This is a genomic window from Pseudoalteromonas sp. S16_S37, from assembly GCF_014694405.1.
Taxonomy (GTDB): Bacteria; Pseudomonadota; Gammaproteobacteria; order Enterobacterales; family Alteromonadaceae; genus Pseudoalteromonas.
The window spans coordinates 57,672-173,014 of the sequence record NZ_JAAUWV010000001.1 but is presented as its reverse complement, the minus strand read 5'-3'; the positions used below and the strand labels follow the sequence as shown (position 1 = coordinate 173,014).

The 115,343-nt window shown below is 43.5% G+C and carries 72 protein-coding genes, 1 tRNA gene and 1 pseudogene (2 of these 74 cut by a window edge); 17 read left to right on the top strand and 57 right to left on the bottom strand.

Annotated features, from left to right (window positions below):
- The 18 genes from HC733_RS00660 to HC733_RS00575 form a co-directional block, all read right to left on the bottom strand.
- A protein-coding gene (locus tag HC733_RS00660; protein ID WP_171627127.1) for a response regulator transcription factor crosses the window boundary here: on the bottom strand, nucleotides 1-171 show its start. Its footprint begins 519 nt before the window's first position; the window shows 171 of its 690 coding nt (coding positions 1-171); its start codon is at nucleotides 169-171; the stop codon falls past the left edge of the window.
- A 3-nt stretch (nucleotides 172-174) separates the two neighbouring features.
- Nucleotides 175-1,860, bottom strand: coding sequence for a cyclic peptide export ABC transporter (locus tag HC733_RS00655; protein ID WP_190363135.1), 1,686 nt, complete (start codon nucleotides 1,858-1,860; stop codon nucleotides 175-177).
- Nucleotides 1,861-2,043: 183 nt separating this feature from the next.
- On the bottom strand, nucleotides 2,044-2,820 hold the full coding sequence (locus tag HC733_RS00650) for an amidohydrolase (RefSeq protein WP_190363134.1): 777 nt from the start codon (nucleotides 2,818-2,820) through the stop codon (nucleotides 2,044-2,046).
- A gap of 13 nt (nucleotides 2,821-2,833) precedes the next feature.
- On the bottom strand, nucleotides 2,834-4,060 hold the full coding sequence (locus HC733_RS00645) for a thioester reductase domain-containing protein (protein ID WP_190363133.1): 1,227 nt from the start codon (nucleotides 4,058-4,060) through the stop codon (nucleotides 2,834-2,836).
- A 41-nt stretch (nucleotides 4,061-4,101) separates the two neighbouring features.
- Nucleotides 4,102-4,869, bottom strand: a complete 768-nt coding sequence (locus HC733_RS00640; RefSeq protein ID WP_190363132.1) for an SDR family NAD(P)-dependent oxidoreductase — start codon at nucleotides 4,867-4,869, stop codon at nucleotides 4,102-4,104.
- Between the two features lie 5 nt (nucleotides 4,870-4,874).
- On the bottom strand, nucleotides 4,875-7,856 hold the full coding sequence (locus HC733_RS00635; protein WP_190363131.1) for a PfaD family polyunsaturated fatty acid/polyketide biosynthesis protein: 2,982 nt from the start codon (nucleotides 7,854-7,856) through the stop codon (nucleotides 4,875-4,877).
- 2 nt (nucleotides 7,857-7,858) lie between these two features.
- Nucleotides 7,859-12,478 carry a hotdog fold thioesterase gene (locus tag HC733_RS00630; protein ID WP_190363130.1) on the bottom strand — a complete coding sequence of 1,540 codons (4,620 nt, stop codon included), beginning with the start codon at nucleotides 12,476-12,478 and terminating at the stop codon, nucleotides 7,859-7,861.
- Nucleotides 12,468-19,199 (bottom strand): type I polyketide synthase, encoded by a 6,732-nt coding sequence (locus HC733_RS00625; RefSeq protein ID WP_190363129.1) that lies wholly within the window; start codon nucleotides 19,197-19,199, stop codon nucleotides 12,468-12,470. The genes HC733_RS00630 and HC733_RS00625 overlap by 11 nt, the downstream gene beginning before the upstream one ends.
- 1,071 nt (nucleotides 19,200-20,270) lie before the next feature.
- Entirely contained in the window at nucleotides 20,271-21,458 is a 1,188-nt protein-coding gene (locus HC733_RS00620; RefSeq protein WP_190363128.1) for an acyltransferase family protein, read from the bottom strand.
- Nucleotides 21,459-21,472: 14 nt separating this feature from the next.
- A complete protein-coding gene (locus tag HC733_RS00615) occupies nucleotides 21,473-22,513 on the bottom strand; it encodes a hypothetical protein (RefSeq protein ID WP_190363127.1) in 1,041 nt (346 codons plus the stop codon).
- Nucleotide 22,514: 1 nt separating this feature from the next.
- Complete coding sequence (locus HC733_RS00610; RefSeq protein WP_190363126.1) at nucleotides 22,515-23,612, bottom strand: alpha/beta hydrolase family protein; 1,098 nt, start codon at nucleotides 23,610-23,612, stop codon at nucleotides 22,515-22,517.
- Nucleotides 23,613-23,623: 11 nt separating this feature from the next.
- Entirely contained in the window at nucleotides 23,624-30,883 is a 7,260-nt protein-coding gene (locus HC733_RS00605; RefSeq protein WP_190363125.1) for a non-ribosomal peptide synthetase, read from the bottom strand.
- A gap of 128 nt (nucleotides 30,884-31,011) precedes the next feature.
- Nucleotides 31,012-32,007 carry a hypothetical protein gene (locus HC733_RS00600; protein ID WP_190363124.1) on the bottom strand — a complete coding sequence of 332 codons (996 nt, stop codon included), beginning with the start codon at nucleotides 32,005-32,007 and terminating at the stop codon, nucleotides 31,012-31,014.
- Nucleotides 31,997-33,076 (bottom strand): alpha/beta hydrolase family protein, encoded by a 1,080-nt coding sequence (locus HC733_RS00595; RefSeq protein WP_190363123.1) that lies wholly within the window; start codon nucleotides 33,074-33,076, stop codon nucleotides 31,997-31,999. Before HC733_RS00595 ends, HC733_RS00600 begins: the two co-directional genes overlap by 11 nt.
- 143 nt (nucleotides 33,077-33,219) lie before the next feature.
- Nucleotides 33,220-34,731 (bottom strand): condensation domain-containing protein, encoded by a 1,512-nt coding sequence (locus tag HC733_RS00590; protein ID WP_190363122.1) that lies wholly within the window; start codon nucleotides 34,729-34,731, stop codon nucleotides 33,220-33,222.
- The gene (locus HC733_RS00585) at nucleotides 34,728-38,603 is read right to left on the bottom strand and encodes a beta-ketoacyl synthase N-terminal-like domain-containing protein (RefSeq protein WP_190363121.1); all 3,876 of its coding nucleotides are present in this window, start codon (nucleotides 38,601-38,603) and stop codon (nucleotides 34,728-34,730) included. The genes HC733_RS00590 and HC733_RS00585 overlap by 4 nt, the downstream gene beginning before the upstream one ends.
- Before the next feature lie 2 nt (nucleotides 38,604-38,605).
- The gene (locus HC733_RS00580; protein ID WP_190363120.1) at nucleotides 38,606-43,639 is read right to left on the bottom strand and encodes a non-ribosomal peptide synthetase; all 5,034 of its coding nucleotides are present in this window, start codon (nucleotides 43,637-43,639) and stop codon (nucleotides 38,606-38,608) included.
- 60 nt (nucleotides 43,640-43,699) lie between these two features.
- Complete coding sequence (locus HC733_RS00575) at nucleotides 43,700-56,191, bottom strand: non-ribosomal peptide synthetase (RefSeq protein ID WP_190363119.1); 12,492 nt, start codon at nucleotides 56,189-56,191, stop codon at nucleotides 43,700-43,702.
- A 694-nt stretch (nucleotides 56,192-56,885) separates the two neighbouring features.
- Between HC733_RS00575 and HC733_RS00570 the strand changes: the two genes are divergently transcribed.
- From HC733_RS00570 to HC733_RS00555, 4 genes are all read left to right on the top strand, one after another.
- Nucleotides 56,886-57,638: a MipA/OmpV family protein gene (locus HC733_RS00570; RefSeq protein WP_190363118.1), complete on the top strand. Its 753-nt coding sequence runs from the start codon at nucleotides 56,886-56,888 to the stop codon at nucleotides 57,636-57,638.
- A gap of 316 nt (nucleotides 57,639-57,954) precedes the next feature.
- The gene (locus tag HC733_RS00565; RefSeq protein WP_190363117.1) at nucleotides 57,955-58,392 is read left to right on the top strand and encodes a DUF2141 domain-containing protein; all 438 of its coding nucleotides are present in this window, start codon (nucleotides 57,955-57,957) and stop codon (nucleotides 58,390-58,392) included.
- A 19-nt stretch (nucleotides 58,393-58,411) separates the two neighbouring features.
- The gene (locus HC733_RS00560; RefSeq protein ID WP_190363116.1) at nucleotides 58,412-59,524 is read left to right on the top strand and encodes an efflux RND transporter periplasmic adaptor subunit; all 1,113 of its coding nucleotides are present in this window, start codon (nucleotides 58,412-58,414) and stop codon (nucleotides 59,522-59,524) included.
- On the top strand, nucleotides 59,521-62,646 hold the full coding sequence (locus tag HC733_RS00555) for an efflux RND transporter permease subunit (RefSeq protein WP_190363115.1): 3,126 nt from the start codon (nucleotides 59,521-59,523) through the stop codon (nucleotides 62,644-62,646). Before HC733_RS00560 ends, HC733_RS00555 begins: the two co-directional genes overlap by 4 nt.
- 40 nt (nucleotides 62,647-62,686) lie before the next feature.
- Here HC733_RS00555 and HC733_RS00550 read toward each other — a convergent pair whose 3' ends face one another.
- From HC733_RS00550 to HC733_RS00520, 7 genes are all read right to left on the bottom strand, one after another.
- Nucleotides 62,687-63,457 (bottom strand): SDR family oxidoreductase, encoded by a 771-nt coding sequence (locus tag HC733_RS00550; RefSeq protein WP_190363114.1) that lies wholly within the window; start codon nucleotides 63,455-63,457, stop codon nucleotides 62,687-62,689.
- A gap of 1,516 nt (nucleotides 63,458-64,973) precedes the next feature.
- Nucleotides 64,974-65,534, bottom strand: coding sequence for a hypothetical protein (locus HC733_RS00545; RefSeq protein ID WP_190363113.1), 561 nt, complete (start codon nucleotides 65,532-65,534; stop codon nucleotides 64,974-64,976).
- A 23-nt stretch (nucleotides 65,535-65,557) separates the two neighbouring features.
- Complete coding sequence (locus HC733_RS00540; protein WP_190363112.1) at nucleotides 65,558-65,716, bottom strand: hypothetical protein; 159 nt, start codon at nucleotides 65,714-65,716, stop codon at nucleotides 65,558-65,560.
- A gap of 418 nt (nucleotides 65,717-66,134) precedes the next feature.
- A complete protein-coding gene (locus HC733_RS00535) occupies nucleotides 66,135-67,310 on the bottom strand; it encodes a mandelate racemase/muconate lactonizing enzyme family protein (protein ID WP_190363111.1) in 1,176 nt (391 codons plus the stop codon).
- A 9-nt stretch (nucleotides 67,311-67,319) separates the two neighbouring features.
- The gene (locus HC733_RS00530; protein ID WP_190363110.1) at nucleotides 67,320-68,087 is read right to left on the bottom strand and encodes a class II aldolase/adducin family protein; all 768 of its coding nucleotides are present in this window, start codon (nucleotides 68,085-68,087) and stop codon (nucleotides 67,320-67,322) included.
- Between the two features lie 115 nt (nucleotides 68,088-68,202).
- On the bottom strand, nucleotides 68,203-68,526 hold the full coding sequence (locus tag HC733_RS00525; RefSeq protein ID WP_190363109.1) for a c-type cytochrome: 324 nt from the start codon (nucleotides 68,524-68,526) through the stop codon (nucleotides 68,203-68,205).
- Nucleotides 68,527-68,634: 108 nt separating this feature from the next.
- On the bottom strand, nucleotides 68,635-69,174 hold the full coding sequence (locus HC733_RS00520; RefSeq protein WP_190363108.1) for a DUF2058 domain-containing protein: 540 nt from the start codon (nucleotides 69,172-69,174) through the stop codon (nucleotides 68,635-68,637).
- Between the two features lie 234 nt (nucleotides 69,175-69,408).
- On the opposite strand from HC733_RS00520, the gene HC733_RS00515 reads away from it, so the two are divergent.
- Nucleotides 69,409-70,548: an MFS transporter gene (locus tag HC733_RS00515; RefSeq protein WP_190363107.1), complete on the top strand. Its 1,140-nt coding sequence runs from the start codon at nucleotides 69,409-69,411 to the stop codon at nucleotides 70,546-70,548.
- On the opposite strand, the gene HC733_RS00510 is transcribed toward HC733_RS00515, so the two are convergent.
- Both HC733_RS00510 and HC733_RS00505 read right to left on the bottom strand, forming a co-directional pair.
- Nucleotides 70,521-71,024, bottom strand: a complete 504-nt coding sequence (locus HC733_RS00510) for a prolyl-tRNA synthetase associated domain-containing protein (protein ID WP_190363106.1) — start codon at nucleotides 71,022-71,024, stop codon at nucleotides 70,521-70,523. The genes HC733_RS00515 and HC733_RS00510 overlap by 28 nt on opposite strands.
- On the bottom strand, nucleotides 71,017-71,421 hold the full coding sequence (locus HC733_RS00505; protein ID WP_190363105.1) for a hypothetical protein: 405 nt from the start codon (nucleotides 71,419-71,421) through the stop codon (nucleotides 71,017-71,019). Before HC733_RS00505 ends, HC733_RS00510 begins: the two co-directional genes overlap by 8 nt.
- 134 nt (nucleotides 71,422-71,555) lie before the next feature.
- Between HC733_RS00505 and HC733_RS00500 the strand changes: the two genes are divergently transcribed.
- A tRNA-Ala gene (locus tag HC733_RS00500) sits at nucleotides 71,556-71,631 on the top strand.
- A 122-nt stretch (nucleotides 71,632-71,753) separates the two neighbouring features.
- Here the strand turns inward: HC733_RS00500 and HC733_RS00495 are convergent.
- Complete coding sequence (locus tag HC733_RS00495) at nucleotides 71,754-73,001, bottom strand: glutamate-5-semialdehyde dehydrogenase (RefSeq protein ID WP_190363104.1); 1,248 nt, start codon at nucleotides 72,999-73,001, stop codon at nucleotides 71,754-71,756.
- A gap of 3 nt (nucleotides 73,002-73,004) precedes the next feature.
- A pseudogene (proB, locus tag HC733_RS00490) lies at nucleotides 73,005-74,114 on the bottom strand (glutamate 5-kinase).
- Nucleotides 74,115-74,766: 652 nt separating this feature from the next.
- Here proB and HC733_RS00485 point away from each other — a divergent pair.
- Entirely contained in the window at nucleotides 74,767-76,626 is a 1,860-nt protein-coding gene (locus HC733_RS00485) for a cation:proton antiporter (protein ID WP_190363103.1), read from the top strand.
- Between the two features lie 45 nt (nucleotides 76,627-76,671).
- Here HC733_RS00485 and HC733_RS00480 read toward each other — a convergent pair whose 3' ends face one another.
- From HC733_RS00480 to HC733_RS00430, 11 genes are all read right to left on the bottom strand, one after another.
- Entirely contained in the window at nucleotides 76,672-77,283 is a 612-nt protein-coding gene (locus HC733_RS00480; protein WP_190363102.1) for a tetratricopeptide repeat protein, read from the bottom strand.
- A 153-nt stretch (nucleotides 77,284-77,436) separates the two neighbouring features.
- Nucleotides 77,437-78,753 carry an adenylosuccinate synthase gene (locus HC733_RS00475; protein ID WP_190363101.1) on the bottom strand — a complete coding sequence of 439 codons (1,317 nt, stop codon included), beginning with the start codon at nucleotides 78,751-78,753 and terminating at the stop codon, nucleotides 77,437-77,439.
- A gap of 176 nt (nucleotides 78,754-78,929) precedes the next feature.
- Nucleotides 78,930-79,808 carry a protease modulator HflC gene (gene hflC, locus HC733_RS00470; protein ID WP_190363100.1) on the bottom strand — a complete coding sequence of 293 codons (879 nt, stop codon included), beginning with the start codon at nucleotides 79,806-79,808 and terminating at the stop codon, nucleotides 78,930-78,932.
- A 5-nt stretch (nucleotides 79,809-79,813) separates the two neighbouring features.
- Nucleotides 79,814-80,980: an FtsH protease activity modulator HflK gene (gene hflK / locus HC733_RS00465; RefSeq protein ID WP_190363099.1), complete on the bottom strand. Its 1,167-nt coding sequence runs from the start codon at nucleotides 80,978-80,980 to the stop codon at nucleotides 79,814-79,816.
- 103 nt (nucleotides 80,981-81,083) lie between these two features.
- Nucleotides 81,084-82,370, bottom strand: a complete 1,287-nt coding sequence (gene hflX / locus HC733_RS00460) for a ribosome rescue GTPase HflX (protein ID WP_190363098.1) — start codon at nucleotides 82,368-82,370, stop codon at nucleotides 81,084-81,086.
- Between the two features lie 21 nt (nucleotides 82,371-82,391).
- Nucleotides 82,392-82,655: an RNA chaperone Hfq gene (hfq, locus tag HC733_RS00455; RefSeq protein WP_171627088.1), complete on the bottom strand. Its 264-nt coding sequence runs from the start codon at nucleotides 82,653-82,655 to the stop codon at nucleotides 82,392-82,394.
- A gap of 78 nt (nucleotides 82,656-82,733) precedes the next feature.
- Nucleotides 82,734-83,651, bottom strand: a complete 918-nt coding sequence (gene miaA / locus HC733_RS00450; protein WP_190363097.1) for a tRNA (adenosine(37)-N6)-dimethylallyltransferase MiaA — start codon at nucleotides 83,649-83,651, stop codon at nucleotides 82,734-82,736.
- Nucleotide 83,652: 1 nt separating this feature from the next.
- The gene (mutL, locus tag HC733_RS00445; RefSeq protein ID WP_190363096.1) at nucleotides 83,653-85,479 is read right to left on the bottom strand and encodes a DNA mismatch repair endonuclease MutL; all 1,827 of its coding nucleotides are present in this window, start codon (nucleotides 85,477-85,479) and stop codon (nucleotides 83,653-83,655) included.
- A 6-nt stretch (nucleotides 85,480-85,485) separates the two neighbouring features.
- Nucleotides 85,486-86,772 (bottom strand): N-acetylmuramoyl-L-alanine amidase, encoded by a 1,287-nt coding sequence (locus HC733_RS00440; RefSeq protein WP_238937386.1) that lies wholly within the window; start codon nucleotides 86,770-86,772, stop codon nucleotides 85,486-85,488.
- A gap of 43 nt (nucleotides 86,773-86,815) precedes the next feature.
- On the bottom strand, nucleotides 86,816-87,286 hold the full coding sequence (gene tsaE / locus HC733_RS00435; RefSeq protein WP_190363094.1) for a tRNA (adenosine(37)-N6)-threonylcarbamoyltransferase complex ATPase subunit type 1 TsaE: 471 nt from the start codon (nucleotides 87,284-87,286) through the stop codon (nucleotides 86,816-86,818).
- 2 nt (nucleotides 87,287-87,288) lie between these two features.
- Nucleotides 87,289-88,782 (bottom strand): NAD(P)H-hydrate dehydratase, encoded by a 1,494-nt coding sequence (locus tag HC733_RS00430; protein ID WP_238937385.1) that lies wholly within the window; start codon nucleotides 88,780-88,782, stop codon nucleotides 87,289-87,291.
- A gap of 3 nt (nucleotides 88,783-88,785) precedes the next feature.
- Here HC733_RS00430 and queG point away from each other — a divergent pair, with 3 nt between their 5' ends.
- Nucleotides 88,786-89,919, top strand: a complete 1,134-nt coding sequence (gene queG, locus HC733_RS00425) for a tRNA epoxyqueuosine(34) reductase QueG (RefSeq protein ID WP_190363197.1) — start codon at nucleotides 88,786-88,788, stop codon at nucleotides 89,917-89,919.
- A gap of 76 nt (nucleotides 89,920-89,995) precedes the next feature.
- Here the strand turns inward: queG and HC733_RS00420 are convergent, their stop codons facing one another.
- The 3 genes from HC733_RS00420 to HC733_RS00410 form a co-directional block, all read right to left on the bottom strand.
- On the bottom strand, nucleotides 89,996-91,135 hold the full coding sequence (locus HC733_RS00420; RefSeq protein ID WP_190363093.1) for a response regulator: 1,140 nt from the start codon (nucleotides 91,133-91,135) through the stop codon (nucleotides 89,996-89,998).
- Between the two features lie 76 nt (nucleotides 91,136-91,211).
- The gene (locus HC733_RS00415; protein WP_190363092.1) at nucleotides 91,212-93,158 is read right to left on the bottom strand and encodes a hybrid sensor histidine kinase/response regulator; all 1,947 of its coding nucleotides are present in this window, start codon (nucleotides 93,156-93,158) and stop codon (nucleotides 91,212-91,214) included.
- 58 nt (nucleotides 93,159-93,216) lie between these two features.
- Entirely contained in the window at nucleotides 93,217-93,708 is a 492-nt protein-coding gene (locus HC733_RS00410) for a GNAT family N-acetyltransferase (protein WP_190363091.1), read from the bottom strand.
- Between the two features lie 73 nt (nucleotides 93,709-93,781).
- On the opposite strand from HC733_RS00410, the gene HC733_RS00405 reads away from it, so the two are divergent.
- From HC733_RS00405 to HC733_RS00390, 4 genes are all read left to right on the top strand, one after another.
- Nucleotides 93,782-94,324: a glutathione peroxidase gene (locus tag HC733_RS00405; RefSeq protein WP_190363090.1), complete on the top strand. Its 543-nt coding sequence runs from the start codon at nucleotides 93,782-93,784 to the stop codon at nucleotides 94,322-94,324.
- An 80-nt stretch (nucleotides 94,325-94,404) separates the two neighbouring features.
- Nucleotides 94,405-94,686 carry a peptidylprolyl isomerase gene (locus HC733_RS00400; protein ID WP_190363089.1) on the top strand — a complete coding sequence of 94 codons (282 nt, stop codon included), beginning with the start codon at nucleotides 94,405-94,407 and terminating at the stop codon, nucleotides 94,684-94,686.
- A gap of 71 nt (nucleotides 94,687-94,757) precedes the next feature.
- Nucleotides 94,758-95,336, top strand: coding sequence for a glutathione S-transferase family protein (locus HC733_RS00395; protein WP_190363088.1), 579 nt, complete (start codon nucleotides 94,758-94,760; stop codon nucleotides 95,334-95,336).
- 25 nt (nucleotides 95,337-95,361) lie between these two features.
- Complete coding sequence (locus HC733_RS00390; protein WP_152085035.1) at nucleotides 95,362-95,712, top strand: DUF2750 domain-containing protein; 351 nt, start codon at nucleotides 95,362-95,364, stop codon at nucleotides 95,710-95,712.
- On the opposite strand, the gene HC733_RS00385 is transcribed toward HC733_RS00390, so the two are convergent.
- The 10 genes from HC733_RS00385 to ndk all read right to left on the bottom strand — a co-directional run bounded on the left by HC733_RS00385 (nucleotide 95,689) and on the right by ndk (nucleotide 106,710).
- On the bottom strand, nucleotides 95,689-96,078 hold the full coding sequence (locus HC733_RS00385; protein WP_190363087.1) for a VOC family protein: 390 nt from the start codon (nucleotides 96,076-96,078) through the stop codon (nucleotides 95,689-95,691). The genes HC733_RS00390 and HC733_RS00385 overlap by 24 nt on opposite strands.
- Nucleotides 96,079-96,303: 225 nt before the next feature.
- Nucleotides 96,304-97,779, bottom strand: coding sequence for a ribosome biogenesis GTPase Der (gene der, locus HC733_RS00380; protein WP_190363086.1), 1,476 nt, complete (start codon nucleotides 97,777-97,779; stop codon nucleotides 96,304-96,306).
- Between the two features lie 72 nt (nucleotides 97,780-97,851).
- Complete coding sequence (gene bamB / locus HC733_RS00375; protein ID WP_190363085.1) at nucleotides 97,852-99,024, bottom strand: outer membrane protein assembly factor BamB; 1,173 nt, start codon at nucleotides 99,022-99,024, stop codon at nucleotides 97,852-97,854.
- Nucleotides 99,025-99,032: 8 nt separating this feature from the next.
- Nucleotides 99,033-99,653: a YfgM family protein gene (locus HC733_RS00370; protein WP_190363084.1), complete on the bottom strand. Its 621-nt coding sequence runs from the start codon at nucleotides 99,651-99,653 to the stop codon at nucleotides 99,033-99,035.
- A gap of 9 nt (nucleotides 99,654-99,662) precedes the next feature.
- The gene (gene hisS, locus HC733_RS00365) at nucleotides 99,663-100,940 is read right to left on the bottom strand and encodes a histidine--tRNA ligase (RefSeq protein ID WP_190363083.1); all 1,278 of its coding nucleotides are present in this window, start codon (nucleotides 100,938-100,940) and stop codon (nucleotides 99,663-99,665) included.
- Nucleotides 100,941-101,103: 163 nt separating this feature from the next.
- Nucleotides 101,104-102,222, bottom strand: a complete 1,119-nt coding sequence (ispG, locus tag HC733_RS00360; protein ID WP_190363082.1) for a flavodoxin-dependent (E)-4-hydroxy-3-methylbut-2-enyl-diphosphate synthase — start codon at nucleotides 102,220-102,222, stop codon at nucleotides 101,104-101,106.
- Between the two features lie 7 nt (nucleotides 102,223-102,229).
- A complete protein-coding gene (locus HC733_RS00355) occupies nucleotides 102,230-103,129 on the bottom strand; it encodes a RodZ domain-containing protein (protein WP_190363081.1) in 900 nt (299 codons plus the stop codon).
- Nucleotides 103,126-104,652: a type IV pilus biogenesis/stability protein PilW gene (gene pilW, locus HC733_RS00350; protein ID WP_190363080.1), complete on the bottom strand. Its 1,527-nt coding sequence runs from the start codon at nucleotides 104,650-104,652 to the stop codon at nucleotides 103,126-103,128. Before pilW ends, HC733_RS00355 begins: the two co-directional genes overlap by 4 nt.
- 126 nt (nucleotides 104,653-104,778) lie before the next feature.
- Nucleotides 104,779-105,915: a bifunctional tRNA (adenosine(37)-C2)-methyltransferase TrmG/ribosomal RNA large subunit methyltransferase RlmN gene (locus HC733_RS00345; protein WP_190363079.1), complete on the bottom strand. Its 1,137-nt coding sequence runs from the start codon at nucleotides 105,913-105,915 to the stop codon at nucleotides 104,779-104,781.
- Between the two features lie 363 nt (nucleotides 105,916-106,278).
- The gene (gene ndk, locus HC733_RS00340) at nucleotides 106,279-106,710 is read right to left on the bottom strand and encodes a nucleoside-diphosphate kinase (RefSeq protein ID WP_190363078.1); all 432 of its coding nucleotides are present in this window, start codon (nucleotides 106,708-106,710) and stop codon (nucleotides 106,279-106,281) included.
- Nucleotides 106,711-106,965: 255 nt separating this feature from the next.
- Here ndk and trhP point away from each other — a divergent pair, with 255 nt between their 5' ends.
- A complete protein-coding gene (trhP, locus tag HC733_RS00335; protein WP_190363077.1) occupies nucleotides 106,966-108,324 on the top strand; it encodes a prephenate-dependent tRNA uridine(34) hydroxylase TrhP in 1,359 nt (452 codons plus the stop codon).
- A gap of 2 nt (nucleotides 108,325-108,326) precedes the next feature.
- On the top strand, nucleotides 108,327-108,578 hold the full coding sequence (locus HC733_RS00330; protein ID WP_190363076.1) for a YfhL family 4Fe-4S dicluster ferredoxin: 252 nt from the start codon (nucleotides 108,327-108,329) through the stop codon (nucleotides 108,576-108,578).
- A 65-nt stretch (nucleotides 108,579-108,643) separates the two neighbouring features.
- Here HC733_RS00330 and HC733_RS00325 read toward each other — a convergent pair whose 3' ends face one another.
- Nucleotides 108,644-109,573: a porin gene (locus tag HC733_RS00325; RefSeq protein ID WP_190363075.1), complete on the bottom strand. Its 930-nt coding sequence runs from the start codon at nucleotides 109,571-109,573 to the stop codon at nucleotides 108,644-108,646.
- A gap of 213 nt (nucleotides 109,574-109,786) precedes the next feature.
- Nucleotides 109,787-110,632, bottom strand: coding sequence for a LysR family transcriptional regulator (locus HC733_RS00320; RefSeq protein WP_190363074.1), 846 nt, complete (start codon nucleotides 110,630-110,632; stop codon nucleotides 109,787-109,789).
- 87 nt (nucleotides 110,633-110,719) lie between these two features.
- Between HC733_RS00320 and HC733_RS00315 the strand changes: the two genes are divergently transcribed.
- Together HC733_RS00315 and HC733_RS00310 are read left to right on the top strand one after the other, a co-directional pair.
- On the top strand, nucleotides 110,720-111,088 hold the full coding sequence (locus tag HC733_RS00315) for a DUF413 domain-containing protein (protein WP_190363073.1): 369 nt from the start codon (nucleotides 110,720-110,722) through the stop codon (nucleotides 111,086-111,088).
- Between the two features lie 182 nt (nucleotides 111,089-111,270).
- Nucleotides 111,271-112,506, top strand: a complete 1,236-nt coding sequence (locus tag HC733_RS00310; protein WP_190363072.1) for a diguanylate cyclase — start codon at nucleotides 111,271-111,273, stop codon at nucleotides 112,504-112,506.
- Nucleotides 112,507-112,531: 25 nt separating this feature from the next.
- Here HC733_RS00310 and rarD read toward each other — a convergent pair whose 3' ends face one another.
- Nucleotides 112,532-113,434 carry an EamA family transporter RarD gene (gene rarD / locus HC733_RS00305; RefSeq protein ID WP_190363071.1) on the bottom strand — a complete coding sequence of 301 codons (903 nt, stop codon included), beginning with the start codon at nucleotides 113,432-113,434 and terminating at the stop codon, nucleotides 112,532-112,534.
- A gap of 153 nt (nucleotides 113,435-113,587) precedes the next feature.
- Nucleotides 113,588-114,043, bottom strand: coding sequence for a thioesterase family protein (locus HC733_RS00300; protein WP_190363070.1), 456 nt, complete (start codon nucleotides 114,041-114,043; stop codon nucleotides 113,588-113,590).
- Between the two features lie 108 nt (nucleotides 114,044-114,151).
- Between HC733_RS00300 and recQ the strand changes: the two genes are divergently transcribed.
- Nucleotides 114,152-115,343, top strand: the 5' portion of a protein-coding gene (recQ, locus tag HC733_RS00295; protein ID WP_190363069.1) for a DNA helicase RecQ. 626 nt of this gene lie beyond the right edge of the window; the window shows 1,192 of its 1,818 coding nt (coding positions 1-1,192); it begins with the start codon at nucleotides 114,152-114,154; its stop codon lies beyond the right edge, outside the window.

Below are 115,343 nucleotides of genomic sequence, written 5' to 3'. Positions count from 1 at the left end.
CATCATATCGAGTAAAATGACATCATAAAGCTCACTATTTACTTTTTCTAACGCCACTTGCCCATCAAATGCACAAGTAACTAAGTAACCTTCATGTCGCAGCACATGTGAGATCATATGACTCAAACGTTTGTCATCTTCAACCAATAAAATGCGCTTTTTGTTCGCCATTGCCTACTCCTTGCAACTATCTAGTACTTTAAAAAATTGATTATTCTGTGTAATTTCTGCTGGCTTGTTATTTTTATGCAATATCAACTGCCCGTCTCTTAACTCCATCAAGCGATCGGCCGTGTGATAGTAGTTATCATCATGAGACACTATGATCACTACTTTACCCTGAGCTTTTAAAGAAGGCACGATTTCTTCATAAAATACTTTTTTAAATACTGGGTCCTGATCTGCCGCCCATTCATCCAGTAAAACAATGGGTTTGTGCTCAATATAAGACTGGATCAACGCCAAGCGTTTTCTTTGTCCTTGCGAGAGTGTTGTTTTACTCCATTTGCCTTCAATGATTTCCACCGCTTTATCAAGTTTCAGTAAAGACACCAACTGCTGTAGTAACTTTTCATCTTCAGTAGAGTCATTGACTAAGATATGTTTGAACACCCAAAAGTCAGCGGCAATTAGGCTCACACATTCACGATAGCTCGCAATATTATTAATATCGACAGGAATATCACCGTACTCTATCGTTCCGTCTGTCGGGTTATACAGCCCCGCTAACATTTTAAAGAGTGTCGATTTACCGCTGCCGTTACCACCAATAATGAATGTCGCTTCACCGGCTTTAAACTCGCAGTCTATTGGGCCAATTTTAAACCCTTTTTCAGACTCAACTTGTGCAGCATATTGATAAGTAATGTTACTAAGCTGCAAATTCAGGTTGCTACCTAACGCGGCAACTTCTTGTTTTTCATCAACCACTTCATCTGAAAGCTCTAGACTTTCTATTTTTTTAAAGGCGACTTTAGCTTCCATCAAATCAGTTGAGGCTTGAGTCACCTGCTCAATAGGTTCAAGAATGAATAACAAGGTTAGGATATACCCCACCACAACCGTTTTCTCTAAACCTAATGTCATGCCAAGGTAATATAAAATGACGCCAAGAATGGCAAACAAGATAAATTGCCCCCAATGCTCTAACATGCCAAATAAGGTCAGTGCACCACGATTGTTCTTTCTCAGCTTTTCTAATGTTCCGCGAATATCCGTTCGCACATAACGTTGACGTTTTGAATCTAAAGAAAGCTCTTTTTTGCCTTTTACTATCGCTTCGTAATGCTCCATAAGTGTATCTGCGCACTCACGAATATTTTGCAGATATTTACGCGACAATAAGATGATCACAGTAAAGCTAAGCCCTGCAAATGCAATTAACGCAAATACATACATAAGCGCTGTTAAAGACAAGTACGCCATATAGGCTATCGCACAAACAATGATCGAAACATTAGCAACCATTTGTGGTAAAACTTGAAAGAATTTAATGGCGGTATCAACGTCTTTACTGAGCGTTGCATTAACTTTAGGTAAGCCGATACTTTCTACTTTTTCATAAGATGAGTCTAAAACCTTATCAACCAAGCGACTGTGTATATCTCGACTTGCATTCACCACTAGGCGAATTTTAACGAACTCATTGAGTACACCGAGCCCTAGCAATACGCCAATGGTAATAAAAAACTGTTGCGCCGAGTATTCAATAGTCTCAACGCCAGAGGTAAGCGCATCATTAATGATTTGCAACACATGCATACTAATGACACCTAATAAAATCCCCATTGGTAGGGTAAAAGCAAAATACCAAAAGTATTTTTTATAAAGGCGATTTAAGCTTTCCAATTGAATTCTCACTTATCCTTAAATTAAAACAAAGGTTGCAAACATACTCAGCATCAATCACTGGTTTGCACAATAAAATACTTGTACCACAAATAGCAGATAAATTTAGTAAGGGTTGGTAAAGACGTGACGACTCAAACCATTCGCTTAGCACTGTAAACTTGAAAAAAACGCCCATAATGGGCGTTTTATTGCTTAAGCAAAGGTAAATCCATCTGCCTCTTGCAAGAATGGAAAACGACTTCTCACATCTTGTAGCTCATTTAAATCAAGCTCGATGTTTAATACCACTTCCTTATTGGCACCATACAATAACGTTTCGCCTAGCGGGTCAACGACCATTGAGTCACCGCTATACGCGATATCATTGCCATCAACACCCACGCGGTTAAGCGCTACTACATAACTTTGGTTTTCAATTGCTCGTGCCGGTATCAAGCTCTTCCATTGCGGCGCTCGTACCTTAGGCCAGTTTGCTACATACAAGGCAACATCATACTGACAGTCTAAGTTTCTAGACCAAACTGGAAAACGTAAGTCAAAGCAAATAAATGGTGCAATGCGCCACTGACCAAGTTGGAAAATAGCGCGCTCTGTACCTGCACTGTATTGCTCATCTTCACCGGCAAATTTAAACAGGTGACGTTTGTCATAATGAGACACTTCCCCGTGTGGTGTTACCCACAAAAAGCGGTTCACGTACTCATTACCCACTTGCATCATCATACTGCCACACACAACTGCGTTTTGTTGTGCTGCAACAGATTTAAGCCAGCTAACTGTTTCGCCATCCATTGTCTCAGCAAGACCCGCAGGCTTCATATCAAACCCTGTTGAAAACATCTCTGGTAAGACAATTAAGTCTCTATCCGATACTGTTTTTAATTGCTGTTCAATCGCGGCGCGGTTTGCAGCTGCGTCTTGCCAAACTAAGTCTAGCTGTAACAAGCTTATCTTTAATTTTTCGCTCATATTTAACTTCCACTTAAGCGTCGTATAAATGTTCCATAAAAACCTTTGCTGTGATCTCTTCATTGATCTCAGCTATCGGATGTTGTTGCGCTGGTTCTTTAATAAGCCCCGCTGCCACACAATGATCTAATAAGGTTGACATTAATTTGCTATCAAGCTTAGGACAGCTCACACCTGTGCCTTCTAACAATGCTTGGATACCAGATGTATCGTATTTAGCTTGCTCTGATAAATTATCATCATCGCTTACCAATGCCAAAATATCTGTGAAGCTTGAGTGGTACGGCTTGCCATTTAGTAACATACGGTCTTCATGTAATGCTTGGAAGTAATCATCACAAGGTACGTTACGTACTTCGTAACCATAGGCACGCAGCAAATCGATAATCTCATTGTATGTAGGTGGATTTGGATTTACTAAGTTGAACGTTTGACCGCTGACGCTGTTGATGTTCTTTACAACTTCTAAAGACGCTTTAGCAACATAATCTACTGGCGTTATATCAAAGTCATCTGTTGAGTGGAAGGTATAACCCGTCTCAACTAGCGCTCTTATCATCTCATAGTAGATACCTTTTACTGTGGTACCTGTTAATGGATAACGACCATTTTGGCTATCACCCCAAATGTTACCTGGGCGTACGATGGCCATTTGTAAGCCTTTTTTAGCTAAGTCATTAAGCAATACTTCACTTTCAAATTTGGTTTGCTCATAACCCATGTCTTTAAAGTTTTGACCATAATCAACACGGTCTTCTTTTAAGACAAAACCACGCTCGTATAACTTCGAACCAATAACCGAGAAGCTTGATGTGTAAAGAAGTGGAATGTTCGCTTCCATACATAGCTTAGCTATACGCTCTGTACCAACCACGTTTTCTTCGCGTAAAGAAGGATATTCTGCAATAAGAGATAACTTGGCAGCACAATGAATGACCACTTTAACTTGTGAAGTCAACGTCGCGTAGTCGTCATTACTTAGGCCTAATAGGTCTTTGCCTATGTCACCATAAATAACGCTGATCCGTGATAGTTGGTCGCTAACCGCGCCCTGAGGATCATACAGCTCAACCATTTCTAATACTCTACGACGTGCATTTTCTAAGTCTTTCTCACGAGACATGCAATATACTTTGGCATTAGTTGTTGCAAGTAACTCAGTTAAAATACGTCCGCCCAATACGCCTGATGCACCAGTTAATAGATAATTATCTGGTAAAAACGCTGCGCTATTGTTCATGTTAATTCCTTACAATTGTTCCATTGAGTTTCGCGTTTACGCTACATGGCCCCAACTCGCATGCCACCATCAACAGTGATCACGGCCGAATTGAGATAGTTAGTTTTACAAGTTGCTAAAAATTGTACGACTTCCGATACGTCTTCAGCTGTTCCAAAGCGTCCGATGGGTACCGTACGGCGTGCAAACTTAGCTTCTTCAGCATCGGGTATGCTTTCTTTTTCAAGAAATTGATTAAACATCTGAGTTTTACAAATACCCGGCGCCACACAAGTGACACAAATATTCATCGGTCCCAGCTCCTGAGCCCATGACTCGGATGCTTTAATTAAACCCGCTTTCGACGCAGCGTAAGCTGCACTGCCACCCGATCCCCAAATTCCGGCTACCGACCCAATATTGATGATCCGACCGTATTTTTGCCTCACCATGGCTTGGCTAAAAATAGTGGTGCAATTAAATGCGCCAGTGAGGTTCACATCAAATGTTTGCTGTGCTGCTGCTAAGGATTCTTTTTTAAGACAAAATGCCTTATGTAAAATCCCAGCATTATTAACCAATACCGTAATCGCACTGTTTTCACGTTGCGCTAATTGGTCATAAACCGCCTGCACGCTATCAACATCGGTCACATCCATAACAAACGTCAGTAAGCGTTCATCACCGTCTAGCCAATGCTTAAGTGACGCCAACTTGTCTTCATTCAAATCTACAGCCGCTACCGTATAATTTGACGCGAGTAAGGCGCGGCATATCGCCGCACCAAACCCACCAGCAGCACCTGTAACAACTGCTATTTGTTGTATCATGCTTATCAGAGTCCTTTAGGGAATGTGATATCAATGATTTGTTTTGCGTTAACCATTGCAGGATAAATACGCTCTTCGAAGAACGATACATCGTCTTGGTTAAGCATTAAGTTTGAATACATACGTGATAGTGGCGAGAACTGAATACCGTAACGCTTGCTGATCTCACGAATGATGATGTCACACATCTTCACTTTTGCTGTGTAACCTTCAGAGCGGTCTACTAACTCATTCTGAGAGTGGAACACCATACCAGTAGGCATACCTTGTAGCACCAATGGCATGTCTGCAGCGTGTGCAGCTTTAACGAAAATATCAGCCATTTGCGACATTAAACCACCCATGCGGTCATAACAACCTGGCTCATTCTCAATTAGGTCAAATGTTGCTTTGATAGCAGCCAGACCCATAGGATAACCGTTGAAAGTACCCGCATGAATGATCTTACCTTTGGTGTAGTAATCCATAATGTCTTTACGGCCTACGATTGCAGAAATTGGTACTGCGCCACCACCTAGTGCTTTACCTAGTGTTGTGATGTGCGGCGTAACACCTAGTAATTTTTGTGCGCCGCCTAGACCAAAACGAACACCTGTGATTACTTCATCAAAAATCAACACCACGTTGTGTTTCTCACACGCCGCTTTTGCACGCTCAAGATAACCATCTTTTGGCAAAATACCGCCGCCATTCATACAGATTGGCTCCATAAGTACCGCCGCAATCTCATGGCCGTATTTCTCTAATGTCTGCTCTAAGATTTCTGGCTCATTCCAAGGCAACATAAATGTTTGGTCTTGTAATGTATTAGGGAAGCGACCTAGAGTGTCTAGCATGTCACCTTTAAACATTTCAGGTACTGGGAAATCTGCTGTTTCTGGGTTGTAACGACCACCGATTACGTTATCCGCGTTACCATTGTAGTGACCATGGAAGCGAATGAAACGCGGCTTGCCAGTGTAACCACGAGCTAGACGAATCGCATTTTGTACCGCTTCAGTACCACTTAGACTGAAACGAACTCGCTCAGCTGAAGGTACATTGTCTATTAACTTTTGGCACACTTCATACTCAAGGTCGAAGGTATCAACAGAAGTTAACTTCTGCATGTTTTCGATCAAGATTTGATTGTATTGTTCGTTGTTGTGACCAACAAACAAAGCACCAAATTTACAGAATAAATCAAGGTGTTCATTACCATCCATATCCCAAACGCGAGAGCCTTTACCTTTAACAAACGGTACAATTAAGGCTCTTTCTGGATCTGCGAAGTTATAGTGTGCGCCACCTGGAAGCACTTCCCATAGCTTTTTGAAGTACTCTTTTGATTCGGTCAGATCTAATTTTTGATTTACTACTGTATTCATTTTCTTTTGTTCTCCTTGAATAGAATCTTTCTTAATTTCTTCCTTTTGCGACTGCGCATCAGTAAATTCACTAAACTGTTGTAATCGGATTGGGAAGGTTCCGTCTTGACATTGTTCGATACCAGAAACGGAAAGAGTTTTTGCAATATTTACGCGAGTTAAATATGCAGCGCAGTTAAGTAGATAGTTTGCTACGCTCTCAACTGTGCGTGATGGTGCGCTGTGCAAATGAGTGTCTTGTAACCAATCATTATTCGACCCCATTGCTGGGCCACACCAAATTTGGTAATCGATGCGACGCTGCGCATCACCTGTAATAGCCCACTTAGATGACTGACCTAAATACCATTGGAATACCAAGGCCATCTTGCGCTTAGGATCTTGCTCAGCAGAATCGGCTATGCGCTGCAAGTTACGACTTGCAAAGAAGGCTTTCGTGTCATCCCAAATTTGTGTTAATGGCTTGTGGAACATCTGTTTTTCAAGCTGCTGTTGTTCCGCTTCAGGAATTTGCTCTAATGAGTCGTAACGCTTATAGATTTGATATAACTTTTGCGAACGCACACCATACATAGTGCCTTTTTTCAAAGTCTGTACTTGTGCACCTAACTCAAACATATCCGCAGAAGGTGACGACACAACATCCGCTGTGGTAGCCCCTGTTAGCATTTCACGTACTTGATCAGAAGTACCTGATTCAATACATGCTTGGTTGATTGACCCTGTCACCACGTAGGCGGCGCCCATCGCATAAGCCGCAGCAACAGCTTCAGGGCAACCGATACCACCCGCAGCACCAACACGTACAACGTGCTGATAACCGTATTGTTTGTGCAAACGAGTCGCCAGACGCAACATTTGCGGGAAGATACACGTTAATGAGCCGTGATCGGTGTGACCACCCGAGTCAGCTTCAACCGTGATGTCATCCGCCATTGCTAACTGCTCACCAAGCTTGGCTTCAGTTTCTGTCAAATGGCCACTGGCAACTAACTTAGCAACTATTTTATCTGGTGCAGGCGCTAAGAACTTGCTCGCCACTTCTGGGCGAGAAATTTTCGCGATAACGCGTTGCGCAGGCACTACTTGACCATTGATAAGCTGTACGCCTTTCAAGCGGAAATACACCAATGCCGGTGTTAAGTTAATATAAGCTGCTGCTTCTACCACTTTTACACCATTATCTAAACATAACTGCACGACCTGCATTTCCCATTCAGGATCAGCTGGGTTATGCAACATGTTCATCGCAAACGTTTTATCACCTACCGCTTGCTTTATGTCACTAATGCTTTGCGCGATACGATCAAGTGTTAAACCGCCCGCACCAAATGAGCCTAACATGCCAGCGTTGGCAAACGCGGCAACCATGCGTGCTGAGTGGATACCATTGGCCATCGCGCCGCCCATGTAGGCATACTTCAAACCATAGGTTTTTCTAAATGCCTCGCTACCTAGACTGTTTGGTGTGACAGCTGGGATAGTACCTGCCACTTCATTGATAGAGATTTGATCCCCCACCAATTGATTCAGTGGCATCAAGGTGCGTGTTGACTCTTTTGACCACACTGCCAAAGGCAAGTCGAGTGTGGCTAAATTTTCTTTGATTTGCGTTAACATAGTCATACCGTTTGCGCTCTCATTGTTAATATCGACTGCAAGTCGCCCTCGTAACACGCATACATGTCGTCACATAAGCCAATCACACGGTCTTCGTAAAGCACCTCAATGACCGCTGTGATCTCTAAGCGTGCTTGATTTGCCGCCAACTCACTTACGCTGATGTCTTTGATGGTCATACGATAGAACAGGGTTTCGTCTTGGTACTTCACTTCACCACGGAATTTAGCCGATGAGGTATGTCCAGACTTAGTCACTAACTTAACCCCTGGTAATTGAGGTAACTTCAAGTAGTACATATAGAAAGAGAACAACTGCTGACACCCTTCAACCGTAAAAGTACCTGGCACACAGGGGTCATTTTTAAAGTGCGCGTTAAACACCCAATGGTTAGTGGAAATATCCACTTCACCGAGCATTTGTCCTAGCTGCCATGCACCACCACGAGGCTCAAACTGAGACACCCTATCGAGCATGCGATGACAAGGTCCGTACAGTGCAACGGCATTGTTATCTGCATATTCCTCACCAAAACACTGCGACAGTAAGCCCGAATTTAACGCCGCAATTTGCGTGCTATCAAAGCTTTGCAGTTGACTCAGTTTGCTAACATCAATTGGGTTTTGCTGTGGCTTAGCAGTAAAAAACACGCCTTTGTTGTTCATGCTCTTACCACTTTGCTTGAGCAGGTCTTCACGATAGAAGAAACCTGATGCCGCAACGAGCGTAAAGCAATGACGCTCAGTACCATTTGGCGCTTTGGCAAAACAGTCGTACTCATAATCAATCAGTACGTTGTTACCCATCTTCTTAAATGAGGTGATCCGTACCACACCACGCAGTATTTCACGCGGTTTGGGGAACTCTCCGTAAACGGTAGTTTCACTGTTCACGGCACGATAAGAATGCTGACCTTGGAACATTTCGTCGCAACCAATGAGTGTGAATGCCACTATCATTGCGTGAGACGATTCCAAAGATACAAACGATGGCACCTGCCCTTTTACGACATACCAGTCATCAGGCGAGATGTCGTATTCCCAATGCACTTCACACGGTTTTAACTGACCACGCTCTGCTGTACATGACAAAATGCGCGATACAAACATGTATGGCCATGACGGCATACGCGTACGTACAGGGTATTGATCCGCGGCTGCATAATCAGGTCCCAAGACATTGGCAATTAAGCCATCGGTGATCTCGTGCAGTTGCTGTTCATTAAACATCGCACCAGCTGAGCGAGGCGATACCGGGATGTTTTTCACTTCTGGTGCTAAACGTCCGTAGCGCGGGTCAAGTAATACTGCTTTAGCGCGGTCTGCACTGCTTACGGCAGCTGTTTTGTCTACTGGCTCTACTGGCTGCTGCACGGCACTACTTTGTAGCTGCTGCTCATCTAGTTCAGAGGCCAACAATGTGGCTGTTGCCGCATAGCTTGCACGCATTGCTTGTAAAAACGCACCGTGTGTTTTGGCATTTTGGGCAAGTTGAGACAACACCTTGTGCTGCGCCGTGCTAGGTAATGAAGTAGAACCCGCAACGTTATGCACTTGAGGAACCTCTTGAGGAACCTCCTGAGGAATCTCTTGAGGAATCTCTTGAGGAATCTCTTGAACATCATTTTGCGCAACCGCAGTTGCAGGCTCACTCACAGTTTCTGTAACAACACTGCTTTGCACATCGTTTTTCGGCGCTTCAGTGACGTTTATCTCAAGCGGCGCAAAGCGTTCACGACATGGCGCAAACTGGGCCATCGTGCTGTTATTTACCAGCGTTTCGGCAATGGTATTTTCTCCAGCAACCCAGATTGTCTTGAACAGTCCTTTTGGCTTTTCATCAGATAAGTTAGCAAATAGGCTAGTAAGGCCTTTTTCTTCATACTTATCAGCCGCTTTCAAAACCATATGGCTGTATGTTCTATCTAAGCCCATACCACTGATGGCGGCATAACATAAGTCATCGCTGTGCTGTTGCTCATGACGTAGCACCAAACCTTGTTGCTGCTCTGATATAGACTGTTGTTGCGACAGCTGTGGTACAGCAGGCAAACGTCTGCGATACAAGTTAAGCGCAGTTCCAATCAAGCTAGTGATATAAGATGCACCATGCAGATGACCAACGTGCTGTTTGATGTTAGATACCGTGACAGGTTTTCTCACGTCACCATAAACCGATAACAATCCTTGCTTTTCGGCTTCATCTTCAGCATCAATGCCACTTGCATGAACTTCTAACAGCCCAATTTGCTCAACATCCACACCGGCTTTTTCCAAAGCCTTATTCGCGGCTTGCGCGATGCATGTTGCATCTGGAACGAACGTCGTACCATTATCAACCGATTGCACAAAACTAAGCGCTTCAATCGTCGCATAAACGCGGTCTTTCTCGCTAACTGCAGTGCTTGGCTTAAGTACCACAACACCACCACCTTCACCTAATTTCCAACCTTTACTTTCTAGTAATGGCTTACCAGGTTCAGCACTATTTATAGGAGAGCGCTGATTGGCGAACATAACGCCCTCTGCACTACCACCAAAACTGCCACCACCAACAATTACAGCATCAACCTGTCCGGCGTCAAGCAGCAGGCGTGCGACATCTATGGCTTTGGCAATTGAGTTTTCATGCGATTGCAAAGTAAACGCAGGGCCATTGAGTTTTAAAAGTGCTGAGATACGGCTAGATACAATATTACCGATACCACCCGTAACGCCTTCTACTGTAGGCTCAGGGAATAGCGCATCTTTTGTAATCGTCTCTAAGCGTTTTAACTCTTCTTCCGTCAGTTCAATGTTTGCTTTGGCTAGGCTGTCTCTTAGTTGCCAAGCCATCTCGGTTCTGGCTTGATAACGTAAGCTGTTAACATCATCATCACCTGCCACTATCACCGCGATGTTGCGTACTTGACCATCGCGCTCATAGCCCGCATCTAAAAATGCAGCTTCTGCAAGCGGCATCAGCGATAAGTGAGATAGCAAGTGTAAGCCGGCCACATTAGGTGGGATTTTGTAACGCTGACAGTCAAAGATAAAGTTATCTAAAAATGCGCCTGTCGGAATTTCATTTAGATTGTACTTTTCTAACAATGACTGACATTGTTCAATACCCGACCAACGCTTTAACGGCAACTCGCTGAAGTTATCTGCACCTTGCTCAATCAACGCATCAAGTTCAACCAGTTCTTTGACCTGAGGTAAGCAAGCACTAAGACCGACAATCGCCAAGCTGCTTGGTGATTTTTCGGGCTCAGCCTCTGTGACCGCTTTAATGGCATCTTCAGAGCAAATCACTAAGTGACCGTTCACACCACCAAAACCAAAGGCGTTAACCCCTGCCACTTTGCCTTTGCCTTGAGCAGGCCATTTTATGGCTGAACGAACAACTGAATTGATTGTTAAAATACCTGACTCACTGCCCACAAAGTCTTCGACTTTTTGTGTAGCGGGTACTTTGTCGTGCTGCATAGAGAGCAACACTTTGAAAATACTCACCATACTAGAAGCAGTTAGTGCATGACCAAAGTTTTGCTTATTAGCACCAATTTTTGGTAAACGATCGGCACCGAAGAAGCTGGCGATAGAATTAAGTTCTACCTTGTCACCCACAGGCGTTCCTGTGGCATGGCACTCAACATAGTCAGGGTAACGGCTCGCTTGTTCATAAGCGCGCGACAAGGCGAGTTGTTGGCCTTTACTATCAGGTACTAACATGTGTTTTGCACCTGCGTCGTTAGACAGACCGATGGCGTCAATCACACCATAAATTTTGTCACCACTGGCTTTTGCATCGCTATAGCGTTTTAGTGCTAAAACACCGACACCTTCACCCGCTTTCAAACCACCTGAGCGCTTATCAAAAGGTAAAGACTCTTCGCCTTTATCAGGAAACGCCTTAAGGACGTTAAAACCATGGTTGATATAGATGTGGTCGGCTTGACACGTAGCACCAGCAAGCATGATATCCGCTTCACCCGCTTGTAAGTGTTTACAAGCAAGGCTAATAGAATAAATCCCCGAAGAACATGCACCATCAATGGTATACGTTGGCCCCTGCAAGCCCAACGCTTGCGCCGTTACCACGGCGTTGTGACTACCAATCAATAGGTTATCAAATGACCAGTCATGACCTTGCCAATATTTACTAAACGCAAAGTCTTCACGACCTATCAGCGTTTGAATATGCGGGGTCAAAATCTCATGATACATCTGACTAACTAATTGCTTGGCCGCATGCGTTGGCATGTTGATGTTACCAAGTACTAAACCCGTACGAGACAACAGCGCTTCAACATCGCTACAACCTGCATCTTTTAATGCTGCAGCTGCTGCGTGCAAAGTCCATTGGAACACCTTATCAAACTGCTGCAATGTTTGCTGTGCAACACGAAAGCCGTTCAACTCGATGTCGGATTTTCTGACATAGCCATTTTTGCTGTAGCCAATCTTATCAATCGTGCCTTTTTCTGGGTGCTTGTAAAGAGCGGGAGATACCCCGAGCTCTTGCTCACAAATCTCACTCGTTACATCGGTTCCCTGTTCAAAGACCTTCCAGAGTTGCTCTGGGTTGTCGGCTTCGGGGAAAATACACCCCAAACCGACAATCGCTATTTTATCTTTCATGTTCACTCACACCTTTTAACAACGCGTTTTCTGAAGCAGAAATCGACGCCAACTGTGTGTACTTGACCCCTGAAAGTCGATACGCTAACTCGCGACGCTCGTTATATACCGAAATATCAGATAGCAACGTTTGCTTATTACAAGACACCACATCAACCGCAACATAGAAGCGCTCGTCAAAATTAATATCGCGATGCTTTTCTATATGCTGTATGCCAAGCGGTAGGCCCACAGTTTGTTTGTTATGACGAAGCCACAGATAAGGGACTTGGACAAAGATGTCTGCAATAAAGCCATTGAACTGTCTGACGTCATTAAACTGACCGAGACCCACTTGCTGGCTTGTTAGCTGACAACATACCAACATCCCTTGTTCGTCATTTTGTAAAACTGAATCAATACCTTGTAGTGAAGGTCCGCTGAATATGTAACCACGTTCACCGTTATGATAAACAGGGAATGGCAGAACCTTTTCGCCTTGCAATTTTGCAGCATCGAGCTGTTCTTTGCTGGCCTCAGCCTTAGCAACCAAAGCAATACTGGCTTGATAATGTTTAACTGCTTTACCGTCTTTAAGCCCTGTTACTTCTAAGCTTAAGTTCAGCTTGCTAGCTTGTTGCTTATCAGCTTTGATAACACACTCGTAGTTGTCACTTTGTTTGCCATCAAACACGATGCCTTTTAGCACAGCAAAGTCATTGATTTCACTCAAAGAGAAACCAGGGTAGAAGTTAAGGCTCTGCTCTATCATCCAATGCAAAGAGAACATCGCAGGGAATACAATATTGCCGCCCACCTGATGATCCGCCAGACCTAGCGTTGCCGATGCAAGTAAAGTGCGCGTCACTTTTTGCGGCTCGCTGTATTGCACTAACACTGGCTTTTTATCTGCATGGTATGCACGACCACCAATGATCACTTGGGTTGCACTTTGCTGTGGTGCATCCAATTCGCTCACACATGCAGCAAAACCTGTTGGCTTGTCAATTAGCACTAAGTTGCGGCTTTCATAAGCTTTTTTCAGCACATCATTAACCATGCCACCATCCCACGGACCCCAGTTAATAGAGCGTACAAGGCAGCTCGGATATTGGCGTTTGATCATGTCGGCAGCACGTGAAAGTACTTCGTTAGACATTGAGTAGTCTGTTTGACCTGCATTACCAAAGAACCCTGATACTGAAGAGAACAGTAATACCGTTTCTAATTTGCTCTTATCAAGCAATGACAAAATGTTCTGCAATCCCAATATTTTGGTATCGAACACTAAGGCAAAATCTTCCAACGTTTTACGTTCAATCTTCTTATCAGCAAGGTTACCCGCACCATGCATTACGCCAGTAATTGTGCCCAGTTCTTTTTCTGCACTTTCAATAACTTGTGCTAAAGCTTCTTTGCTTTGCACATCGGCAGCGTAATAACGTGCTGGGGCACCTATCTTGGCCAATGCATCCAAGGTCTCTTGGATTTCTTGCGTACCTTTGGTAGAGCGAATTAACGCATCTACTTTTGCCGGCGTCATAGGCTCAGACTGTGCTTTTAAGTGTGCAATCGCTTGCTTTTTCAGCTGCGCATCATCGTTAGCACCTTGCGCCCACTGCGGCAGTGCTTTAAGTTCGCTACGTCCAAGTAATGCAAAGCCACATCGATAACGTTTCGCCAACTCAATCACACATCCTGCTGTGATCCCTTTGGCACCGCCGCTGACCAATAACACCGACTGCTCATTTAGCACTGGTGTGGCTGTTTGTTGCGTCACTTCATCACGCTCAAGTACCAGCACAGCGCGTTGTTCTTTGCTAATACCAACATGACTGAGGGTACGGTCAGAGTCAGCAAGTTCTTTTGCAAATGCCTCATTCATGGCTTTTTTGCTTAAGCTTGCCTGCATATCAAGGTGGCGGCAGTAAACGCTAGACCATTCGTAATTTAACGACTTGGTTAAGCCACTTAATGCACTATTTAAGGTGCCACTCTTAGCTTGTTCACTCGTACCAAACTGACCATCATTTAGACCAACCGTGAAGAAGTAAGCTGGTACTTTAGCAGACTCAGCTTGCAACTTAGGTTGTAGTACTTTAGCCAACATAAAGAGTGCTTTTAAGCTGAACACTTGCGCTTGGTCGTACAACGAGTCCAGTGATTCTTGCTTAACTGGATCTGCTACATACAACACACCCGCAATTTTACGCTTGGTCTTAGACTCAACCTCATCAACCAAAGCTTTCACCGCATCTTCTGTACACTGCGTTAAGTAAAAGTCGCCTGTCGTACTGGTCTTTTTGCTGCCAACCAATACACTAACCATGTGCTGCTGATGTTGTTTGAAAGTATCTTCGAACAGCGTCACACTTTTCTTGGTGTTTGCTAGCACTAACCATTGGTGATTTTGCTGTGGCAAAACTTCAATACGGTCAGGCTCTGCAAGCGCTGCTACTTTAGCAACATAACGGCCTACTGAACTGGGGGACGCTGCAGATTTACTCTGCAGCTGGGACTTTTTTACGGCACCCTCCTGAGTGTCAGTTGACACAAAGAATCCGATTTGTTGAGTTTTCTTTTTCACGTCAGCATCAGCAACGTAAACTTCTTCTTTAGCTTCTTGTTTTACAGCTGGTTTAGCTTCTGGTGCTGCACCAATTGCGCCACCATCAATTGCGTTTAATACTTCTTGAATTGAATTGTGAGCAAATTCAGCGATGCGGCGAATGGTGTTCAGAGCGTCAAAGTTAACGTCACCATCTAAGTTATCTTCATCCATGCCATCGTCTGAGTCTTTACCCCATAGGCGTTCAAACAATGCTGCGAAAATTTCGATACGTTTGATTGAGTCAATACCAAGATCCGACTCTAGGTCCATATCAGGGTCAATCATATCAGTCGGATAACCCGTCTTATCACTTACGATTTCAACTAACAAGCCACAGATCTTATCGATATCCAACGACTCAAAGTATGATTTTTGCTCTAGGTCCATTGATGAACTAGGCGCTTCTTCTACTTGAGCAACTGGTGCAGCTGCAACTGGCGCAGGTGTTTCAACTACTGGCGCTGGAGCAACAGGGGCTGCTGGCGCAACTGGCGCTGAAGCAACCGCTGCTACTGGGGCTACTGGGGCTGGTGTAACAGGTGCAGATGCTACCGGTGCAGGTGCAGGTGCAGCTTGAACAACTGGAGCCGCAGGCGCTGTGTTTACACTGGCAATGTCAGACACAGAAGCCGCTGCACTTAGCTCAACTTTGCCCAAAAGCGCTTGCTGGCTGCGGAAATATTGCTCATGGTTTACATGATAAAGAGTCTGGTTCTTTTCAAGTACAGATAATGTGTGATCGATATGACCTAGTACTTGATTAAAGCTGTCGTGATTTCTGAACTCACTCAATGCATTTTGCTGATGATTGATAACCGACGTCAGCATGTTTAAATACTGCTGTTGGTTAGCCTGAAATTGGCTATGAACATCGCTTAGTTGCTGTTGAGCTTGTAATTGTCCAGCAACGGCGCTGAACTGTGCGTTTGTGTCGTTTTGAGACATGGTCAATTCCCTTGTGATCTGATGTTGGTTTAAATTTGAAGATGCCTGATTAAAGTGTGTAGCTTGGTTAGCCGCCCACTTAACTTCTTGTAATTTTTGCTCTAACTGTTGCTCTAAATCTTGGTTAGCCAATTGCAACTGTTTTAGCTCTTGATCTTTTTGTGCAATAGTTTGCGCCAGCTTCGCTTGCTCTACAGCAACCAGCTGTTGCACTTGTTCGTCAACATATTCTCTAAGTAAGCTGTCGTCAGTGTCGCGTAACTTCTCCATCACGGCTCTGCGCTTAGGTGTTGCGTAGTTACCACCGTCCAGCAAAATCGTCATAGCAGACTGCTTAGCAGGAAGCGGCTGTCTTAAGCGATATTTATCAATATGCTTAAGTTCAATACCCAATGACACCATTTGAGCAACTGCTTTGTAGAACTGTGCAACCGTTGGCGCTGAAGAAGATGGGTTAACAGGCACAACCGCAAAAGGTTTATCACCTAAAATATTTTTCACGAGGTTACTAAGAACGCCTTTTGGACCAACCTCAACAAATACTCTTACTCCATCAGCATACATTTGCTCAACCAATTCAACGAAACGCACTGAGCTGGTTAACTGCGAAGAGAGTGTCTCGCGCATTTGTGCTGATTTATCGCTATACGGTTTAGCCGTTGTATTGGCATACACAGGGTGATTAGGTGCTTTGAATGGGATGAACTTTAACACCTCAGAAAACGCGCCTTGCGCCTGCGCAATGTAAGGTGAGTGGAACGCTGCATCGACATTTAACTGCTGACATCTAAGTTGTTTTGCAATTAATTTTTGTGCTGCTTGCTGTGCTTCATCTTGTGCGCCGGCAAACACCGTTTGCTTTGGCGAGTTGAAGTTTGCAATTACTAGGTTTTTATACTCAGCTAACACGCTCTGCACGGTTTCACCGTCTGCTTCTACTGCGTACATTACGCCTTTTTCATCTTTGCCTTTCAGTGCGCTGGTCATCGACAAAGCACGCTCAACAGACGCCAGATAAAGTTGGCTTTCAGACATGGCACCTGCGGCCCAAAGTGCTGTTAGCTCACCATAGCTGTGGCCTGCGAAACGCGTTACTTCCATACCCATGTTGCATAACGTTTTGTAATACGCGGCAGATACGGCACCTAGCGCAGGTTGAGTAAACTCAGTACGACGTAACTTGTTATGTAGCTCTTCCTCTCGCTCTTCAGTAAAGACAGGCACTGGATAGATAGCGGTCGATAGTTTCTCACCAAGCTTTTTACGGATCTCTAAATCAGCAATTCTTAAAGAGTCTCTAAATTCAGGGTATTCAATGGCCATATCGCGCGCCATATTGAGATACTGTGAACCTTGACCTGGGAACAATGCCGCAACTTGGTTTTTATTTTCAACCAACCCCGTAGGACGATAGAAAGCGCCTAATGGGTGCTCAAATGCTTGCTCTGGTTGATTTGCCACCAAAGGGAGTACTTTTTCAAGTAAACCTGCTGCATGTGACGCATCGCTGGTTACCATAGTGATACGAGCATCCCCTTGCGCTACAGCAATTTTTTGCTGCTCAAGATGTTCACGGAATTTGGCAGCACCTTCTTCTGAACGCCAATCAGCTAGCGCTTGCTCAGCAACTTGCTGTAATTGTGCCGGTGTTGATGCACTTAAAACGACCACTTCTGGCAAAATTGATTGACGGTAAGCATCTGTATGCTCATCTTGAAACTCTTCCAAAATGATGTGGTAGTTAGTACCACCAAAACCAAAACCACTGGTTGCTGCACAACGTGGTTTTTTACCATCTTTTTTCACCCAAGGTCTTGCTTCAGCACTGATGTAGAAAGGATTTTTCTCATCAGCAAAGAACTTATTTGGCTTTGTTACGTTGATTGTTGGCGGTAGCACTTTATGATGCAGCGCTTGCGACACTTTAATCAAAGAAGCGGCACCTGCGGCGCATCGAGCATGACCGATTTGCGACTTAATACTACCCACAGCTATCGACTGTGGTGCCAAATCATAGTTACCAAATACCATGCCTAAGCTACGCAGCTCAGTTTCATCACCTGACGCCGTGCCGGTACCATGCGCTTCGATCAGCTCAATATCTTCAGGAGAAACTGACGTTCTGCCGTAGCTACGCTCTAGCGCAAAAACCTGACCTTGGTCACGCGGTGCAAAAACACTCTTTGCTTTACCGTCACTTGACGCTTCAACCGATTTGATGACTGAGTAAATTCTATCGCCATTAGCTACGGCATCGCTTAAGCGTTTAAGTACCACTAAGCCAACACCATCTCCTAACAACATACCATCCGCTTGCTCATCGAACGGACGACAGATCCCCGCCTTAGAAAGCGCAGGTGTTTTAGAGAAACATAAGAATGAGAAAATAGAGTTTTCTAAGTTAACACCACCGGTTAATACTGCATCACAGCTCCCCATTCTCAGCTCATTTACCGCTGATTTAATAGCGGCATGGCTACTACCACAGGCGGCGTCAACCATGTTAGATGTACCGCCAAAGTCAAAGTAACTAGCAATACGACCACATGCCACGTTACCTAAAAACCCAGGGAAGCTATCTTCATTCCAGCCGATGTAGCATTCGTTGAGCTTTTCAACAACACTATCAACTACACTGCTTGGAATACCTTGGCTAACCATCGCACTGCGAACCATAGGAGTTTGGTTGCGAGCAAGGAGTGAAAACGCCGTGTTTCCGTTACCTGCACCACCTAAAATAACCCCTACTTTAGAGCGATCTAGTGAGCTGTTTTCTTTGAGTAAATTTGCATCTTCAATCGCTTTTTTAGCGACATGCAATGCAAACAACTGCGCGGTACTGATCGACTCGATCAATACGGGTGGGATCTTAAATTCGATTGGGTCGAAGGCAATTGGTTTAATGAAACCAGCCTTGAACATATAAGTTTTATCAGCTTTGCTTGGGTCCGGATCATAATATGCATCCTTATCCCAATACGTCATGTTGTCTTTTTCATCGACACTGGTCATCGAGTCCTTTTTCTGGCAAATGTTGCTCCAGAAATCGTAAAGATTGTCAGCATCAGGAAATTGGCTCGCCATGCCTACAATGGCGATTGGTTCATCCTCATACGGTGTAGGTTTGCTATCCGTACTTGGTTTAGCTTTAGCTTTTGCTTTTGTAGGCGACTTCTTGGTGACCATATCACTCGTCCTTTTTATAAAAATTAGTGAAGTCAAAAATTCCAACTTTGATTACAAAACCATCTAACTTGCGCTTGCAAAACACTCAAATTAGTCGTAATCAAATACCGCTAAGGAACGACAAATGTTTAACATTTGTTACATATCAAAACACTTTTTGTCTGTAAAATGAAGACAAAAAATATGAAATTTTTTATACAAAAAATAATTTCATTAGTTTTTATGCGGTTATCTATGAAAATATTTATTTTCCCAGAAAAAGGACAATTACAATCAAATTACATGGCTTACACTCACCGAATAAAGCAGCTAACACAAAAAACAGAAAGAAATAAAAACCAAAATAAAACAAATAAAATCAAACATATAAAAACAAACGAGCCGAAGCAGACTTTATTGTTTGTTAATCGACAAACACACTGCTTGTTCGCCAACCTTCACAGAAAAACTATAACTAATTGATTAATAACAACTAAAAAAACACAAGCAAGAAAATGCACAACTCAAATAGCGCAAACAAAAAAACAAAAGCCACAAAAACAACAACTTAAAACAAAGTGAACCATATAAACAGAGTTTTACAGATATAAAAATGAGAATTATTCACGTTGTATGACAAATATTAGACAAAACCAAGCTTTATTAATCCGAATAAAATTCGCCCGCTTTACATACAACTGGTCGGTCCAGAATCACACACTCAAAATCAATTACATTACTTACATTTAATTTACATGGATTTAATTTTTTGTAATTAATGCATCGTAAAGCAGGCTCAGTAACATTTTATTTAAACCACAAATTTGCGACACAATCGCAGAGCAAATTTCAAACGCGTATCAAACTTGAAAAAACTTATTACAACTCGCTGTAAGCGAAATTATTTTTTGAGGAAAAAGAGATTAGGGCAAAGTTTTATAAAAATGATGAGGGAGTTGATACGCGTAAAAACCGGTATCAACTCATAAATGGTTAATCAAAGGTGTGGATAAGCGTTTTAAAAAAGCAATGCGTTTGAAAGCTAGCATTACCTTTAGATATTTTGCTTATCTGAGTTCAGATATATTTGTGCTACGCTTGGCCAAGTTTTGCAGTGCTTTGGGTTTTAGTCCACTGCAGCTTTCTACGTTTACCGTTAAGTAGCTGGCCTAACCATGTGTAACGAACGAGTAAGTGATAACTAAGCAATGAAATAGCTGACGTTATCACGATATTTGCCGCCATTTTTGTATAGAACTCCCACTCATAACTATACAGGGCATAACTAACAAGCAATACAATTGGTAAATGAACGATATAAACCCAATATGCACTGTCAGACAAATAACGCAACCAGCCTTGATAGCCACTCAACCAGCGCTTAAAAAATCCAAATAGCGCAAAACTCCAACACCATCCCCAAAGACCGTAACAATACGCGACCACAAAATTATCAACTTGTGTACCTGAACTGCTAAGAAGAGGCTCAATAACTACCAAGGTTGCAAACATCATTACACACCCTAAGAGCGTATAACGCCCCCAGCAGCGTTGATAGTGATTGAGCCAAAGACGTCTAAATTTATAAGCCATAAAGCCAAAACAAAAATATGGAATGTAGTGCAACAACTGCAAAGGGTTCGGTATAAGCTCACCATCGGCGGGGATCATGCCTCTTTCAAAATGGCTATCAACATACGCAATCATTGCCGCATAAAACATGATAGCAACGGGGTGGCTGGCCCAATATCGCAGCCGTGTCAGCAGCAATGAACGACTCAACGAGAGCTTATAAAACAAGGGTAATAAGATGATATGGCAGATAAATAGATAATATAGAAACCACAAATGGGCGAAGTTGAAATGATGTGCTTGCGCTTGCGTCAACCAGTCTTGATCAATCTCGATGCCGCTGGTATGCATAAGTTGTAAGTATTCAACAATGATTGAGTCGAGAGAGTAAGAAATTATCGGACCAAAAATTATCAACGGAATGCCAATCCGCAACAAACGTAGTCGGATGGTTTCAACTAAGCCTTTTCTTCCCAATATCGCGGCAACAAAAAAGCCAGATAAAATAAAGAACAGAGGCATGCGAAAGCTGTGGATCGAAAATACCAGCATATCAGCCCATTCACTAAGCTCAATTTCTCTGAGTCGCTGCGGCGTGTCAGACACCATTTGCAACATAGCAACATGAATAACCACACCCAACCACATAATATATGCGCGTAAATTATCCAAATAGTGGACACGACCGCGTACTGTTTTACTAATCATCCTAGATTTATCTCTCACGTGTTTTCAAATTGCGGATCGCTTAGCGCTTTACTGGCGCAAAGCTTAAAAATTGCGATACTCACACCTGCAAACGCAGCTAGCAGCATGAACAACATGCTAACGGCAATTGCGGTTTGATATCGGTAATGTTCAATATCAAAAAAGCCATTGATAGCAGCGACGATCACCGCCAACACTAAAGGCACAGCCATCACCAAGCTAAATGCTTCTGAGTCTGAAATATGGCCAATGCCCGTTAAATTAATATGCCCTAAGATGTGCTCCAAGCGGGCTATTTGCCCTACCTCTAACCACAACCATATTGCCACTACAGCGCCGCAAATATAGGTGCTTTTTACCACTGCGCCGGTTTCAACATAACCTTGCTCATCTGCAAGCCCTAAATAGTATTTAACAAAAAATGTAAACAGTGTTGTGACTGCGATAGCGCTCCATGGTAGTAAATGAAAACGGATAATATGATCGACACTTTGTGCTTCATCATAAACTTGGCGACGATGACGAAATGCACTGACAACCGCGATAGAAAAAGGCAATGCCGCGTTGAGAATGATCCAGTTGGCAAACAAAAAAGTGGCAATGATGAGGGCACAAAATAGCATCAGTAAATCATCAAAGGTCTGTGCACTTGCGCTATAACATAATGCTATTAGCAAGCCCGTCCCCACCATAAGAACCACTTTTTTCCAACTAATGTATTGCCACGCCGAGGTCTCTGCCGAGGTCTCTGCCGAGGTCGCTGCCAAGGTCGCTTTGCCGTCCTCACTCCCTGGCTCTAAAGTTATGCTTTGCTTATTAGCTTGTACCATAACCTGCGACGCTATTTTGGTAAGACTGTTTACCGCCACCGAGCACCCACATGCTGGCACCAGAATCAAACACAACAAGTACCAAAATACTTGATAGGACTCAAAATACGGCTTGGTCAGCAAAAATAGCAACGCGACAATAACCACTTCAAATAGGCTAAGTAATAGCGTCCTTAGCAAATAACTGGGATATTGTGCTCTGACTAACTCAGTAAGTTGATTCATTTCACGCTCCTAATGACTGTGTTTTTTGGGTGGCCAGTTGTGTCAACTGGGTGTTCAGCCACAGCATGACATCGTCAACAAACTGCTCGGAAAACCCATCTTCTTCCCATAACGACATTTTTATCAGCCACCAAAGAGAGGGTGACAAATGGCCAAACTCGCTATTTTTTAACAAGGTATGGTTGGCATTTTGATAAACATTGAGTTGTAGTTGCGACGCGTTGTTGGCAAAAATTCGCTCATATTGGCGAACGTTATATGGCACGTTGACATTGCTATCGTGATTACCAAAAGCAACAAATATAGGTTGCTTGATACCAGACAAGTCTTGCTCAGAGTCAGCAAGAATATTTTGCTGCACAAAATGATAACGCTCGGGACTCATGGCTGAGTCAACTGCATCAGGGTCAGTTTGCTGTAAAAAATCAACGTAAGCGCTGTGCGCCTCTCCCTGTGCTATCAGCTTTGAAACGTTTTGTGCCTGTTGCATTTGCTGTAGCTTTGCATCTCCCAACACGCCCTCTTTTTGTAACCGTATTTGCGTCAAAAATTCACTTTGTTTGAGCCAGTTAACGGGCGTTGATACAAATACAGCAAAGGATATTTGCGTAAAATCTTTGAGCGCTTTAGGCATCACCCATCCAGCTTGTGAAAAACCAATGAGTCCAATAGGCACATCTTTTAGTTGCTGCTGTTGACGTAGCATAGCAATGGCAGCATGTATTTCCTGTGCACGACTTTGCATATCTTGCTTGAGCCAATTACCATCCGAGCCCCCAACCCCAGCTTTATCCCATGAATATGAAGCAATTCCTTGCTTTGCTAAACGTTGCCAAAGCGGGTAGTAATAGCCAAACGCACTGCGTCCCATATCGCCATCACCATGTACAAAGATCATCACCGCGCGTGGAGTCTCACTATTTGTTGGCAATATCAAAGAGCCTGTTCGTATCGAGCCATCGACAGTAAAGTCTTGTTCTACATTGCTGTAAGGCGCACTGTCTAACATAGCCAGTAAAACAAAAACCAGTCCTGCTAAGGCAACGTATAGACTCCAGCGACCATACAGGTTGGGGAGCTTGCCATCAATTTGCGTCATATTATGTTCCTTTAACATTCATGATCCTTTAATTTTCCCTTTGTACCAGAGCCTTCGCGATTGACCTCACAAAGCGCTTGGATCTGCAACTCCAGTTCATGTTGTAATGCCTCTACAGCTTCAACAGTTAAGCTACGCGCATTAATTTCAATACATGGTTGGCGGGTGGCGGTTCGCGTGCAAACAAACTCAAGTGTTGCCCCCCAGATGGCATTTTCACAGCCGTTATTTTTTGGTTCTAATTGCAATGCCTCATCGCCATGTTGGGCAATACACTTGGCAACTTGTGCATCGTGATGCCAACTTAGCCCTTCATCCGCTTTTTGCACAAAAGCAAAGTCTTGCAAGATATTGATTGATACCGGAGGCGCTTCTCTAAAACCTCGATAGGTTTTTTGCGAAGGTTGATTTGCCATTAATTTGCTGATCCACTTGGGAATGTCATCAACAGCCATCATTTCTTGCAAGTAGTCTGGATATATCTGAGCTGATTTAAAGTACCAACTGAATAAACGGCTACCTAGATTGAGCATCCACTTATAAAAACGAGGTACTTTTTGCCAACGCCTTTGCTCAATGATGGCATCCAACATCACCGAAGAAATGACCGGGTACTCTAAAGCAGCGATGGTATGTTGCTTCACGCTTTTCAGTAGCTGTGCAACGCTGCCGTTTGCAGGAACACGAATTGGCAAGGCGCTCTCCCCAGCTAACAGTGCAATGAGATCCGTCATTTGCGTGTCGTAGCGATTCTCCATCACGTGAGTGATGCAAAATTCTTTGTCTGCAGTGACACGAGATAAACTCATGCCGATGAGCGTATTCATTAGCATTTGCAAACTTGCATCAAATTGCTGAGCGTACTCTTTAAGCTTATCTAACTGTGTTTCACTCAAAACCACCAAGGCGCTTTGCAATGCTAACTGTTCAGCCTGATATTGCGCCGGAAAAGTTGGGTAATGTAGGTCGCGCAGCGCATCTTGCCAAAATGTGGTGATATCATCTTGGCACGTTTGATAAGCTTCTCTCTCCCAATAAACAAAATCTCTGAGCTGCGCATTATGTTGCGCTAAAGGAAATTCGCGGCCATTAACAATGCTGACGTAATATTGTTCAATGTGACGAGCAAAAATGCTCAGCGCTGCGCCATCAAAAATAATGTGAGGGGCGCATAAAAACAGTAAATAATCATCGTGTGCAAACTGTAATAAGTGTGCAACCAACAGTGGCGGCTTTGTTAAATCAAAAGGCTCAAGGCGAATGGTTTCTAAAGCATCATACACTTCAGCCAATTGGCTGGGTGTCATATTTTCACAGTCTATAATGTTTAGCTCTATTGGCTTAACGCTGTCACTTACTTGTTGTAGTGGTCGTTTAAGGTCTATCTCGACTTGCAATGAATCATGATGTGCACACAGCATTTGTAACGACTGTTGCAAACTTTCAATATCAATAACATCTTTTATTTCAATACATTGCACATTGTTAACGGTGCCAACGTTGGCATCGTTAATTAACCAAAATACCACTTGCTGATAAGACAGTGGAAAGGGCTCCATCACATCCCAATTTTGCGCAACCAACGAAGGTAAACTGATCCCTTGCTCATGAACTGGCTGATTCTCGCCATGTAAATCAGTTAGTTGCAACAACTTGGCTTGCTTCTCTATGGTACTGTTGTCAAACAAACTTTTCAGCTCAACAGGGGCGTTTAGCTGCTCTTTGATTAACACCTTAAGCTTGGCAATACTCAACGAGTGCCCGCCAAGCGCAAAAAAGTTGTCGGTTACACCAAATTGTTCAACATTTAAAATTTGCTGCCAAATAACATGTAACGCCTGCTCTGACTCGTTACGCGGCGCAACTGCTTGCGTTTTTAAGGTATAACGTGGTTGTGGCAGCGCTTTTCTATCCACTTTGCCGTTAAGTGTTTGCGGGATACAGGCCACTTGTGTCAACGTGCTGGGCAGCATGTAGCTTGGTAACTGTTCAGATAGCTGGTTGAGTATCGTCGCTTCGTCAAATACCTGCCCAGGCGCTGGCATGATATAAGCGGCTAAAAATACGTTTTGCGACTCTTTGATATCAACTACCACCGCCTGTTGTACTTGCTCTAATTGACACAGTGCCGCTTCTATCTCTCCAAGTTCAATGCGATATCCTCTTAACTTAACTTGAAAATCATTGCGACCATGGTATTCAATTTCACCACTTGGCAACCATCGAACAAGGTCGCCGGTTTTATAGGCCTTTAGCGCATCTAAACCATCACTAAGCGCATAGGGCTGTTGGCTAATAAAACGTTCCGCGTTAAGCTCTGGGCGATTTAAATAGCCTTTTGCCACTAAATCTCCGGCAACCACCAGCTCGCCAATAGCCCCTAAAGGCGCAAACTGACCCCTCTCGTTTAGCACGTAAAGTTGCGTATTCGCCAGTGGCTTACCTAAGTTACTGATGCTATCAAACTGTGTTTTCTGTAGTTTTTGCAATTGAGTCACGGTGGCTTCGGTCACACCGTAGCTATTGATAAGTAACTCCCCCCAAAGCTCTGCAACCTCAGCGGTACAGGCTTCACCACCGGTGATCACCCGTTTTAAACTATTTGAAGTAACCCTGCCAAGCGCACTCAAATAGGTTGGTGTGGCTTCAAAGTGAGTAATTTTTTGCTCAATGAGCAAGGCACTTATCACATCTGGTTGCACTATTTGTGACTGACTTGGGATCACCAAACATGCGCCATTGATAAGGGTTATAAACAAGTGCTCAACTGACACATCAAAAATATAATTTGCAAGCCACAACACCCGTTCTTGATCACTAAAGCCAAATGCCTGTGTCTGCGAGGCGATTAACGCACTGACATTATCGTGACTGAGCATTACCCCCTTTGGCTTACCGGTAGTACCTGAGGTATAAATAACATACGCAAGATCGCTTGCTTGGCTAACGCTTTCAAGCACTAAGTGATGCGCCGTGTTGGCAAGCTCAGCATAATCAACGTTAATAACTGGCACGACAGTATTTTTTAATACTGCTTGGTAGTTGTCAGTACAAAGTAGCAATGCCGATTTAGTGTCTTCGAGAATGAACTGCCTTCTTTCATCAGGGAACTCTGGAGATAAAGGCACATAGGCGCCCCCTGCACGTAACACCGCCAAAATCGCAATAACCATCTCGATACTCTTATCGAACTGCAATGCAATAAATGTGTTTGCACTGAGCGCAACGCCATATATTTGCTGATATTGCTCACGGATTTTCACTGCAAGTGTGTTAACCCAAGCATTCATCTGAGCATAACTCACTTGCCTATCAGCAAAACATAAAGCGATTGCATCGGGCCTTTGCGTTACCACCTCATCAATTTGCTCTGTCAGTGTTTTATTTTTTGGGTATGGCGATTGCGTTGAGTTCCAACTGAGCAACTGCTGTAGATGTTGGTTCGTGACCCAGTTTATCTCTTGCAACTGGGTATTCGGGTTATCAGCAAATTGCTGCAATACATCAAGGTAACTCTCAACCAACCACTGCATACGTTGCGCAGAGAATAGCGCAGCCCCATACACTAATTTACCAGTTAAGTGTGTTGAGTGATCGGTAAGCGTTATATCTAAATCAAATTTTGCCGACTCCTGTAAAGTCACGTCTTCTTCGCCAGCAACAAAAGGTAACAGCCCCAGCTCATTGGTATTATCTGGCGGTACGACGCTGAACATCACTTGAAAAATAGGATGGCGAGACGTGTCACGGCTATCACATAACGCCTGTACAACTTGCTCAAAGGGCACATCTTGGTTTTGTTTGGCATTAATAATCACTTGGTGAAGCTGTTGAATTAACGTCTGCAAAGACTGCTGCTCAGACAGCTTTAATCTCAACGCCAAGCTATTTACAAAAAAACCAATTAAAGCATGCGTTTGTGGTAAGTGTCGGTTATCTGTAGGCGTGCCAATCACGATGTCGCGCTGACCTGTTTGGCCGTAAAAAGTAACAAATGTCGCAGCGGCCATCACGGTGTACAAAGTGGTATTGTTTGCAGCTGCAATACGCTTTAATTGCTTTGTTAAACTGGCGTCGATTATAAAATCGTGTGTTGCACCTTGATAATCAAATTGTGCGGGACGCACAAAGTCCGTTGCCAATGCCAGAGGTTCATGACCTTTGAGCTCAGTTTGCCAATAATCTAGCTGTTGGCGCATCACCAACTGCTGTTGTTCTTGGTGTTGAAATTGCGCATAGTCACGATAACGAATTGGCAATTCAGGCAGCTTTGCCTGTGTGCCTGTTTTCAAAGCATGGTAAATCAATGCCAATTCATTAAAAAAGACCGGCTCAGACCAACCATCAAAGGCAATATGGTGCCAAACGATAAACAAAAATTGCTGTTGCGATACGCTGTAATTAAACACGCGCATTGGCGCACCATATTGTAAGTCAAACGGACATTCATAATCTGCTTGCACTCTTGCGCTCAGTTGCAGCTCGCTTTGTAGTTCAACACGCGCAATCTCAATGGGTTGCATCAATTCTGTAAGCCGAGCTTGTTCCACATCTTCAGCTTGGCTATAGCAGCTGTTTAATACTGGGTGTCTGGCTACAACATGTTGCAGGGCTTGCTCTAGTAAAGAGATATCGGCATCCCCAGCAAGCTTGGTAAAAAAGGGCAGATGATAGGCATCTGTGCCACCTTCAAACTGCTCAATAAACAACATCCGTTGCTGCGCATAAGATAGCTTGTTTGCGTCTGAGTGGGGAATTTCTATAACGCTTTGAGCATCACTAAGCTGTAGCGCAAATGTTGCAATGGTTGGGTGTTGGTATAGTTGCGCCAGCGATATAGAGCAATTAAGTTGCTGTTGGCATAACCCGATTAATTTTAGGGCACTGACAGAATCACCACCGAGTGCAAAAAAGTCATCATGAATACCTATTTCCTGTAATGACAAGACTTGCAACCAAAGCGGTTTTAACTTTGCTTCGTGCTCGCTGCGCGGTTGCTCAACTTGGTCATCATGAAATAACGTCGGCTCAGGCAATGCGCGTCTGTCTAACTTGCCATTAATAGTAATAGGAATCTGCTCAAGCTGAGTGTAGGTTGCAGGCACCATATAACTGGGTAATGATTGCTGTAAACATGCTTTGAGCGCTGCGCCTTCAATGCTACATCCTGATTTGAGTACGTAATACGCGGCCAAGTATTTAACTTCACCACGGCATCTATCAATTACAACTGCGCTTTCTACTTCAGGTTGAGCACTAATAACTGACTCGATTTCTCCAAGTTCAATGCGATAACCGCGGATCTTAACCTGAAAGTCGTCACGACCAAGATATTCAATATCGCCATTTTCTAACCAACGAGCCTTATCACCCGTTTTATACAAAATACTGCCATAAGGGGTAGCGCTGTCACTTTGCTCAACAAAGGGATTAGCAATGAATTTTTCAAGGTTAAGCTCTGGGCGATTCAGATACCCTTGCGCCAATCCTACACCGCCAATATACATATCACCCGGTGCACCAATGGGTAACAACTTTAACTCTGCCGACAAGATAAAAATTTGGGTATTTGCTAAAGGCTTACCAATGTTATTCATACGCCCGCTGGTTTTTCTATCACAGCGCTGCGTTTGTGTGACTGTTGCTTCAGTAACACCATAACCGTTGACCAATCTTTGCTGCCAAAGATTTTGCACATCTTTGGTACAGGCCTCTCCCCCAGTTATCACTCTTTTTATGCTAGGCGCATCTACCTCGCCAAGTGCACTTAGGTAAGTTGGCGTTGCTTCAAAGTGTGTGATTTTTTCACTTTGTAACAATGATTTAATACAAGCTGGGTCTAATATTTGCGACTCAGTTGGCACCACTAAACATGCTCCGCTACTCAGAGTTAAGAAAAAGTGCTCAACGGATACATCAAAAATATAGTTAGCTAACCAAATCGATTTGTCTTGCTGTGTAAAATCAAATACGCGGCGCTGATGATTAATCAGGTTAACCACACTTTGATGAGTGATCATCACGCCTTTGGGCAGTCCCGTAGTACCTGACGTATACATCACATAAGCAAGCTGTGAGGGTGAAAGCGCATCTCCCCCCGTATGATTTTGCAAGTCTTGTTGCTCATCCAGCGTGTCTATCGCCATACTCATACAAGGCGCTTCACTGACATAATCAAGGTAATGCGACTGAGTTAAAATCAGCGAACTTTGTGTATCTTCAAGAATGAAGTGTCGTCGCTCGGCAGGAAATTGCGGTGAAATGGGCACATATGCTGCACCCGTTTTTAACACCGCCAAGATTGCAACAGCCATTTCTACGCTTTTATCCAGCAAAAGCGCGACTATGCTTTGCTTGTCTGATTGATGCCCTTCGCCTTTGGCTAAGAGCATTGTCTTAATGCGACATGCCAGTGCATCAGCTTGTTGATGTAGTTGCCGATAACTCACTGTTTTATCTTCAAAGAGAATAGCGGTGCGCTCAGGCCACTGTTGTGCAGCGCGCTCAAGTTGACTCACTAAGGTGTCATCTTCGGGCCAATCAACCGTATTACCTTGCCAGTGTTCAAGTAGTTGCGTTTTTTGTTCAAAAGGTACTAAGTCAATCTCAGTTAAGTTTTGCGCCGTACCACTGATGAGTCCTTTGAGCGTGTGTGTAAAACAGCTTGCAAAAAGCGCTAAACCCGAGTGGCTATATTGCCGTGGGCAAAGTATCTCAATTGCGATGGTGTTTTCGAACGTTTGGGCATGTAGCTGCCAGCTTTGATTATTAACCAAAGGCACCAACTGCAACGGGTTGTCTGTGAGACTAAACGTGGCTTGATAAAGAGATTCCAATCCAGCATCGTTAGCCGCTTGCCAGATAGCATCTTGGCTGTGCTTTGCGTCATCCCCTAAACTGTGTGCTAAAGCTGTATTCACTGCATTTGCCAGCTCTGTAAATGCCTGCTCTACAGCGCTTTGCATCGAAAGGTCGCACACCACTGGAGTATATACATTTGGCGGTGTTATTTGCTGTTGATTGACACCAATTGCAAAGCGAGTCTGGCCAGATAAGGTACGCAAAGTGAGGTAGTAACTAAGTAACAACAAGGTTCGCAAGTCGCACTGAGTTTGCGCTAAGTGCTGCTTTAGCAACGCAACCTCTTGCTCAGTTAAACTTACAAGATAGTGATCGCCATATTGGCTTATATGTGTTTCATCTTCGCATGGATCTGAAACAACAAGCGTATCAAGATCAACGAACTGGTTTTGCCAAAAGGTCATACTCATAACAACGTCCTTATACAACTGAACAGCTACGTTTAATTTATAAATAAATTCATAAACACATGTACATATAATGGGTAATTCAGCCTAACTTCCCTACCCATGCGATTAACAAAAATACGTTACGATGATCAAGACTCACCTTGCCCTTGTTGCTGCGATTGACTGTACGCAAAGAGTGCCGCGGCGCTCACCCCCACAGCCACTGCAAAAACGATAATGCTGACAGCTATCACGCTTAACCATATGCCACTGGTTAATGACGGCACAAAAAAACCGAGCACAAACAAGGCCAACCAAGGAATAAACCCTGCGCCTAAAATCATGCCAAATAACTCTGAATGGGAGAACTTATCCGTACCAGACAAAAACAATGACTGTAGTTTCATATCTGTTTGAATTGGCTCCAAAACGTTGTAGCAGCTCCAAAAACCAACAAAAGTACAACTGATATAGCTATATGTTGCTAAGCTCGATAGGCTAATTTGCCCCGCATCTGCAACATATCCGGTGTAGTACTTGCTCATCAGCAAACCAAACGCCAGCGCAGCGAATAAAAGCCATGGCAGTAAATGAAAAGTGATCAGCAAATCAATACTTTGCGATTCATCAAGCTGCTTTGTGCCCCGCGCTTGGTGCAAAGTACCCGCAACAAGCGACTTGGCATAGCGCTCAAATAACACAGCACTGACAATAAACACCCCAACTCCGACACACAGCGCAATTAAGAGCATGATGCCAACACTCTTTGAACTAAAGTAATATAGTGCTGCGCCGCCTATGGCGGGCAGTAAAGCCAATAATGCAGTTTTAATAGTGACGCATTGCCATTGCTGGGTAATTGGCGTCTCACTGAGCGCTGAAATATCGATATGGCTAAAATCATTTAGCTGTTTTTGTGTGGCGGTTTTTAGCTTTGCAAGCACAGAAGCAGCTTCGCTAAAGACGTATAACGGTATTAATACCAAGAAAAATCCATACCAAAACGGATTTAATGTTTCAAAGTAGGGAGTGATAAGCAGCATCACAGCGAAAATAGCCAAAACTTCCAGCACGCTCGAAAACAACAGATCCCAAAGTAATTCTTCACGCTGCTTGGCAAACCAAGTTGCAAAATTATTCTCCATCGACAAGCACTCCTTGAGCATCTAACTGAGTATGGGTTGTTACCCAGCGAAGTACATCATCAACAAACTGCTCAGTTAAGCCATCGGCTCCCAACCAATTCATTTTTACACCAAACCAAATTGAATCTTTACTAATGCCTGAAAAGTATTCGTTTTTGAATAAGCCGTGATCCGCATTTTCATACACCTTGTAACTAAACGGACCTGATAGCTGGCTTTGATAGGTGTCGATACTTTGCTGCACATCTACAACCTGATCAGAGTCGCCAAATAGCGCTAACACCGGCTGCTGTATCTGATTGAGCGTTGCACTTGCATCAACATGCATATTGTTTATCACAAACTCATAGCGACTTGGGCTCATCACCTTGCCACCATAGCTTTGCGGTGCGTTTTGGGTAATAAATTGCTGATATGTTTTATAAGGTACTCGTTGTTTTAATAGCTCATCCAAGGCACTGTTATAGTCAAGATTTTGAGCTAACACCTCACCATCTTGCCCTAATGATTTTAAGCGTTGCACCGTTTGAAAATGGCCTTGTTGCTCCCAGTTAACCGCGGTTGACACCATAATGGCATATTTGACTCGTTTATCTTGAGCAAGCACAGTGGGAAGCACCCATCCTGCTTGTGAAAAGCCGATAACGCCAATGCGCTGACTATCCAACTTTGGTTGCGTGGATATCCAATCAATCGCTGCGCTCAGTTCTTCGGCGCGTTGTGTCATGTTTTGCTCAAGCCAGTGACCACTTGAACCGCCCACTCCTTGTTTATCCCAAGATAGCGAAGCAACACCTGCCTGAGCAAGGGCTTGCCACAGCGGGTGGTAGTAACCATAACCGCCACTTGAAATAGGCCCGTCACCATGCACAAATATCACCACAGGCACTGGTTTATCCGCTCTGAGTTTGGGCAGCACAACAGAGCCATACAAGGTCTCTTCTTGGCTGGCTATCTCAACGGCATGACGGTCGTAATTCGAAAACCAAATAACGGCGATAACCAAACCGAGCGATAGCACGCTGGCGATTTTTATTATTGAATGCATTGCGATATTCTCAATTTTCATCTAGTTCTTTTTTACCATTAACAACGCGACCACGGACCAAAACAATGTTATTTCAAGCATATCGAGTATAAATTTTCCCCATTTTAGGTCAATCGAATCATTGCGAATTTAGCGCTTTGCTTACAAAGTCTTACTAAAGGCTATCAAGCGCTGTGCTCAACTAACTGCGCTACCTCAGATGATTGTCTTAGCAATGTATACAGCTCTTCTCGTATGGTTTGCTCAGCTTGCTCAGTTAAACACTGATGAGATAAGCGGATCCCCGCCCCTTTGAGCGGATGCTTTTCAATGTAAAAATTCAACACGTTTTGCTCCCATTCACTGTCATCTTGTGGCACGGGAAAGTCCAGCTGCCGACGTAAGGTAATGCGACACGCCTGCGCAGTGTCTTGCTCAGCGGCTGTGGTATCAATACCCTGTTCATAAAATGACGGCAGCATATTGACGTTCATTGTCAGTGCTTGATGGTGCGGCCCGTAACGTAAGGTCTTTTTATCTTCTTCGATATCGCTTGCCGCTATCGCAGCAAAATCAGCCAACACCTGTGGATATAAACCAGTTTGTTTACTGATACTGTGATACGCTCCACTAAGCTTACTAATAACTTTTAGCCACCAAGGCTGCTTGCTCAGTTTGCGGCGCGCCAAGATTGACAATGGAATGCTCCAAGGCACATGTCGGTATTCATATACAGCAAGCGTGGTTTTCTTCACTTGTAAAAACAACTCAAGCAGTGATTGGCTATCAGAGATTTGTAATGGCACGGGCAATGATGTAAGCAGTGCTCCATAAAGCGATCTTGCGCCATCTATATCCCGATTCTCTTGCACCGTGGTTAAACATAAGCGGTTGTTACCAGATAATTTAGCCATCACTTTGCCGAGCAATGCTAAAAATACCATCTGTTGGGTTAGTTTATTTTGCGAGCACCAGCGCCCAATATCTTGTAACTGGGTTTGACTCAGAGGGATAAATATTCCACGTCGTGCTCGGTTAGTGATATCCAGCAATGCAGGCGCTAGATACGTTGGCTTGGCTTGACTGAGTTGTTGTTGCCAAAACTGTGTGGCTTGCTGGCTTTGCGAGTTCCTAATTGCTTGCTCTTGAGTAACATAATCAGCCAGCCCCAGTTTTCTGCCTCCTCTGAGCGGCTCTCCGTGCAATGCTTTTTGATACAAGGCGCGCAGTTCTATGTCCATTTGATGCAACGCCGCACCGTCCATTGCAAAATGTGGCATCACTAACATAAGCAGGTGTTTTTCAGGCGTGAGTTTAATCAAGCAAGCGCGCAGCAAAGGAGGTTTCATTAAATCAAAGTTTGGCTCACTGTATTTTAAAAATAATGCCCCTAAGGAGGCTGTGCGGCCTTGCTCACATAAACCGCTTAGGTCTTCATAAGGTAAATGAAAATATTCATAGGGATAAACATACTGTAGCGCGCACCAATCACTTACAGATGCGCGCAGGATCTCGTTGTCTTGTAGCAGTGTATTGAGGACTTTTTCAAGCAAGTCTGAGCGTAATGGTCCCTCAAACTCATATGGCAAAAAATGATTCGCCGTTTCTTTGGTCATATGATAAATAAACCAAAAACTAAGCTGACCATTGGTCAGTGGCAACACCTGTCTATTTTTATCAATACTGATATTCATCATTCTGCTCCTTCACTTGCCGCAGACTTGTTAGTACTAACTAACTCACTAAGTTTTGCTATCGTTGGATTTTCCAACACATCCTGCAATGTAAGCTGCGTCGCATGTTGCTCATTGATACGATTAACAATCTTCAGTGCTAACAAGGAATGTCCATGCAGACTGAAAAAGTCATCGTCACGACCAATGGGTGATAAATAGAAATAACTTTGCCAAATCTGTGCAATTTGCCGCTCTAATGGCGTTGTAGGCTCGACAAATGGCTGCGCCAACTCTGGGCGTGGCGCATATTGTTGCTCATCAGATTGCTGTGTTTGTTTGACTAATGTGGCCGATGACACGTGACTCACTAACATGTCATCAACAAGTAGCTTATGCGTTGGTTGCGACAAAGCACTAAAACACCGCCCAAGGTCTTCTGCGGTTATCTGCTGATTTGCTAGCACAACACTTGAGAAGCAGTTTTTGGCGGCCTGATGCCACAATCTGGCATTGCTTGTTAAGCCTGCGGTACACGGCCCATGCAGCAACACTAATGAACATAGCAAAGGGTTAGCGGCCATTAACTTAGTTAATAGTTGCGTGTAAGCCGCCTGATGTTCAACGTTCATTAGCAGATTTTCAGGCTGACTAAAGGCATTCTCTGTGGCCACTAAGTTGATACAAATATCACTACACAGTAACTCTGGCTGCTTGTGTAAAGGACGATTTGCTTTGTGGTTATGCCAAGAGCAGGCAATACCTTCTTCTAACCAACGAGTGAGCAGTAAAATAATTTTGCTGTATAAATTACCTTCAACATGGGCAAGTAACCACTGCTGCCATTGCTGTTGCGCAGGAAAGTCTGCGGGCAACACCACATGAATATGTTCACACAATGCAGGCAAAGTAGATGCGATGGCAACGCCATTTGGCTGCTCAATGCCAAGCAAAAGTGCCTTATTATAGTTAACTGGCGTGTAGCCACTGGGGTTAAACCGGCTATGAGTCAAACAAAATAATTGCTTGTGCATAATTTTAAATTGGCTTGCTTTGGCAACCATTGCTTGGCTCAAAAGTGTACTTGAAAGCACACTTGAAAGCGTACTTGAAAGCACAGCTGTCTGTGGCACTTTAGTGGCGTTTTTTGCAACCTCACACCACAGTGTTTTTGGCGGGCTGCCAAGTGCTAAGTCTTGATACTGGTATGAGAAAAAATCAAAAATATAACGCCCCAAATGCGCGCATTTATTATAGGCGGATTCACTGGGTATTAGGCAAAGTTGCGCCCACCTTGAGTTTGTATCTTGCAGGTGCGCATCAAGAGCCTGCCAACTGCGACGCAATGGCACATCCACCATGGCATTTAACATGTCTTCAGGTTTACTCGTGAACGCGCTCAATCTCGCATCTACCCAACTGCAAGGGGCACTAATTTGCTGTTGAATATGGCTTTCAATTTGTTCTAAATGCGCCTGCTGCGTTAAATCCGCATATAACATATTATCGTTGCTCACACTAAATTGCGATGCGCAATAGATATACCAAACATTTTTGTCGCTGCCACCAAAGCAGTGCTGCACTTTTTTAGCCGCTTCCCCTTTGGGCATCAGCAATAAGATTTGCTGTTGCGTGTCATCTTGCTGCGCCACTTTTGACCACTGCTGCATTTGCCAACGTGTACTTTCAAGTTTGTGCAAAGGCAGCTTAAAGCGCGTTGATGCAAACGCATATCCAGGTAAAGACAGGGGCGCAAACTTTTCTCCAAAATGTGCGTCACTATCAATAGCAACGCCTTGCATCCAAAGTTGTGCCGCCATGCGATGCACACTCGCATCGACCACAAGGCGGCTACATGATAAAGGACGCAGTTGCTGATCACTTTTACTTTCACACAAAGCCTGCCAAAATGCTTCTTGTTGCCAGTATTTGGCTGTTAAAGGCTCAGCAGAGTCATTACATGTTAGTACGCAGCGCGCCTGATTTGGTAGGCTTTCAACGTGCGCGATTGATTGATTATTAAGTAAAGATAACGCCTGGCTTGAGTTTAATACGCCAGCCCACTGCGCAGCACTAATAAACAACGCACCGCGGGCGTGAATGTTTTTAAGCGCCAACCCCATTTGTGACAACCGAGCGAGCACACTCAACCACACCGCGCGGTTTAGTAGCCTTTCAATACTTGGGTCATCAGCCATTTTAATACGCAGCTCATGCCACAGTGAAGGCGACTTACAAATAGCATCTAGCTCTGCGCTTGACTCACCAAGGTAGCGTTTAAATTGCGTATTCAGAGCATCATCACTATCAAATAAACGCTCTAACACAATCAGGTCGTCACTTGTAATGGCCTCAATGCTAATGATTGGTGCCCCCTGAGCTTTGCTAATGTCATCGCTGGTAATAGCTTTAAGCGCTTGAAAATCTTGTAAAGAAGAGACACTGACAGCGCTGCGATAAAGCATCGGCTCTTTACAATTGAGTAAACTCCAACTTAATTGTTTTAAGTTACATTGTGGGTTATTGCGCAGCCAAGCAAGCAACGCATCACGATTACGTAGTAGTGCTTGCGGGTCTTTAGCACTTAAAAATAATACTTGCTCATTGTGCTCACTCGCAGCTAAGGGCACAGCGCTGGCATTTTGCAATAGCACATGACCGTTCGTGCCACCAATACCAAAAATGTTCAATCCAGCAATCAGTGGTTTAGACTCAGGCCAAGGCGTAACCTCGCGCTGTACATAAAAACGGCTGCTTGGCGATTGTAGCTGTTCTAACGGGTCGTCACAGTTGATGGTGGGCAAAAGTGTCCGGTGATGTAGCATCAAGCTCACTTTGACAAGACTTGCCAACCCCGATGCGGCATCTAAATGCCCAATATTGCCTTTGACAGATCCCAGCGCACATGACTGACTTGGCGCAGCTTCGCCATATGCCTGTTGTAGTGCTCTTAGCTCTACACCATCACCTAGCTCAGTGCCTGTGCCATGAGCCTCCACATACGCCACTTCGTGCGGTTCGATATCGGCGTTCATCATCGCTTGCTTGGCAACTTGCGCTTGGCCATTGACCGAAGGTGCCGCAAAGCCCAACTTGTCTCGACCATCATTGTTCAGTGCGCTGCCTCGGATCACCGCATAAATGCGGTCACCATCTTCGAGTGCCTCTTCATAGCGCTTAAGCACCACAGCCAAAGCACCACTACCAGGCACCATACCTGTCGCATTATTGGCAAAAGGTCGACACAAGCCATCAGGGCTGAGCGGTCCACCGGGTGTTGCTGTGTAGCCTTCGTAATGGGGATAACCAATACGACTGGCAACCACCAGCGCCGTCTCACAATCACCACTGTTCAGTGCTAAGCACGCATAATGCAGTAACACAAATGACGTGGAACACCCAGTTGTCAGCGACAATGCTGGCCCATTCACCCCCAGCTGATAAGCAAGCTTACTAGCAAACAACTCTTGCGAGTTATGATGAATTAACTCATCAATTTCTACCGCGCTGTCTAACTTATCTTTGTTGCTAATACCATAGGTTAAATAGGCACTGGTTGGGGCCCCTGCAAATACGCCAATATGTGCGCCAGTGCGCTGGTTAATCAAACCCGCGTCTTCTAAGGCATGCCAACTGACTTCTAGACTCTGGCGAAGCTGAGGGTCCATAAGGCAAGCCTCACGTGCTGCAACATCAAAAAATGCCGCATCAAAACCATGCACATTGTCTAATACCCCGCCCAAATTACCGCTTTGATCGGGATATCTTTGTTGCTGCATTTTTAGGATATCTTTGCCTGCCAGTAGGTTTTGCCAATACTCATCAATGGAGTTCGCGCCCGGCACCCGAGTGGCCATACCGACAATTGCGACTTCAAGCCCCGTTACCGTTTCCATGCTTATGCCCTTTTACCTTGTCGGTTTCTCAGCTTGAGCATTCTTGCTCTCGCATCTTGTTTATTTTTTGCCTTGTCACTGTCAGCTTGCGCAGTAGCTTGCCCTGTCCCGCAAATAAACTGGCAAAAGCGTTCAATCGACGGGTAATTAATTAAATCAAGCGTGGTAATTGCTTTGAGTGCCACGGTGCTTTCATCACTCATAGGCCCCTGCTCTGGTAGTGCTTTGAGCTTTGTGAGCAAGGGTAAGAACAACAGCGAGTGACCACCTGCATCAAAGAAGTTATCGGTATCACTTACCTGCGCTTGCAATAATTCATGCCAAACGCGACGAACCCCCTCAAGCAATGCTTGCTCAATAGGCTCCCCGTTTTGCTCCGCTGCATGTTGCTCCGCTTGCTCAGTAACTGACTCTTGCATTGAGGCACTGTCTAATTGCGCTAAATCACTGGCTGTAACTGTTGCTAAACGCTGGGTAATCGCAACAGCGCTGTGACCAAATTCTTGATGCTGTGCATGGGCGTTGTCAGCCATTTGCGCAAATACCGCCATGTATAACTCGCCCAGCGCCACCACTTGCTCACGTGTTAGCAGGTCGTTGTCGTAGTCCAACTGCAATGACACGTCATTGGCTTTTAGACCTGACGACAGTGTTAAGTGTTGGAAATGCACTGTCAGGGCAAAGTTGGTGCCTTCATGAACTTGGTCGGTACGCAGGTTATTTTTCACTGTTAACCCTAATTCAGGGCACAGCGCCTCATATACGTGGAAGTCCATGTAATTAAATAACACATCTTCTAGCAGTGCGGTTTCTCGGCCGACTAAGCGCTGCACTTCTGCCAGTGGGAAGCGACGATGTGGAATAAGGTCACACTCAAGCGCAAAGGTATCTTGAATGAGGGCTTGCCAAGTGCCGTCTTTTAACTTTTGTCTAAACGGTAATGTATTGATAAATAGACCATACTGTTTATCACCACCCTTACCTTCATAACGGCCATTGGTCGGTATACCCGTTAGTACATCGTGTTGTGAGCTGACCAAGCTCATCACCTTAATGTGACCTGCTAATAACACACTCTTCAAAGGTACATTGGCTTGTTTCATCAAGGCTTTTAAGCCGTTGTAAATGTTATCTTCAATTCGCAGGTGTACCGCACGCAATTGCTTTGATTGACACATCGCATCACTTTGCAGCGGCAATGCCAGTGGCTCAAAATCAGCCAAATAATTTGTCCAAAAATCGATGCTTTGCGGGTTATTGATGGTCGCCTTTTCGGTAGCCACAAAGTCTGCATAACGCCAGTTTAACTGTGGCAATGCAGTGGGCGCACGACGGCCCATTTTTTCGGCATAAAGGTTAAACACATCAACAATCAGCGAGTGGTAGCTCCATCCATCAAAAATCGGGTGGCATTCCGTCATGGTAAACTGGAAGCTTGTGGCACTGCGATGCTGAATAAAAAAGCGCAGCAACGTAGGTTTAGTTAAATCAAATGGTGAGGCTTTTTCTTGTTCAATCAGTGCCATCACTTGCGCTTCTTGCTGTGACTCATCCAGCGACGTGATATCAGAAAACTCCACAGGCAACAGCGCATGGGCATGCACACATTGAATGGGTTGATACTCATTGTGTAGGTCAAATCCTGTGCGCAAAATTTCGTGATGAGCCACCAACTCTTGCACCGCTTCATAAAACAGTGCTTCGTTGAGCTTATGGTCCAAGCAAATGTGCGAGGTACCCGTACAGTGATAGATATTCGACTCTGGCGCCAACATCATATGGTAGAACATACCTGCCTGCATGCCGCTCAAAGGATAAGCATCAATGACATCTTCAGGTAGTTGCGCGCGCTGCTCCTCGCTTATCATGCTAAAAGCTGGAACATCTTTTACAACGCCCATAGAGTCTGCATCGTGTTGGCTTAGATATTCAGCGAGCGCTTTGATGGTTTGGGTCTTAAAAATTTGCTCTAGTGGTAAAGAAATCCCTTGTTGCTCTAACAACTCATTCACTTGCACCGCACGTAATGAGTCACCTCCCAGTGCAAAGAAGTTATCGTTGACGCTAACGCTATCAACGTTCAGTACTTGTTGCCAAATTTTTGCAATACCTACTTCTATGGCACTACTTGGTGCAACAAACTCTTGCGTGAGGGTGCTTCTATCTACTTTAGGCTCAGGCAATGCGCGGCGGTCAATTTTGCCATTAATGGTTAGTGGAAATGCCGTTAACGGCATAAAAATGGCGGGGATCATATACTCAGGCAAGGTCTTGGCAAGTTGTTCTCGCAACGCTTGCACGCTAAGCGCATCACAGACAACATAAGCCACCAATTGCGCACCTTGCTGCGGCGCTTCGTGTGCTAACACTAAAGCCTCTTTGATGCCGTTGCAGGCTAATAACGCGTTTTCAATCTCCCCTAATTCAATCCTAAAACCACGGATCTTTACTTGGTGATCGGCACGCCCTTGGTAAATTAGTTCACCTTGGTTATCTACTTTCACTAAATCCCCAGAGCGATAAAGTGTTGGCTGCGCGTCATTAAATGGGTTGTTAAGAAAACGCTCTGCGCTCAACTGTGCACGGTTATGATAACCATCAGCAACGCCGTCTCCAGATACAAACAGCTCGCCAGTCATGCCATCTGGCACAGGTTGTAACCACGGGTCTAATACGTACATAGATAAATCTGGAATAGCTTCACCAATTGGCGCCGCAATACGCCCTTTTAATAGCTCAGCCGACAGCTCTTGGTAAGTGACATGCACTGTGGTTTCAGTGATGCCATACATGTTGATAAGCTTTGGTTGCTGCTGCGAGTATTGCTCAAACCAACGTGATACCGAGGGAATATCCAGCGCTTCGCCACCAAAAATGACGTAGCGTAAGCTATAGGGCTTACCTATTGCGGCGTATTGTTTAAATGCCGACGGTGTTTGATTCAATACCGTGATCTGATACTTTTCGACCCACTGTGCAAACACGTCTGGTGCACGAGTCACCTCTTTGGGGATCACCACCAATTTTGCACCGTATAACAATGCGCCCCACATTTCCCAAACCGAAAAGTCAAACACGCATGAGTGAAATAAGCTCCATACATCTTGGCTGTTAAACTCAAACCAATGATCGGTGGCACTAAAGAGTCTCAACACGTTGTGGTGTGTTGTTTTCACGCCTTTTGGTTTACCCGTAGAGCCCGAGGTATAAATCATATAAGCTTGATCAGTGCGCTCTATGTGGCAATTTAAATTGCTGTCATCGTTGCTTGCTATCTGCTGCGCATGGGTATCTAAACAAACCAGTTGTAAGTTACGCTGCGCAAATAAAGCAAGGCTGTCTTGATTGCCGATAACCACATCCACATTGGCATCATCTAAAATATATTCCAGTCTTTGCTGGCCCGCACTTGGGTCAATTGGCACGTAAGCCGCGCCGACTTTTAACACCGCTAAAATCGCCACCATGGTATTTACGCTTGGCGATAAACAAATCGCCACTTTCGACCCTAATCCTAATTGTGGCTGTACGTTAAGCAGATGACGAGCTAGTTGGTTAGCATTTACATTGAGCTGCTGATAAGTTAGCGTGCGCTCACCATCAACAATTGCTTCGTTATTTTCAAAGCGCGCCACCATCTGCTCAAAGCCTTCGCAAATGCTGTTAAACGGTGATGAATAATCACCAGAAGTGGATGCATATCGCGCAAGCTGAGCATTTTTCGCTTCTTCATCAAGTAAAGGCAATTGATACAAAGGCAAATTAGGCGCGGCAATAATAGAGGCTAATAACTGCGTGTATGCCGCAGCAATACGCTCAATGCTTTGCACTTCAAACAACTCTGTGCTGTATTCCAAGGCCATGGAAACAGCATCGATATTGTCTTCAAGCGATAAAGTCAGGTCAAATTTGCTGGTATCGTTGTGCAACTGCCAGCTGCTTACTCCCAGATCAGACATCTGCTCGTCAGCGTCACCATCATGGCGATAGTAGGCGAACATCAATTGGAAAAATGGCGAGGTATCTAGGCTTCTTTCGCCATATATATCACTGACTAACTTGGCAAATGGTAACTGTTGGTATTCCCAAGCATCAAGCACGGTATTTTTAACTTGCTCTAAATAAGCACTAAAACTTTGCGACATATCGCACTGAGTACGATAAACCACGGTATTAACAAAATAGCCGATGATCGGCTCAAGCTCTGCCATATCACGACCAGCAACTGGTGAGCCTACGGTGATGTCTTCTTGGCGAGTGTAACGACTGATCAGCACCTTAAACGCGCTTAAATAGATATTAAATGCACTTGTTTGCTGCTGTTGTGCTAGGGTATTTACCCCTTGCACTAACTGCTTAGGCAAGGCTATTTCTAATTGCTTACCCTGAAAACTCGGCTGCGCTGGGCGCACTTTATCTGCAGGAAAAGTACAAGGTGTGACATTTGCCAGCTGTTCACGCCAATAAGCCAATTGCTGCTGCGCCTGTTGCTCTGCCAATTGCTCAATTTGCCACTCAGCAAAGTCGCCATATTGCAGCTCAAGCTCTTCTAATTGTGGTGTAATTCCTTGCGCTAATTGCTGATAATTTTGCCATAACTGGCGCTTAAAAATGTCAGCCGACCAGCCATCGGTGATGATATGGTGGAAAATAAATAGGAGCTTGTCTTGCTCAGGCTGAACTAAGCGAATAACACGAAATAATGGCGCCTGAGATAAACTAAATGTCTCGCGAGTTAAGCGTCGCACTAACTGCGTTTGTTCACTTTGCACACACTCCAGCTGCTCAATATGCCAATCAAGTTCGGGCAAAATGTACTGTTTTACCTCGCCTTGCTGAAACTTAAATACCGTACGCAAAGATTCTTGCTGCTGCACAATCAGTGATACAGCTTGTTCTATTAAGTCATTGCGTATCGACTTATTTATACAAAATCCCTGACAGACATGATTATGCCCTGTGCCCGAGAAAAGAGTTTCACTTAGCCACATACCTTGCTGGGCCATTGAAACTGGAAAAGAAAGTTGTTCAGTCATTGTGTTATCCTCATCACCGCTACGTTAAGCGCAAACTTGTTTATTATCCTTGTTTCGTCTTTATTGACGTTTTCTACGTGAACTTATACGAATATTCGATGTGCTCACTTTCGGTGCTTTATCTATTGCACCAGCCAAAGCACTGAGCGTAGGCATTCTCAAAAACGCCGACAGAGGTACTTTAACTTTGAATTCTTTTTGTACTCGAGCCAGTATCTGACTCGCCTTGAGCGAATGCCCCCCTAAATCAAAGAAACTGCTCTGTTGACCAACTTGCTGAACTTGCAGCTGTTCACGCCAAATTTGAGCGAGTTTCTTTTCGGTGTGCGTACTAGGTTCCAAAAAGGTGACTGGTTGCTCTACTGCTAAAGCCAATAGTGCTTTGCGATCTACTTTCCCATTTGCTGTCAGTGGCAACTGCGAGACGTGCTGCCACACATCTGGGTGCATAAAATCAGGTAAGGTGTTTGCCAGCTCATCTTGAAGGCTGGTCTGCAATGCAGACCAGTCTGTAACGCTGTCTTGCGCAACCACAAAGGCAATAATGCGAGTCCGAGCATGTGCTTGTGTGCTATCGCCTTGACTTAGTACCACAGCGACGTGGGCAACATCCTTATGGCTAAGAATGTTCTGCTCAATGTCACTGAGCTCAACACGGTGTCCGCGCACTTTGACTTGTTCATCACTACGACCGCGATAATGCAATCGTCCAGTGTGATCAAAGTAGGCTCTATCCCCAGTTTTATAGAGGGTTTCACCCGCCTTAAACGGATGCAGCACAAATTTTTCAGCCGTTAATTGTGGTTGGTTAACATAACCTTGGGCAAGGCCCATCCCCCCAATATACAGCTCGCCTTCTGCGCCAATGGGTAATAACGCTAAGTATTCATCCAGCACATACAGCTGGGTATTTTGAATTGCGCTACCAATTGGTACATCGGCTAATTGCTCAGCCTCTGGCACTGAGTAAATACAGCAGCCGACCGTGGCTTCAGTTGGTCCATATTCATTGATAATGCGGGCATTATCCGCAAGCCAAGGCTGACATGTTGCGCGGTGCAGCGCTTCACCGCCCACCACTAGGGTGTGAATATTGGCTTTAAAATCGTGGCCTAAATCTTGGTGTATTAGGTCTAAGTGAGCTGGGGTTAATTTAGCTAAACAAAAACTGCCAGCTTGAATCCCTTTTGCTAACTCAATCAGCTGGGTGTCTTGGCTAAATAGCTGCACTTGCGCACCACAAGCAATTGGCACCAACAAACTGGTTACCGTTGCATCAAAGCTAATTGATGTGGTTACAGGCACCTTACCACCAACAGGGTAGTGGTACGCTCGCTGACAATGAGTGACGTAGTTAACCAATGCGCCGTGGCTTATGGCAACGCCTTTCGGTTGACCCGTCGACCCCGAAGTATAGATCGCATAGCAAGGGGATTTATGCGATAAATGTGGCCATACTTCGGGGCGCGGGACTGGTTGCTGTATCAGTTCATCCACTTGATACGCTGATACATCAATGTGTTGTAGCCAATCGGCTTGTGTGTCATCACTTAGCAGCACACGTGCTTGCGCTTGTTTAAGCATGTATTGTTTGCGCTGTGCAGGGTAATTTGGCTCAATAGGGATATAAGCGGCTCCAGCGCGCAGCAGCGCGATGATGGCAACCAATAAGTCGCTATGAGCTTGATAACAAACACCTACATATTCACCCGCAACAATCCCTTTGGCGATTAATGTTGCTGCTAATTGCTCACTGCGAAGCGCCAACTGCGCATACGTCAGCTCGCCGTTAGGTGCTGATACCGCGCTCTGCTGCGGATACTTCGCAACCATATTATCGAATAAGCTCACAAAGTCTTGCGCTGGAAGGGGGATGGTTTCACCTTGCCAGTCATTGAGCAAACGCGCTTGTTGCTGCGCTGGCACGGTATTGATATGTGCCAGTGGTGTGTTTAGCTGCGAGGCTGTCAACTGCTGTAATGCGGTCTCTAATTGAGCGATTAAGCCTTGCAACGGCTCATGACCCGCTGCGCTTGGACTATGGTAGTTGAACTTAATTTTTAACCCTTGCTGCTCACTAATCACTAAAGTGAGTGGGGTTTCTGTTTTCTCAATTGCAAAATCAAATACAAAGTGGCTAGGTGTACGCTCATGCGGGTAGTTTTCAAACACCACTAAGCTGTCAAATAAACGGCTGTCGGCACTGAGGCCAGCAATAACTTTAAGCTCGCCAAGTTCAGCCGCTTGGCTTTGCACCTGCCCCATTTGCTGCTGAATATGAGCTAACCATTCACCGAGCTGTGTTTGACCTTGATAATCAATTGGTAATGGTAGCGTTTCAATAAACAAGCCTATCGACTGCTGCAATTGTCCGCGCTCAGGCTGACGACCTGCATGAGTCACCCCAAAACATACTTTTGCATGGCCTTGTTGACGCTGTAAAACTAATGCCCAAGCCCCTTGCAACACGGTATTAATCGACACATTGGCACTGCGTGCCAGAGCTTTTAACGCATTGGTTTCAAGCTGTGAAAGCTGCAAGTACTCACTGATGTAGTGACCAACTTCGCCCTCTGCTTGCTGCATAACAGACAACGTATCTAGCGGTAGTTTACTATGCGCAAAATCGGCCAGCTGCGAGCGCCAAAATGGTGCCACAATGGTGAAGTCATTCTTTTGCGCAACTAAATCGTAGTTGGCCTTAGCTATGGGTTTGTTATTAAGCAAGTCAGTAAACTGTGCCAGCAGTAAGCTCACCGACCAGCCGTCCAAAATGCCATGGTGATGTACCAACAGCATCTTGATTTGCTCGCCTTGCTCAAGCCAATAAACTCTGTGCAGAGGCGCTTGCTCTAAGGCAAAGCCCAGCTCCTTGTCAGCATCGAGTAGTGCCTGTAGTTGTTCATCATTGTCAATTTTCAGTGCTTGCCAAGCAGCTTGCGCATGGGCATCAACCACCAACAGCGGTTCATCGGTCAAGGTACTAACAAACCTTGCTCTGAGCATTGGGTGGGTATCGACCAGCTGCTGCCAACAGTGTTGATAATGACTTTGCTCATGAGGCTTAGCCTGCGGTAAATCAAAACACAATTGCTCGTGATAAAAATGGCCTTGCTCATTGTGCTGACTATGGAAAACCATGGCCTGTTGCATGCTATTTGCGCTTAGCACTCGCTCTATTGGTTGCTGCTCACTCAATTGTGCTAATTGTGCGGCACTGATGTTCGCTTGCGGGTCACATATTGATAAAAACGCAGTGCTTTGGTTTTGCTGTAGCAACACCAGCAACGCATTTAAGTTAGACTCAAAACAGTTTGCTAACTCTTTCACCCGCTGTGCACTGTCACCATGCGCCGCATGCGACCAATATAACTTTAACCCTTTGTCAGTGGCTTCAACATCCAAGGTTAATGCAAAGCCACGACGGTTTTGCGCGCCAGTTTGATAAGGTAGTAATAGCTCAGGGTCAAGCGCTAACACCTGTTTGTTGTTACTTGTTGATGCTTTACCTAAGAAGTTAAGACACACATGCGCCTGCTCTAACACGGTTTTATCAATTGCACGGTCAACGCTGGCTAACTGCGTTGCTGACATAACCTGCTGTCGGCTGGCATGTAGGGTATCTAACAAGCGCCCCGATGTTTGCACAAACAGCGGATTAAAGTGCGTAAACCACCCTACGGTGCGACTGACATCCAATGCATCAACGCCGCGACCATGATTTTCACTGACAATCAGTACCCGCTCTATCTCGGCCCACTCGCGTACGGCTTGCGCCATGGCACTGACCAATAACACTTGCTGAGCATGCTGTGCAAGTACACTGTCATTCAGTTCTTGGTATAAATCAAATTGCAGTGTTTGAGTAAAGACTTGGGTGTCTCCCGCTAAAAGAAGCGTATTCATGCCATCATCGTATAACGGCAAACGTGCAATACTGCTTTTTGACACCTTAGCCATCGTCGCAACACTGTGCGTATTGCACCACTGCGCCCAATTTCCGTAGCCACAGGTGACTGCTGCTAGCTGCACCGACTCCCCAGCTAGCAACTGCTGATAAGCACGATTTAAGTCGTCGATGATGATTTGCCAAGAAACATGGTCCACCGCACCGTGGTGCATCACCCACAGCAAACGTAGTTGGTTATCGGCTAACACAAATTGGCGCAATAACCATGGCTGCTGTGTTAAATCTAAGCTGCTTTGTTGTATTTTGAGCCACGCATCAAATTCGTCATGGCTAAGGCTCACAGGCTCACTTAATTGTAGCGCTGCCAACGCTGGAGCTATTTCAGCTCGCCATTGCTGCTGCGTCTGAGATAGCTTAAAGCGCAGCATGCCGTGGTGATTGATCACACTCAGTAACGCTTGTTGTAACATTGCCAAATCGCAGTTATCAGGTAACGTCACTATACGTGATTGATTCAGGTGGTTAATTTGTGGTGCGTTGTATTCAATTGCCCACTGCAAAATAGGGGTTAAGGCAAACTCCCCCTCTTGTTGCGTAACTTGCTGCTGCGTTTCTAACGACACCACTGCCGCTAATTGCGAAATGCTTTGATGCGTTAGCATCATTCTCGGGGTGATCTTAAGCCCTTGCTCACGCGCTTTGAAGATGATCTGCAAGCTAACAATAGAGTCGCCGCCCAAAGCAAAAAAGTTATCATTGACCGAAATGCGCTCGAGCTTTAACACCTCTTGCCAAATTGCTCGCAAAGTCTCTATTACAGGAGAAGTGTGCTCATCTTCAGTTGTGTTGTTATTGTTTGGTTCGATTGCCAGCAGTGCAGCGCGGTCCACTTTAGCGTTGTGAGTCAACGGCATCGCTGCCAATTCAAACAATTGCGCAGGGATCATATACTGTGGCAACGCATCGCTTAATTTTGCACGCAACTGCTGCTGAGAAATCGCGTCGCTGCACACATAATAAAGCGCTAACACCTTATTGCCTTGGGCATTGTCTTTAATCAAGGCTATCGCATCGCTCACTACATCAATGCTAAGGGCACAGGCTTCTACATCCGATAGCTCTATACGATTGCCCGCTAATTTCACTTGGTTGTCTTTACGCCCTAAGTAAACCAATTGGCCCGCATCGTTATACCTAACTAAGTCGCCACTTTGATAAATCTTTCTGGTGTTATCAAAAGGATGGTCACTGAACTTTTCAGCGGTTACTTCGGGCATATTTACATAGCCATGGGCCAAGCTAAATCCAGCAATATATAGCTCACCAATCACCCCACAAGGCACCAGATTATGGTCTTTATCGAGTACCAACAGTTCAGTCCCCGCAATCGCTTGACCGATTGGCACAGGGCCGGTGTCATTACATCGCTTAGGTGCAAAGTGATAGATACCACAGCCAACCGTGGCCTCCGTTGGGCCATACTCATTAAATACCACCACATCGGTGTCACGCCATGATTCAAGCGCACCATAATGCAGCGCATCCCCGCCAATAATAAGGTGCGCTGCATTATCTAAGTGCTCAGCAGACACATGCTGGCGTAACACATCTAAATGTGCAGGAGCGATTTTTACTGCGCCATAATGGCGCTGGCTAAATAATTCACATAGTGACTCTAGCGGCTTTGAAGGCTCAACGATGTAAAGAGGACGACCCGTTAACCACGGCAAAAATAAACTCGTAACCGTTGCATCAAAGCCCACCGAACTGTGAAAGATCATGCCGCCTTCGAGCGATGCAGGTAAGTAAGTCGACGTCGCAAACGCTAAGTAATGCGCCAAACTGGATAAGCCAACTTCCACCCCTTTTGGCTTACCGGTAGAACCTGAGGTATAAATAATGTACGCCGCCTGTGCGCACTTTGCGATTTGAAAATCTTGACTGTAGTGCTGCCAAGGTAACGAGCTTTGGTCAACAGCTACCCAAGGGGTGCACTCATCTAAGGCAAAATCGGCTGCGCTTTGTCTATCCGTCAAAATCATATCAGGCTTGGCATCAGCAATAATATGGGCAACACGTGCAGCGGGATAACTTGGGTCAACGGGGATATAACACCAGCCCGCTTTTATTGCGGCCATAATGCTTATCACCAACATCGGGCTGTGTTTTTGCAATATTAAACAGCGCGGTTGATGAGCCTTATTACATGCTTGTTCTTGCAACCAATTAGCCAGTTGTCCACTTTGCTGCTTGGCCTGAGCATAACTGAGCTGTACATCACCTTGTGATAAAGCCAATTGAGTAGCGTGTTGCAGCTCGGCATGTTGTAGCTGCTCAACGAGCCAAGTTGCAGGCAAAGCCTGCTGCTGGGCGATAAAACTGGGCTGCTGATAAGTGTGTGCATTAATTGCTACCTCACTGAGCGCTGTCGTATTGCTATCAAGCTTACTTAAATTCACCAAAAACAGGTGCCATGCAGCTTGTATCTGCTGCATATGTTGCTCACTTACGCGTGCGCTATCATATTCCCACTTGCAGTTTGCGCCGTATGCTTGGTCGCTTGCCTCAACAAACAGCGTTAATGGGAACTTAGCCTGCTGACTATCAAGCGCTAAGCTCTGAGTATGTATATTTGGTAACGTCTGCTGCCTTGAGCTTTCTTTATAAACAAACATCACCTCTGGGGCTTTGTCACCGCCCCATCCAAGGGCATCAACCACCTCATCAAAAGGGATTTGTCCATGACGGGTGGCATCTAAAAAGCGTTTGCGAGTTTGGCTGATAAGCTGACTAAGCGTTTGTTTACCATCACATTGCTGCCTTAGCGCAAGGGTATTTAAGCGCAAACCCACATAGTCTTCTTGCGTTGATAAGCCTAATATTGGCAGTAATAAGGTAATATCTTGCTGCGCGCCACAATAGCGATATAAAAACCCATAGAATAAGCCAAACCAGCAATTAAATTCAGAACATTGCAGCTGCTTTGCAAGCGCACTCACCCACGTTTGAACAACTTCATCAACTTGCTGCTGAACGATGCTCACTTGCGCAGCGCTGTGAGTTTTATTAGCAATCGGTAAATTCAATTGTGCTTGAGCATCGCTTAGCTGTGATAGCCAAAAATCAAGGCTGTTTTGCCAAGCCACAGAGCCACGGTTTTGCTGCTGCCAAAGTGCATGCTTGATGATTTGATAATCAACAGTGTCTTGCTGTATTGCTAATTCATCATAATTTACATCGCACAGTTGCAAATAGATTTGCTGCCAATCACTTCGAAAACGCGCCAATGCCTCTTGGTCGAGCATGATATGGTGGCATGCTAAAATGACCGCGTGATGCGCGCAGTTATCGGTGATAAAAGTAAGCTGAAGTGGCACCCCATCGCTTAGGTTCCACACTTGCGTTCGCGCTTTATCGCTAAACTGTTGGCAAAAATCAAAAAATAGTTCTGACTGAGCCGAGTAATCGATTTGCTTAAGCAGCAGTGCATTATCAACAACACGTTGCTCTAAACCCGCGCTTGATTGTCTAAATTCACAGCGCAACCCGCCATGGCGTTTAAGTGTTAACTCTAATGCCTTATAGAGCTTATCGGTTTGCAGTTCACCAGTCAGAAAGTCGCAAAATGCCAAGTTATAGCTAATCGCCTGTTCATCTAGTTGCTGCAAATAATACAAACGCTGCTGCGAGGCAGTCATGGGATACCAAGTTTGACTTTCAATTTGCAGCTTGCCGTGATTGGCTTCCTCTGGCTTATCTTGTAACAGCTGGGTGATGTGCAGCGCCAGCTCACCCACCGTTGGGTATCTAAATAACTCACTGACCCCTAAATCAACGGCAAATGCTTTGCTTAATACCCGCATCATCGACACGGCCAACAATGAGTTGCCACCTAAGCTAAAGAAGTTATCACTTTGTGTTATGTGCTCTACGGCTAAAAAGTCTTGCCACACACAGGCTACTTGGCCTGCTACTTCATCATCACCATCAAAGTCGTACGTTTGCGCACTTTGCACTTGCGGCTCAGGCAGCGCTTTTACGTTTATTTTATTGTTTGGTAAACGCGGAAAGTCTTCCATTGCCACAAAGCGGTCTGGTTGCATATAGCTCGGCAGCTGCTTGGCTAAGTAGCCACGTAGCGTTTTTTCATCGAATGTATGTTGCCCAATACTCACATAAGCCACCAGCAAAGGGACTGACTCCAAGTGTTTTACAATCACTTTGGCATCAATAATGTGGGCATCTTGTCTGAGCACGGTTTCTATTTCGCTGGGTTCTATGCGATAGCCTCGCACTTTAACCTGCTCGTCTATGCGCCCTAAAAACTCCAACTGACCATGCTGATTGAGTCGTACCAAGTCACCCGTGCGATACATTTTGGCGTGTTTATCTGCGGTAAATGGGTCGGCAACAAATTTTTCTGCTGTTAGCTCTGGGCGGTTTAAATAGCCTTTGGCAACGCCAATTCCGCCAACATATAACTCACCGGGTAAACCTTGTGGTCGCAGCTGTTGTGCGCTGTCTAAAATCCAAGTTTGCACATTGGGAAGTGGATGACCTATATGAACCAACTCATCATCCCACTGCAGCTCGGCGTTACTGGCACTTACCGATGCCTCGGTTGGTCCGTATGAATTGACAAAACGGCGACCTTTACCCCATAACCTCAATAAATCGATGGCACAGGCTTCACCGGCGGTAATGATCACGCTTAAATCTGGATACTCTTGATAAGGCAAGGCCGCTAAAGACGATGCAGGCAAAGTCACATGAGTAATACGCTGCTCAAGTAACGTTTTGGCCAAGTCAGGCCCGGGTAAAATAGCCAGTTTATCCGCCATTACCAACACGCCGCCCGAACACAGCGTCATTACGATTTCCCAGATAGAGGTATCAAAGCTAAATGAAGCAAACTGCAGCACTTTACTGCCTGGTTTCATATCGAGAAATTCAACTTCGCCATAGGCTAAGTTACATACCCCAATGTGAGGGACTTCCACCCCTTTAGGTTTACCCGTGGAGCCAGAAGTATAAATAATGTAAGCCACATCTTGGCCGGTATGCTCTGCTTGATAGCTAGGTAACTCTGCCAATTCATCCAAACATAATGGGGCGCTTGCACCGTGCTCATAAATAGCACTGTTGTTATCAAAAACTAAGCAACGTACGTCCATCGCTTGATATTGCTCAAGCACTTGCGGTTCACATAACAAAAAGCGCATTTGCGTGTCTGCAATGATAAATTCTCGGCGCTGCGCGGGGTAATCAGGGTCAAGCGGCACATATACCGCGCCTAATTTTAATATTGCGTAAAAGCCCACCACCAGCTCAATTGAGCGCGAGATACTTAATCCCACTCGGGTGTTAGGTCGCACGCCCAGTTGATAAAGTTGCTTAGCCCACGACAAGGCTCGCGCCTCTAGCTCTTCATAGCTGATGGTCTGTGATTGATAGGTCACTGCACCAAGTGTTGGTGTTGCCAAAGCTTGCGCCTTAATCATGCCATCTATGGTATGAATTTTTGGCATTTGGCCACTGACTCTAGCCAACTCATGAAGCCGCTGTTGCTGGCACTCATCTAACACACTCAACTGTGATAATGGCGCATTGGGCTGTGCCACAATCGACTCAAGCAATTGCTTGAAGTGAGCAACAATGTGAGCCGCCTGATACGCATCAAACGCAATAGCACCATACTCAAACAAGCCTTTTAGTTGCGTGCCATGCAACCACATATCTGCACTTAAGCTATAGCGTGCTATTTTGCTGTCGATGCGCTCTAAGCCTGCTGTACTATAAACAACGGGCAAGGTATTTTCGTGATAAGCAAATAAGCTTTGAAAAACAGGATGAAAACCAAGTGTGCCCTGTAAGTTTAAGTCACACACCATATTGGCAAATGGGTAGATACCATAATGAATAGCAGTTTGAATATCTTGCGATACGTGCGCCAGCAGCTCACTAAATGGCTGCTGCATATCAAACTCAGTCACAATGGGCAGCGGATTAATATTAAAGCGCGTCTGCTGAGCACTCGTAACCTTAAATGGTAAGCCGGTGATAATTTGTGACTGGCAGGAATATTTGAATAAAAACACCTGAAAAGCGCTGAACAGTACGCTATTTATTGATACTTGCTGCTGCTTTGCTAGGCCCAGCAAAGACTTGGTTAGTTGCTCAGAAAGCTCAAACGAGTGCAAACCACCACTAAAAGGCATGGTGTTATATTGCATGCCCGTTAAGTCAAGCTCAGTATTTACCCCAGCTAACTTTTGCTGCCAGTAGTTTTGCGCACTGTTATAATCAGCCAGCAATTGGCGATTGTCTTGTTGCGCAGGCGCTTCAATAGGCGCTGTTTGGTGATAAAGCGCTAACAAGTTCTCAAATATAAGCGCAAACTTATCGGCATCCATCAGCAAATGGTGCGCACAGATGGCCAGTTGCCAATGTGATTGGCTTTGTACCACCATCACTTTAAGTAGCGGGCCGTTTTCTAAGTCAAACAACGCTGCAGCCCACTGCTCTAACGCTTGCTTGGCATCCACTAGCTGCTCTACTTGCAAGCTGGTTAAGCTAGGGCATTGTCCGCTGCGCCATTGCAAATTATCTAAATCGATGGCCTGTGATAACCCTTCGTTTTCGCTGAGATTTGCTAATGCCAGTGAAAGCCTTTCAACGTCTACGTTGCCCGCGAAGGTTATTGCATAAGGCATATTGTACAGTGGCTGCTGCGGGTAAAGCTGCTGAGTAAACACCAGCCCTTTTTGCGCCAATGTCAGCGAGTTTGCATCAACAAGCTCAGTACTTTGCTGCTGCGCAGGTGTATCTGCATACTGACTATACAAGGCTAACAAATGCGCCGGTGTTGGCTGTTTGGCAAACTCAAAGTACGGTATCGCAACACCCGTTTGCAATTTAAGCTGAGCAAGTAAAGAGACGAGCTGCAGCGAAGAGCCGCCCAAGGCAAATGCAGAGGCAGCTGCACAAAAGTGTGCATCTGTAAAAACTGACTGCCAAAGCGCTGTGATTGTTTGCGCTATTGGCAGCTCTGATGGCCATGATATCGCGCTGTCATCGCTTGGTATTGATGCCAGCTGTACTACATCACTTAGCTGCACATCGCCTTTTGCAAAGTTAAGTAATAACATGCGGTCCGATTTACCGTTTGGTAATAACTCAAAACGTGCATGCTGGAAGACTTTACTCGGGATCATATAAACGGGTAATTGCTCTGCCAATTGGCGATGCAACTGTTCCAATTCAAGTGTTTGAGGTGCAATTAAATGCGCGCAAATATGGTGAACACCTTGTGCATTTTGATGATATGTCACAACCGCTTTATCAACTTCAGCAAGGCGCTCATACGCAAGCTCAATTTCAGCTAACTCAACGCGCTGACCGTTAATTTTTATTTGCTTATCAAGGCGCCCCAAAATTACCAAATCGCCCTGACTATTCAGCTCGCCTTGGTCGCCCGTTGCATAGTCACACTGCTGTGAAGAGTCACTAAAAGCTATCGCCTTTAATTGCTCTGCTTCCCAATAGCCTGCTGAACAATACTCAGTGCTAATGACCACTTCACCACGACTCTGCGTTTCATTTTCTTGCTCGTTTTGTTTAAGCAAAAATGCGCTATCAGCTATTGGCTTACCCACCGGAATTGTTGCGCCCAGCGCTTTAAGTTCTGTTAATGACAGCTTAGGTACTGGGTAACAAAAGCGCGCTAAGGTTGTTTCCGTTGGGCCATACAAGTTATACAGGGTTAGTTGTTCAGGGGCTTGTGCATAAATACTGGCAGCCAGCTCAGGGCGCAGCTTTTCACCTGCCAGCATCAGCGCGCGAATATGAGAAAACGCCTCCACAATACTGCGCTTGGGTTGTCCAAGCCATAGCTCAACAATCGAAGGCACTTGGTGAACTAGGGTCACTTTTGAATCAGCTAAAAACTTTAGTGTTGCCTGAGGGTCGAGCAAAATATCAGCATGCGTAGGAATAACCAATGTTGCCCCGTTACACAAAGGCAATAAGGTGTCTCGCAGTACCGGGTCAAAGCCAACCGAGGTGAGCATGCTGGCCTTGTCTTGTTCCCCTACCTGTACAAAATCTGATTGCCAACGAATAAAATGTGCTAGCGAATCTGTGCGCCCTAAAATTCCTTTTGGCTCACCTGTTGAACCCGAGGTAAAGTAAAGATAGCCCGCCTGATGAGCGTTTTGCCCTGTTAACTCTTCGCTTGTTTGAGCATCAAAAGCCGTATCGTTGATGAGTAAAGTATTAGCTATATCTGATAAGCAACTGACGGTGTGTTTGTCACATAACACAAGATTAGGTTGCGCTTGGCGTAAAATAAGCTCAATGCGCTTTGCTGGCCATTTAGGGTCTATTGGAATAAAAATATGCCCAGCTTTTTGAGTCATCAACAAACTGGCTACCCACAATGGTGATTTATCTAGGTAAACGGCAATGCGTACAGGCTGTGCCGTTGCGTGGCCTTGACTAGCGAGCTGTTGCGACACCTGTTGCTGCAAACTTGCAACCGCTTGGCTAAGTTGATCGTAAGAATATCTTAACGAACCGTATTCTATCGCCGTATTTGAGCGATACTGATTGGCAACTAAAGCGAAGTCATGCCATACATTCATTGTTCCAATTCCCTAAACTTTTTGTAAAAGCGCGCAGCGCGATTGCATATATCTTGTTTGACATATGATCATTAAAACTAAGCTGTATTTACCGCTCTAAACTCAACTAGATTGGCGTTAGCTAATTCACAGCACCATGAGCATTGTTATTGTACAAAGCTAAATGTACCCAAATAAAAAACACCCACACATCTCGTTCCCCAAATGTTTAAAATTGTTAAAATCTTTAAAAAGGCAATTTAACAATTTAAAAAACAATAGGTTGCTCTATTTTTGTTGCATAAAAAATAACAAATTTCATACTTCAACATGCTTTAAAAAAATATGACAAAAATCATAAAACCCTTTCAAAGCCATGAAAAATAAGATGTTTACCTTTATTGGGTATACATATCATATACTCAGCTGTTTAAAGAAACTACAGGTCCTTACAATCGCTTACTGAATTGTATTTTGGCACTGAGTATCTTAGGTCCCGTAAATACAACTGATGCTCATATGCTCAAATGTAAACAGCGTTTTCGCACACTTTACCAACGAGCGTTCATCCAATGTATTGCATTACAACAGCACGCCAATTTTCATTTTTGAAGGAAATCAGTGCTGTGAACGAACAGCTCAAGCAACTTAAAGCGTGGGCTTAGTTCAGCAACTATCTCTGTGAACACAGCTAAGATTGAAAAGGAAATACGAAATGAAAAAGCATTTGTACACGCTGACATTAACATCGGCGCTTTTATTAGGGGCCACTGGTACAGCACAAGCGCAAGGTAATTTTGGCATTGGCTTGGGGCTATTTAATGGCTCAACTGAATATAAAGACATCGACACCGAAGTTTATTTGCTACCGGTGCTAATGTACGAAGGTGAAAGCTTCAGCTTATCGCCTACTCGCGGCGAATTTCATTTGCCAATCAGCAGCAATATGTGGGTAAGCGCAATTGGCGCACTCAGACTACAAGGCTATGATGCTGATGATAACGCTACATTTAAAGGCATGGACGACAGAGACATCGGCTTTGATTTGGGCGCAAGTATCAATTTTTACAATGAAGAAATTGGTTTCTTGTCGTTGGAGTGGCTTGCTGACGTAACTGGCACTTCAGAGGGTAACGAGGTGTCTGCGATTTGGGCATACCCAATTGAAGGCAAAGCACTCACCATCACACCCAGTGTTTTCTGGCGCTGGCAAAGTGACGACTTAATCAACTACTACTATGGTGTTAAAACAAAAGAAGTAACGGCAACACGTGCTGCCTATACACCTGATGCAGCCTCTACCTTTGGTGCTGCACTCTCTTTAGATTACAAGCTAACAGCTAGCGTAACGCTATTTAGCGAGATCAGTGCCTACTCACTGGATGATGAAGTAAAAAATAGCCCGCTGATAGATAATGACAAAGACATGGGTTATGGCGCATCAATTGGCTTTGTATACAGTTTCTAATATCTCACTCCATTAGATATAAGCAGGAGAAAGTACACGTGTTATCGCTTTCTCCTTTATTCGCATATATTCAATACCCAGCACACCATACTCTGCATTAAATTATCAGTAGCAGTGTTTTTTTTGACTAATAAAAAATACTAAAAACAACCAAATCCCTCAGACTTACAACTAGTTAAAACCATAAACCCACAGTATTTTTTGATTACAAAAGCCTTTACAAAGGCTTACTGACCCGCATGTTATTAGCCCGTATTATGCTCATCTATAAAAGCATAAATTTGTCTTTGAATTTACCATAAACAAGGAGAGAACCATGTTGATTCGAACTACCCTACTTTGTGCCATGTTATTACCCGCATTGGCATCAGCCAACCCAACACCAGAACAAGAAGGTGTTCTTGAGGTTGTTGTTAATTCAGCAAAAAATGATGATGGCGAAATACAAGTCACATTAATGAACAATGCCGCCCAGTTTGACTCAAAAGAAACCCCTATTGCGGTATGTAGACAAACTATAGATAAGTTAAAGGCGCTGTGTAAGTTCGACAAACTGCAGCACGGCGAATATGCCATTTTTGCTTACCACGACGAAAATAAAAACAAAGAGCTAGACGAAAACTTTTTGGGTGCCCCAAAAGAAAAGCTCGCTGTAAGCGGCGTTGACTTAGCACAAAATCAGTCGCCCACCTTTGTACAAAGCAAATTCACGTTTAACAGTCAGTTAGCGCAAGTATTTATTAATTTACAGTAGAAGATGATTGGAGCTTGCTATGAAGCGTATATTTTCGAGTTTACGAGTAAGACAAGCGATTGCCACGGTATTCGCATTGTTTATTTTACTAGTGGTGTTAGATGAGCTAGAAAAGGCGGAGCAAGCTAACGTCATGTCACCTGCGACTAACTCAGAACCGAGTCTACACGTAGCTTCTGTGGTTGAGATTAAACCCATTTCGCAATTACCCAGCTTAATGCGCTTGGGTTATGTTGAGCCACTGAAGATCACCGAGGTGATGAGTGATGTATCTGGGCGTATTATCTCGGTAACAGACTCTTTTCGTAAGGGTCAACTACTTGATAAGAACAGCCCTTTACTTCATGTTGACCCATTACCATACGAAGTGGCACTGGCTAATGCACAGTCGCAGTTGCTAGAGGCCAAAACGAATTTAAAAAACGCACAAACTCAGTACGACGCCAACAGCTTGGTGGTTAAGTCGGCGCAAAGTCAGCTAAAACTTGCTGAACTACAAGTTAAGCAAGCCGAAGTTGATTTAAAACGCACAATTATAGCACTGCCATTTGAAGGTGAGCTGGTGCAAATAAAAACCAATCTAGGTGAGTATGTTGCAGCGGGCACCAGTGTGGCATCAGCATTACCTAAAGCAACACGTGAAATTCGTGTTCCTATTAATATCGAAGAGTTCGATGACTTAGAACAGCCTTTACTAAGCAAACAAGTTGAGGTGTTTAGTTTAAACAAACTAAAAAGTTGGCATGGCAAGGTGACTGGGGTCAGTCACTTTAGTGAAAACCAACAACGTACCTTGTATGTAAGTATCGACAGTGAACACAACAGCTTGCCAATGTTTGGTGAAAACGTTTATGTGCAACTTCCGCATAAAAATTGGCAGTTCACCTACTCAGCACCAGAATCAGCATTGACAGAAAAATACGAAATTTGGCTAATCGACGAGCAAAATAAAGCGTATCGTCACAAGTTAAAAGAATTTACCATCAATGATGGCATGGTGTATTTCCCCATGCAAAACACGCAATTTAAGCGCGTTGTAGAATTTCCTAGAAGTTACTTAAGTCAAGGTATGCAACTCGCCGTAAAAGACTCTGCTCCTAACGATTCGATTCAGAGCAAGGAGGCGTTATGATCCAGTGGTTTATCCGCCATCCGATTGCCTCTAACTTATTAATGATGTTTTTGTTGCTGGGCGGCTTGCTCAGCGCCAACAACATGCGTAAAGAGATTGTTCCCAAGTTGCCTTCAAACCAACTGATTATTTCAACCTATTATGAAGGTAAAACGGCCGATCAGGTTGACCGAGAAATCGGCCAAAAAATTGACCGCGCGCTTGAAGGGATCAGTGGCATAAAGTCAATCAACAGTGTTGCAGGACAAAACAGTCTGACTGTTACCATTGTTAAGCAACTTGATTATGATATGAACCGTTTAATGGCGGATGTAAAGTCAAGTATCGATAGTATTTACGACTGGCCAGTGCTGGCTGAGCGCCCGCAAATTTACCAAGAAACGCTGGTGTTTGACGCCTTGCTGGTACAGCTTCATGGTGACACCGACCCAGATAGCATGATTAAAGTAGGTGAGGCGGTAAAACAAAAGCTACTAAGCTACCCTGCTATTCAAAAAATTGAAGAATATGGCGCGCATTCTTATGCCGTTTATATTCAAATTGACCCATACAAAATGCGCCAATATGGACTGAGCTTTGACCATATTTCAGAGGCAATTGCCAAACAATCGGTGCGTGCTAAAAGTGGTATTTTAAAAACGCCGAATGGTAAATATTTGCTCTACTCTGATCACGTTGCTGAAACTGAAAAAATGCTTTCCGACTTGGTGGTCAGCGTAACTGAGCAGGGCCACATTATTTATTTATCTGATGTTGCTGATATTAAAGACGACATCACCGAGCATGACTCAAATGTAACTTTTAATAATAAGCCGACCATGGGCTTTGCAGTTAAAATGTCTGCCACCAGCGATGTGCTTGAGATCTCAGAGCAAACAAAACTCGCCGTGGAGGAGATCAAAGCAACCCTACCTAGTAACTTAGACATCACTATTTGGTTTAACGCCGCCAACTACGTTCAAGAGCGATTAGACTTGTTACAAAACAATGCGATACAAGGGTTTGTTCTGGTCTTTATAATTTTGACGTTGTTTTTGAATATGCGCTTGGCTTTTTGGGTTGCCATGGGCTTGCCAGTGGCAATCGCGGGTACTTTTATTGTGTTAGGCGAGCTTGGCTTTCAATACACCATTAACGAAGTAACCACCTTTGGTTTTATTCTGGTGCTGGGTATTTTAGTTGATGACGCCGTTGTGGTAGGTGAGAGTATTTACAGTTACAAAGAAAAACATGGCGCCTCAATTGAGTCAACCATCAAGGGCACCGAGCGCGTTGCTATTCCAACTATTTTTGGGGTATTGACGACGGTTGCCGCCCTTTTACCGATGACCCGTTTTCCGTCTGAAACCGGGCGTTTATTTGCCGGCTTTGCATGGGTTGTGATCATTGCCTTATTGTTTTCACTGCTTGAGTCAAAATTTATTCTACCTGCCCATTTACGTTCTTTAAAGTTTGATAACGATGCAAAGTCATTCACTAGAAAGCTCACCGTTTACCCGCGCAAATTGCTCGAGTTGTTTGCCCATAAACTGTATCGCCCAGTGCTGGATGCATGTTTAAGATACCGCTACGTATGCTTGATAGGCTTTTTTACACTGGTGTTAGGCATTTTAGGAAGCTTGCAAAATGGTTCTATTCGCAGCGTGATGTTCCCTGATGTGCCCAGTGATTTGATCATTCTTGAGCTAAATTTAGAGCAAAACGTTCCAGTGTCGTTGCTACAAAAAGCCGAACAACAAGTCAAAGCCGTTAGAGCGCGTATTAATGAGCAATACAAGCAGCAGTACCAGCTAAGCGGTGATATTATTGAAAAAGCAATGACGGTAACGTTTGAGCAAGGCAACATACTGGTATTTGCTGAGCCGATACAGCGCAGTGAACGCGCCAATATCAACCTAAAACAAGTGGCAAACCAATGGCGCAAAGAACTACTGAACGTTGAAGCACTGCAAAGTGTTGAGGTAACTGTCTCATTAGAAGGCACAGGGGCTGGTACTTATATTCGCCTCAGTCATCCTGATCTGAGCGTGCTTAATGAGATCAGTGACTACACCAAACAGTGGTTAGCACGCCAAGAAGGCGTGAACAATGTGCTTGAAGAAAACTTATCGTCTATGCCGCAGCTCACCTTTACGCTAAAACCTGAAGCACAATTGTTTGGTATTACTCATCGTATGCTCTCTGAGCAACTGGCGACAGCATATGGCGGATTGGAGCTTGACCGCTTTTATCGTGATGAGCATCGCGTAAAAATGTATTTAACACTGCATCAGCAACTACGTGACTCACGCTCCGATCTCAACTCGCTGTATATTTATAACGAGCAAGGGCAGCCAATTCCACTGTCAGCGGTAGCGAATGTTGAAACCACCACGGTCAATAACACCCTAACTCGCTTTAATGGTGAACTGACCCGCTCGTTAAAAATTGACGTTGATAAAAGCGTGCTGTCACCAGAGCAACTCTATACCGAGTTAGAGTCAGTGTTTGCAAGCCATGTGCAGTCTCAGTATCCAGGTGCGGGCCTAAAACGCGCGGGAGAGCTTGAGCAAAACGTTGAGTCAACCAAAGGTTTAGGGGTTGCCTTTATCGTAGCAATCGCGCTGATTTATGTACTACTGGCCATTCCATTAAAACGCTACGGCCAGCCTTTATTGATTGTATTTTCGGTGCCTTTTGGCCTTGTGGGAGCAATACTAGGACACGTGTGGTTAGGCTTAAGTGTTAGCCTTTACTCATGGCTAGGTATGCTCACGCTCTCTGGGGTTGTGGTGAACGACAGCTTATTAATCGTCAATCGATACAATCAGCTTTGCCATGAACTAGACAGTAAAGTAGATGCGGTAAGACAAGCTTGCTTAGACCGTTTTAGGGCTATTTTCTTAACCACCATCACTACCTTTGCGGGGTTATTGCCGCTTCTGAATGAAACCTCAGAGCAAGCGCAATACTTGATCCCCGCTGCGGTATCACTGGCTTACGGGTTATTATTTGCAACGGCAATTTGCTTGGTGCTGATGCCTACGCTGTTGATTATTTCCTCTGATATAAAAGCGTTTGTATCTATGCGGGAGTTCTCATTTGCCAAGGCTCATCAAACTAACAAAGCAAAAGCATTATAGTTAAAACAGATCGGGTAAGGTTGTCTTACCCGATACCACGTTATTTCATTTCATCTACGCTTTTACTCATTTCCTTTAAAATCAGATTAGGGAAAAAGCGGCCCATAAACTTCAGTAAACTTGCCTGACCTGGTGTTATTTCATAGCTGTTTTTTGACAAGCCCTTCATAAAATCGCTAACCAAAGCTTGCACCGTCATCGGCTTACTGCCTTGTAAATCAGCATCAGTAAACTCATCTAGTAACTCGGTTTTCGTGCCAGGAGGGGCTAACTCAAACACCTTTATACCCGTGTTTTTTAACTGCGCTCGTAAAGACAAAGTATAAAAATGAAGCGCTGATTTGGTGGCACTATACACAGGTGCAACAGGCATAGGTACAAACGCCAAAGCCGATGACACATTAACAATAGCGGCATTGGGGTTTTGCTTAAGCAATGGCAAAAATGTATCTACCATCCAAATAGGCCCTTTCACGTTAATATCTATCTCTTTGGTGAGTGCTTGCAGATCATCACCTTGAGCCTGCAGGTTAATCTTTTTCATCACCCCTGCATTATTAATCAGCATATTCAGCGTGGGATATTGCTTTGCCACCTCACTGTATAGATTACGAATATCGTCAATATTGCTGACATCACTTTTTATGGTGATAACCTCTTTGAGTTCTTTGCGTACTTGTTGCAACTGCTGCTCATTACGACCCGTAATAATCACGGTATTATTACCAAGTGCTAAAAAAGCTTTGGCTATTTCAAGCCCAATACCGCGGCTGCCCCCGGTAATTAAAATGGTGTTACTAGTTAATTTCATCGCCTTATTCCTTTATTTTTTGCTTAGCCCAGCATATATCACCTTGATGTGATTAAGCTATGTACATTAGACGTCATAAACGTATTAGGAATTCGTCGGTGAGAGAAGCCGTTTTAACACCCCCCAAGGGATTTTAACTACGCTTTTGAAAATACCCCAGCGTTTGCCTGATTGGGTAAATAGACAGAGCGGCAATTGCGACGATGTTACATATCCAGCCGCCAAAGACATATACCATCCCTAATTCATGATAATCAAAATAACCTCTGGCGATTAATTGCATGAACAAAAACGATTCACATGTGAAAATCATGTACATACAAATACGAGCTGTTTTTGAAAACAAACATCCTCGCAACCGATGGAGGGTATACAATGTAAGTTTGTACACAAACAAATACCCTATCATACCTGCATAAAAAATTTTTATCCGATTAACCTGTTCAAACTGCAACGAAACTAAGTACCGTTCTACTTCCCCACCAAAAGTATGAAATAGCATAATTACCACTGCACTCATAAAACAAGAATGCATTTCATGCTTTTTTAACGAGTTTAACGAGCTATGACTGGCATAAAATAAAGACCAGCGGTGTTTAGGAAATTGCGTGATAATAAACCACAAAACGATAATTAGTTCGTAACCATGAAAAATCCATCCTAAATGGTAGAGAAAATCGTTAAGATTCATTGATAAACATCCATATTTTTATTGTGATATCAGTAGTAATATTCGCAGGTTAGAAAAGTCTAAAGCGCCATCTAACATCAGTTAAGCCACGCTGCGCTTTTGAAAATACCCCAGTGTTTGCCTAATTGGGTAGATAGATAAAGCAGAGACCATGACTAAATTACATAACCATCCCCCGATAACATAAGTCATGTTTAGTTCATGGTAATCAAAATAGCCTCTTGCAATTAGCTGCATAAACAATAAGCAAATAAAAGCTAGAGTTGAGTAAAGACAAATACGTGTTGTTTTTGAAAATAGGCACCCTCTTAGTCTGTGTACAGAAAAAACAATTAAAATGAGTAAGAATTTTACCGCCATTAACGACAAGTAAAATATTTTTATCTTGCTTTCTAGATCAAAAACTAATAATAAAATATACATTTCAATTTCACTACCAAAAAAGTGAAAACACGTAAGAATCACGGTTGTGATAAAACATGAATGCATTTCATGCAATTGAAGTGTTGTTAGATGTTTTTTCTTAGTGAAGAACAATGACCATTTATGGCGAGGATAATGCGAGGCAATAAACCAGAATAAAATGACTAATTCATAGCCTTTTAAAATCCACCCGAGCTGCCAAACCAGTTCATTCATTTTAATCTTCTCTGTTAAATTAGCTGAAACTCACATTATATGCCCTTGCACTTAGTGCCCAATAGACATTTCAAAAAATTCACGATTAGAGCCTAGGTTGTATAAAAATTACAATAAAAAAATGGCGATGTGTTTTATCATCGCCACTTTGCATGAATGAAATTTTATAGGGTTAAGATTGGCAGTTTATGACGCTGCTGCGCGCTTTTGTTTAAAATAATCTTTAATAGAGCGAATTGGGTAAGTTACTAAAGCTGTAAGGATTATGACTTTACAGATCCAAAGCCCTACTTTATAAATAATACTTAACTCGTGATAATCGAAGTACCCCCGTGAAATGAGTTGCATACCAAGTAACATCATTACAACTATTGTAGAATAAGTACAAATTCGAGCTGCCGAAGAGAAAGTACAACCTCGCACCAAATGCAAGCAAAAAAGAGTCAATAACCATGAGAATTGGACTATAACCATACTTGTATAAAACAGCTTTATTTTCTCTACTAAATCCATTTCCAAAGACAGCAAGAACAACTCCAGTTGAAAGCTAATCAAAAGAAAAACCAAAAAACAAAATGCAGTTAAAAAGTTTGAGTAAAGCTCATGTTCTTGAACAGTAGCCAAGTCTTTTTTAGGGCCAAAGAATAGCTTCCATCTTTTAGAATAAAACTTCTTCATCCAAAAAAGTACGATACAAAATACGATAGTATTAAAAAAATATCCTAAATAATATAAAACTTCATTCATCATCAGTCCTTTAGCAATTTTCCTTAACAGAGAATTGAGTATAGTGCGCTTAACGACACACCTTGCACTTGTTGAGGTTCAGTACCAATTGGGGTGCTCCCCCCCCCAACCAGCTTAGCGCGCTCTGTCGTTAGCTCTTTTAATTTCTTTGATTTGATTTTTAATGTCATAGAGGTTTTCATTATCCAAGTCCTTATCTTTGGCATACGTCCCTCACCTCGGCTACCAATGTTAACCCAGCGTACACAACTTGGCAACATGATAACAAACTATATTTTTTGCAAAGGTTTGGTTTGTATGAAATTTTTAATATTCTCGTACCTGATATAGCACAAAATGATGCATATCAGTAGTGTTATGTTACTGATTAAGTATGAGTTGAACAAATATTTTGCGAAAAGGGGGCGTGCTAACAGTAAGAAAAAGTAAACAGCTGGCTTAGTTAGATGCAAAAGTTAACGACAGCGAACGCAGTGAGTGCGTTTCTTTTGCGTAAGGTGAGTTAAACAATTTTAACAACCACTACGGGCTTCCCCCCGAAGCTCAAAAAGCTTAACAAGAGGGCTAAACCAGTTTAACCCTCTAACATAAGTGTATCCGTTATTTGATCTCAACACGTTGTGAGCGCATCACAACTTCGTCGTTTAATTCAATACCAATGCCTGGCTCTTCCGATACCTTGAATACACCATTTTTAGGTTGTGGGTCTTGAATACATAATTCACGGTTCCACTTTTTGATGGCGTAGGTGTGATGTTCATGAATTAAAAAGTTTGGAATGGCGGTTTCTAGGTGTAGCGAGGCTGCCGTTGCAACAGGGCCGCCACATACATGAGCTTGAATGCGCACATCAAAAATATCAGCGTAATCACACACTTTTTTGGTTTCAGTAAAACCGCCACACAAACCAATATCAGGTTGCAACACGTCAATACTTTGATCTTCTAAGTATGGGCGCACTCCCCAACGGTTATACAAGCGCTCACCGCCGGCAATGGGCACGGCGACTTTGTCGGCTACTTTGGCATGTAAAGAGTGGTTTAGGTAGTTCACAGGCTCTTCGTAATACATGCAATCAAATTCTTCGGCTATTTCGCCAATTTGAATGGCTGAAGTTGCCCCCGGTAAACTGTGGCACTCAAAAATAATGTCTACTTCATCACCCACCGCTTCACGAATGGCTTGCATACGTGCACGGTATAGCTTCATCTCTGCGCGAGAGATTATTTTAGTACGGTCGTAATAGGTGTTGCCAAACTTGTCGTATTGGATTGGGTCAACTTTAACCGCGTCGTAGCCTTCGGCAATAGCCTTAAGTGCCGCTTCGGCATACTCTTGAGGCTCCACAAGCGCTTTAAACTCGCTGTCCCAATCAAACTGTAATTGCGACGCATAGGTTCTTAGTTCAGGGTTAACCTTACCGCCAAGTAGTTGATAAACAGGTAAGTTAAGTGCTTTACCTTTAATATCCCACAGAGCCGTATCAATGGCGCTCATGGCCGCATACACCACAGGGCCGCCGCCTAAACCCCAAAAACTTTCGCGCAACATGCGCGACCATAAAAGCTCAGTCTGAAATGGGTCGTGACCAATTAAAAAGGCGTCTGCCATTTCTTTTATCATGGCCGCCGCTGCGCTGTGGCCTAGGTCATAAGCAAGACCTGCTTCACCCACACCGCTAATGCCTTCATCGGTATGAATACGAACAAATACCGGAGTCCAAGCGGGTCTATCAGGACAGTGAATATCAAATACTTCGACGCGATTAACTTTCATTATGAATTCCTATTGTGCAAAACTTGGGTCTAAGCGGTATGCCTTTCTGAGCATGGCAGGCCAAGCAACTTGCCCGCCCGTACTGCCGCTATGAACAACGTTAGCTTGGTTGTAAATATTATCTATAATGGGCTGCGGTACAGGCACGGCTTGTTGACCTGACGACTGAATAGCCAGTTGAATTTCACAGGCGCGCTGTAAGTCATAAAAACGCATAAACGCATCGCCCACCGTAGGCCCGACCGTTAAACCACCATGGTTAACCAACAACATGTGATTGGTCGACCCCAAATCGTCTTGCAAGCGCTTACGTTCATCGTCGTTCACCGCCAAGCCTTCGTAGCCATGATATGACAAAGAAGGTAATGAGAACATCGAATGCTGGCTCAGGGGTAATAAACCGCACTCAAGACTGGCTACGGCTACGGTCTCTTTGGTGTGTAAGTGAATAACGCAATGCGCATCGTTTCTTACTTCATGAATAGCGCTATGAATCGTAAAGCCCGCAGGGTTTATTTTAAACGGCGTATCATCCAAAATATTACCGGCTAAATCTACTTTCACTAGATTTGACGCAGTCACCTCATCAAAACTTAAACCAAATGCATTGACCAAATACTGATCGGTGCCAGGTAAACGCGCCGACATATGCGTGTATATTAAATCGCCCCAGCGCATATGCTCAACCAAGCGATAACAGGCTGCTAAATCTACACGCAGCTGCCATTCTTGCTCAGACACTTTGCCTTTTAAGTTGAGTTTAGGTAGTTCAAACATAGAGGGTCCTTAGATAAGCCCAATTAGATGTATAGAAGTCTAAATGAGTATGGGCATTTGTTCAACCAAATAAAAACCACCGACATGCGGTGGTTTTTTAAATTCACAAAAGTGGTTATTTAACCTGTGATAAATACTCTGCAATGGCGTCAATTTCTGCATCAGATACATTGGCAACCATGGCCTTCATTGCCATTGACATACCGTTGCTACGCGCGCCTGATTTGATATCTTTCATCTGTGCTGCTAAATACTCTTTATTTTGACCATTTAGCTTAGGGTACATTGCCATAATTGGCGCCTTACCTTCAGCACCATGACAGGTTTGACACATTTTAGCTGTATATAATGCTTTACCGTCTTCTGCGTTCGCTACGTTTGCACCCAGCGCCACAATTGAGAGCCCAACCCCACAGATTATATTTTTTATCTTACTCATAACATTACTCTTTTTGTTAATTAACGGACAAATCTCTTACAGTGTAGACCATTTATAAGCGCTACACATCGTCATTAATTAGCAGGCGCTGTGATGAGTAAAATTAACTTACCACACTAAATCGTCTGGTACTTCATAACCCGCGTATGGGTCATCCTCATCAGGGCCGCTGTTGTCGTCTTCAACATGGAAGACGATATATTTTTCGTCAACCTCAGCAATTTTACGAGCTGGCTCATCTTGCAATACGTAAAATTGCCCTTCAAGCACACAAATCGCCAATCGGCCTTTTGATAGTGCTTTTTTGGTTTGTTCATTTACATCAAGCTCTTTAACTTTGTTTTCATAAGTAAAGTTAAAGGTAACATCACCACGAATTTCGTCTTGATTGTGATGCTCTAAAATTTGCTTAACACGTGCAACTTGTTCGCGCTCTTTTAACTCAGCTTGCTTGGCCTTATTGAGTTCTTCAGCCTTTTTTTGCTGCTCAAGCTTAGTTTGTTCAATATGCTTTTGTAGATCACTAGGATCACTGGTTGCGCCTTTTTTCTTTTTCTTTTGTGCTTTGCGCTTTTCCGACTTAGCCACTTTAGCCTTGTGCTCAGTCGTTAGCCCCGCTTTTAGTAGCTGCTCTTGTAACGAACCCATTGTGCTGCTCCATAAAATATTAATAGCCATATTCTAACGCAGTGGTTTTTTTTGACCATATGCAAAGCACGCTTCAAGGGATTTTTTTGTACCTAGCCCCACCATAGCAAAGGCTTTTATGCCACAACATGATTTAACGCAAGAAATCACTAACTATTTGATACAAAACTGTTCAATGTATACAAAGCCACGCATAATATGAACCAGTCGTGCAAATAGTATCCTGGAAGGTTCATGCCGTTATTGCAGTTGCTGATTTCATCTATGTTCATCTTTTTTGTGCTCTATGCACCGCAACCTCTACTGACTATATTTGCACACAACTTTAATGTATCAACAGCTGCCAGTGGCGCGTTGATGTCACTCACCATGCTACCGCTGGCAGTTGCGCCTATTTTTTATGGCTTGATGTTTGCCCGCAAGAATCCGCTGTCGATTCTCAAAGTGGCAATGCTGATTTTAAGTATCACCAGCTTACTCTTTGCTTTGGTCCCTTCTTTTGAGCTATTGCTCACTTTGCGTTTTATCCAAGGCCTAACGCTTCCTGCGGCGCTTACCGCGATGACAGGCTTTATTGGTCAGCAATATAGCGCGGCACAATTACAACAAAATATGACCCGCTACATTGGGAGTTCTATTTTAGGTGGGTACTTAGGGCGAGTATTGGCAGCTAATTTTGCTAGTTGGTTCTCATGGCAAAGCTTTTATTATGTATTGGCGGTGTCGTTGATTATTTTGGCTCTACTTATTAAACCTAAGCGCTGTGAGCCACCTAAGCGAGAGCCTGCCTCACCCAGAGCCTACTTAAAGCCTTTACGTCACCCACTTATCGCGCGCTTATTTGGCTGTGTATTTTGTATGTTTTTTTGCTTTGCCGCTTTGATGAACTACCTGCCTTTTATTTTGCAAGATGTGTTTAATATCACCGATAGCAAAACCATTGGGTGGGTCTACACGGGCTACTTAATTGGCGCAATACTGTCTATGGCAACGCCCTACATCAGTCGCCATTTTAATAACTCGTGGCTATTTTTAAGTGCCTTGTTCGCCCTTTACTGTTTAACCCTTGTTGCCATGCAGCTCCCTGTATTGAGCCTATTTCTTATCGCTTTTACGCTATTTTGTGCGTGCATGTTTATGATCCATTCCAGTGCTTCTCCCCTTGCTAATAAACTGAGCGATGCACCACCAACGGTTACAAATGGTGCATATGTGTCTTTTTATTATAGCGGCGGTGCGCTGGGCTCTTTTATACCAGGTTTAATACTGCAAAATTTTGGCTATCATGCCTTTTTGATAACGCTGCTGCTGATCTGTGGAGTAGGCCTAATGCTGAGTATCACAACTTATAAACAAGGGATATCAATCACATGAGGCGTGTGATTGGTGTACTGCCAAAATTTTTGCAATTGCGGCTTAGTTAACACCCATGTTTTAGTATTGTTTAATGGATGACACTGCCACTGCTCGGCGCTCCAAAGGCCTCGGTCAATCCAAAGTTCTACTTGCTGCTCGGTATCATTAATTAAAGCTAATGCCGACACGCAACCAGGCTTTATGTGAAGGTATTTCTCTAACCTGGCATCAGAGGCAAACCCCAAACGTGACACCCCCTGTTGAGACGACAGCGCTTTTAAATCTACCTTTAACTGTGCTCTGAGCAACAATAAAAGATGCCGACGACCATAGTTATCTCTGAGGAATAAATTTTTGATGCGAGTGCCTTCTCGTTCAAGCTGCAGTTTGTCTGCCTCATCACAGGTATGTAACGGTGGGTGTTCATACTGTAACGCCTTAATATCCAATTGCTGTAAAACACGTTCTAAGCGTAACGTTGATGATTCACTCACACGCCCCTCGCAATTGCACACTACGCGCACGCCAATATACTTGATTAATTTTGTGTCCCTGCGTGCAATAACTTTCTTCAGCGAGCGCTGTTTTAAGTAACTCAACAGCACGCTCTTCGAGCAATAATTTTAATTCGGGAGAGTCTTCAACTCGTTGATGTTTTGCATATGCTTTAAGATCAGAGCGTGATAACGGCTTGCTGGTATCTAAAACCATGACTGGGGTAGGTTCAACAGTTACGATGTACACAAACAACTGTTGGCCTGCGTCTGACATTTTGGTATGCAGTACTTGTTTTTCGATTTCAAGTACTGGGGTATCTGGTGCTGAAGAGCACCCCATTAGCAAGGCAAAACATGCACCTAGCAATGACAAGCTTATTTTCTTATGGAGCATCAATCATTCTATTTTTTTATTCATTTCAGCCAGTCTACCAAAGGCAATTGTAAAAATGTGAAAATTTTTTGCCAGCGAAGACTTGACGAGATAATTAAAAAACTATAAATTTCGCAACGTCCAAACCGGAATGTGGGGCTATAGCTCAGCTGGGAGAGCGCCTGCCTTGCACGCAGGAGGTCAGCAGTTCGATCCTGCTTAGCTCCACCACTTTCCGCACTCCTGTTTTTTTAATATCCTTTTTAAAACACAAGCAAACACGCTAATCTATCGCTTTTTAAAAATAAAAAAGCGGACTATTGCGCCCGCTTTAAACTAACATCTTTTTCTGTTTATTCTCGGATCTGGCCTTCGCCATTTACTAAAAACTTCTCAGTTGTTAGCGATTCCAAACCCATCGGCCCATATGCATGTAGCTTGGTGGTTGCAATACCAATTTCCGCACCTAAACCTAATTGCGAACCGTCCGAAAAACGGGATGATGCGTTAACCATAACCACTGATGCATCAACGCTACGCTGGAATAGTTCAGCCGTTTGCACATCTTGCGTACAAATCACTTCGGTGTGATGGCTACCAAAACGGTCGATATGTGCCAATGCGCCAGCAAAGTCGTCAACAATACGAACAGCAACCTCTAAACGCAGGTATTCTTCACCAAACTGTGACTCATCAATCACATTTGCACCCTCAAAATATTGCGCGGCTTGGCTGTCGGCATTGATCACCACCTGCTTGTGCGCGAATGCTTTTTGTAAACGAGGCAAGAACATAGGTGCTATCGACTTATGCACCACAATCCCTTCTAACGCATTACACACACCAGTGCGCTGAGTTTTACCATTGAGTGCCAACTTAAGCGCAATATCTAAATCAGCAGCTTCGTCAACGTAAAGGTGACAAACCCCTTTAAAGTGCTGAATAACAGGAATAGTACTGTTTTCGGTCACAAAATTAATTAAGCCTTCACCACCACGAGGGATAATCAAATCTATGTATTGCTTTTGCTGCATCAACTCCATCAGCAAAGCACGGTCTGGGTCTGGTATGACGGTAATTAGGGCCGTAGGTAGATTATGCTGCTCAAGCACTTGGTGCATTACTTTAGCAATCGCTTGTGAACTTTGCAGGGCTTCTTTACCACCACGTAAAATAACACCATTACCTGATTTAAAGCACAGAGCACCGGCATCAGCAGTTACGTTTGGGCGTGCTTCGTAAATCATACACACAACCCCTAAAGGCACTCGCATTTTGCTGATTTTAATACCGTTTGGTCTAACGCCCAGATCTCGAGTTATGCCAACTGGGTCATCCAGTTCAACAATCGTTCTAATACCATCGGCCATATCGGCAATGCGCTCAGGTGTTAACGTTAGGCGGTCAACCATTGCCGCTGATAGCTGATTGTCTCTAGCCAAAGATAAATCATGTTCATTGGCAGCCAAGATATCGTTACTTTGAGCAACCAATGCCTCAGCCATATCAGTTAGCACAGCATTTTTTTGCTCTGTGGTTAATAACGCTAGCTGCTTTGCTGCACTGGCAGCTTGCTGTGATAATTCGGTAATTAAACTCATGAGTTAAGATTTCTCCAAAATTGTAATATCTTGTTCTGAAATAACGGGACCTATGCTCTCTTGTAAATGGCCGTTATCGGATGTTTGCTCTTGCTCAGCAAGAAAATTAAGCAAACAACTACTATAGTTGGTGGTCGCTTTAGCTAGGCGTTCGCCCTTTTCAGTACGAACCAATACTGTGTCACCAACAGAAAATTCACCGCGAACATCCGAGATGTTTTCAGCACCTAATGGCTCAGCATGATCTTTTAGCTCTTCGGCATAGCTGTGCTAAACAATGATCTCCCCCTGCTCAGAGGCTGTGTGTGTCATCCAATGTTGCACAGAATGCATCGGCTCATCATACGGTAAGAAAACAGTGCCAGGGTTATTTCCTGCTAATAGCTGCTCAAAGGTACTTTCCTTAAAGCCATTTACGATATAAGTGCTAATACCATGCGAAGTGGCCTTCTCGGCCGCCTCTATTTTAGTTTTCATACCACCAGTACCCACTTGACTTGTAGCACACCCCGCCATTGCGTATATCTCTTCAGAGATATCTGGGACCTGTGGGATCAGTTGGGCATCGTCATGGAGATTTGGGTTTTTGTCATACAAGCCGTCGACATCAGAACACATTAATAACACATCTGCGTCAGCTGCCGCAGCAACCATGGCTGATAAGTTATCATTATCACCCACTTTTAACTCATCAGTGGTAACCGCATCGTTCTCATTGATAATAGGTAAAATGCCATGCTCAAGTAAAGTGAATATCGTTTCACGAATACTGTTATAGCGCTCTAGATCTCGTAAATCACCATGAGTTAAAAGAATTTGTGCTGATGGAAAATCGAAAAAACGGTCCCAAGTTGCCATCATCTCTGTTTGCCCGGCCGCTGCCATGGCCTTTTTCAATACGACTGATGAATTTTTGGCGTCTTCAGGAAATAAGTGGGCCCCCGCCGCAACTGATCCCGAAGAAACCAGCACGACTTCCTTACCCATAGAGCGACAGCGCACGATAAACTGTGCAATAGTCAATAAGTAACGCGCACGACAGCCATCTTGGTCGGGTGCTATTAATGCACTACCTATCTTAATCACTATACGCCGAGAATTTGAAATGTTCATATTGTTTCCTGCAGTTGCCCTTGCTTAAATTAATTCCACGCAATACCCGCAAAAAGCAGACGTGCGTGAGTAAAAACAACCAGAGTTGAACAAAACAAATATACAATACAGCTTACGCGTTCACACATATGTGCCCAACACTGGCTGTCGTTTTACTAAAAAATGGATTGTGACACTGTAATTTATCTACAACGTCGAGCCGTTTTCAGCTGGTACACCATTGTTTGATGAAGCTGAAAAGACCTAAGCCGCAATGAATAATTGCGCAAAGAATAGTTAAATTGTTGAACAGTATTTAATATCTAACCCTTCAGGCTAAAACATAATACTAAAAGTTAGTTCATTATAATTGCTATAACAAAACCAAAAAGAATCATGGTGACTCGCACCAAACGCTTATTAGCATAACGTATACTTCCCTGCGATTTCAACTCAATACCAAAATGAGTACTTATATTCACTATAAAACCAATGAATAACTCTTTATGGGTACAATTTAAAATGAAATGATCCATTTCTGATTATAAAGACTATGTTTAGGTTAGATACTCGGCTTTTGTTAAAGCTTAAATTCGTAGCCGTCATATAACTATGGTATAAACCCGCTAGTATATTTTTAACTATGTTAACCAATAGGTTAACTGGAGAGATTATGTCAGCTATTTACATCGCTGGAATTGCCGTTTTTTCGGTTCTTGCACAATGGCTAGCATGGGTACTCAAAGTACCAGCCATTTTGTTCTTACTAATTATCGGCCTATTGCTCGGCCCACTAACAGGGCAACTTAGCCCAGATGACTTATTAGGTGACTTATTATTCCCTGTCGTTTCTCTATCTGTGGCCATTATTTTATTTGAAGGCTCATTAACCCTTCACTTTAGAGAATTGAAGGGGATCGGAAAAATAGTCCGCAACTTATGCTCAATTGGCATGTTCTCTACATTCGTTATGATAGCACTAAGTGCTTATTTTATTTTAGATTTAGATTGGCGCGTAGCTGCCGTATTAGGTGCAGTGCTTGTTGTGACGGGCCCTACGGTAATAGCCCCCATGCTAAACTCAATGCGCCCAACTCAGGATATTGACAGAGTTCTGCGCTGGGAGGGCATAGTAATAGACCCAATAGGCGCACTTTTTGCTGTTTTAGTGTTTGAAGCGGTTAGCTTTGTCGGTAAAGGCGAAGTATTAAGCCATACATTAATCGCCCTATTTTCAACCTTAGGTGTTGGAATAAGCGTAGGTGTTGTAGCAGGTTGGATCACCAGCGCGTTAATTCGCAAAGAGTGGTTGCCTTATGAGCTTCATAAATTTGGTATTTTGGCATTGGTGTTATTTAGTTTCACAGCCTCAAACCATTTAGCCCATGAGTCAGGACTACTAGCTGTCACCATCTTCGGTATTTGGCTCGCTAATCAGGATGACTTGGAAATTGACTCTGTTCTAGAGTTTAAAGAAGATCTCTCAATGATATTAATCTCAAGCTTATTTATTTTGCTTGCAGCTAGATTGCAGTTGAGCGATTTAATGCTCTTAGATGCAGAGATATTTATTTTCTTAGCGATTGTATTATTTATCGCGCGGCCAATTTGTATTGCAATATCCACCTACAACACCGACCTACCACTAAAGTCTCGCATATTGCTGTCGTGGATTGCACCACGAGGCATTGTAGCCGCGGCGGTCGGTTCTGTTTTTGCACTCAGTATGATGGAGTCGCAAATACCAGATGCAAACAAACTCGTTCCGTTAATTTTTACCGTGATCATTGTGACTGTGGTATTGCAAAGTTTAACGGCAACACCGCTAGCAAAATTGCTGGGAGTACGTCAGCCCAGTCCAAATACGCTGCTTATCATTGGTGCTAACCACGTCGCACGTGCGATTGCAAAAGGATTAAAAGAGCAGAATATTGATGTATATCTGTCAGATCCGGCATGGGAAAACTGTAAAATGGCAAGGATGGATGGCCTGCCCTGTTATTATGGTAACCCACAATCAGAACACGCTGAACGCTATTTGCCACTCACGTCAATCCAATCTGTGCTCGCGCTATCCCCTAACCGCCATCACAACGCTTTGGGTGTGCAATACTTCTCGCATTTATTGAGTGAGCAAAATGTTTTTTCATTACGCTCATCAACAAACCACGCAAAGGCGAACAAAGACAGCGCCACGTTTTTATCTAGACAAATACTGTTTGGTGAACAAGGCTACTATGCCAAGCTAAGTAGTTTAATTGCTAAAGGCGGTAAAGTCAGTGCCACACGATTGTCTGAAGAGTTTGATTGGCAGCAATACTTAGAAGTAAATAAAGAAGCAATTCCGTTATTTATTACAACCGATGGCAATGATGGTGAGTCGCAAATTAGGCCATTTGTTATTGATATGAAAAAACCACCTGAACAAGGTGAGCGGATCATTGCACTGCAGCCTCCTAAGATGTCAATTCTTAAAGAGCCTACGCAAACGAAAGAAGGCGCCACCTCACTGGGTGAAAAACTAAGTCAATAACTTTATACATCATCAACATAGCAATGCCTATGTTGATGATGAACACTACATTGGTAAACGAGCGCGACGGATTGCACTTTGTGGCATTTTCTCAGCCAGTTGTGCCAGCGCTTTCTCTATTGTTTTATGCAGTTTTTTATCAGCAACGGCCGAGTGAAATAGCCAACGATAGGCGTCTTCGTAATCTCTTGGGCTACCGTGTCCGTCGTTAAATAAATTAACGAGGCGTAGTTGTGCTTTGATATTCCCCTGAGACGCAGCTTCGCGTAAATATACCACAGCCATCGCTTTATCAGCTTGCACTAACTGTCCCACATCGTAATAGCGTCCTAATTGCTCAAGAGCAGATGATAACCCTTGCTCAGCCGATTGGCGCATGTAATATAGCCCAAGCTCAACATTACGCTCTACGCACACACCATATGCCAACATATCGCCATATAAAAACTGGTATGAAGGTAAGGCCATGGTCTCGGCTCGCGCTTCAATATCTTTGACGAGCTGACATTCGTCATCTTTGACGCGCTTGAGGTGCTCATTTTTTTTAATTAACTCGATTAGTTCAGCTTGGGTATACAGCGGCACCGCAGTAATTGGCTCTTGAGCCACTGCATTCATGCTGAGTAACAAACCAATCCAATACCACTTTTTAATCATAATTAACCCAATCTAATTAGCACACCCAAAATATTATACAAAGACCATACCAACTATTTCGCTTACGCTATTCAATCTTTTGGCTATTAGCATCATATTTATTATAGGCACAAAAAAAGCTGCATTTTGCAGCTTTTTTCATTACTTGTTTGTTTACGCGCCAAACGGGTTGCGAACAATCATTGTTTCGATCCGATCAGGACCCGTTGAAATAATATCAATAGGAACGCCTGTGATCTCTTCTAAACGTTTGATGTAATTAACAGCTGCTTGTGGGAGCTGTTCAATTGACGTTGCACCAAAAGTATTTTCGCTCCAGCCAGGCATCTCTTCGTACACTGGTGTTACTTTTTCATAGCCTTCAGCAGCAAGAGGCGTTACGTTAGTTACAGTTCCATCTTCTAACTGGTAACCAGTACAGATCTTGATAGTTTCAACACCATCTAAAACGTCTAGTTTAGTTAAACAGAAGCCTGAAATACTGTTGATTTGAACTGCACGACGCATTGCCACTGCATCAAACCAACCAGTGCGGCGTAAACGACCAGTTGTCGCGCCAAACTCATGACCTTTCTCGCCTAAGTGTCTACCAACTGGGTCTTGCTTATCTTGACCGTCGTATAGTTCCGTTGGGAAAGGACCCGAACCAACACGTGTTGTGTACGCTTTTACAATACCTAGTACGTAGTCTAAGTGTAGAGGGCCAAAACCAGCACCTGTAGCAACGCCACCAGCAGTTGTGTTTGATGACGTAACATATGGGTATGTACCGTGATCGATATCTAACAACGTCCCCTGAGCACCTTCAAATAAGATGTTATCACCAGCAAGACGAGTTTGGTCTAACAGCTCAGTGACATCAACAACCATAGATTTAAGAATTTGCGCAACAGCCATAGCGTCGTCAAATGTCTTTTGGAAATCTACTGCTTCAACTTTGTAGTAATTAACTAATGTAAAGTTATGGTACTCAAGTACTTCTTTGAGCTTAGCTGCAAATTGCTCTGGATTGAACAAGTCACCAACACGAAGACCGCGACGTGCAACTTTGTCTTCATACGCAGGGCCAATACCACGACCAGTTGTACCAATTGCCTTCTCACCGCGAGCTAGCTCACGCGCTTTATCAAGTGCAACATGGTAAGGCAAGATTAATGGACATGCTTCGCTTATCAATAAGCGCTCGCGAACTGGCACGCCACGTTCTTCCAACATACCAATTTCTTTCATTAACGCATCTGGTGCTAACACCACACCGTTACCAATCACGCACTTTACGTTGTCACGCAAAACACCAGATGGAATTAGATGTAGTACTGTTTTCTCACCATTGATCACCAAAGTATGGCCAGCATTATGACCACCTTGATAGCGCACAACTAAAGAAGCTTTATCTGTTAGTAAGTCTACAACCTTACCTTTACCTTCGTCACCCCATTGGGTGCCTAATACAACGACGTTTTTACCCATTGCAAAATCACTTAGAAAAAATTAGGGCCAGATTTTACCAGAAAAGCAGGGAGGAGATCACCCCGTTTTGAGTGTTTTTTCCTCATTCGCCAAAATAGTGTTAAAAACACATGATATAAAACAAAAAAAGCTCTGAGAAATCTCAGAGCTTTTCAATTTTCACAGGTAAATTGCTGTTATTTACCTTTCGCGCCTTTCATATAATCAAAGAACTCACTGTCTGGTGATAACACCATTACATCGCCTTTGTTTTGGAAAGTACGCTTATACGCCTCTAACGAACGAACAAAGCTGTAAAACTCAGGATCTTTGTTATAAACATCAGCATAAACCTTTGCAGCTGTTGCATCTCCTTCACCTCGCACAGCGCGAGCATTTCGCTCAGCATCAGCCAACATAACGGTAACGCGTCTATCTACTTCTGCACGGATCGTTTCTGCTTTTTCTTGACCTTCAGAGCGGTGCTCTTTAGCAACAGCAGTACGCTCAGCACGCATACGTTGATAGATTGAGCTACTCACTTCATTTGGCAGGTTAATTTGCTTAACACGCACGTCTAGCACTTCGATACCTAGCTCTTTAGCACTTTCAGAAGCTTGAACAAGTGCCTCTTCCATTAGCTCGCTACGCTCACCAGACACAATTTCGCGAATAGTGCGTGAACCAAAGTTGGTTCTCAGGCCATTATTCACTTTTTGTTTAAGGAGTGTTTCGGCATATTGCTTATCACCACGAGCTCGTAGGTAAAAAGCGCTAAAATCATTCACACGCCATTTTACGAATGAGTCAACAATGAGGTCTTTTTTCTCGCTAGTAACAAAGCGATCTGGCGCTCCGTCAAGCGTTTGAATACGGGCATCTAGTTTGCGTACCTGACTAAAAAATGGCACTTTAAAGTGCAAACCAGGTGCGTAAACAACCGCGTTATCCTCACTGTCTTTTTGTACTTTACTAAACACTAATACAATCGCGCGTTGCCCTTCTGTTACAACAAATACCGAAGAGAATGACAATAAAACGGCAGCTATCAATATCACAATACTAAAATTCTTCATTGCGCTTATCTCCCGTTATTAAATCTGTCTTGCGAAAAACGGTCATTGCCGCCACTCACAGAGCTGTTGCGTGATTGACCCAATGTTTTGCGAAGCTCATTGATGTCGTTCTTACTAGGTAGCGTTATTTGGCCACCAGCGCCTGCCTGCCCCATAATTTTATCTAGTGGCAAGTACATCATGTTATTACCACCTTTAACATCAACAATCACTTTAGCACTATTAGTAAGCACTTCTTCCATTGCATCTATGTACAAGCGCTGTCTTGTCACTTCTTTAGCCGCTTGGTATTCAGGTAGTAACTTTTCAAAACGCTCTACTTCACCTCGCGCTTCCAAAGTAACGCGTTCTCTATAAGCTTCTGCTTCTTGAGTCATACGTGTAACCTGACCACGAGCACGCGGCTCTATTTCACGCGCATAAGCTTCAGCTTCACGGATAAAACGCTCTTCATCTTCTTGCGCTGCGATTGCATCATCAAATGCATCTTTAACTTCGGCGGGTGGACGAGAGTCTTTAAAGTTTACATCAGTCACTAAAATACCAAGGTTGTATGGCTCGATAATTTTGTTTAGCTCATCCCAAGTTCTTTGACGAACAAGCTCACGTCCGGTTGTTAAAACTTGGTCCATGCGAGAGTGACCAACCACATAACGCAATGCACTGTCTAAAGACTGTTGCAAGCTGTGATCGGCATCAGTTACGCTGAATTTATAAAGACGAGGGTCCATAACACGATATTGAACCTCAAACTCAACACTCACAACGTTCTCATCTTCTGTAAGCATAAAACCAGACGCAGACAAAGAGCGTACAGCTTCAATATCAATAGGAATAACTTGCTCAATGAAAGTCATTTTCCAACGCAAACCAGGCTCTGCTATGCGATCAAATTCGCCGAATTGCAGTACAATACCGCGCTCAGCTTCTTTAACCGTATAAATACCACTGAGAGCCCATACGATTGCAGCAATAAGCAGAATGAAGGTCATACCCGCTCCGCCTAATCCGCCTCCGCTACCTCCGCCGGATTTGCCACCGAACAAACCACCAAACTTGTTGCTGAATTTACGGAATACTTCGTCTAGATCAGGTGGGCCTTGATCCCGACCACCGCGATTTTTCCACGGATCGTTATCATTGCCATTATTACCCGGTTCATTCCAGGCCATAGCTATACTCCATTTTTATTAAAGTCAATTAGGGTAAATCTAACAAATATAAGGCGTTTCTCATACCCAAATACGAGCAAAACTGCACTTTTCTGTGTAAAAATTATGTATCAATAAATTTTTCTATGTCCATACCTTGCTCTTTTTTCAGCCTTTCCCAATCAACTTGAGGTAATCGCACGTTCAAAAGCCAGTTTCCGTGCTCATCAAAATCTTCTTGCTGTACCGCATTTAGATTAAATAAAACACCTCTTAAACGCCCAAAAGCAGGCGGAATACATAAGGTATGAGCAAATATTTTTTTAGCTAGTAGCTCCGAGATAGCTTGACAGAGTAGTTCGGTGCCAACGCCACTGTGAGCTGATAACCAAACTCGAATAGGCTGCCCTTCATCATTGCGGTCAATTCTCGGTCTAACCTCTTCTAACAGGTCTATCTTGTTATAAACCAACAATTGCACAATGTCATCTGCCTCAATCTCTTTTAAAACAGACTGCACCTCTTCAATATTCTCTTTTCGTCGATTATCAGCCACATCAACAACATGAATCTGTAAGTCCGCTTCTCGCGTTTCGGTCAACGTCGCTTTAAATGCAGCAACCAGATCATGTGGCAAATGACGAATAAACCCCACGGTATCTGCCAAAATAACTGGCCCAATGTCATCTATATGGAGTTTTCGCAAAGTTGGATCAAGGGTTGCGAATAATTGGTCTGCCGCATATACATCTGAGTTAGTGAGCAAATTAAATAACGTTGATTTCCCAGCGTTGGTATAGCCAACTAAAGATACCGTGGGCACCTCGTTACGACTACGAGCACGTCTTCCTTGCTCACGAACTGTGGCCACCTTATCTAGGCGCTTGCGAATGCTCTTGATGCGCTCTCTTAATAAACGTCTATCGGTTTCAAGCTGAGTTTCACCCGGACCACGTAGTCCTATACCGCCTTTTTGGCGTTCTAAATGGGTCCATCCGCGAATTAAACGCGTGGAAATATGCTTAAGCTGGGCGAGTTCAACCTGCAACTTACCTTCATGGGTGCGCGCTCGCTGAGCAAAAATATCGAGTATTAGAGTCGTTCTGTCGAGTACTCGACATTGGCAAACACGTTCTAAGTTTCTTTCTTGAGAAGGACTAAGTTGGTGGTTAAATATAACGACATCTGCATTGTGGATTTTGACAATCTCAGCAATTTCTTCTGCTTTACCCGTACCGACGAATAGCTTGGCGTGTGGCGCTTGGCGACTGCCTTGCACAATCGCCAAACTACTAACACCTGCAGAAGACACCAACATTTCCAGCTCTCGCAAATCTTCGCGATCACCTTCGTTAGGAAAGTCGATGTGAACTAAGACTGCCTGTTCGCCGGCTTCATAACGGTCAAACAAGCATTTCGCTCCTAAAGTGAATTAATAGTTACCATCATCAGTTTGTTCTGTACCTTCCGTGCCTTGAGCGCTTTGGAAATTAACCGCTCGAGCAGGTACAACTGTAGAGATAGCATGCTTATACACCATTTGGTTTACGGTGTTCTCTAACAAAATAACGAATTGATCAAATGATTGAATCTTACCTTGTAATTTTATGCCGTTGACTAAAAAAATTGAAACAGGAATGCGCTCACGACGTAAGACATTCAAAAATGGGTCTTGTAACGATTGGCCTTTTGCCATTTTCTTTTCCTTCGTTCTAGGTGTTATTATTAGTTTCGCTGTCGATTAAATCTCAGCAGCTTGATTTAACAGCTACTATTAGCTTAGCGAAGTTAATACGCGTTGCAAGTTTTGTTGCTCATTGGTCTCTAACCAAGTCAGTTGCGACCACCCTCTCAACCATGTGAGTTGTCGCTTTGCAAGTTGTCTGGTAGCTGCAATACCTTTGAAAACCATTTGCTCATAGTCACACTCTCCAGCTAAGTGTTCCCACATTTGCCGATACCCAACACATCGTATTGAGGGAAGATCTGGGTGTAAATCTCCCCGCTTATATAAGGCCAAAACTTCGTTTTTAAACCCTTGATCCAACATAATTTGAAATCTTTTTTCAATACGCTGATGTAATACTTTGCGATCGCTCGGCGCGATAGCAAATTGATGAAACTGATAAGGTAATGGTGCCTGCTTTTGCTGTTGCAACTCAGTCATTGTTTTGCCGCTAATACGATACACCTCCAACGCACGATTGATACGCTGTGAATCATTCTCGCTGATCTTTGCTGCAGCTTGTGGATCTATTTGTGTCAGTTGTTTATGTAATTCGGGCCAGCCTTGTTCATTCGCTTCAATTTCAAGCTGAGCACGAATTACAGGGTCTGCTTCTGGCAAAGGTGATAAGCCTTCAATAAGCCCCTTGAAATACATCATAGTGCCGCCAACCAAAATAGGTACCTTACCTTTTTGATGTAAAGCATCAATATGTCGACAAGCATCGCGGCGAAAATCGGCCACAGAGTAACTTTCTAGCGGGTCAATGATATCAATAAGATGATGTGGCGCCAAGGCAAGTTCATCGGGTTCGGGTTTGGCGGTACCAATGTCCATCCCTTTGTAAACCAAAGCAGAATCAACACTCACCACTTCCGTGTCTAAATGCTGACATAACTCTATCGCAAGGGCCGTTTTTCCCGCGGCAGTTGGCCCCATTAGTGTTATAACAGGTAATTTATTCACTCTAAAACTCTTGTGGTAGTAATTGCAAAAACATCTTACTTTCTATTTTAACTGCTTTTTCCTGAATACGCGCCAAACATTTTTGACTTTTTTCAATAAATTGCTGAGCTTTGGCAAAGTGTTCACTCGAATAAAATCGCTCAGGCGTTTTGCTCACCATCCATTTGAGCCAATCATCAATACTTTGCAACGAGCCGCTGCATGCTATAAGAATCTCTGAACAGAACACTCCCACATCGACGCTATACAGGCTAACCGGCAGTTTTTTGACCATGATATAACGCTCAAAAAACTGTATATCAAACCCTAGCAAAGTGAGCCAAGATTCTTGTTTTGCAAGTGTCGCTATTTCCGCTTTATCTAAATTCACTCGAACTGGCAGCAATAGTGCTTTGCTAGGCAAACTAGCATCACGCTCTAACTCACTTGACCAATATAGATGTAGTGCGTGTTTAAAATGCGAAACCAGTAGCTGTTGCTTATCCTCAAGCAAAGTAACGCCCCCTTCGAGGACTAGCATTTTGGCGTATTGCACACGCAGCTCATCACGCTCTTTGTGCTCTGGGGGGATATCAAATTCACTGGCCTGTTGGTGGCTTAACGCTTGATATAGCTGGTTAACGTTATACTGTCGTACCGGAGCTTCTCGTTGTGTATTGACTTTATTTGCTCCCGTATGATCTCGCACACCGCTATACGATGAAGATGCCACCCTAGGCTGTGTTTGCCCTTGAAACAAATCGCTTGATGAAGCATTTTCTAACGGTTGCAGATGGCTTCGGTATTGTTGATGCAACGAATCCGACAAGTTAGAATCAAGCGCTTCTGAACTTAGCTCTTGAGTGGCGGGTATGACTGCTTGTCTAACAGCTTGCACGATAAAATCGTGTACCAATCTTGCTTGATGAAAACGCACTTCATGTTTAGCTGGATGAACATTCACATCAACTTGTCGTGGGTCTATTTCTAAATACACCACAAAGCCTGGTATTTCTTGCTCTCCCGCAACTTCTTCAAATGCTTGTCGAATGGCATGTAGGATCAACTTATCACGCATCATTCGACCATTTACATAGGTGTACTGCGCGCCGTTGGGACTGCCCACAGGGAGTATCCAAGCAAATAGCATTAGCCCTTCGGAACCAGACTCAATATACGAAGCTTGTTGTTCAAACACTTTGCCAGCCACTTGTGCTATCCGTTTCACCCCATCGGCCTTGGAGCGAGCGCGGTATTGACGAATGACTTTTTGGTTATGCGTTAACGTAATAGCGACATCAAAACGGCTCAAAGCAATGCGTTTTACCAATTCATCAATATGGCTAAATTCGGTTTTTTCAGTGCGCAAAAATTTGCGCCGCGCAGGCGTGTTAAAAAATAAGTCTTTAACTTCAATAGTTGTGCCATCGGGGTGTGCCGTAGGCTGAACTTGCACCGCCATATCACGCCCTTCCGCAAATGCCTGCCATGCAGTTTCTTGCTCTGCGGGTTTTGAACTAAGGGTGAGGCGAGAAACCGAACTAATTGACGCCAGCGCTTCGCCACGAAAGCCCAAAGACGCTATGCATTCAAGATCATCAAGGCTTTTAAGTTTGCTCGTCGCATGTCTTGATAGTGCTAACGTTAACTCGTCTTTAACTATGCCACTGCCGTTATCACGTATGCGGATCAATTTATGTCCGCCACGCTCAATATCTATTTGGATTTTCGTTGCGCCAGCATCAATACTGTTTTCAACAAGTTCTTTAACGACGGAAGCTGGTCTTTCCACTACCTCACCAGCAGCAATTTGGTTTGCAAGCCGCGCTGGTAAAATTTCAATGCTCATTGCAAATTATGCCTTTGGAATTGTGAGAACTTGACCTATATACAGCGTGTCTTTGGTCAGCTGATTGGCTTTTTTTAACGCCGAGATAGACACGCCATAACGACTTGCTAACACACTTAAAGACTCGCCACTTTTTACTACATGTTGACCGGGTTCTTTTAACCTAGCAAACAACGAGTCATCAGGGGGGTTGCGTTTATAGTAGTTTTTTATCGACTTGAAAATCGCGCGAGCGAGCTTTTCTTGATGATTACCTGATTTTAATAAACGCTCTTCTTTGGGATTAGAGATGAACCCCGTTTCTACTAAAATAGAGGGAATATCAGGAGACTTAAGCACCCCAAAGTTCGCCGATTGCGGGCTTTTTTTATGCAGCTTAGTTACCTTTTTCAGCTCATCAACGATTTCATCCGCTACCTGCAATGCCGTTCTCATGGAGTGATCCATAGACATGTCTAACAACGCTTTAGCAAGGTACTTTTCATTCTCTGTATCTTTGATAAGTTCTGCCGCACCACCCAACAATTGTGAGTGTTTTTCTTTATCCTCTAGCCATTTACCAATTTCAGAATTTGCTCTACGCAGCGATAACACCCAAACGGAGGAGCCACTTGGGCCGGGACTTGAAAACGCATCTGCGTGAATAGAAACAAAAAAATCTGCTCGCTTTTCTCGTGCTTTGGCTGAGCGTGTGTGTATTTTTAGATAATAGTCACCCGTGCGGATCAAACGCGCCTTCATGCCTGGCTGTTTATCTATCAGACGCGCTAAACGTTTTGCAATTGGCAGCGTGACGTTTTTTTCATACGTACCTGATGGGCCAATCGAACCTGGGTCTTCCCCACCGTGACCTGCATCGATAGCGATAATAATATCCCTATCCGTTAACCTTTCCCGCTTCTTGGCCTGAGTTTTTTCATTGCTATACAAGCTCGTTTGTTTGGCGTACAGATCAACAACTAAACGGTTTTTATAAGGACCTGCCGGTGCCAAAGCCATAACCACGGGCTTTACACTACTGGAGAGATCAAAAACAACCCGAGTACCATTTGATGATTTAGGCTTGCTGTAACGTAACTTACTGATTAAGCGATGCTCAGCGGGTATTGCCGGTAACTTATCCGCTTTGTTGGTATTGTCAAAATCAACAACCAGCCTGAGAGGGTTCTTAAGCATAAAATAGCTGTAATCAGGCTTTGCAGATAAATCAAATACAACACGGGTACTATCTGGCGACGGCCAAACGCGCACCCCTTCAATATCATTCTTCGCTTGTACAACTGTGCTAAGCATTATGAACACAACACTTAGCAGCATGCCTGATATTTTTCCTATACTACCCATCTTGTCCTAATTGCATTACGATTGTTTGCCCGCGTTCACTGTTTGCAGACACGGTTACTGTTCTTTGCTCACCATCATACGCCATCTCTACATTTAGATCGGGACTAGGAATAAAACCCGCGCCCTTTTGCGGCCACTCAATGATGCAAATTGCGTTGGGGCTAAAGTAATCTCTGATCCCCATATATTCTAGCTCTTCAGGATCACCTAAGCGATAAAGATCAAAGTGATATATTGAGACATCTTCAAGCTCGTAAGGTTCAACAAGGGTATATGTTGGGCTTTTTACCTTACCGGTATGCCCCATCCCCTGAACAATACCACGAGATAACGTTGTTTTGCCTGCACCTAAGTCTCCATGCAAAAACAACACCGCGCCATTTTTTATATATTTACATAGGCGTTCGCCCATAGCCACCGTTTGTGCCTCATCGGCCAAATGCTGACTAAATGTATTACTCATGATCACCCCAATAAGCGTCGAATATGCATAAATAAATCGCTTGCAAGCAGCCCTTTTTCACCTTCTTTTGCTGCAATTTGCGCAGCTAAACCATGAATATACACAGCTAAGTTAGCAGCTGCAAACGGCGCCATACCTTGCGCAATTAAAGCGCCGATTATACCAGATAAAACATCCCCCATCCCAGCACTTGCCATGGCAGCACATCCCGAGCGATTAATATTTATGCAACTATTATCAGCAATGAGAGTTCCAGGCCCCTTTAACACCATATTAGCAGCATAAGTTTTGGCTAAATACGCAACCAGCTCAAAACGGTTCGCTTCATCAACACCGCTGTTTTCTTTCAATAAACGTTTTGCTTCACCTATGTGGGGCGTTAATACAGCGCAGCAATAACGTTTCTCAGTTTGTGCTAACAAATTTAAACCATCAGCATCACATACAACCGGCTTTGCAAATTCAATGCTTTGTGAAAACAGAGCTTGTGCCCACGCATTTTGTCCAAGCCCTGGACCTATTACCATCACGTCAGCTTTGGCCATTAAAAGCGACAACTGCTGCGCATTCTCGATACCATGAACCATTAATTCATATCTACCTTGTAACACGCAGGCGACATTATCAGGGTGGGTAGCGACACTAACCAGTCCAGCACCTGCTCTAAGAGCAGCCTCAGCTGCCAATCGAATAGCGCCTGCCATACCTTTGTTACCACCCACTAGCAGCACATGACCACACATATTTTTATAGCTATCTACAGGACGAGATGGCAGCTTTGAAAAAAGCGTTTCATGGGTCATATAAGTTGCACTGGGCTGCACTAATTGCTCAAATGCCTCAGCCACATCTAAACTTGCATATACTAACTGACCACAGTGCGCTTTAGCTTTACCGGTTAATAACCCTTGCTTTAACGCAATGAAAGTCATAGTGATATCGGCTTTAAAAGCGCCTTTTGCCACCTCGGACGTGGAGCCATTGACGCCACTTGGAATATCAATGCTAAGTTTATTTGCCTGCACTTTGTCACAATCTGCAAAGAGCGTTTGGACTTGTTCGGATAGCTCACCACGAAACCCTGTCCCAAACACCCCATCAACAATGACACAGTATGAATCTAAACAAGGCTGTTTTGTGACTATTTCAACATTTGCTTGGCAAGCGGCTTGATAAGCCTCTAGTGCATCGCCTTTTAACAGTGTTGCATCAGATAAGCTGTAAACGGTGACTGTACGCCCAGCTTGATTAAGCAACTTAGCCAAAACATAGGCATCTCCAGCATTGTTGCCTTTTCCTGCCAGCAGAAGAACACGCTGCGCACTGACCCAGTCATTTTCGAACAATGAAAATAGCGATTGCCCAGCTCGAAACATTAAGTTGGATAGACTTGTTCCCGAATTTTTTGCGGCGAACTCTTCGTATTGCTGCACCTGCTGGGCTGAGTAAGCAACTTGTGGTAAATTAGCGGTGTATTTGGCTTGCAAGATAAACATTCCGTGACTGCAGATAGTATTAATTATATTGAACTGGCAAAAAAAATTAAGCAATGGGGCAAAGAACTTGGATTTGCCGACATTGGCATAACCGATATTGACTTGTCTAAGCATGAAACGCAGCTTCAGCGCTGGTTGGATAATGGCTACCATGGTGAAATGCAATATATGGCAGCCCATGGAATGAAAAGAGCAAGGCCCTCGGAGCTGGTGCCAGGCACACAGCGTGTGATTTCAGTACGAATGAATTACCTCCCACCGGATGCGGGCTTTGCAAAAGCTTTAAAAAATAAGCAAACAGCCTATATCAGCCGATATGCATTGGGCCGAGATTATCATAAAGTGATGAGGAATCGTCTCAAACAGCTAGGACAGAAAATCACAGTTGAAGTTTCAGAGCTAGGGTTTAGACCCTTTGTAGACTCCGCACCAGTTCTCGAAAGGCAACTGGCTGAAAAAGCAGGCCTTGGCTGGCGCGGGAAAAATAGCTTACTCATCCAAAAACACGCAGGCTCTTGGTTCTTCCTTGGGGAACTATTTGTGGACATTCCATTGCCTGTTGACGCCCCTGATGAGTTTGAAGGTTGTGGTAAGTGTAATGCCTGTATCACTCTGTGCCCCACAGGGGCCATTGTTGAACCCTATGTTGTTGATGCTCGAAAGTGTATCTCCTACTTAACAATCGAGCTGCAAGGTCCAATTCCAGAACAATATCGGCCACTCATCGGTAATCGAGTTTATGGTTGTGATGATTGCCAGCTTGTATGTCCATGGAATCGCTTTGGACAACTGACAAAAGAGCCTGACTTTAATCCAAGAACCGCCATTAAAGACCGCTCATTAATTGAGTTATTTAATTGGGATGAAGAGACCTTTTTAAAAGCGACTGAAGGCAGTCCAATACGTCGAATAGGCCACCAACGATGGCTTAGAAATATAGCCGTTGGACTTGGTAATGCGCCTTATGATGAGCAAGTAGTAGCGGCATTAAATAAGCGTATGGCTGAAGTCTCTGAGCTAGTTCAAGAACACATTACTTGGGCATTGCAACAACAACTTAGCAAGCAGGGACTACAGCTAAGAAAGCAAGCTCGGTTAATTCGGATCATCGAAAAAGGCTTGCCGAGAGATGCATAATGATGTGTAAAAAATGATGCGATATCAGAGCCTTTACCAGCCAAATAGTAATGGCCCGATATAGCTAAAACATAACTTAATTTTCATCAACTTTATGACTTAACTCTGCCAAATCGGCTTCTATCTCAGTAAAGGCTTCCTTTACTTGGATCAGCGCCTCTTCTCGTGCAACCGATCTCTGAATTGCACTATCCACATGATTATAAATAAATAATTCTTGGTCTTCATCTAACCCCATGGTCGGAATACGATGCTCAAACTGCTCTTGCAACTCTCTGAACACAGCCTCATTTTGCTTGCGATTGTTATTTAGCATCGTCATTAAACTTTTAAACTTGCTATTAATCATTGCAATCGCACCATTGAGATTTTGCTGCTGCTGACAAAGTTCATTTCGGGTCAAGATAGCAAGTAGCTGTTGTTCTGTTACACTAACAATAAAGCAGATATGGTCCCGAATTCGGCCATGCTTTTCATCATCACTTTCTGGCATATTTAGCACAAGCACGCTTACATAGTCATAGTTCACTAAAATCCGACTGGTGAATTCGTGTAAGCGCCCCTTTGACTTTAATATTTCAAACAGCTCGACGACGATAGGTGAACATATACCTGAAGTTGCATAATGTTGCTGCTCCCCATTAACCCGAAATTCAATATTACAACTCAGACCAAAATTCGCCATACAATTCATGAGCGCAGCAGCAAGAGCAGGAACATCGTTTATATTGCCAATACTCTCAATATAATTGACTATTTGTCCCATTTCACTGCTGGTCGCCATGGCGCTAAAAGCAGTTGTTGTCGCATCCTCAACTTGCTGTTCAAGAATGTCTTTTTCTAATAACAACTGTCCTAGCTTGATCAATTTGGCGGTTAACTCGCCTTGCCCAAACGGCTTAACGATATAGTCCTCAGCCCCAACAGCATACCCTTCCATACGCTCTTCGACAGACCCTCTTGCTGAGACAAACATAACAACAATATGGCTGGTATCAGGATTTGATTTTATAGCACGACATACATCATAACCATTCATTTTCGGCATACTGACATCAAGTAAAATAACCTGGGGGTTAAACTCTGCTAGCATCTCAAGACACTCAGGACCACTGGCGGCGGTTCTGAGTTCAAAGTCTAAATCCTCAAGAATTTCTTCGATGATTTCTAGGTTAAAAGGCTCATCGTCCACAGCCAAAACGCGTTGCAGTGCCATACATAAATTCCTTGTTTGATTTTGTTGCCTTTTATATTTATAGCTGCGGTTTTTATATAATGCGAATACCCAGACCTTACTTTTGATCTAGCGGTATTTCGATATGGAGCGTTGCGCCTACATCATCGTTATTGGTTGCGTAAATACACCCTTTGTGTAGCAGTACAAACTCTTTACAAATCGCCAAACCTAAACCGGTTCCCCCTGCCCCACTATTTGTTGTCGAGCTTTGTGCAAACTTAGAAAATATATGGCTAAGCTCATCTTCGGGAATGCCAACACCTTGGTCACGTACTTCAATATTTACCTTATCACCAGTATGCAAAACGTTGATCCTAACTAGGCCCCCTTCGGGGCTAAATTTAATCGCATTGCCTAACAAGTTACGGATCACTTGATTTATTTGCTCTTGATCACAAAACACCAACAAAGGCTCTTTTGGTTCAATTAGTTTCAGGGAAATATGTTTTGCCAGTGCCGATCCAGACACATCGTCAATCGCCGTTTTAATGATTGCACAGATATCTTGAGCGCTGGGATTAAATGGAAATCGCCCCGCATCCAACTTAGACAAATCAAGCAAGTTATTGAGCAATAGCAGTAAGCGCTCTCCACTGGTTTCAATGCGCGACAAATACTTCTCTAGTTTGTCTACAGGGACTTCGCCAGCCCCCAATTTATCTAAGCCAAATCGCGCAAAACTTAAGATTGAATGCATTGGAGTACGTAGCTCATGAGACATATTGGCAAGAAATTCTGATTTACTGATATTAGCCGCTTCGGCTGCCTCTTTTGCCTTTAGCAATTGCGCTGTACGCGCTTGTACTTCAGCCTCCAACACTTCTTTGGCTTCTTCTAAAACCTGTTGTTTTTTCTTCAAATGTGCGACATTTTTTAAAATAACAGAAAAAGCCAGCTCGCCGTGATGATCGATCTCATTGAAAGTACCCATTAGGGGAACTGATTTATCATTTCGAGTAAGTAATAACTCGCAATCAAAATTGCGCCTGCCTCTGAGCTCTTTCATTTGTTGCTTTAGATTATCAACCGATTCACTATCAAACAGTTCAAAAATGGAGCTAGATTGTATTTCTTCTTGAGCACAGTCAAATAGCTCAACACAGGCATCATTTCCTTCAATAATGCTACCATCTTTATTGAATAACATAATGGAGTCTGGCGTATGCTTGTAAATTACACGTAGCAGGCTATCGCGCTCAATTAATGCATCTACAGTATCTTGCAAACGCTCAACAAGTTCTTGGTTATGTCTTTTGAGCATTTCAGTTTGCCACAACTTATGCAGCGCCTTGAGTAGGTCTCCATCACCAAAAGGCGTGATGAGTACATCATCTACACCGAAACGGATCGCCTCGAGCATGTCGACTTGATCGGCTTTTTGCGTATAAAGCAAACAACGTGCATTATGATTTAACCCCTTTAGCTGAGCAAACAGTTCTAAAGCGCTTTTGTCATGGGGTTCATAGGCAGCAATCAGTAAATCAATGGCTTGATGCTGCGCTTGACTCATCCCTGCAAAGCTTGTATCTGCTGTGTACACCTGCAGTTGCGCGCCTGAGAGGCTTGCGGCCAATTCTGATAAGCGCTCCAACTGATGATCAACAAGCAACACGGTGGGTAACACCAAGCGGTTATCAGCGCCGATTTCAAACACGCGTTCCAGTAGGTTTGTTATTTCTTTATTGGAGAAAAAAGGGTAAACCACGATGCCGTTTGGCAATGCTTTATTAAACTGACTAAACAGCGCAAGTTGCTGGGCATTATCGGGTTTAGGCGCAAGTAGAATTAACTTATCGTGGTGCCTTAATGTAGCAAGCGACGCTAAAAAGCTCGTTGGAATTCCATTCGCTATCGCTATTGCATCATAACTTGCGATGTCTTCTACCTGTTCGAGCATGCGATAGTGTATGTGCTCAACTTCACCACCTAACAACTCAAACAGCACCTTTAAGCGCATAGCTAAAACACTATTGCTATCTACTATCAAAACCTTGTTAGTCATTTGTCTACACAACCAATTCCTTATCTGTTCAAGTGTAGACGAATTTTTTGATTGAGCTTTAGTCTCTTAAATGTTTACCCATAATGGTTAAGCTGTAGAGCTTATTATCCATGTTGGCGACCTCAGGCAGCTCTCCCCAAACGTCAAAACCATGACGTTTAAATAAATTCAAGCTGGGTATATTGTGACTAAAGATAAACCCAAGCAAAGTTGAGACATTAATCGTCTTTGCGTGTGACTGCGCAAAGTCGAGCAGCTTATGACCCAGCCCCTGTCCTCTTGCCTGAGAAGCAATATAAACGCTTACCTCACAGGTTTGAGAATAAGCAGGGCGTCCATAAAATGACTTAAAGCTTAGCCAAGCCACCACATCACCTCCAACCTCATACACAAACAAAGGCCTGCTTGAATGATGGCTATGAAACCACTCTAAACGCTGCTGTGCACTCAATGGCTCAGTATCGGCAGTCACCATTCTGCTGGCTATTGTCTCATTGTAGATATCTGTGATGCGTTGCAGGTCATCTATATTGGCTATTTTTATTGTCATGCTCGGGAAATATTTGATCGCATTGGAATGTAATGTCGTATCATAAAAGATAATTATCTAAGAGGGAAAGCCAATGATTAAAAAAATAATTGCCAAAACCACGTTACTGACGAGCCTATTTCTGAGCTCCCTTGCATACGCACAGCAGTGTGATGATTTTACTAATGTAGAGCTTCGTAAACTTCGCTCCGAGGAAACGCTCAACCTTTGTCAATTTAAAGGAAAACCTCTACTTATAGTTAATTCAGCAAGTAACTGCGGGTTTACTGAGCAATTTGAAGGTTTAGAAAAACTTCATCAACAATACAAAGACCAAGGCTTGGTTGTATTAGGCTTTCCATCTGATGACTTTTTCCAAGAAGAAGATGATGAGAAAGACACCGCTAAGGTGTGTTTTGTCAACTATGGCGTAACTTTTGATATGTTTGCTACATCTGCGGTACGAGGCGATGATGCCAACCCTATTTTTAAACACCTAAATGAGCAAACAAGTTCGCCTAACTGGAATTTTTATAAATACCTTGTATCTGCTGATAGAAAACACGTGACACGCTTTAATAGTCGAACCAAACCACTTTCAAAAGAACTTACTAGTGCGATAGAAAAGGCACTATAGGCAAATAGTGAGTTTTTGCCATTCTTGTATTAGAATAAAGTCTGAGCAAAAAACAAACATAAGCCAATTACGGAGAGTGTATGACAGTTGCAAGTGCAAGACACATTTTAGTTGAGAGCGAGGCTGAGTGCTTAGATTTGAAATCAAGAATAGCTGCAGGCGAGGATTTTGCTGAGCTGGCAAAACAGTATTCTAGCTGTCCATCAGGGCAAGACGGTGGTGCGCTAGGTGAATTTGGACCTGGGATGATGGTGCCAGAGTTTGACAAAGTGGTTTTTTCAGCGCCCATCAATGAAGTTCAAGGCCCAGTTCAAACACAATTTGGTTTTCATTTACTTGAAGTTACAAGCCGCTCAGAGTAAATTAAAGACAAACTTTTAGGCCGCTTTATGCGGCCTTTTTTATAGACTTCCCCCATAGAAAAGGAATCATCATGCAACTATATGGCTCAAATACTTCCCCCTATGCAAGACGTATCAGGATGTTTGCAACTTGTCATAATTTACCTGTCAGTTATCAGCACTTAGATATTTTTAGTGAAACCGACAGAGCCACTTTAATTGCTAACAATCCAGCGCGAAAGATCCCTTTTCTAATTGATGGACAAGATACTATCTGTGACTCCGGTGCTATTTACCGTTACTTAGTTGATAAATTCCATCTGACTAAAATGACTTATTGGCAAGAAAACCAACTTGTGAATATTAATGCCTGTAATGATTCTTTAGTGGAGCTTTTGTTATGTACACGCTCAGGACTAAATACCAACTCCGATGCACTATTTTTTAATTTACAAAGAGAGCGCATTGAAGCGGTATTATCAGATTTAAATGAACAATGTGTGAAAAGTGATTTTTTAGACTGCGACTATCTGCAGATCAGTTTATACTGCTTGCTAGATTGGATTGAATTTAGAAAATTAACTGATTTAAGTTCGTTTACCGCGTTACTGCATTTTCATGAAGTACACAGTAACTTACCAGGAAGTACAGATTCAGACCCAAGAATATAGTTGTCACACATAGAAGGTAAAGGCAATGAGCGACATTGAAATAGAATCAGAATTAGTCACCTTTGTAGAACAGGTTCGTACTAACCAACAAATTTGGGCACTTGGCGCTGAAGACGGTGGCGTTGTAGTTTGTGAGTCCAATCAGTTTGAAGAAACCGATGTACTACTGATCTGGGACAGCGAACAAAAAGCGCAAGCGCAATGTAAAGATGAATGGCAAGATTATTCACCGGTAGCTATTTCACTTGATGAATTTTTAGACGAGTGGGTTGAAGATCTAAATGAAGATCAAGCGCTATTTGGCCTAAACTGGAATGATGACAATGTCTGCGTTGAAATTGAGCCCGTAGGGTTAGCTCGCGCACTCGTTGACTAAAGCGATCAAAGTCCCCTCTATAGCGCGCACGTATGCTTGCGCGCTTGTCCCTTTAGTATTAGGTGGCATTAAAGGTTCAGCACCGGCGATCACTGCCCTATCATAACTTTCACTGACGTTATCACAATATATGGTTAGCTCAAATCCTAACGCGGGTTGTTTTGGTTGTGCGCGAATATAGCTTTGCTTGAATTGTGCTTGCGCAAGTGGGTGACTCGCAAAGCCCAATATCACTTCTCCAGTATCTAACTCACCATAGTCACCAGATTCAGTCAGGCTTTGGGTACTAAGACCAAACGCTTGATAGTAAAAATCGAGTACTTCCTCAACGTTATCAACATAAATCACAGTTTTTGCATAGCGCATTATTAACCACTTAAAATTAAAATCATCCAGAGTACTGAAAACTATCAATCAGCGGTGATACTTATTTTCTAAGCATAAAGTTAAATGCGGGTAAATTACAACCAAGTGACTAAAAGTTACCGCTAAAAATTCATTTTCATGGACTAATAAACATAAAAAAATCCGCAAACTCGAAAGTTGGCGGATTATTTTGTTTAGAATGAACGCGATTATTTAGCGTGCAGACTAAGACTTATTACGGCTTTCTTTGGTAAACGCTCTTAGTTTACGTTTTTGCGACAACGTCATCTTATTGCTACGGCCAGCGTATGGGTTATCCCCTTCGCGGAACTCAATTTTAATTGGTGTACCCATGATGTTGAGCGCTTTACGGTAATAGTTCATTAAATAGCGCTTGTAGCTATCAGGTAAGTCATGTACTTGGTTACCATGTATAACGATCCTAGGCGGATTGTAGCCCCCAGCGTGCGCGTATTTAAGCTTAACGCGTCGACCACGTACCAATGGTGGTTGGTGATCAGCCTGTGCCATATCCATTATTCTGCGTAACATCGCTGTACTAATACGTTTAGTTGCTGAGTCGTATGCTTCATTTACTGACTCAAAAAGGTGTCCTACACCAGTACCGTGCAATGCAGATATAAAGTGCAAACGAGCAAAATCAATAAAGCCTAGTCGACGGTCCAATTCTGACTTGATACGCTCTTTTACGTAGTCATCCAGTCCATCCCACTTATTCACGGCTATCACCAAAGAGCGACCCGAGTTCAACGCAAAACCTAGTAAACTTAAGTCTTGATCTGAGATCCCTTCTCTTGCATCAACAACCAGTAATACCACATTGGCATCTTCGATTGCTTGTAGCGTTTTGATAACTGAAAACTTTTCTACAACATCGCTAACCTTTTTGCGTTTACGCACACCTGCCGTGTCGATAAGTACGTATTCACGATCATTACGCGTCATCGGAATATAGATTGAGTCTCGCGTTGTACCAGGCATGTCATAAACAATAACGCGTTCTTCACCTAGAATACGATTAGTTAGTGTCGACTTACCCACATTTGGACGACCAATGATGGCTAACTTGATTGGCTTGTCTTCAAAAGCCGATTTTCCATCTTCGTCAGTGCCTTCTTCACCTTCAAGGTAAAGCTCTGCAAGCTGCGTATCATTTTGCGCTAGCTCATCTTCTTGCTCAGCTAATTCAGCAATAACTGGTTGTAACGTCACATCAAGTAATTGCGTCACACCACGACCATGGGCAGCTGCGATTTGATATACCTCTCCAAGCGCTAACTGATAAAATTCAGCGCAACTCGAATCAGCATCAATACCATCGGTTTTATTAGCCACCAAAAAGCATTTCTTTTGTTGTTTGCGTAAGTGCTGTGCAATAGCCTGATCGGCAGCATTCATGCCCGCGCGCGCATCTACCAAGAAAAGTACAATATCAGCTTCTTCAATCGCTAAGAGCGATTGCTCGGCCATTTCTGTTTCAATGCCCTCTTCAGAGCCATCAATACCGCCTGTATCGACCACGATAAACTCGTAACCATCATAGTTGGCTTGACCATATTTACGATCACGCGTTAGGCCAGGAAAATCTGCCACCAAAGCATCTCGAGTACGCGTTAAGCGGTTAAACAGTGTGGATTTACCCACATTAGGTCGCCCAACAAGAGCGATCACCGGAAGCATAGACTACCTCTTTAATAAACAACAAAAGGCTTCGCAAAGCGAAGCCTTAACAAACTTAACTAAAATTAAGTGTTACGGAATTTTAACTGCGCTAACTTCACCATTGCGGGTGTAAACAATCAGCTTGTCATCGGTCACGATAGGCTCTACAAAAAAGCCTGAGCTATCAAACGATTCACGAGCAACCAACTGGCCAGTTTGTTTATCTAACCAATGTAAATTACCTTCCTGATCGCCAAGGGCAACATAATTACCCACAACAGCTGGTGCCGTTAAATACCAACCTCTCAGCGCAGGCTGACTCCAACGTTCAATACCAGAGTCTTTATCCAACGCATAAATAACGCCGTTACTATCAACTAAGTAAAGAACATTTAAATCTAAGCTCAAATCGCGGTAACTACTGTATTCACGTTTCCAAACTACATTGCCGCTTCGCACATCCACGGCCGCTAAGTTACCATTATAGCCTATTGCGTATGCCATTGCGCCGCTAACTACTGGCTTTGTGTCAACGTCAACCAAACGTTCAAACTCTGAAGAGCCTTTCGCAAGTGCCACATCAACGCTCCACGCGCTGTAGCCATTTTCAGCGATCAATACGGATAATTTCCCGCTTTCTTCACCAAATAATACACCGCCATTAGCTGCCGTTGGAGAACTTAAACCACGCAATGTCAAAGCTGGCACTTCTTGCTCATGGCGCCAACGCTCTTCACCGGTATCTGGGTGCAATGCAAGCAATTTACCTGACCCTAAATTCACGTATATCAGGCCGTCACCAGCAGCAGGTGACGATAATGCTTCACCTGGTACATTTTTACGCCAAATAATTTCTCCAGAATCTCTATTCAGAGCAATCACTTCACCGTGTTCAGAACCAATGTAGATATTTCCGTAAGCCTGCAAAATACCGCCAGAAAGCTTAGCACTATCATTGTCTTCCCAAGGCCAAAATGCTGGGTCTTTACGGGTATCTGTTTGCCACAGAGTTTTACCTGAATCTAAGTTGAGCGCTTTAACTAAACCATAGCGCTCAGCAACAAAAACGGTATCTTTGTATACGGTTGGTGTTAAACGCGAGAAGTAATGCTCTACGCCACTACCGATACTTTCTCGCCACACAACTTGTGTTTCAAACTGATTGTTGATCTCTGGTAATACAAGTTCGTCTTCATCACTAGATGAACATCCTAACAGCGACGCCATACATAGCGCCAAGGTGGCCATACTGAGCTTATTCATGTTGACTCCTATGCTGCAGGTTGTGCTGAAGCTAAGTCATCTAACTTAATTTTAAGCAAAGTATTTGCACTTTCAGTCGATGCTTCCAGCGCAGCTTGATACTGAGATTTAGCTTGCTCTTTATTACCCTGAGCTAAGAATATGTCACCTTTGATTTCAGAAATCTGCGCTTTAAAGCTCTCAGGCATCGGCTTGCCCAGCGTTGCTAACGCGTCTTCAAATTGCTGTTGTGCCAATTGCACACGAGCTAAACGCGTTAAAGCAGTTGCTTTAAGTTCTAAATTTTGGACGTTATCAGCAGCCCATTGTAGCTTATGAGCAGCCACATCTAACTGTTGTTTGTCAGCTGCTTCTTTAGCTGCCACAAATGCCGCTAATACCGCGTAGTTAGAATCACCATTTTCTTTTACAAAGCTGTCGCTCGCAGCCAAAACATCTTCGCTTTCAACAAATTGGTTATACGCATTTGATGCTGCTTCCGCGCTGTCAATTTGGCTTTGATTGTAAGCTTTCCAGCCATATAAACCACCTAAACCAATGACAATGCCCAACGCCAAAGATACCCCATTTTCACGGAAAAATCGTTTTATAGCCTCAGCTTGTTGTTCTTCTGTTGAGTAAATTTCCATTATAACCTCTTATGCTATCAGCGCTTGTAATAGAGTTTTAACCTCATCCAAGGACACTGTGATCTGTTCTTTTTGTTCGCGCAGATATTTAACGGTTACTTTGCCTTGTGCAAGCTCGTCTTCACCAAGGATCAAAGCAACCAACGCATCACTCTTATCTGCTCGTTTTAATTGTTTCTTAAAGTTACCGCCGCCTGCATGTACCATAACACGCAAACCTGCAACTTCATTTCTAAGCTGCTCTGCAATAACAGGCGCTTGAATGCTCGCCTTATCACCCATTGCAGCAACGTAAACATCTGCATTGCGGCGAATATCACCAACACAATCAAGCTCTTGCAGCATTAACACTAAACGCTCAAGGCCCATTGCAAAACCAACAGCTGGCGTACCTTTACCACCTAACTGCTCGACTAAGCCATCGTAACGGCCACCGGCACACACAGTACCTTGCGCACCTAAACTATCCGTAACCCATTCAAAAACAGTACGATTGTAGTAATCTAAGCCACGTACCAGCTTTTCATTAACGCGGTATTTGACGCCAGCGGCATCTAATCGTTCACATAAATTTTGAAAATGCGCTTGCGACTCTTCATCAAGATGTTCAGACAACTTAGGCGCATCTACTAAAATCGCTTGCACCTCAGGGTTTTTGCTATCTAACACGCGTAGCGGATTAGTGTGCATACGACGTTTACAGTCGTCATCCAAGTGCTCAATATGTTGCTCTAAAAAGGCAACCAAAGCATCTCTATAAAGTGCACGAGCTTCATTTGAACCAAGCGAATTAAGCTCTAAGGTAACATACTCACTGATCCCAAACTCTTGCCAAAGACGTGCTGTTAATAAGATAACTTCAGCATCAATGTCGGCGCTGGCGATACCATATGTTTCTACACCAAACTGATGGAACTGGCGGTAGCGACCTTTTTGTGGGCGTTCGTGCCTAAACATCGGTCCCATATACCAAAGACGCTGCTCTTGGTTATACAGCAAACCATGTTGATTACCCGCGCGAACACACACTGCGGTTCCCTCTGGGCGCAATGTAAGGCTGTCACCGCTGCGATCTTCAAAGGTGTACATTTCTTTTTCGACGATGTCAGTTACTTCGCCGATAGAACGTTTAAATAAATCAGTAGACTCAACGATAGGAAAACGGATCTCTTGATAACCATAAGACGCCACCGTTTTGCGCAACGTATCTTCTACTTTCTGCCAAATCTGCGTTGTACCAGGCAGACAGTCGTTCATACCACGAACTGCTTGAATTTGTTTTGCCACTTAAATTCCTAAATAAATCTGTTTTTTATCAATAAGATCGTCGCAAAGTATCTGACTTGCGTAAAAAAGTAATCGCTCATTATACCCAAACCGGCTGAAAATGCGACCTACCGCACTGATAGGCTACAAACAAGAGTAAAATTACTTCTTCGATATGTGCTGATTATTCGACAATCTTGATATCTATTTCTGGCTGTTGCTCTTTTTTTGCAACAAATTCACGAACTTGTGCTTCTAGTTGCTCTACGATATTGTCATTATCAATACGCAGCTTTTGTCGCTCGCCGTTAATGTATAAGCCAGAGCGGCGATTTGCGCCCGCCAGACCAATATCACTAACCAAAGCTTCTCCTGGTCCATTTACCACACAACCGATCACGGAAATTGAGATGGGCGTGATGATATCCTCTAAGCGCTCTTCCAGTTGGTTCATGGTATTTACCACATCAAACTCTTGGCGAGAGCAGCTTGGACAAGCTATAAAGTTAATGCCTCGTGAGCGAATTCGTAATGATTTTAGGATATCAAAACCAACTTTAATTTCTTGTACAGGGTCAGCCGCGAGCGATACACGTAATGTATCACCAATACCCTCGGCCAACAGCATGCCTAGACCAACTGCAGACTTCACAGAACCAGAACGGAAACCACCCGCTTCGGTGATCCCTAAATGCAACGGTTGATCAATCTCTTTCGCTAACAGTCTGTAAGCGCCAACTGCTAAAAATACATCGGATGCCTTAACCGAAACTTTAAACTGGTCAAAGTTCAAACGCTGTAAAATTTCCACATGGCGCATCGCTGACTCAAGCAAGGCCTCTGGTGTAGGTTCACCATACTTTTCCTGCAAATCACGCTCAAGTGAACCACCATTTACACCAATTCGGATCGGGATATTTCTCTCTGATGCGGCATCGACCACGGCACGAATACGATCTTCTGAGCCAATATTACCTGGGTTGATACGTAAGCAGTCCGCGCCATATTGCGCTACTTTAAGGGCAATTCGATAATCAAAATGAATATCTGTCACAAGTGGAATATCAACTTGCTCTTTGATACTTTTAAACGCTTCAGCAGCATCCATAGTGGGTACTGACACACGTACAATGTCTGCGCCCGCATCTTGAATAGCGCGAATTTGCGCAACCGTTGCATCAATATCAAGCGTGTTGGTATTGGTCATAGATTGCACCGCAATTGGTGCTCCGTCTCCAATCGGAACATTACCCACGTTAATGCGTGTCGACTTTCTGCGTTTTATCGGAGATTCTGAAAACATAAGACGGTTACTCTGCTAACGGTAATTTAAATTTTGCTAAACGGTTTCTTGGCAGGCTAGATAAGTCAATTAATTGGCCATCCAATTCAACTTCAACCACTTGATGTTTGCCCAGCACGATAGAAAAAGGTGCTTTACCTTCTACCGTCATGGTGTAGCCCGCTTTTTTAACACCAAATGCAATGCGCTCTTGTGTCGCATCAAATATTTCAACCCAACTATCATCACTAAAGCGCATTATTACTGTACTTATTGATGGGTCTTTTTTCTCTACAGCAGTCTTTATTGTTGGCTCTTCATTGAGTTGAGCTTGCTCATCAGATTCATCCGCCAAAGTCGTTTGTTGATTAACTGGTTCACTGTCAGTCGCGGATGAACTTACTTCATCCGACGTACCTGTATTTAACTGCTTTGAATCTTCAGGCTCTAAACTGGCTTGTTGTTCGCCAACGGGCGTTACATCAGTTGTTGTTACAGGCGGCAAATTAGCATCAGTTACGCTGTCGTTGGTCTGCCAAAACCAGATCCCTGACGAGCCTAATACCAACGCCAATATAAAGTAGCTAAAGATCATTAAGCGATTATCACTGGCTTCTTTTTCAGTACGCCGTGAAAAGCTTTGCATTCTCTTAGTTGGCTCAGGTGCTTTAGGTGCGTCCATTAAAGCTAATAGCTGCTGTGCATCAATACCAAGTAGGGCACTATAACTCTTAATGTAACCTCGGATAAAAGTAACAGGGCCTAAGTCTTGATAATCATCTTGTTCTAACTTAGTTACTTGCACCACGGTTAATTTTAGGCGCTGCGATACATCTTCAACACTCATACCAGCAGCAATTCTAGCTGTATGAAGCGATTGTCCTATAGTAGGAACTTGTTCTTCCATTTCGATGTTTTCTTGTTTCATAAAACGTAACTATCAGGGTCCACAATCAGTAATCCATGACCTTCTTTTAAGGCCACATCCGGTGTTAATTCATTCCATCGCATTAAATCGTCGATCAGCAATCCATGTTGAGTCGCTATTTTGAATAAAGTATCTCCCGCTTGAATAGCATGCATTGTAGCAGGATTATTTAGATAAATTTTCTGCCCTGCAGCCACTCTATCGGATTCTTTTAGGTTATTCCAACGCAGTAAATCAACCAGCTTGATATCGTATTTGACCGATAAGCTAAATACGTTTTCGGCAACTTGTATTATATGAAATGGCACTTTAGGTGCACTTACTTTTTTGTTCACAAGCGGTAAGTTTTGCAAATTTGCCTCAAAAGCACTCGCCGTTTTAGTTAGGCTCGTTACTACTTTACCAAATCGCACATCGCTCGGATCAGGTTCATAAAAACGCACAACATTTTTATTTGTTTGCTCACTCAGCGCTTGCTCCTGCATTGAACTTGTTGCTGCACTTTTTGATTCCGCTGACTTTTGCTCGCCCGCCATAGTAGATTTGGCGGCTGAACGCGCCGTGAATTCTGCCTCAGCAGGTAGTAGCGATATACCCAGCGATTTATGCTCCTGCGGCGTTTCTTCATTCACTACCTTCCGCTTCACTTTTATTTTTGGCTGTAGCGATAAATGAGAAGGTGAGTTTTGAGTTATGCTTTTTAGTTGAGCTAAACGATACTGCTCTTTCAAATTGGCAAACTCATTGTTGTTTATTTGCTCGCTCAATAATGCTTTCGCTTGAAAAGAATCAGGATAAGTTTGAATAAGCAAATCAGCGATTTCTTGTGCCTTTTGCAAATGCCCCATACTAACGTGTAATAGATGCTGTAAAAGCATACTACGCGGTGACACAAAGCCTTTATCGGAGTAATTTTCTAAAACGCCCATCGCCTGATGTAAATCACTTTTAGCATAAAATAAGGCGGCTAAACCGATCAGCGCTGACTGACTACGACCATCGTGCGCTATCGCACTGTTGAGGTAATCTTCAGCTTTTGAAAAGTCATCTTGTTTTATGGCACATAGCGCTAAATTTTCATAGCTGCGCGACACTCGCAGATAACTAGGCACATCGATGGCTTTAAAAAACTGTTCGCTAGCTGCTTGATACTCGCCAATACGACACAAGAACGTACCATAGTTATTTAGGGTATTCGGGTTATTCGGGTCGAAACTCAAGGCCTTTTGATAAGCTTTGCGAGCCCGCTCATCTTCACCAACTTGTTCGTAGTAATATGCCAAAGAATAATGGCCTTGAGGCAAGTCAGGTGCAAGCTGCAAAGCCTTTTCAAGATTATACTTCGCTTGACTTGTATTACCTGAACGCAAATATTGCAATGCCAGAGTAATGCGCGTTTTAGCGGCTTCTTGGTTATTTACTTCGTTTCTTACATTAGGTTTGTTTCTTGTGACTGAACTTGTTTCAGTAACACACCCAGATAATAAACCAATTGCAACGATAGAAATCAAGCAAGAACGCATGCACCACCCTTTATGTAATAACACTGTGCCCTTATACTACCTAAAAGTCCTTATGATTCATCTATTTTTTACCACAAGGACCCATTTAAAGTGTCGTTGGCAGCACTTTTACACTTGTTTAGTGTATTAGTTAGCACTGACCTTAACTGCGATGGCATTATCTTCACGTTGCTGCTTTTTAGCCAAACGCTTAGTTCTGTCAACAACATCGCCCACTAGTTGACCACATGCGGCGTCAATATCATCACCACGAGTACGACGTACAATACACGTTAAGCCTGCTGCTTGTAGCACTTTTGAAAAGCGATCGATGCGGCTGTTACTTGAGCGACCATATTCGTTACCTGGGAATGGGTTAAACGGAATAAGGTTAATTTTTGAAGGTGTGCCTTTAAGCACTTGAACCAGCTCATGTGCATGATCGGTACTGTCGTTAACACCTTGTAGCATCACATATTCAATGGTGACATCTTTATTTGCTTTAGAGCCATCAATATAACGACGACATGCCGCCAAAAATTCTTCAATTGGATACTTTTTGTTAATTGGCACTAACACGTCACGCAATTCATTGTTCGGTGCGTGTAATGAAATCGCCAATGCAACGTCAATCTTTTCTTTAAGAATATCAAGTGCAGGTACAACCCCTGAGGTACTTAATGTGACGCGACGCTTTGATAACCCAAACGCCCAGTCATCCATCATCAGCTCCATGGCAGGCACAACATTGTTAAGATTAAGCAATGGCTCACCCATGCCCATCATTACCACGTTAGTAATAGGACGCTTAGTGCTATCACCATCATGTATGCCGATATCTTTCGCTACACGCCACACTTGACCTATGATCTCTGACACTTTTAAGTTGCGGTTAAAGCCCTGCTGCGCGGTTGAGCAGAAAGTACACTCCAACGCACAGCCGACTTGAGACGATACGCACAAAGTCGCTCGCTCTTTTTCCGGGATCCAAACGGTTTCAACTTCTTGACCACCATCAAGCAATAAGGCGTATTTGATAGTACCATCGCTAGCCACTTGCTTAACTGAAATCTCCGGTGCTCTGATCTCACATTCAGCCGCTAACCTTGCTTTGAGCTTTTTATTAATGTTACTCATTTGCTCGAAGTCGTCCACGCCGAAATGGTAAATCCATTTCATTACCTGATCCGCGCGAAACGGCTTTTCACCGAAAGTAGCAAATAACTCACGCATGCCCTCGCGGTTTAAATCAAGTAAATTAATCTTTTTTTCTGTAGTGGCCATGAAACAACCTCAATTCAAGTGACGGTATAACATTAGTAAGGCAGCCGCACATTGTACAAAAAACATGCAACAATAACAATCTTAGCGAATTGTTTTGCTAAATGCTCAAAAGCATAAGCATTTAGCAAAACACCTAGTGTTCGGTACGAAGTACTCGGTACGAAGTACTCGGTACGAAGTACTCGGTACGAAGTACTCGGTACGAAGTACTCGGTACGAAGTACTCGGTACGAAGTACTCGGTACGAAGTACTCGGGACGAAGTACTCGGTACGAAGTACTCGGGACGAAGTACTCGGGACGAAGTACTCGGTACGAAAAAAGGGCTCGAAAGCCCTTCTTTCATTTGCTCATAAACTCGAAATTAACGAGTACGTGGGCAAATTTCTTCTTCTGCGAAGAAGTAAGCGATTTCGCGAGCAGCTGATTCAGGTGCGTCTGAACCATGTACCGCGTTTTCGTCGATGCTGTCTGCGTAGTCAGCACGTAAAGTACCAGCTAGTGCGTCAGCAGGGTTTGTGGCACCCATGATTTCACGGTTCTTACGAACTGCATCTTCACCTTCAAGAACTTGAACCATTACTGGGCCAGAAGTCATGAAAGAAACTAAAGCACCAAAGAAAGGACGCTCTTTGTGCTCTGCGTAGAAACCTTCAGCTTTCTCTTGAGAAAGGTGAACCATTTTAGAAGCAACGATCTTAAGACCAGCTGATTCGAAACGGTTATAGATTGCACCGATGTGGTTTTTAGCTACCGCATCAGGCTTGATGATTGAAAAAGTACGCTCTAAAGCCATCTTTTTTGCTCCAAAATAGTTTGTGATTATTAACGGGCGCGAATTATACGCGTTTTAGCTGCAAAAACCTACTACATTTCCCTGTTATGTGGCTCGGTTCATGCGCAAGTAAACTTCATTCTGAGCAAAACAAATCATGATCTAAATCAAAATCTCTTTTTCGATGCTGTTTTATACTGCGCCGCTTTTTTATTTCGAGTCAATTTTGACCCCAACAGCTGGCTTGTACCCAGTTCGATGTATGAGGTTTTTATCATGTTTGTACCAGAACTCCTTTCACCTGCGGGTAGTTTAAAGAATATGCGTTACGCTTTTGCGTATGGCGCAGATGCCGTTTACGCCGGTCAACCACGTTACAGCTTACGCGTTCGTAACAACGAGTTTGACTTAGACAACCTAGCACTAGGCATCAACGAAGCTCATCAACTAAACAAAAAGCTCTATGTCGTATCAAATATTGCACCGCATAACAGCAAAGTAAAAACTTACTTACGCGATATAGAGCCTGTTATTGCTATGCAGCCTGATGCGCTGATCATGTCTGATCCTGGTCTAATCATGTTGGTACGTGATAAATGGCCAGACATGCCTATTCATTTATCCGTGCAAGCGAACGCTGTTAACTACGCAAGCGTGCAGTTTTGGGCCAAGCAAGGTATTGAACGCGTGATCTTATCACGTGAGTTATCACTGGAAGAAATTGCTGAAATTCGCCAACTGTGCCCGCAAACCGAGCTGGAAGTATTTGTTCACGGTGCTTTATGTATGGCGTATTCGGGCCGCTGCTTGTTATCAGGTTACATCAACAAGCGCGACCCAAACCAAGGCACTTGCACTAATGCTTGTCGCTGGGAATATGACGTAAAACCAGCAAGAGAAACCGAAACTGGTGATGTGGTTCATAAAATTGATCCCAAGTCTGTGATCCCAACACTCGGTGAAGGCCAGCCAACATCGGAAGTATTTATGCTTGAAGAGCAAGGTCGCCCAGGTGAATATATGCCAGCGTTTGAAGATGAGCATGGTACTTACATTATGAACTCAAAAGACTTACGCGCTGTACAGTATGTTGACCAGCTGACCAAGATGGGTGTGCACAGTTTAAAAATTGAGGGGCGTACCAAATCTTTCTATTATGTGGCGCGTACTGCACAGGTGTATCGTAAAGCCATTGATGATGCTGTTGCTGGTAAGCCATTTGATCCTAACTTGATGCATACGCTCGAAAACTTAGCTCATCGCGGGTACACCGAAGGCTTTTTAAAGCGCCATGCTCATCAAGATTACCAAAACTATGAATATGGTCACTCTGTGTCAGACAAGCAGCAGTTTGTCGGTGAAGTACTAGGTCGCCACGACAATGGTCTGGTAGAAATTGACGTGAAAAATAAGTTTTGTACGGGTCACAGCCTTGAACTTATGACACCACAAGGGAACATCTCGTTTAACCTTGAACATATGGAAAACAAAAAAGGTGAGCGTATTGATGATGCCAAAGGCTCAGGTCACATTGTGAAGATCCCACTGCCTGAAGATATCAATCTCGACCACGCCATATTAATGAGAAACTTAGATAACAACCAAGATACACGTAATCCGTTCAAAAAGGCCTAACCATGGCGTTGATGATCAACTCTAAGTGTATCAATTGTGATATGTGCGATCCGGAGTGCCCTAATCAGGCCATTTATTTTGGGGAAAAGATTTACGAGATTGACCCTAACAAATGTACAGAGTGCGTAGGTCACTATGATACGCCAACCTGTGTCAGTGTCTGCCCGATTGATTGTATCAAGCCCGACCCTAATCATAAGGAAGACTTAGATACTTTAGCGGAAAAATATTTGCGCTTAACAGGGCAAAGTTAAGCCAACATACACAACGAAAAAAGGCTCAACATGTTGAGCCTTTTTGGAGGGAATCTTCTATTTAATTAGAATTTGTATTCAATACCTAAACCTAGGTAATCACGTTCAACTTGGTTATCACCGTCAAACGTTGAATAGAAACCATACAATTTTGTTGCTTTGTTAAGCTTGTGGTCGATACCAATTGAAACACCATCAAGCTTGTCACCTTGGTCAAAGTCAATAACTTGGTATTGCGCTTTTAACGTATTTGCACCAAAGCTATACGCTGCGTTTAACATGTAGCCATCAGCCTCATCAGAGCCATCTACTTTTTCTTGAGTTTGATACATAGCACCTAGTTTAAAGTCAGCTACTTTACCTTGCACGGCAAAACGCACTGCATCACGGCCATTCACTTCACTATCAACTGCAACAGCAGCGTAGATAGAAGATTTTTTCAAACCGCTATCACCATATGTTAATGCTGTTGAAAAACCGTTTTCACCGTCTTTCTTATCTTCAGCGATATAAGTGCCTAACACTTTGAAACCGTTAAAACTTGCTGATTTATATGAAATAGAGTTGCCTAAACGGTTCTCACCTTTGAACAGGTTTTTGATATCACCTTCTAGGTCATTGAATAAATCAAGTTTACCTTGTGACTGTTTAAAAGCCGTGTCGTTACGACCAATCACAACTTCACCAAAGCCACCTTTTAAACCAACGTATTGGTTACGAGCAGTGATGTTATCTTTACCGTTCTTTGAATCATCGTCAGATAAGTCCACTTGAAACTCTAGTTTATAGATAACTTCTAAACCACCTTCCAACTTTTCTGCGCCTTTAAAGCCAAAGCGAGACGCATTACTTTTGATCTCAGTTACAGAGCCTTCATCTTCATCACTTGATTGTAGTGAAACGTTCGCTTTTCCGTACACTGTTACATCAGCGTAGGCGTTTAATGACAAGGCACTCAATACAGAGAGCAAAAGTGCAGAGTTAGTCAGTTTCATGTGTATTTCCTCAATATCGCAACACGTTAATTTTGAACATGCGCAGTTTGCCAGCACTAAATGACAAAAATATTACATCGCGCGAGATTAAGTAAAAAAACAGCCTTAAAAATGAAACCTTTTGGAAATAAAAGAAAATAACCTAATCATTACAACAAGTTGCAACCATTACCCAAAACACAAACATGTCATAAAAAAGATATATAAATGACATCATCTAAGTGATTCAAGTAAATTAGTGATTGTTTCTATCTGCTCCTTTTGTTCATTATCTTTATGGTATGCAATGAATATTTCTCTTGAAACTTGGTCAACACAGTCAATATGAAAGAGCTTTTTCTGTTCTATCATATCTTGTGCTAATGCTTGAGGAATAAACGCACTGCCGCCACATTGCATAATGAGATCAAGTGCAATCCGCCCTGTGCTGGTTCTAAAATAAGGAGGTGTACTGCCTGAAAACTGCTTAGCATGCCATAATGAAAATGCAGTCCCCCAATCAACATAAACATATTGATTATTAAAAAATGCTAACGCATCTTCACACTCAAAAGTACTTACAGGAATAATTGCTAAATCTCTAATCGGCTTGACGATTAGTTCATCAACTTTTGGGGGGTCAAATAAAACCGCTAAATCCAACGTTCTTTCTAACAGTAATCGGGTACTTTCTTGCTGTGCCTTCACTTCTGCCATAAGTGAAACACCCGGCATTGCAGCAACAATATTGTTGATACCAAATTGTAAAAATGCATCCCAAATATTGGGGGTGCCGGATAACGACAGCTGTTTATGCATGCTATTGGCAAGGGCAACATCTACTTTGGCTCGCTGCATACCTGTTAAGATCATAGTTGCATGGGGCAATAAGCGTTCCCCTGGCGCAGTAAGTTGGATATTATTGCGTTGGCGAATAAATAAATTCACGCCTAAAGATTGTTCGAGCTGACGAATACGAAAGCTCACAGCTGATTGAGTTATATATAAATTTTCTGCTGCGCGACCGAAATGACGAGTCTTAACTACTTCGACAAAAGTTTTTAATAGATCTATGTCCACTTTTGTTCCTTACGATAAAAAAAACTTGTTTAAAAAAATTCTAATCCTGATCCATACTCCACCCAATATCAATGTGAGGATTGAGTTATGGATCAGAACCTAGCGAATTTACGCAATGCTTTTGTAAGCCCTCGCGCTTTTTATGACGATGCCAATTTTCCAAGAGGATTTAGCCGCAGCGGTCACTTTACGCTCGCCGAAGCTCAGGCTCTTGAACAACACGGTGTATTATTAAAAAGCTTATACAACAAAGACTGCGAACCACAAAATAGTTTTCAACTACAATTTGTTAATGTCATGGAAGGACAGCTCCCGCCAAGTAACATAATTGAACGTGCTTGGGCAAAATATTTAAAGCTCACAACCTGTAAAACAAAATTTCATACGCTATTTGGTCGCTCAAGAGCAGTACCAGACTCGTATACCCCAGCATATAGCGCTGACGACGATCTATAATCCCATCAGGTGCGTCTTTTTGGCGCACCTCATTTAAGCTACGCACTTCCAACACGCCAACCAACTATTTTTAGCCTTCAGTTTATACTACACTTTCTAAATTAACTCATTCACATGCATTGCATTTTTGAGTAGATCAGTTTAAAACTTAAACGTGCACAAAAATATAACAAGGCCGCATAGTGACCCATAGAATACTTATCGTAGAAGATACCCCAACCATTGCCACAGTACAAAAGCATATCGCGGTATCTTGTGGTTATGAAGCTGATATAGCTCAATCACTGGCACAAGCACAAGTGTTAATTAGTGAGCACCATTATTTCTGCGCCGTTGTTGATTTTATTCTACCCGACGCGCCTAACGGTGAAGCCATACCAGTCACGGTAAATGCAGAGATCCCAACCATTGTAATGACTGGGAATATTGATAAACGCACGAGGGAAACGGTTGATAAATATCCCATCATTGATTACATCACCAAAGAAAATAAACAAGCTTATCAATATCTAAAAAAGCAGCTTACCCGCCTACCTCGCAATGAAACAGTAAAAGTGCTGGTGGTTGAAGATTCTCGTCATTCACGATTATATATCAGTAATTTATTGTATCGACATAAGTATCAAGTGCTAGAGGCTAAAGATGGTGTAGAGGCGCTCGAAGTATTACAGCAAAACCCAGATATTTCAGTCATTATCGCTGACAACGAAATGCCAAGAATGAATGGAGATGAGTTGTGCGTCGAAATTCGTCGTTTGTACAGCAATGAAGATAAAGTGATTATTGGTGTATCTGGTTCGGATTCACCGCACTTGTCTGCACGCTTTTTAAAAAGTGGTGCGAATGATTACTTGCGAAAACCATTTAACGCAGAAGAGTTTTATTGTCGACTTAGTTTGAACGTCGATATGCTAGACCAAATAGCGACTATTAAGTTGCAAGCTAATACTGACTATTTAACCAAGCTTCCCAATCGTAGATATTTTTTTGAGCAAGCCAAAAAATTTCAAAAAATACGTGCGATCAACAATCAAGCTAGCCAAGTATCCATGATAGACATTGATCACTTTAAGCGTATTAATGATGATTATGGCCATGATGCTGGTGACGATGTACTTGTAGCACTTGCAAAAGTTTTTGATAAGTTTTTCTCTGAGCAACTGTTAGCAAGGCTAGGAGGAGAAGAGTTTGTTATTTATTTCAATAGCAATGATGAGCAAGAAAACAGTAAACAGCTAGAACAATTTCGCAAATACATCGAGCTTAATAGCCGCTCCTTTACGCAACATAATATACAGTTTACGGTTTCTGTTGGGTTTGTATCAATGCAAGAAAACGAGATAGACGAGCTATTAAAAGACGCTGATAAAAAACTCTATAAAGCAAAAGAGTTAGGTAGAAACCGAGTTGTTCTCTAACTCTTTTGCCAACAATGTTAGGCCTTTAAGCTTGCTGTTTTCGAAGCTTTCTAGAGAATTGATAAGCGTCCCAACTAAATAACGCTAATGCACTCCAAATAAAAACGAATGTGACCACACGTTGCGCAGTAAACTCTTCACCATAAAAAACAACCGCTAAAACAAACATTAGACTTGGCCCAATATACTGGAAAAACCCTAACGTAGAATATGGGATCCGTTTTGCTGCAGCAGTAAAGCACAACAAGGGTAGCGTAGTAACAACTCCCGCACTTATCAATAGTATATTGATTAAAATACTGTTTTCGCTCAAGTCTGAAGTAGTCGTTGGAGCAGAAAAATACCAATATGCAAGGGCTAACGGCAACAAGATTGCAGCTTCAAGCAGTAGCCCAGGCAAGGACTCCACTGGCACTTTCTTGCGGATTAAGCCGTAAACGGAAAAAGAACTCGCCAAGGCAAAAGCAATAACAGGAAAAGAGCCAAAACTTACAACTTGGATCAGCACACCAACAACAGCAAAGCCAACCGCAACAAGTTGCCATTTTCTCAGCCGTTCTGCCAAAAAAATCATCCCCAAAAGCACGTTCAGTAGTGGGTTTATGTAATATCCCAAACTTGTATCAAGCATGTGCTCATTATTTACAGCCCAAATGAACAACCCCCAGTTAAAGCCCAATAAGCAAGCACTTACACATAGCATTAACAGTAGCTTCGGCTTTTTAATAATATGCTGTACTTTATGCCACTGCTTTAAAAGCCCAACTATGACAGCAATAAATACAACCGACCAAATGACTCGATGCACTAAGATTTCCATAGCATCAATAAAGTCTATTTGCTTAAAGTAAATAGGTGCTAAGCCCCACATCAAAAATGCCAACGAAGCAAAAAGATAGCCTTTTTGTTCTGCGTTTTCTTGGCCCATACTACCCCCTTCAATTTAGAGGCAGCATTATACCTACTTTCTTTGCAGTTATTCGTCAAATTGAGGTAATCGCTTTGTTAAATTAATGGCATTAACTAAACACCATTAATCGCCTGCATTTTTTATAATAATGCATATACCTATAACTGCCGTTCAACCGACTAAATAGGTCCCTGTTCCAAATGCGATTTGAACCCCTTCCTCGTTATGCAACTCCATTCTACAAACGCACACTTTATTGCCCGAACGTATTAAAGTTGCACTCGCAATGAAGTATTCGCCTCTTCCAGGGCGTAGAAAATCAGTACGAATATCTATGGTCCCAAGTGTTGCTAATTTAGCTGGCACACTGCTGAGCTCTTCATCTGCTAGTTTATTTATAATTGATGCAGCTGCGAGCATTCCACCAACATTGTCTAACACCGCAGAAATAACACCACCATGAAGGATTTTTTGTGTTGGATTACCAATAAACTCATCTTGCCACGGCAATTCGATACGCGCACTTTCAGCATTTAATTCTTTTATAGTGATGCCGAGAAAGCGATTAAATGGCATTTTCTCAACAAAAATATTGCCCACTTGACTGATTAACAACGCTCTATCCATACTTACCTCAAAACTCATCTGACCAGTAAAAGTTATGCTTAACTTGCCTATTTTGCAAGCGCTAAAAATTACAGACAATCGAATGAAAAACCTCTAGAATGCTCGGCGATGGAAAACCAAGTGCTTCAAACTGATCAAACTCATACGTACACTGTGCTCAAAGACGTTTTTGGCTACAGTGAGTTTCGTGATGGCCAAAATGCGGTGATCAATGCCGTATTGGAGTCACAAGATGCTTTAGTTTTGCTACCAACTGGTGGTGGAAAATCCCTTTGCTATCAAATCCCTGCGCTGACTTTACCCGGATTAACCGTTGTTATATCTCCGCTCATTTCTTTGATGCAAGACCAAGTTGCACAATTGCAAGCATTGGAAATAAAAGCTGAATTTGTTAATAACAGCCTCACTTTTGAACAGCAACAAGTTATCTATCACCGCTTACACATGGGCGACATAAAGCTACTCTATGTTGCGCCTGAAAAAGTGCTTCAGTATGAATTTAAAGAGCGCCTAAAGCAGTTAAATATCAGTTTGTTCGCCATCGATGAAGCCCACTGTGTATCACACTGGGGGCATGACTTTAGACCCCACTATTGCCGCTTGAGCGAGCTTAAACAACATTTCCCGACAGTGCCCATGATGGCACTCACAGCAACAGCCGATACCGCTACGCGCAGAGACATAGTGCAACAGCTGGGCCTTAACCAGCCCTATATCTACACTGGTAGCTTCGACAGACCCAACATTCGCTACACCATTGAAGAAAAGTTCAAGCCACTGTCACAACTAATGCGTTACTTAAGAATGCAAAAAGGCCAAAGCGGTATTATTTACTGTACCAGTAGAAAACGTGTTGATGACATAGCCCAGAAATTAGCGGATGCAGGATTCAATGCTGCTGCTTATCATGCGGGAATGAGTAACGAGCAACGTCAATTTGTGCAAACTGCATTTGCCAGAGACGACATCCATATCGTGGTAGCAACGGTTGCATTCGGTATGGGTATCAACAAATCTAACGTTCGTTTTGTGCTGCACTACGATATTCCCAAAAGTATTGAAGCATACTATCAAGAGACAGGGCGTGCAGGTCGAGATGGGCTCGCGGCAGAAGCCATCATGTATTTTGACCCTGCTGATATCGGTCGTGTAAAACGCTTTTTTGAAGATATTGAAGACGAACATAGACGCAGAGTTGAAGAGCAGCGCTTTAATGCCATGGCAAGTTTTGCCGAAGCACAAACATGTCGTCGACAAATACTACTTAACTATTTTAGCGAATATCAACGAGAGCCTTGTG

What these genes read in the sequence shown, in the direction of transcription:
- HC733_RS00430 (WP_238937385.1), bottom strand. Translation starts at nt 88,782, where the DNA reads ATGTTTATCTTGCAAGCCAAATACACCGCTAATTTACCACAAGTTGCT.
- HC733_RS00530 (WP_190363110.1), bottom strand. Translation starts at nt 68,087, where the DNA reads ATGTTTGAACTACCTAAACTCAACTTAAAAGGCAAAGTGTCTGAGCAA.
- HC733_RS00345 (WP_190363079.1), bottom strand. Translation starts at nt 105,915, where the DNA reads ATGGCCACTACAGAAAAAAAGATTAATTTACTTGATTTAAACCGCGAG.
- HC733_RS00395 (WP_190363088.1), top strand. Translation starts at nt 94,758, where the DNA reads ATGCAACTATATGGCTCAAATACTTCCCCCTATGCAAGACGTATCAGG.
- HC733_RS00585 (WP_190363121.1), bottom strand. Translation starts at nt 38,603, where the DNA reads ATGGAAACGGTAACGGGGCTTGAAGTCGCAATTGTCGGTATGGCCACT.
- HC733_RS00615 (WP_190363127.1), bottom strand. Translation starts at nt 22,513, where the DNA reads ATGAATCAACTTACTGAGTTAGTCAGAGCACAATATCCCAGTTATTTG.
- pilW (WP_190363080.1), bottom strand. Translation starts at nt 104,652, where the DNA reads ATGCGTTCTTGCTTGATTTCTATCGTTGCAATTGGTTTATTATCTGGG.
- ndk (WP_190363078.1), bottom strand. Translation starts at nt 106,710, where the DNA reads ATGGCTTTAGAGCGTACTTTTTCAATCATCAAGCCTGATGCGGTAGCT.
- HC733_RS00390 (WP_152085035.1), top strand. Translation starts at nt 95,362, where the DNA reads ATGAGCGACATTGAAATAGAATCAGAATTAGTCACCTTTGTAGAACAG.
- HC733_RS00405 (WP_190363090.1), top strand. Translation starts at nt 93,782, where the DNA reads ATGATTAAAAAAATAATTGCCAAAACCACGTTACTGACGAGCCTATTT.
- HC733_RS00565 (WP_190363117.1), top strand. Translation starts at nt 57,955, where the DNA reads ATGTTGATTCGAACTACCCTACTTTGTGCCATGTTATTACCCGCATTG.
- HC733_RS00480 (WP_190363102.1), bottom strand. Translation starts at nt 77,283, where the DNA reads ATGATTAAAAAGTGGTATTGGATTGGTTTGTTACTCAGCATGAATGCA.
- HC733_RS00625 (WP_190363129.1), bottom strand. Translation starts at nt 19,199, where the DNA reads ATGGTCACCAAGAAGTCGCCTACAAAAGCAAAAGCTAAAGCTAAACCA.
- HC733_RS00590 (WP_190363122.1), bottom strand. Translation starts at nt 34,731, where the DNA reads ATGATGAATATCAGTATTGATAAAAATAGACAGGTGTTGCCACTGACC.
- HC733_RS00535 (WP_190363111.1), bottom strand. Translation starts at nt 67,310, where the DNA reads ATGAAAGTTAATCGCGTCGAAGTATTTGATATTCACTGTCCTGATAGA.
- HC733_RS00355 (WP_190363081.1), bottom strand. Translation starts at nt 103,129, where the DNA reads ATGAAACAAGAAAACATCGAAATGGAAGAACAAGTTCCTACTATAGGA.
- HC733_RS00640 (WP_190363132.1), bottom strand. Translation starts at nt 4,869, where the DNA reads ATGATACAACAAATAGCAGTTGTTACAGGTGCTGCTGGTGGGTTTGGT.
- tsaE (WP_190363094.1), bottom strand. Translation starts at nt 87,286, where the DNA reads ATGAGTAATACATTTAGTCAGCATTTGGCCGATGAGGCACAAACGGTG.
- HC733_RS00540 (WP_190363112.1), bottom strand. Translation starts at nt 65,716, where the DNA reads ATGAAAACCTCTATGACATTAAAAATCAAATCAAAGAAATTAAAAGAG.
- HC733_RS00605 (WP_190363125.1), bottom strand. Translation starts at nt 30,883, where the DNA reads ATGAGTATGACCTTTTGGCAAAACCAGTTCGTTGATCTTGATACGCTT.
- HC733_RS00440 (WP_238937386.1), bottom strand. Translation starts at nt 86,772, where the DNA reads ATGCTTAGCACAGTTGTACAAGCGAAGAATGATATTGAAGGGGTGCGC.
- HC733_RS00610 (WP_190363126.1), bottom strand. Translation starts at nt 23,612, where the DNA reads ATGACGCAAATTGATGGCAAGCTCCCCAACCTGTATGGTCGCTGGAGT.
- HC733_RS00575 (WP_190363119.1), bottom strand. Translation starts at nt 56,191, where the DNA reads ATGAATGTATGGCATGACTTCGCTTTAGTTGCCAATCAGTATCGCTCA.
- HC733_RS00315 (WP_190363073.1), top strand. Translation starts at nt 110,720, where the DNA reads ATGGATCAGAACCTAGCGAATTTACGCAATGCTTTTGTAAGCCCTCGC.
- HC733_RS00325 (WP_190363075.1), bottom strand. Translation starts at nt 109,573, where the DNA reads ATGAAACTGACTAACTCTGCACTTTTGCTCTCTGTATTGAGTGCCTTG.
- HC733_RS00415 (WP_190363092.1), bottom strand. Translation starts at nt 93,158, where the DNA reads ATGACTAACAAGGTTTTGATAGTAGATAGCAATAGTGTTTTAGCTATG.
- HC733_RS00495 (WP_190363104.1), bottom strand. Translation starts at nt 73,001, where the DNA reads ATGAGTTTAATTACCGAATTATCACAGCAAGCTGCCAGTGCAGCAAAG.
- HC733_RS00580 (WP_190363120.1), bottom strand. Translation starts at nt 43,639, where the DNA reads ATGACTGAACAACTTTCTTTTCCAGTTTCAATGGCCCAGCAAGGTATG.
- rarD (WP_190363071.1), bottom strand. Translation starts at nt 113,434, where the DNA reads ATGGGCCAAGAAAACGCAGAACAAAAAGGCTATCTTTTTGCTTCGTTG.
- HC733_RS00650 (WP_190363134.1), bottom strand. Translation starts at nt 2,820, where the DNA reads ATGAGCGAAAAATTAAAGATAAGCTTGTTACAGCTAGACTTAGTTTGG.
- HC733_RS00635 (WP_190363131.1), bottom strand. Translation starts at nt 7,856, where the DNA reads ATGTTAACGCAAATCAAAGAAAATTTAGCCACACTCGACTTGCCTTTG.
- bamB (WP_190363085.1), bottom strand. Translation starts at nt 99,024, where the DNA reads ATGAATAAGCTCAGTATGGCCACCTTGGCGCTATGTATGGCGTCGCTG.
- HC733_RS00300 (WP_190363070.1), bottom strand. Translation starts at nt 114,043, where the DNA reads ATGGATAGAGCGTTGTTAATCAGTCAAGTGGGCAATATTTTTGTTGAG.
- HC733_RS00595 (WP_190363123.1), bottom strand. Translation starts at nt 33,076, where the DNA reads ATGAAAATTGAGAATATCGCAATGCATTCAATAATAAAAATCGCCAGC.
- HC733_RS00520 (WP_190363108.1), bottom strand. Translation starts at nt 69,174, where the DNA reads ATGGGTTCGTTACAAGAGCAGCTACTAAAAGCGGGGCTAACGACTGAG.
- hfq (WP_171627088.1), bottom strand. Translation starts at nt 82,655, where the DNA reads ATGGCAAAAGGCCAATCGTTACAAGACCCATTTTTGAATGTCTTACGT.
- HC733_RS00400 (WP_190363089.1), top strand. Translation starts at nt 94,405, where the DNA reads ATGACAGTTGCAAGTGCAAGACACATTTTAGTTGAGAGCGAGGCTGAG.
- HC733_RS00370 (WP_190363084.1), bottom strand. Translation starts at nt 99,653, where the DNA reads ATGGAAATTTACTCAACAGAAGAACAACAAGCTGAGGCTATAAAACGA.
- HC733_RS00420 (WP_190363093.1), bottom strand. Translation starts at nt 91,135, where the DNA reads ATGGCACTGCAACGCGTTTTGGCTGTGGACGATGAGCCTTTTAACCTA.
- HC733_RS00330 (WP_190363076.1), top strand. Translation starts at nt 108,327, where the DNA reads ATGGCGTTGATGATCAACTCTAAGTGTATCAATTGTGATATGTGCGAT.
- HC733_RS00385 (WP_190363087.1), bottom strand. Translation starts at nt 96,078, where the DNA reads ATGCGCTATGCAAAAACTGTGATTTATGTTGATAACGTTGAGGAAGTA.
- HC733_RS00475 (WP_190363101.1), bottom strand. Translation starts at nt 78,753, where the DNA reads ATGGGTAAAAACGTCGTTGTATTAGGCACCCAATGGGGTGACGAAGGT.
- HC733_RS00505 (WP_190363105.1), bottom strand. Translation starts at nt 71,421, where the DNA reads ATGCTCCATAAGAAAATAAGCTTGTCATTGCTAGGTGCATGTTTTGCC.
- HC733_RS00485 (WP_190363103.1), top strand. Translation starts at nt 74,767, where the DNA reads ATGTCAGCTATTTACATCGCTGGAATTGCCGTTTTTTCGGTTCTTGCA.
- HC733_RS00550 (WP_190363114.1), bottom strand. Translation starts at nt 63,457, where the DNA reads ATGAAATTAACTAGTAACACCATTTTAATTACCGGGGGCAGCCGCGGT.
- HC733_RS00555 (WP_190363115.1), top strand. Translation starts at nt 59,521, where the DNA reads ATGATCCAGTGGTTTATCCGCCATCCGATTGCCTCTAACTTATTAATG.
- trhP (WP_190363077.1), top strand. Translation starts at nt 106,966, where the DNA reads ATGTTTGTACCAGAACTCCTTTCACCTGCGGGTAGTTTAAAGAATATG.
- hflC (WP_190363100.1), bottom strand. Translation starts at nt 79,808, where the DNA reads ATGAAGAATTTTAGTATTGTGATATTGATAGCTGCCGTTTTATTGTCA.
- hflK (WP_190363099.1), bottom strand. Translation starts at nt 80,980, where the DNA reads ATGGCCTGGAATGAACCGGGTAATAATGGCAATGATAACGATCCGTGG.
- HC733_RS00525 (WP_190363109.1), bottom strand. Translation starts at nt 68,526, where the DNA reads ATGAGTAAGATAAAAAATATAATCTGTGGGGTTGGGCTCTCAATTGTG.
- HC733_RS00410 (WP_190363091.1), bottom strand. Translation starts at nt 93,708, where the DNA reads ATGACAATAAAAATAGCCAATATAGATGACCTGCAACGCATCACAGAT.
- HC733_RS00620 (WP_190363128.1), bottom strand. Translation starts at nt 21,458, where the DNA reads ATGATTAGTAAAACAGTACGCGGTCGTGTCCACTATTTGGATAATTTA.
- HC733_RS00545 (WP_190363113.1), bottom strand. Translation starts at nt 65,534, where the DNA reads ATGAATGAAGTTTTATATTATTTAGGATATTTTTTTAATACTATCGTA.
- HC733_RS00560 (WP_190363116.1), top strand. Translation starts at nt 58,412, where the DNA reads ATGAAGCGTATATTTTCGAGTTTACGAGTAAGACAAGCGATTGCCACG.
- HC733_RS00630 (WP_190363130.1), bottom strand. Translation starts at nt 12,478, where the DNA reads ATGAAAGATAAAATAGCGATTGTCGGTTTGGGGTGTATTTTCCCCGAA.
- mutL (WP_190363096.1), bottom strand. Translation starts at nt 85,479, where the DNA reads ATGAGCATTGAAATTTTACCAGCGCGGCTTGCAAACCAAATTGCTGCT.
- ispG (WP_190363082.1), bottom strand. Translation starts at nt 102,222, where the DNA reads ATGTTTTCAGAATCTCCGATAAAACGCAGAAAGTCGACACGCATTAAC.
- HC733_RS00600 (WP_190363124.1), bottom strand. Translation starts at nt 32,007, where the DNA reads ATGGAGAATAATTTTGCAACTTGGTTTGCCAAGCAGCGTGAAGAATTA.
- HC733_RS00645 (WP_190363133.1), bottom strand. Translation starts at nt 4,060, where the DNA reads ATGAACAATAGCGCAGCGTTTTTACCAGATAATTATCTATTAACTGGT.
- der (WP_190363086.1), bottom strand. Translation starts at nt 97,779, where the DNA reads ATGCTTCCGGTGATCGCTCTTGTTGGGCGACCTAATGTGGGTAAATCC.
- HC733_RS00515 (WP_190363107.1), top strand. Translation starts at nt 69,409, where the DNA reads ATGCCGTTATTGCAGTTGCTGATTTCATCTATGTTCATCTTTTTTGTG.
- HC733_RS00570 (WP_190363118.1), top strand. Translation starts at nt 56,886, where the DNA reads ATGAAAAAGCATTTGTACACGCTGACATTAACATCGGCGCTTTTATTA.